Source organism: Acinetobacter sp. YH12251 (assembly GCF_013417465.1).
GTDB lineage: Bacteria > Pseudomonadota > Gammaproteobacteria > Pseudomonadales > Moraxellaceae > Acinetobacter > Acinetobacter amyesii.
In genome coordinates this window covers 1-115343 of sequence record NZ_VPDZ01000002.1, presented here as the reverse complement: position 1 = coordinate 115343, position 115343 = coordinate 1, and the positions used below count along the sequence as shown (strand labels likewise).

The window sequence follows — 115343 nt, the reverse complement described above, 5'->3', positions numbered from 1 at the left end:
ATAAAGAGTTTTTGTTTGATTTTTTTAAACATAATAATGATGCTTGAGAACAATTCTGTATATTTTGCGTATTTTTTATACAAATTTTATGAAAGTGCTACATCTATCACCCTTAGTTTCTTGGTTTTAGCGCTTGCTTAATAATTAATTCCGATCCTAGGCCGATTTACCATCTATTTTTGACTCGATTTAGTGTAAAATCTTGGAAAATTTTTTTCTGGATGGAAGAACATGTCTCAGCTTTCAACAATCATTGAACAAGCGTTTGAAGACCGTGCTAATTTCACTGCAGCTGACTGTCCTGCTGAAGTACGTGCAGCAGTAGAAGAAGTGATCGCTGGCCTAGATAACGGTACATTACGTGTTGCTGAAAAAATTGATGGTGAATGGATTGTTCATCAATGGGTGAAAAAAGCCGTTTTGCTTTCATTCAAATTGAACGACAACAAACCAATGGAAGCTTGTGACTTACGCTTCTATGACAAAGTTGATACTAAGTTCTCTGACTGGACTGAAGAACAATTTAAAGCTGCTGGTGTACGTGTAGTACCACCTGCTGTGGCGCGTAAAGGTTCTTTCCAAGCGAAAAATGTTGTATTGATGCCTTCATATGTCAATATTGGTGCATACGTTGACGAAGGTACTATGGTTGATACATGGGCAACTGTTGGTTCATGTGCACAAATTGGTAAAAACGTACACTTATCTGGTGGCGTTGGTATTGGTGGTGTTCTTGAACCGCTTCAAGCAAACCCAACAATCATTGAAGACAACTGCTTTATCGGCGCGCGTTCTGAAATCGTTGAAGGTGTAATCGTAGAAGAAGGTTCTGTGATTTCAATGGGCGTATTCATTGGTCAATCGACTAAGATTTATGACCGTGAAACTGGCGAAATCCATTACGGCCGTGTTCCTGCTGGTTCTGTTGTGGTTTCTGGTAGCCTGCCTTCAAAATGCGGCAAATACAGCCTATATGCTGCAGTAATCGTTAAAAAAGTTGACGCGAAAACTCGTGCGAAAACAAGCTTGAACGAATTATTACGCGAAGACTAAGTTTTTATTTCAGCGGAGCATTCTTGTTCCGTGGAGCTTCTATCGCTCCTCGTCTCTACGGTTAGCAATAATCGTAGAGATTTTTTGTTTTTTTATATCTGGTTAATTTTGCTATGAATACCCTTCGATCTTCCGCTATTCCTGTTTCTGATCCGTCTGCGGGTTTACGTATTACGGAGATTTTTTATTCATTGCAAGGTGAAGCCAATACCGCAGGTTTGCCTACGGTCTTTATCCGCTTAACGGGCTGTCCGTTACGTTGCACTTATTGTGATACAACCTATTCGTTTGAAGGCGGTGAACGCCAATCATTAGAAGAAATTATTCAAACTACTTTAGATTTTAAAACCCCTTATATTTGCGTGACGGGTGGTGAGCCGCTTGCTCAACCGAACGCCCTTCCCCTTATGACTCGTCTGGCCGATTTAGGCTGCGAAGTGTCTGTAGAAACCAGTGGTGCTTTAGATGTGTCTAAAGTTGACCCACGTGTTTCAAAGGTTGTGGATTTAAAAACCCCGACATCGGGTGAAGTTGCACGAAACTTGCTTAGCAACTTCGATCATTTAACAGCGCATGATCAGATCAAATTTGTGATTTGTAATCGTGAAGACTATGAATGGTCAAAACAGCAAGTTGAGCGCTATAAACTAAACGAAAAAGTTAGCACCATTTGGTTCTCCCCAGCATTCGCAGTAGAAAAAGGTGCGGTTCGTTTGCCTCAGCTTGCACGTGATTTAGCACAATGGATTTTAGAAGACCATCTCCCTGTTCGCTTCCAATTGCAATTACATAAATTGCTTTGGAACGATGAAACTGGTCGTTAAGTTTTAAAGAATTATTTGGAGTAATGCATATGCGCCCTCGTGCCATAGTTTTATTGTCTGGCGGCTTAGACTCAACCACTTGTTTAGCTTGGGCTCAAGCGCGTTATGAATGTATCGCCTTGAGTTTTATGTATGGTCAACGTTCTACGACAGAACTAGATGCTGCACGTGAGTTAACTAAGCAGGCTGGTGTAGAACATCGTGTTATTAATATCGATTTAGGTAACTTAGGTGGCTCTGCGTTAACTGACCATAGCATTGAAGTTCCTGATCATGAACAAGCCGGTATTCCTGTAACTTATGTACCAGCGCGTAACACGATTTTCTTGTCATATGCTTTAGCTGCGGCGGAAGTTTTTGGTGCAGAAGCGATTGTCATTGGGATCAATGCAGTTGATTACTCAGGCTATCCAGACTGCCGTCCAGAGTTTATCGAAGCATTTGCCAACATGGCTCGCCTTGCAACGAAGGTTGGCGTTGAAGGAAAACCACTTAAATTTGAAACACCTCTGTTACATTTATCCAAAGCAAATATCATTCGCTTAGGTATAGAACATGGCGTAGACTACAGTCAAACGGTGTCTTGCTATCAAGCAGATGACCAAGGTCGTGCTTGCGGTAAATGCGATAGCTGCCGTCTTCGTAAACAAGGTTTCGTTGACGCAGGTGTTGAAGATCCGACACGTTACATACCGAAATAACAAGGTAGGGTTTATGAAAAATTTAAAATCAAACATTATTCTTTCTGCTGCTTTCTCTGCAGCTGCATTGTTTGCTTCAGTTGCACACGCTGACAACGACAAGCTTCAACAAGCATATAAGAGCACTAACGTAAAATCTTCGTTAATTAATGTTTGTAAAGAAGAAACTGGCAAAGGTAAAAAACTAACTGCCGCTGAAGTTAGCAAATACTGTACTTGTGCTGTTGAAGCAGATGGTCGTTTAACCAATGCTCAAAAATGGGAAATCCAAAGCACAATCAACCAGAAGAAAAGCCCTGCAACACTCGCTTTTGTTCAAAAACAAAATAAAGACCTTCAAGCATGTTTCGGTCCTCAGTTAACAGGTAAATTAAAAAATTTAACTGAAGAAGCAATGAAATCTGCTCAAGCGAAAAAATAATTTTCGTCTTAAAAAAGCCTGCAAATGCAGGCTTTTTTATTGCTTTAAGTTCAAAGTAAATTCTGTATGATGGTCATATTTCACATACTTTGTTTAAGCCCCTTTAGGGATAAGACACGAAAAAGGAAATCTTCATGACTGAAATTAGCTTACCAAATCAAACCTTTCCAACTACCTCAGGTGAAGTTAACCTTGCGGAACTTAACAATGACTGGCTGATTGTTTACTTCTACCCTAAAGATTCAACACCGGGATGTACGACGCAAGCCATTGGGTTTTCATGCTTAAAAGATCAGTTTGATGCGCTTAATACACCAATCTACGGCATTTCTCGTGACTCGGTTAAAGCCCATCAAAACTTCACTGAAAAGCAAAATCTAAGCATTGATTTAATCAGTGATAAAGAAGAAGTGCTATGTCAGCATTTTGATGTAATTAAAGAAAAAAATATGTATGGCAAAAAGGTCATGGGCATCGAACGTTCAACCTTTATTTTCCATCATGGCAAGCTGGTAAAAGAATATCGTAAAGTTAAAGCCGCAGGCCATGCAGAACAAGTCTTAGAAGATTTAAAAGCATTACAAGCAGCATAAAAGTAATGATTTGAGCCCGCTCCTTTAGGAATGGGCTCAAACTTAATAAGAAGCTTCTAACTAGAGCAATAATGAAATTGCAATTCCCCACATCACAACGCCAATAATAAAGTCTAAAACCTTCCATGCCTTTGCACTTTGGAAGAGCGGTAATAAATAGCGCGCACCAAATCCGAGGACAAAGAAAAATACCCATGAAGCTGTAATTGCCCCAACCGCAAAATATACAGCAGTCGACTCAAACTTCGTTGAAATAGACCCAATCAGCACAACCGTATCGAGATATACATGTGGATTTAACCACGTTAAAGCCAAGCAAATCAGTACCAGTTTCAATAATTTGGTTTCATTCTTCTCACTGGGCGCTAAACTGCTCGAAGTTTTAAAGGCTTGCAGAAAATGTTGTGCTCCATAAACTGCTAAAAAGGTTGCGCCCAAATATTTCGCTACACTCAAAATTTCCGGATGACTTTCAACCAATTGGGAGAATCCGAGCACTCCCAGTAAGATGAGTATCGAATCAGAAGTAGCACAAATTGCGCAAAGCCAAAAGACATACTGCTTTTTTAACCCTTGCTTGAGAATAAACGCATTTTGCGCACCAATCGCGATAATTAGGCTAAATCCAATTGCGAGCCCTTGCATATAACTGTGCAACATTTTTAACTACACTTTCAAAGCTTTAAATGAATGTTGCTATTATCCAAGCTAATTGCTAAAAATAAGTATTTATAAATAAATATCAATATAACTAAGTTTTTCTTAGTTTGTGAAATTTCTAATGCTCATAGGTGACTCATGTTACAAAGCAAACATAGCGAAGCTTTTCTTGCAGTTGCTGAAACAGGAAGCTTTGAACAAGCGGCACTGCGTTTAAACATTACGGCATCTGCGGTCACGCTCAGGCTGCAAACCTTAGAAAAGAAATTAGGTCATGTACTCATTGTGCGTGAACGGCCCTGCCGCCCAACACTCGCAGGCCAATCTTTATTGCATTATCTACAACACAGCAAATTACTAGAACATAATTTTCTGCAAAATCTAACAGGACAAACGGCGAATGCTTTCTATCAAGTCAATATTGCAACCAATGCTGACTCACTTGCGACATGGTTGCTTCCGCTACTCAAAGATCTCTTAATTGAAGAAAAAATCGTGATTCATTTTCAGGTCGATGATCAGTCACAAACACATCATTTATTAGAAGCAGGACTGGTCAATGCCTGTGTCACAACAGAATCGGAAGCCATGAAGGGCTGCATTGCAGAATATCTGGGTGAAATGCATTATCGATTTGTAGCAACCCCTGATTTTATCCAAAGATGGTTCGGTCAAGGCGTGACGCGAAATGCCTTAAGGGCTGCGCCTGCACTGATTTTTAATGAGAAAGATGACCTGCATACGCAATCGATTCAGAAGAATTTCGGGCTCAATCCTTCACAATATCCGCATCATTTGATTCCCTCTTCAACTGCATTTTTTGATGCCATTACGATGGGCTTGGGCTATGGATGGTTACCCGACTATCAAAGCAAAGACTTATTAGCAGCGGGAAAATTGATAGAGCTTTCAACAGAACTCAGTATTGATTTAGCCTTGTATTGGCATCATTGGAACCAACAATCAATTCAATTACAGAAAATAACTGCTGTTATGCTACAACACGCCAAAGATCATATGTGTTGAAGCCAGCAAAATAGGGTTATTCAATCCGCCATTGGCCTTTGAGTTGTATTAATACTTGCTCCCCTACACCACCAAGTGCTTTACGCATACCAAAATCACTACGTTTAATGGTTGCTAAAGATTGAACATCCAACACTTTTGGATTTTGTGGACTAGGGGCAAGTGTGGTATCAAAGATCACAGGTTTAGTGATGCCACGAATGGTGAGATCCCCTCGAATCATATACTTGGCATAAGCGACTGGTTCGATTTGTTTACTGACAAACTTCACTTGCTTAAATTCAGCAGCATCAAAATATTCGCTCCCCAAGATTAATCCTTTCAAGCTTGGGTTACTAAAACTGATGCTATCCACATCTAACACTAAATGCGCTGAACCTTTATGCGGAACTTCAGGATCAAACTTAAGATTCGACTGAACCTTATTAAAGCGGCCTTCTACAATAGACAGCCCCACAGATTTAATACCAAAAGTGACCTGACTATTAGGCGTTAGCGTCCATTCAGCAGCATGTAGGGGCAATACGCAACATAAAGCGAAGGCTCCCATATATTTTGCAAACGTTCCCTGACGCAAATTCATGTTTTTCTCCTGAATAAAATACAGCCTAAAAGCACTACAATGTTTATTTTTTTACTCCATTGTGGTGCTAGAAATTAAGCATTTTTTTATAGCAGATTTGTTTTATCCTGAGTCATAAATTTGTGTTGAAGTTGTTTATAAATGTCTGTCTGTTGAAATTTTTGCAAAAAATCGACGGTACCTTGAGGAAAGGCATCTCTTTCAATTTCACCACGAAAATACGCTTCACGTACTGGTGTCGCAGAAATCGCCCCTTCTAGACTATCCAGCTCAACCATTTTCCACTCGGGGAAGAATTTTAAATAATAAGAAGAATCATCTTTAAAATGCCCGATCAAACCGACTTTTGCATTCGTTTCAACTACATCATCTACCAAAGATTTGACTAACTTTTGCCATTTTTCATCGTTATATACATCAATCACATGCACAAACTTGATTCGCTTCTGATCTTGCTCTGAAAAATTCGACAGGATCATCTGCTCACGTTCTACAGCCAAAAATGGATTTTTGATATTACGTTCATTTTGCGCCGAACCCAGTGCTAAAAGCACATATTGACTTTGTTGCAAGGCAATTTTAATGGTTTGCAGATGTGCTAAATGGAACGGCTGAAAACGCCCAATGAAAACCAAATAATCAAATGTATATTTCATATCAAATCAAACTTTTTATGAACTGAGCAGTTGTGCCACAGGCTGAAATATGCGACATAATGTCGAGCATAAAATCAAAACGAAACTTTTACGCAAGGATAGTACGATGACACTGAGCTGTATTCAACAACCCCATGAACATTTGAATGCGAATTTGGACAATGGCGTACTGACCTTAGCCATTAACCGACCTCAGGCGAAGAACGCGCTGTATACAGAATTATATCTGTGGATTGCAAAAGCATTAGATGAAGCTGATCAAGATACTTCAGTGCGTGTAGTTGTACTCCGTGGTCAAGATGCGGACTTCAGTGCGGGCAATGACATGCAAGATTTTATGAAATCTGCTGCTCAAAAAGGGCAAGCTCCAGCTTCTGAAGGCGCACCGTTCATTTTATTAAAATCTGCTGCTCAATTTTCTAAGCCGCTGATTGCTGCGGTTCGCGGTGTTGCCATTGGGATTGGTGTTACGATTCTGCTTCATTGCGATCTAGTCTACAGCGACAATACTGCCCTATTCCAAATTCCGTTTGTGAGCCTTGGTCTATCGCCTGAAGGTGCATCGAGCAAGCTATTGGTTCAACAAGCCGGCTACCATAAAGCGGCGGAATTACTGTTAACTGCTCAGAAGTTTGATAGTGCGACAGCGCTTTCAGCAAATTTGGTCAATAGCATCGAAGAAGATGCTTATGCGACAGCTGCGAAAAAAGCAGCACAGTTATCTGCACTTCCACTAGCGTCTTTGGTTCAATCAAAAGCATTAATGAAACATAATGTAGATGAAATCGTGGCATGGATTGACCATGAAGCTGAAATTTTCATGGATCGAGTAGGCTCTCCAGAAATGATGGAAGCTGTTGCCGCCTTTATGCAAAAACGCAAACCTGACTTCTCTCAGTTCAATTAATGTTTTAATGGAACTAAAAAACCACTCATATTTGGGTGGTTTTTTTCATCTCAGCCCCAATCTATTTTCTAAATTAAAAAACTGGATGTTTCCACATGACTGCAGTATCACAAACTGAAACTAAACCTGAAAAGAAACGCTACTACGAGCCTGCGCCTGAAGGCATCGATATCGAGAATTTTAAAAAAGTTGTACAAAGCCGTCGTTCTGTACGTAAGTTTACCGACAAGGCCATCCCAAACAATGTTTTAGATGAATGCCTAGACCTCGCCTTGCTTGCACCGAATTCATCGAATTTACAACCGTGGACATTCTACGTCGTTCAAAACCCTACAAAGAAAAAACAATTAGTGAAAGCTTGCTTAGGGCAACTAGCTGCAAAAACTGCTGCTGAATTAATTGTCTGTGTCGCGCGTACTGACCGTGTAGATGAAATGGCTAAACGTAATATTTCCGAATTTCCATTCCCTGAAGCACCTGCAGCTGTGCAGAAATATTACAAGTTCATTCCTTTTAACTATAAGACAGGCTACTTCAACGCCTTAGGTAACTTTAAGAAAGTAGCTTTCAAAGTAGCACGTACACTGGATAAACAATTGCCTGTAACAGCTTTTAATGAAGCAGATGCAAAACTTTGGGCGAGCAAAACCACAGCATTGGCTTGTGAAAACTTAGTTTTGGCTTTACGTGCCTATGGTTTTGACAGTTGTATGATGGAAGGTTTTGATGAACCTTTGGTGAAGAGGATTTTAGGATTAAATGCCCAGCAATACCCAGTGATGGTGATTGGTGCAGGTGAACGTGCTAAAGATGGTGTGTTCTTCCCGCAGTATCGTTTTGACCGTGATTTATTTATTCAGAAGGTTTAACTTGCTTTCAATTGAATACTCACAACCTCAATTAGCTACGTGACTTTAGTGTATAACGCGTAGGTATTACGTTACTTTGAAGGATCAAAGTAACCAAAATCCCTTGTTAGACAGAAGATTCATCCTTGAATCTCTGTCTAACGGGTGACATCCATGTCACCCTTCGTGTATCTACTTTTTTCTATAACTTAAAAATTTAAAAGCATCATTAAAATTGAATATCCACCATTTGAATAAACTCAAATGCCGGCTCTTCATAAGGATGACTTGCTTTTAAAGCCCTCGCTACCGCACTTGCCTTTTCTTCAGGCACGATGGTTTCCACGCGCCATTCAGGGATAGACTCTAGCTGCTCCAACTCACCAATAAATGGATTTGCACCTTTTACAGGTTTAAATTGCCCCTTCCCTAAAACTTGCCAAGCACAGTGTTCATAGTTTCCTATACCACCTGCTCCTGCTTCAAATACGGCCAATTTAGTCGACTCTAAGTGAGACTCAGGTACATAATAAATCAGTTTTAACATTGGTTATTCCAGACGCTATTATGCAGTTACATTATTTAAAGCACTGTAAATCATTTTCAATGCAACATTATTCGATGCATTCGGATAGGTTGCATATAAACCTAGTTTCGGTAATTCCACATCTGTTTGAATGACTTTGACCGAATCATTTAAAAATTTGAGTAAATATTCGGGCACAAAACTCAGGCCCATGCCCATATTAATCAAATTTAAATGCTGCATGACATTTGTTACCCACAGCATATGATCATGTTGATGCTGATCCAAAGGAATCAAGGCATTTAAGGTATCGTAAAACACAGGAGAAGCATTTTGTTCACACATAATAATGGTGTGATTTTTTAACTCTTGAAGTTTTAAGATTCGATCTGATGGATGCAGATGCGCTGCACCGACTAGATAGATCTGCTCACTTAAAACCTGAATATTGGTAAAGTCGTCATGACTTAAGTGATATCGCGTAAAACTAATATCCAATTCAGTATTTTTTAGTTTTTGAATCTGCTCTGTACACGTCAAGCTATGTAAATGAATTTTTAAATCAGGGATATGTTGTTTTAATTGCGCCAAAATACTCGGCATAATTTTCAATTCTGCGACATTTAAAAAGCCAATATGTATTTGATTATTTTTGGCTTGCGCCACGTGGCGAGCTGCAGCTACAGCTTGTTTGGCATTTTCAAGTGCTTGCTCTGCATATTTCAGAAAAGCCTGCCCTTCGTCGGTCAGTAAGACTTTACGAGCAGAACGTTCAAATAATTGCACCCCAACCTCCTGCTCTAAGTCTTTAATTTGCTGACTGAGCGATGGTTGTGCTGTAAATAGTTTTTCCGCTGCCTTAGTGAAACTCTGTTCTTTCGCCACCGTCACAAAATAACGTAAATGTCGTAATTCCATTCGCTTCACTCCACACACTCACTACATCACCCGTGTCATGCAGTCAAAATACCAATAGATCTATAGTTTATATGAATATCCATTCTACTCGGAAAATCATTTGCCTAGACTGCGGACTATTCCAAGTTTGCGCTTCACATACACATGGAGTTTTGTATGACACAGCAATTCGATACCGATGTTCTGATTATTGGCACAGGGCCTGCAGGTTCTACTTTAGGTTTGGCCTTGGCAAATTACGGCATACAGGTTCAGCTTTTTACCCAATTTAATTGGTTAGCCAATAGTCCACGTGCCCATATTACCAACCAACGTGCGATGGAAGTGTTACGTGACTTAGGTATCGAAGAACAAGTTCTCGACATTGCCACACCTTGGGAACAAATGGGTGAAAGCCTCATTACCACCAGTCTTGTCGGTGAAGAAATTGCCCGCATGAGTGCTTGGGGAACGGGCGATGAACGTCATGGCGATTATATTAAAGGCAGTCCTTGTCCATTGGTCGATCTCATTCAGCCGAAAATGGAAGCTTTGTTAGTAAAAAATGCGGCTGAACGTGGTGCAATTTATAATTTTAATACTGAATATTTATCGCATATCCAAGATGAACATGGCGTAACAGCAACATTCCTTAATCGCATTACCCAAACTGAATTTAGCTTACGTGCCAAATATTTAATTGGCATGGATGGTGCGCGTTCTAAAGTGCTTGAAGAGCTTGATTTGCCCCTCGAAGGGATCATGGCTCGTGCAGGTACAGTCTATGTCACGTTTAAAGCTGATCTTTCACAATACGTGAAACACCGCCCTGCTATTTTGCAATGGATTGTTAACCCTGAAGCCAGCTTTGGTGATCTGGGTATGGGCTTACTCCGTGCTATTACACCTTGGAATGAATGGATTATGGGTTGGGGCTTTGATATTTCCAAAGGCGAACCGCAAGTCACCGAACAGCAAGTGCGTGCGCGTTTAAATGCCTTTGTCGGCGCTGAAGTTGAAAATGTCGAAATTCAAAAACTGTCTTATTGGTATGTGAACCAAACATGGGCAACTGAATACTCGAAAGGTCGTGTATTCTGCGGCGGTGATGCGGTACATCGTCATCCACCATCAAGTGGCTTAGGTTCAAATACCTGTATGCAAGATGCTTTTAACCTCGGTTGGAAATTGGCATATGCCATTAAAGGTTGGGCTGCTCCTACTCTACTTGATTCTTATACATTAGAGCGTGCGCCTGTTGGCAAGCAAATCGTGGCGCGTGCCAATCAATCTCGCTTTGACTATAAGCATCTCAAAGAGGTATTTGGTTTTGACCAAGGCATCACAACTCAAGCTCAAATGATGCAACGTATTTTTGCAGAAGATGAACAAGCTGCAGAAATCCGTCAAAAACTGTTCCATGCTTTAGAAATTAAAAACTTGGAGTTTAACGCGCAAGGTGTAGAGCTAAATCAACGTTATACGTCCAATGCAGTGATGGTTGAATCTGAACCTGAAGTATTTGAAAAAGATCAACAACTGTACTTACAAGCGACCACACGTCCAGGTGCTAAAGTACCGCATACATGGTTGATTAATACCAAAGGCCAAAAAATTTCAACCTTAGACATCACAGGCAAAGGGCGTTTTACCTTAATTACGGGCTTGTCTGGCAAAGGCTGGAAGCAAGCTACAGAAGCTTTGGATTTGCCTTATTTGGATGTTATTCAAGTTGGTTCTCGTGAATACCGTGACGTTTATGGTACATGGAATGCGAAATCTGAAATTCATGAATCAGGCGCTGTCTTAGTTCGTCCAGATGGTTATGTCGCTTGGCGATACCAAGACAGTACTAATGCTGCTTTTGATTATGAAAATACGTTGAAGGCTGTCTTAAAGCAGATTCAGTTAATGATTTAAATAGAATCATTAACAGTCAATCATCAAATCAAATTTTAATATTTGATCACGGAACCTGCGACATGGATGTCGCCCGCTAGACTCTGTCGGACTAAATGTTGAGTTGGTATTGTCTCTAAATTTACCACGTACAGTGCTCAAAATTACCTACCTCTGACACCTGCTTCAAATACGGCAAGTTTGGTAGATTTAAGATGCTATTCAGGTATGAAGTAGATAAGCTTAAGCATTGCATTTGATATATGAAAATTTACCTAATGCTAAGTTATATTAGACCTATTAAAAATATATAAAGATTAACAATGACTAAAACCTTTGAACAACAATGGAATGATCACTTTCCAAATAAAGTTCCAATTCCATACGTATTTAAATTTTATTTTTCAGAATATTGGTTCCGTATACACAGTTTGCCAAACTCTAAACAATATGCCGATTCAAAAGAAGAAGAGCTACTTTTATTAGATCGTCAAAATCAGATCATCACAGATTGTTTAGGCTTAGATACCTCGGTTTACCTTGTGACAGGTAATTATGTTACGCCACATTATTCTCAGCCAGAGCCAAATTATTTCCACCCTGAGTATGATAGAAGAAAAATCATTTCCTACAATTTAATAGAATCATCTTCTATGAATCTACATCAGATAGATCCTGAATACTTTGATGATGGTGATGAAAATGATGTCTGTTTTATACCCTTATACACTCAAATAATATGGGAGCCTAAAAAACATGATGATTTATTATTAAAAATTGCAAATGAAGAAATTCATGCATTTCTCGTTTCATTTGAAAAAAAAATTATTGTTGCACCTTATGATGGTGGTATTGATTTTATTATTTGGGATAAGAAGTTTAAAATGCAATTGAAAGAAAAATATAGTGCTTTGTTACCATCTAACGCGGAAGGCTTATAAAAACCGCCTCACGGCGGTTTCAATTGTTCAAATATTACATCTGCAACGCATAACCCAAAAATAAAAACACCAACTGCAAACACACCACTGCACCAAAAAGCTTCCAACCCTTTTTACGCAGCGCAGACTTATCCACTGCCGAATATTCTACTATTTTAATCATGTCATCACCTCATCATGAGTGTTGATACTGAACTCGTTTACTTATCCATCTTTCTTTTATCTTGCTAGTCTTTAATCTTGCATAGTTATTGTGCATAAATTACACACTAGCATGTTTCCACAAATATAAAAGCAAAATCTAAACCAAGTTCAGTGGGAGAAATAAAAATTTAAAACCAACAAAAAACCACCCGCAGGTGGTTAAAAATCGAAAGCGATTATATGTGTAAAAATAAGCATTCACAATAATTAATATATCTTTTGGTAAATTTTAAACATAAAAAAAGCCACCCGAAGGCGGCTCTTTTCTATTATTCATCTATCTAAGATTAACCAATAAATTTACGTGCATTACGGAACATACGTAACCAGGCACCGTCTTGATCCCAATCTTCTGGTTTCCAAGAATGCTGAATCGCGCGGAAGTTACGTTCAGGGTGCGGCATCATAATTGTTGCACGACCGTCTTTAGACGTTACACCTGAAATCGCTTCTGGTGAACCGTTCGGGTTCATTGGATAATGCTGCGTTGGGTTACCTTGGCTATCAACATAACGCAAAATCACTTGGTCATTTGCATTTAAAGAAGCCAAGTTTTCTGCCGAAGTCACAACACGGCCTTCACCATGCGCAACTGCGATTGGAAGAATCGAACCTTCCATACCTTCTAACAATACAGAGTTAGATTTTTCAACGCGTACGTTTACAGCACGAGCTTCAAACATCTCTGATGTATTGCGGTGGAAACGAGGCCAAGCTTCTGCACCTGGAATTAATGGTGCAAGCTGAGACAGCATTTGACAGCCGTTACAAATACCTAGAGAGAAAGTTTCATCACGGTTGAAGAATTTCTCAAATTGGTCCCGAAGTTTAGGATTGAACAATACAGATTTAGCCCAACCGCCGCCTGCGCCCAATACGTCACCGTAAGAGAAACCGCCACATGCCACTAAGCCTTCAAAGTCATCAAGACTGATACGGCCAGCAAGCAAGTCGCTCATGTGTACGTCTACAGTGTTGAAGCCGACTTTATCGAATGCAGCAGCCATTTCTACATGACCGTTTACACCTTGTTCACGCAGAATCACCATGTTTGGACGGCGTTCATTGATGTACGGTGCTTCGATAGGCTCGTTCAAATCAAATGTTGGTTTTGCAATTAAACCTGCATGTGATTTGTCAGCGATTAACGCATATTCTTGATCCGCAGTTTCTACGTTGTCACGTAAACGTTGGATTTGATAAGACACTTCAGTCCATGCTTGTTGCAAGTCTGCACGCTCAAATACAAGACCATTTACAGACAATTGATCTGTACTGTTCACTGTACCAACCACTGCAATCGCATCTTTTAAGCTAGATGCTGCAACTTCAGCTTCAAGTGTTGCCCAATCTGCTTTCGAAATTTGCAATACTGCACCAATTTCTTCTGCAAATAATGATTCAACAGATTGATCTTCAAGTGCTACACCTAGGCGTGAAGCGAACATCATTTCTGCAACAGTTGCCAATAGACCGCCATCACCGATGTCATGGTAAGCCTTGATTAGACCACGGTTGTTCCAGTCTTGAACCAATGCAAAGAATGCTTTGAAGTCATCGAAGCTGTCTACGTCAGGTGTTACAGAACCAATTGCTTTATAAACCTGAGCAAGGATCGAACCGCCAAGACGGAATTGACCTTTAGAAAGATCGATACGTACAAGTACAGACTCGATATTTTTAAGTTCAGGTGTCAATGTTTTGCGAACATCCGTCACAGGTGCAAATGCTGTGATCACGCCTGACATTGGAGATGTTACAGATTTATCAACACCGTCATCATTCCAAGTTGTACGCATAGACAATGAGTCTTTACCTACAGGAATTGCGATACCTAAAGCAGGACACATTTCCATACCGATCGCTTTAACGCCTTCGAATAGCGCTTGGTCTTCACCCGGTTGACCTGCTGCAGCCATCCAGTTTGCAGACAATTTAATGTCACTGATCTGGTCGATTTTTGCAGACATGATGTTTGAAATTGATTCTGCTACAGATAAACGTGCAGAAGCAGCAGGATTCAACAACGCAACTGGTGGACGCTCACCCATTGCCATCGCTTCACCTGTATAACCCACAAGGCTCGTCGTTGTTACTGCAGCATCCGCTACAGGCACTTGCCACTTACCGACGAACTGATCACGTGCAACCATACCTGTAATCGAACGGTCACCAATCGTGATCAAGAACGATTTAGATGCAACAGTTGGATTCTTAAGAACGCGGTAAATCGCATCTTTCAAATCTGTTACTGTTTCAGCAGTGAAGTCATCGCCTTTACGTTCAATGGTTTCGTATGAACGGCTCATGCGTGGTGTACCACCAAGCATCACTTGCATTGGCATATCCACAGCTTTGTTTTCAAACAATGGATCTTCAACGGTTAAATGGCGCGCTTCAGTCGCTTCACCCAATACCGCAAACGGACAACGCTCACGTGCACACAGTGATTCAAAGAGTTCTAAAGATGATGGACGGATCGCCAAAACATAACGTTCTTGCGCTTCATTCGACCAGATCTCCATCGGAGACATGCCTTTTTCAAGCGATGGAATTTTACGCAGATCAAGTACCGCACCTAACTCGTGATCGTTCACAAGTTCAGGCATTGCATTTGAGATACCGCCCGCGCCTACGTCATGTACAGACACGATTGGGTTATGATCTTCCATGCGCCAGCAAGCATCAATCACTTCTTGGCAACGGCGTTCCATTTCTGGGTTTTCACGCTGTACAGATGCGAAGTCTAGGTTTTCACCCAACTTACCGCTGTCTACAGAAGACGCTGCACCGCCACCTAAGCCGATGAGCATTGCAGGACCACCCAGTACGATGAGTAAATCGCCTGGTTGAATCGCATCTTTTTCTACATGGTCAGGACGGATGTTACCATAACCACCGGCAATCATAATTGGCTTATGGAAGCCTTTTACGTCGCCATTTACATTTTGCTCAAATGTACGGAAGTAACCATTTAAAGCAGGACGACCGAATTCGTTGTTAAACGCAGCGCCACCCAATGGGCCTTCAATCATAATTTGAAGCGGAGATGCCATACGAGACGGCTTACCGTAGTTTTCTTCCCAAGGCTGTTCAAAGCCCGGAATATTCAAGTTAGATACAGTAAAACCTGTTAAGCCTGCTTTTGGCTTACCACCACGACCTGTTGCGCCTTCGTCACGGATTTCACCGCCCGAACCTGTTGCTGCACCAGCAAATGGTGCAATCGCTGTCGGATGGTTATGTGTTTCCACTTTCATAAGAATGTGAGCAGCTTGGCTCTTGTACTTATAAACATGGTGACCTGTTTCAGCATCTTGCTTTGGATAGAAGCGTTGTGTGTCAAAACCCACAATTACAGAAGCGTTATCTTTATATGCCGACAATACATCTGTAGGTGATTCTTTATAGGTGTTTTTAATCATTTGGAACAATGATAATGGTTGAACTTCACCATCAATTGTCCATTCAGAACCGAAGATTTTGTGACGGCAATGCTCTGAGTTCGCTTGAGCAAACATCATCAATTCGATGTCATGCGGGTTGCGACCCATTTTTGTGAATGCATCGGTTAAATAATCGATTTCTTCATCAGAAAGCGCAAAACCAAATTCAGAGTTAGCTTTCACCAACGCTTCTTTACCTTGACCCAAAATATCAATTGAGTTTAAAGGCTTTGGTTCAGTTTCAGAGAAAAGTGCCGCAGCATCTTCAATAGCATTGAAAACACTTTCGGTCATGCGGTCATGTAATGCTAGTTTTACTTCATCAGAAACAGCAGTTACGCCCTTCAAAGTAAACAAAACACCGCGTTCAAGGCGATGAACCGGTGTATTACAGTTGGCAAAAATGTCTGTTGCCTTAGACGACCACGGAGAGATGGTTCCAACACGTGGCGTCACTAAAATTTGGACTTCGTCACTTGCTGCTTGGTGCAATTCAAAAGATTGACCATCGTTGAGAAGCTGTAAAGCGGATTGCTGTTGTTGCTCGTTGAGCGCTTGGTCAAAAAGGTAAACCCATTGACTTTCAATTGATTGAACAGAACTAATTGACGTTAAACGTGATAATAGTTGAGTTTTCTTAAATGAAGAATGTGCAGGTGCACCGGCAACGATAAACATGCTGATTTTGGCTCCACGGGATGATCGAAAAGACCATGCCACAATGTGACTTGAGAGAGCGCATATTCTACTGTGTATTAGTTAAATCAGCTAGATGTGAAAGTGAAATTGTAGTGCTTATATCGGGAAGTTTAGGCAATAATGCTTTTATTTTTAAATAATAAAATTGAATTTAGTCGCACAGATTAACACAAAATTATCTGATTTTTTCATTTCACCCTAAGAATAATATTCAAACTATAAAAATGTTTTATTTTTCAACAACAACTCACTTTTTAATCAAGCGTTCAAACTATATTGAAAATGAATTTCAGGTCTAAATGTGTGAGATTTAAACCTGAAATTCATAAAAGACTAAAATCAATTCACATTTGAAATTGAAACATTTTATTTATTCAAATCTGACAATAGATGTTGAATAACATTAAGGGCTAAGTTCAGTGAGTTTACATCTACACCATCAATCGTATCGCAAGCCTTGTGGTAGCACGGTGCAAATTCGAGTTCATCACCTTTCATTTGCTCATTAAATAAAATTAGTGAAGTAACGGGAACTTTCCCTAAAAATGGCAAAGTATCGCTTGCTGTTAAAGTCGTTACATCATCTTTAATCTGCATATTATTGGTTTTAAAATATTGACGCATACTTTGTTCTAATGCAGCATCCTGCGGGTGCTTAGGTAATTGACTCATGCTGTCTAAGATTGGCTGATAATCACTTTGTGCAAGTCCATTGGCTTTAAACTGTGCCGCCATTTCTCCAATTGATGAATGGTCACCATCGGCAATCATGATATTCGGATTCTTTGTTCCCACCATATCAACATTGATATAGGCTTGAATGCCTTGAAGCTGTTTCTCACTGAGTGATTTCACAAAAGCTTGTGAACCTGCAATACCAACCTCTTCCGAATCCCAAAAGGCAAGATATAGTGTGTGTTTAGGTTTTACCTTTTGCTTCGTATAGTCTTGTAATAATGCTAACAATACTGCAACGCCTGAAGCATTATCATTAATCCCAGGCCCCATTTTCACCGAATCATAGTGTGCGCCGACAATCACAGCGGTATCTTTGGATTGCCCTTCAATCTCAATCACAATATTTTGCCCAACGGTCTTTTCTCGATTTTCAAATGGCAACATTTGCGCGTGCAAGCCTGCTTTCTTAGCTTGTTCAAGAATATATTGTGCAGAAGCCAATCCACCTGCTGTACCTACTGCACGATTGCCACCATTTTGTTCCGCAATTTCTTCAAATGTTTCTAAATGATGCATCATGCTATTTTCTGATGCAGCAACATTTTGGTTTGGCTGCACTTTCGTTATATTTTTTTCTGTGTTGAAACTTGTACAACCTGACAAAAAAAATGTCACGCCCAAACTTAGTGCAGTCAACGTAGGAAGAAATTGTTTTCTATACATTTAAATTATTCTCATTAAAAATTAAAAAATGGGATAAAAGGTAAAATTTGCCCATCTATACTAACAGCCCTCTTTTAAATTTCTGTTTTTGTTTTGCATTTCATGAAGGCAAATCACTCATACATCTTTTAGGACAAGTTGTGTCGCCCCACACTAGTGCTTTTCTGCTAAGTTTGGCATTATTCAATTCAAGTAATAATTGAATAATGATAAATGACTCAAATGCGCTGGCTTGAACTTCTTTCTACAGTTCGTATTGGTAGTAATAAACATAGCTCTGAACAGGCACGTAGCCCCTTCCACAAAGACTACGACCGCATCATATTTTCGCAGAGTTTTCGACAGCTTAATCGCAAGACCCAAGTTCATCCTTTAACTCAACACGATGGTATTCACACCCGACTTACGCATTCACTTGAAGTATCTTGTATCGGGCGTTCACTCGGCATGTTGGCTGCGGAAAAAATTAAAGATGAATTGCCAATGTGGATTTCGCCTGCCGATGTTGGCGCGATTATTCAAGCCGCTTGTTTAGCACATGATATTGGCAACCCGCCTTTTGGGCATGCTGGTGAATATGCCATTCGCGAATGGTTTGATGATGCATCACATACAGACTTTTTAAAAGATTTAAGCCCAGAAGAAGAAGCCGATGTTCGTCAGTTTGAAGGTAATGCACAAGGCTTACGTTTACTGACTAAAATTGACTATCACCCGAATGATGGTGGTATGCGCCTAACTTACGCAACCTTAGGGGCTTACTTAAAGTACCCATGGCTATCCAAAACCATTGCATCACAAGGAAATACGCCTGCCAGTAAGCGTGCCAAGTTTGGCTGTTACCAAGCCGAAAAAGACATCTTGCAGCAAATTGCAGAACAACTCGGCTTAATTCAACTCGGTGAATATCATTATTGCCGTCATCCTCTGACTTATTTATTAGAAGCAGCGGATGATATGTGCTATGCCCTGATTGATTTGGAAGATGGCATTATTCTCAATATGTTGAGTTATAATGAAGTTGAGCCAATTTTCCTTGACCTGATTGGTGATTATGGTATTCCTGCCGAACTTGCAATGACGGATACCACATGGCAGCAGAAAATTGCCGCTTTGCGTGGCCGTGTGATGAAGCGTTTGGTTGAAGAAGTGACGACAGCTTTTGCACGTCATCACAATGAAATTTTGTCTGGCCAACTTAAAGGCAGTTTATTGCAATATTGCAGTGAAGATATTGAAATCGGGATTAACCGTGCCAAAGAACTGGCTCGTGATCAAATCTTTGAACATCCGCATAAGGCAGGTTTGGAAATTATTGCACACCAAAGTTTGCAAAATATTTTGGATGCCTTTATTCCACTGACCACGCCCAATAAAACTTTGAGCTTTAAAGAGCAACGATTGATGTCTATCTTACATCGTTCAGGAGCACATTTTGGTATGTCGCATTATGACAATATTATGCAAGTACTCGATATCATCTCTAAGTTTTCAGATCATCAAGCCTATAATTTAGCGCAAGAGTTACAAGGGAATAAAGTTGGTTTCTTTTAAACCATTAAAATATCGAAGGCTAGCAATTCACTATCCTTCACGCTAATCTCACAACAAATTGAAATTGAGCAAATAGCTCAGACTAAACTGAAATAAAGTGAATAAATGACATGATCGGATGCTTAATTGGCGAAGTGCTGGCATTGGAAGCACCAACAGTATTACTCAATGTAAATGGTGTGGGCTATGAAATTGACACCCCGCTTTCTACATTTTGCCAACTACAAAAAGGTCAAAAAGTTACGCTCTGGACACATCTTGCAGTACGTGAAGATGCACAACTGCTTTATGGTTTTAGTAACCCACAAGAAAAATTAATTTTCCGTACTTTACTTAAAGTAAATGGTGTTGGGCCAAAAATGGCGCTTGGCATTCTTTCAACGTTAAGTGTTGAAATGCTGATTCACACGGTTGAACATGAAGATGTAAACACTTTAGTCAAAGTTCCGGGGGTGGGTAAAAAGACCGCTGAACGTCTCATGATTGAGTTACGCGATCGCTTTAAAGCCATGGCTTCAGGGACTGCACCAACGAATTCAACTGTTGAACAAATTCAATTTACAGGCAACTCTGCCGTTGCCGAAGCTGAGGCGGCATTGCAATCATTAGGTTACAAGCCAATTGAAGCACAAAAGCTAATTAATGCCGTCAAAGCTGATTATACTGAAGCCAGCGACATTATCCGTGCAGCACTTAAGTCGATGAATAAATAATTTTTAGTTTCTAATGAGCACTACATCCTTTGCCTTTTAGAGCTATAGACAGTATGTGAATCACGCAGGCGACAAGGATGTCGCCGTTAAACTGTGCTACAAGGACGTAGCATCAGTTTAACAATTGGGTTTTGTCACTTTTGCCCAGTCAAAAGTGAGAATCGCCTATACAATGGCATTTAAAGTTCAATCGCTTTTTGAGGCTGTGATTTTTCCACAACGATATAGAGATTAGTTAAATAATTATGCAAGACCGTCTTATCAGTGGTTCAGAAAAACCCGAAGACCACTTCGACCGCGCCATTCGCCCAACTTCCCTCGATGACTACATCGGGCAGCCTGTCGTCCGTGAACAAATGGAAATCTTTATTGGTGCTGCGCGTGGCCGTGAAGAAGCGCTGGATCACACCCTGATCTTTGGCCCACCGGGCCTAGGTAAAACTACACTGGCCAATATCATTGCCCGTGAGATGGGTGGTAACCTAAAATCCACTTCTGGCCCTGTTCTTGAACGTGCAGGTGACTTAGCTGCAATGCTGACCAACCTTGAAGAAGGTGATGTATTATTTATTGATGAGATCCATCGACTTTCACCGGTCATCGAGGAAATTCTCTATCCAGCGATGGAGGATTACCAACTGGATATCATGATTGGTGAAGGCCCTGCTGCCCGTTCGATCAAACTGGATTTACCACCTTTTACCCTTGTGGCAGCGACGACTCGTGCAGGCCTACTGACCTCTCCTTTACGTGACCGTTTCGGTATCGTACAACGTTTAGAGTTTTATTCTGTCAAAGACTTAACGCATATTGTGACTCGTTCAGCCAACTTAATGGATGTACCCATAACTGCCGAAGGTGCTCAAGAAGTTGCACGCCGTGCTCGTGGGACACCTCGTATTGCAAACCGTTTATTACGCCGGGTCCGTGATTATGCGCAAGTTAAAGGTACGGGTGAAGTAACCCAAGAGATGGCTCAACGTGCTTTGGACATGCTAAATGTCGATAAAGATGGTTTAGATACGCTAGACCGCCGTTATTTATCAATGCTACTAGAGCGTTTTGATGGTGGCCCTGCAGGTGTAGAAGCTTTAGCTGCTGCTATGGCAGAAGACTCAGGGACCCTAGAAGATGTGATCGAACCCTACCTCATTCAGCAAGGCTATGTCATGCGTACTGCACGTGGACGTATTGCCACCAATATGGCTTATTTACAGTTTGGGATGATACCACCAGAGCCGAAAGATAAATAGACGATTATTCACTGAACGACTTCAGGGAGTTAAATTCTCCCTGAATGTTTATTTAAATTTTAAAATAAATTCAATCCACTACAAACAGCAAACTAAAATGATAAATCTTGAGAATAGAATAATTAACAAAATTAATAGCGACTACATTCAAAACCTACCATTAGACAGTGCCATTGAAAACATTCCCAGAGAACAACCCATCAGTTCATTTAGCCCTAAACAAATGAGTGATTTTGAAAGCTTATTCCACACCGAATACAATTATTTTATCACTGTCGAATGTGAAAACATTCTTAGCAAAGAAACCATAGAAGTAAGTGAAGATAATATCTTAACTATTAAACAATCGCCTTCTGCATATCGTATAAAAAACCTGAGCTTCAACTATACTTCTGCCCTCATTTTTATTGGGACGTACTATCACGACGACGTACAAGCTTTGGTCAAGGAAAACTTTAAGCCAGCAAAAATTAATACGTTGTATTTCAGCCTCTCATTCTTTGCTTTAGTCATACTCGTTTATGTGTTTTTCTGGATAGATCTAGCTAATAAACTTTTACTTATGTTAGTTATTGGCCTTGGCTTTTGCTGCTTAACGTATATGTATGAATCTTTAAAGGCATTACTCCCAAAGCAACAGAAAAAGAAAATGGAAGAAACTCACTTTCATATTGCGGGATATTTAGCAGCTCATCTACAGGATTTTGTCGATGCAAGATTTAAATTAGATGAACAAACAAATTAAAAGTAGTCTCTTTTTTAACCAATAATGACAACTACGAAATTTAAAGATTTACGTGAGTTGAAACCTTGTGCCATTGGACTGATGACTCACGGTGCTAAACTGCCCGTCATTGAAGCACTTGACGAATCATTGAATTATCGCCATTTTTAAATGCTCTAATTCTATGCTGAAGTGCAGAACAATATTTTTCAGATTTTATAAAGACGGAACACTCTCATGGCGAATAAATTCGAATTCAACATTCGTGTATATATTGAAGATACAGATGCAGGTGGCATTGTTTACCACGCAAATCATATTCGCTTTATGGAACGTACCCGCACAGAATGGCTGCGCGCTTCAGGTGTAGACCATTATTGGCATCAAAAAGATTACAACTTTGTCGTTCATAAAATTAATGTGAAATATTCACGTCCTATATTAATGGATGACCTGATTACTGTTACAGCAAGTGTAGTTTCGTGTAAGGCTACGTCATTTGTGTTGCAACAAAATATTTATCGTGGTGATATTATGCTGGCATCAGGTGAGGTAGAATTGGCATGTATCAGTGCAGAGATGAAACCCCGTCGCCTTCCTGATGAAATACGTGAACTGATTCTGAAAGAATTGGAACAAGATTAAAAAAATTATTTGGCACATGTAGTAACTATGGCAACTCAACTAGAATCAACACTCAAAGTTTCAGACCTCATCTTACAAGCAAGTCCTGTCGTACAACTGGTAATGCTCCTGCTGCTCTTAGCTTCGTTATTCAGTTGGTATCTGATTGCCAAGTTACACATGAGTTATAAAAAAGCGCAGGCTGACGATGAACATTTCCAAAAAATCTTTTGGTCTGGCGCCGAACTCAACACTTTATACAACAATGCTCAGCTCAACTCGAAACGTGTTGGCCTTGAAGATGTTTTCTATCAAGGTTTAGGCGAGTTTTTCAAACTTAAAAAGCGTAATGCCAGCGCAGAACAATCCATTGAAGGTACAGAACGTATTCTTCGTGTGGGTTTAAGCCGTGACCAAGGACATTTAGAAAATGGTTTAGGCGCGCTTGCGAGTATTGGATCGGTTGCACCCTATGTTGGTTTATTCGGTACCGTTTGGGGCATTATGAACGCTTTTATTGGTTTGGCAGATGTTGACCAAGTCACCCTTGCTACGGTTGCTCCTGGTATTGCAGAGGCATTGATTGCAACGGCCATTGGTCTTTTTGCGGCAATTCCTGCTGTACTTGCATTTAACCATTTCACAGCTAAAGGTGAAGCCGTTTATAACGATCGTGCGCTTTTTGCCGAAGAAATGGTTGCGTTATTACAACGCCAGTCTGTAGGTTCAACTCAGGACAATGACTAATGGCTATTCAACGTTCTGGACGCTTTGAGCGCATCAAAAAACCATTAAAAAGTGACATGAACGTCGTGCCTTATATTGATGTCATGTTAGTTCTTTTGGTGATTTTCATGGTCACTGCACCTATGATCACCACAGGTGTCAAAGTCGACTTACCACAGGCGAATGGCACGCCTATGCAAGCGGAAGATCGCCCTGCGATTGTTACACTTGAGGCGGATGGGACAATCAAACTCGAAGATAAAAATCATCAAAATGATGTACTCACACTCGATGAACTAAAATCTGTTTTAACGGCCTCGCAAAATGAAGCCAGCGAACAGAAAAAGCAAATGAGTGTCCTGATTAACGGCAGTGAATCTCGTCCTTATGGTGAAGTCATGAAACTCATGTCTGCCCTTCAAGATGCAGGTTTAACACAAGTAGGTTTACTGACTGAGCCATTAAAGTAATTTATGAAAGATTTCAAAAAGCCGCCTTTTAAACAAAAAGCCGTTGCGATTGGTTTCACACTAGGTGTTCATATCGTCGCTGTGGTTGGCTTACTTTATCTTGGCATGAGTAAACCACCTGAGCCCCCTAAAAAAATAACCACTATTTTGGTAAAACCGGAAGATTTAAAACCTGTAACACGTGAAGTCACTGAGTTTGATGAAACCGCGCATGAAAATGTAGTTGAACAAATCACGCAGACAGCAGAACCTAGCGTTGAACCAGCACCCGAGATTCCAACGGCTGCACCACCTAAACCAGCAGAACCACCTAAGGCAGATCCACAGGTTGCTGCTCAACAGGCACTCGCTGCGGCAAAAGCACAGCAGCTTGCTGAACAAAAAGCTGCGGACAATGCAAAGCGTGCTCAAGAACAAGCTAAAGCAGCTGAAGCTGCAAAACTAAAAGCACAACAAGAAGCCAAAGCGGATGCGGCTAAGGCAAAAGCAGATGCTACGGCGAAAGCCAATGCTGAAGCAGCAAAACGTAAAGCAGATGCTGATGCCAAAGCCAAGGCTGAAAAAATCCGTGCCGATGCTTTAAGAAAAGCAGAAGCTGACAAAGCCAAAGCTGCAGCAACGGCAAAAGCCAATGCAGATGCAAAAGCCAAGGCCAATGCGGATGCTGCAAAACGTAAAGCAGATGCAGACGCGAAAGCTAAAGCCAATGCGGAAGCTGCAAAACGTAAAGCAGATGCTGATGCGAAAGCCAAGGCCAATGCAGAAGCTGCAAAACGTAAAGCAGATGCTGATGCCAAAGCTAAGGCCAATGCAGAAGCTGCAAAACGTAAAGCAGATGCCGATGCAAAAGCTAAAGCCAATGCGGAAGCTGCAAAACGTAAAGCAGATGCTGATGCCAAAGCTAAGGCCAATGCGGAAGCTGCAAAACGTAAAGCAGATGCTGATGCGAAAGCCAAGGCCAATGCAGAAGCTGCAAAACGTAAAGCAGATGCCGATGCAAAAGCCAAGGCAGATGCAAAGGCTAAAGCCGATGCCGAAGCACGCGAACGTGCAGCCGAAGAAGCCAAAGCTTCATCAGCTAAAAAAGCAGCTGAAGAAGCCGCACAGAAAAAGGCTGAAGCGAAGAAAATTGCCTCAACTGCTAAACGTGATTTTGAAAACAAAATCCGCCGTGCATGGGACACACCTTCTGACTCTGCGGGTAAATCGGCAACTGCTCGGGTGACATTATCAGAAAGTGGTTCAGTCCGATCAGTTATTGTGAACTCTAGTGACCCTGATATGAAAGCCAGTATTGAAGCCGCGGTTCGTGCTGCAGCACCGTACCCAATGCCAAGCGACCCTGATGCTAGACGTGAAGCACAAAGCTTTACCTCTACATTTAGATCTTCAAATTAAGTTTGATAAATCCCTGCATTGATTGCGGGGATTTTTTTATATTTCTTCTGAATATGGCAAACTTTGGAAAATTTATTGATTAGATGGGTTCATTCACTGATTTTTTGAATGAAACAAATTCTATTTGGTCGACACTTTTCATAAAATGACATATATATAAGTTTTACTAGCTCAGCCTAATTAAGAGCTACTTATTTCTTCTAAACATTTGATTCAAAAATTAAATTTCAACTATATAGAATTATCATTTCCAATTCAAAATGTGATGTTGTCTGCACCAATTTTAAGATAAACTTCAGTGAACTCGAATAAAATCTCTGCATTTTTCACAGTGTTATAACAGTTCAGTCATATTTTCATGCTTTTAATAATCCAAAATCATGCCATTATGTGACACAACCTAATACAGACAATAACTCACATTTTTAGAGTAGTTAGCGAATGATGGAAATGACGCGTAAACATCTTCTTTGCTTAGCAATTATGACCGCTTTGAGTCCAGTTTTAATCACTCAAACACATGCACAGCTTCATCTTGAAATCACCAAGGCGCCTGAAGAGGCACCTAAAATTGCGATCGTGCCTTTTAGTAATGACTCAAATATTTATCCAGTGGTTGAAAATGACTTGAACCGCTCAGGTAAATTTACCAGTGCCTCTAAAAACTTACCTGCAACTGCAACAATAAATTCACCTAATGCAGAAGCATGGAAAGCTGCGGGCGTACCCTATGTCGTGACAGGCACATCAAAAACAACAGCAGATGGCTCTTATGAAATTCACTACCAACTGTATGATGTTGAAAAAAAACAATACCTGTTAAATGAACTACTCACTGTACCTGCTTCACGTTACCGTCAAGCAGCGCATATGATCAGTGATGCAATCTATCAAGCTTTAACTGGCATTCCAGGTGACTTCAGCGGCCGTATTGCCTATGTATTGCGTAATGCAGCAACACCAGATCAGCGCTATACCCTACAAATTGCAGATACGGATGGTGAACAACCCCGTACCATTTTGACTTCACGTGATCCAATCTTGTCCCCTGCTTGGACACCTGATGCTAAAAAGCTAGCTTATGTTTCTTTTGAAACCAAACGCCCTGCAATTTACATCCAAGACTTAGCAAGTGGTAACCGTGAAAAAGTTGCAAGTTTCCGTGGTTTAAATGGTGCTCCAAGCTTCTCACCTGATGGTAAATCGATGTTGTTTACCGCTTCAATGCATGGCAATCCTGAAATCTATCAAATGGATTTACAGACTCGCCAATTAAAACGTATGACCAATGACACAGCGATTGATACAGAAGCACGTTATGCCCCTGACGGTAAATCATTTATTTTTACCTCTGACCGTGGTGGCTCTCCACAAATTTATACCTACAACTTAAGTGCTGAAAGTGTAAAACGTTTAACTTTCCGTGGTGCATTTAATGCCCGTGGCACTTTAAGTGCTGATGGTAAAAAATTAGCTTTGGTGCATCGTCCTAGCGGTAGTAACTATAAAGTTGCGGTTCAAGACATTGGTTCTGGTGTAACCAATATTTTAACACCAACAAGTTTAGATGAATCCCCAAGCTTCTCTCCAAACGGTCAAATGGTGGTGTATGCAACACGTGAAGCAAACCGTGGTTTGCTCTCGATCATGTCTTTAGATGGTCGTTTCCGCATGAACTTACCAAGTGAACAAGGTGAAGTTCGTGAACCAGCTTGGGCCCCGAAATAAACACTGCATGATTTATTCAACAATAACTTTTTAATGAAACATCATAAATAACCGTCATGGAGATCAATATGAAAGCGATGAAACTGATTGCATTACCTGTTTTAGCTACAGCATTAGTAATGACTGGTTGTGCCAGCCGTAAACCTGCAGCAGACATACAAGCAGGACAAAACCCAAATAGCTCAACCACTGTAAACACTTCTGGTTTAAGTGAAGATGCAGCACTCAATGCACAAAACCTAGCCGGTGCATCATCTAAAGGTGTAACTGAAGCGAATAAAGCTTTTTTAGCGAAGCGCGTAGTACACTTTGACTACGATAGTACCGAGCTTAGCAATGAAGATTTACAAACCCTTCAAGCTCATGCACAGTTCCTTGTTGCTAATGCAAACTCACGCGTGGCTTTAACAGGTCACACCGATGAACGTGGTACTCGTGAATACAACATGGCGCTTGGTGAGCGTCGTGCCAAAGCTGTTGAAAGCTTCCTGATTACAACAGGTGTAAGCCCTAACCAGCTTGAAGCAGTCAGCTATGGTAAAGAAATGCCAATCAATGCGGGTCATGATGAAAATGCATGGAAAGAAAACCGCCGTGTAGAAATTAACTACGAAGCTGTTCCTCCACTACTTAAATAAGACTTGAATAAGTCTGAGCTAAAAAAAGCACTCATTGATGAGTGCTTTTTTTATTTATATCGTTTCATTTGCATCGTTCTGTGCTTTTACTCATTTTAGCCCTTTAACTCAGGATAAATTCAGTTAGCAACTTTAGAACTTTAAGAAAATATCCAATGAAAATGCAAGTGAACGACTTTAAAAACGAGATCCTTAGCTTTACCAACTAGAAAATTAGCTTAACAATCCAAATCATTACGCTTCTGCTTCTGGATGTTCAGCATTTTCTTTTTCTGTTTGCATCGACTCAATGAGGTCATGTTTATTGAACTTTTTATACTCTGCTTTTGCTTCGTAACTGCTCCATGCAGCTTTAACGGTATCCGCAGAAATATCGTCTAAATTCAATCCCTCAGTTGCAGTCGGAGTCGCATCAAATTTTTGTGTGGTCATTGTTGTGCTCCCTGTCTTTCGATTTATACATTAGATTCAACATAGCATGTTATTCAGGACTTGCAAGGGTAAAATCACGACAAATAGTCTAGTTTAATTTTTCTTTTCCTTCGTTCTCATCTAAAATGTTGCACAATCACATTTTTATCATTTTTGATAAATTAATATTTGGAGTTTTCCGGTTATGTCAAATCTCACCCTTTCCCAATTTCTACAACAACAAAGTGGTAATCTTACTCCTGCATTAGCACAAGTTATTGAAACAATTGGTAATACATGCAAAGACATCGACCTTCTTTTACAAAAAGGTGCTTTGGCTGGTGTATTGGGTAGCGCGCAACACGAAAACGTTCAAGGTGAAGAACAAAAGAAACTTGATGTCATTTCAAATGATTACCTCATCGATGCATTAAAAGCTCACCCACATGTTGGTGGTTTGGCTTCTGAAGAATTAGATGAATTCACTCCAGCTCAAGAAAATGGCGATTATCTTGTCTTATTTGACCCATTAGATGGTTCAAGCAACATTGATATCAATATGTGTGTTGGCACAATTTTCTCAATTCTTCCTGCAAAAAATGCCGTAACACAAGCTGAAGATTTCATGCAAGCGGGTGTTAACCAAGCGGCTGCAGGTTATGTATTGTATGGCCCATCAACAATGATGGCTCTAACTGTCGGTGCTGGCGTAGTCTTTTTTACTTTTGATCCAGAAAGCAAAGAATTCTTATTAACTAAAGATGCGATTGCGGTTGCAGCAGATACTAAAGAATATGCAATTAATGCATCGAACCAGCGTCACTGGGAAGAACCTGTAAAACGTTATATCGACGAACTTCTTGCAGGTAAAACTGGCCCGCGTGAAAAAGACTTCAATATGCGTTGGGTCGCATGCATGGTGGGTGATATTCATCGTATTCTTTGCCGTAGCGGTATCTTCATGTACCCATACGACTTCAAAGATCCGAAAAAAGCAGGTCGTCTACGTTTAATGTACGAAGCAAACCCAATGAGTATGTTGATGGAACAAGCTGGCGGTGCTTCTACAACAGGCCGTGTCCGCATTCTAGACATCCAACCAACAGAACTTCATCAACGTGTTCCTGTGATTATTGGTTCTAAAAACGAAGTTGACCTAGTTACGTCATACCATAATTAATTTCTTATAACGAAAGTCAGTATTTTTGCTGACTTTCGTGGATATCTCCCTCATGGCTCTGATTTATCTCGAATCAAAAGACAACCCTAAAATTAAACACCTCCGTGGCTTAATCGAACAAAATGCCTACCGTAAAAAACAAGGTCAAACTGTTTTGGAAGGCACACACTTGGTGTTGTCATGGTTAGACTCAAAACGTCCAATCAAATCGATTTTCACCACTGAACAAGCAATTAACCATGCCGATTTCGACCGCATTGCGGAACAATATCAAGGTGCGGTGTTCATTCTAAGTGAATCTTTATACAAAGATATCAGTACACTTGGAACATCGATTGCTTGCTTAGCGATTGTGGATTTACCAAGTTCAAGTGAAGCGCTTAACTTCAGTGAAGACACCTTAATTTTAGACAACATTCAAGACCCAGGAAATGTAGGCACCCTAGTCCGTTCTGCAGCAGCAGCAGGTATTGAACAAGTTGTTTGTACCAAAGGCTCTGCATCGCTCTGGTCACCGCGTGTATTACGCGCAGGTATGGGCGCACATTTTTCATTAAATACCTTTGAAAATATTGCCCTTGAAGATATTTTGACGAAATTCAAAATTCCAGTGTATGCAACAAGCTCACATCAGTCTGAAAACCTATATAGCAAAAATTTACGCAAACAATGTGTTTGGATTTTAGGCAATGAGGGTCAAGGTGTCTCTGAGTATGCATTACAACATGCCGAAGCCGTTGCGATTCCTCAACCGGGCGGTCAAGAATCGTTAAACGTAGCCATTGCAGGCTCGATCTGTTTTTTTGAAATGGTACGTCAGCGTCAGTAAAATCGTTATTTTATTGTATTTAGCGCTTAAGCCTGAAAAAAATAGACTACACTAGAAAAAATAATAATTCTTTTTGTCAACCTAACCGTTATTTCCATCGTTATTTGTATATGAATATGGAAATAATGGTGGGTATCCGATGACAGGATTTTCCATCTCTATGGATTTAGCACCCAAAAAGTCCGAGACGCAAGACAGCAGTGTTTTAAAAAGCACGGCTGAGTCTCGCCTGAAAAACTTCATGAATGAAGTAACGGGGCGTGCTTTAGTAATGATGGAAAGTGCAACGCACGGTCAACATGGCATTGCCATGGACTTGGTACAAGAAGCCTTTATTTCCTTACATAAAGCTTATGCTGAAAAGTCCACAGAGGAATGGTATCCCCTGTTTTACACCATTTTAAATAACAAGCTGCAAGACTGGCGTCGAAAAGAAGCACGTCGTTCGCAGCCGTTTTCCTTATTTAGAAAAGTCAGCCTAGATGACGACGATGTCGAGATACAGGATGTGGTAGATGAATCTACACCAAACCCCTTCGACTTTCTGGATCAGGCTGTCACTGCAGAGGAAATACAAGATGCTATCGCAGAACTTCCAGTCCGCCAGCAACAAGCATTTATGTTGCGAGCTTGGGAAGGCTTTGATACGCATACAACTGCAGAAATTATGAATTGTTCCGAAGGCAGTGTGAAAACACATTACCACCGTGCCATTCAAGGTTTACGTACCGCTTTGGCACATTTGAATCCACATATGGGAGGATCATCCGAATGAAACAAGATGATTTCTTAAAGCAAGTAACTTCCAAACTTGATGGACTCGCACAGCACCATAAAGACAAAGCAACTGTCATGAATAACGTGCTTGAAGATATTCATCAGCGCGAAACTTCTCGTTATGGTTTCTGGAAAATGTCTGGCTTTGCACTTGCAGCAGCAATTGCAGGTTTCGTCATTTTACCGAATGCGACTGTACTGGATGACAAACCACAAAATCAGGTGATTTCAACCCCTAAGCTCTCCCCTCAAATGGTAGAAGATCTTGAAATGTTGATGGTTCTGGGTGAGGACAAAGTTCCACATGGCAGCTAAAAAATTAGCAATTGCATTCTGTGCTTTTAGTTTTTTGCAAACCAGTTTTGCTGGCTTTGATCGCTTTTGGATATTTTCAAAAGATGCAGATACTCAAGTCAATGAAACTTGGGATTCGCTATCTGAAGCAGAACAACAGGCTTTAATTAAAAAGTATCAGGCACTCAAAGAGATTCCTGCAGATCAACGTGTCAGCTTGCAACAGCGCATGGATTGGTTCACTCAACTTCCAGATAGTGAAAAGCAACGTATGCGCGAAACTTGGCAAAAAATGAGTACTTTAGAACGTAAAGAACTCGCGACACGTATGCAAAAAGCTAGTCCTGATGAACGACCTGCTATTCGCGATGAGTATATCAACAAATATTTACAGCCTATCGCTGTCGCTCACTAATCTAAAACAGCAGCATGTTGCGAAAATCAAATCAATTACATTAGTTAAGCCATAAAAAAGCCTCTTATCGAGGCTTTTTTATTGTATTACTTGCTCAACCGACGCTGACGATACATACCTAAACCAATCAGTGTCAACAGCCCAAATAATCCCATCGAACCACCGCCGCTAGAAGAAGAGTTGGTGTTTTTCGCGGTATTCTTAAGGGTCAAAATTGCATTGTTTGATGCAATGGCGTCACTATCGACAACGCTATATTCAACAGGATAGTCAAACTGACTAAAGCCATTTTTTACAGAGAAGGTAATCTTGCCACCGTAGCAAGTTTCCTTTAAATAACTTGCTGGGCAACTGCCACTATACTCAGCTTCAAAGTTTAAACCTGCTGGGATTTTCGTAAAACGAATTGGGATAATTTGACCTTCTTCATTTTTATGCCATACCGATTTACCCGTTGGCATAGATGCAACTGGACCATCACCATCATCATTAGCATTTTCTAATAAATTATTGACGGTAACAGACAAATTATTTGACGGACTAATCGTATATTGCGCAGCTTTGGCCACTGGGGTCATATTTTTAAATGCCACACGTACTACACCAGAGGATTCCGCCTGACTCCCTGTCTTTTGTTTTAGCGTATATTTACAAAAACCGTATTCGGTAGGCGCTGTTGTTGCCCCACTGGTGCGATATATAACGATTTGTTTTATTCCAGCATCCCAATCACAGTGCAGGTCATGTGGTGGATTACCCACAATACTTGCTTCGCCTGTACTAGACACCGTAATTTCACTACCAATGCCGATTGGTGAAGTCGTCACGGTATAGTTGTCAGCATTTAAGGCAATTTGTCGTGTTTCAGCACTTCCGTTCACAGACTCTTCTTGAGGTAATGATGCTGGGAATGGATCAAAATAAACTGCACGATATTTGAGGTTATTTTTTAATGCACTTAATACCGCTTCGTACTTTGTTAAATCATCCTGATTGGCAACTTTATATTCTGCATAATTTGGATCTTCGATATCCTTTTTCAAACTATCAATTGTATTTTGATACTTATCTTGCAGAGCTGTTAAAGACTCATTGGTAATATCTGCCATATCTGCTGCGGTTAAATTCATTAACTCAACCGAACCAATATCACATGTGTTTCTTTGCGTAGGTGATAACTGTAAAGTACCATCTGTGATCCGCAAAATGCCCCGTTGATCCGCATCACTACAGCCGTCTAAGCCAAGATTGATTAAGTCAAAACCACTGCCGATCGCTTTCGGATAATACAAAGGTAAATACAAATTATAAGCAGATTTTGTTTGTAGGGCGCTTAACAAAGTCCCCATAGCATAGCTACTTACATCATGGTTTTGCAGAAAGCTTTCCGTACTATTCAGCACACTTTCTGGTAAATCACACTGTGCGGCTGCCAGTTCAAATGCATTATTACTTGCCACAAATTTTTGACCATTATCAGGTACTGCATTATTAAGATAACGACAAGATTTTCCACCAGTATTGTAGGCCAATACATTGAAATACCAAGCCTTTGTACCATTGTTATCATAATAATAGGTACTAGCCGCATTGTTCTCGACTATTGTATTACTGGTTAAAACGAAGCTAGAAAAAGCACTTAAACGTTCCGTTCCCTGAGAAATGGCGCGGATAATACTACCCGTACTTGGATTTGCTTGGTTTTTTGCAATCGTATTTGCTGTCAGTTCAACCTTGGCATTTCCACAGAAGTCCATCACACTATTGCTCGTCGATGAACCATTTTGAAAAATACTGCTTTGCTGGAACACAATTTCAGGCTGAGTATCCCCCAAGTTCCCGATACAATCCATAGCGACAACACTACCTTTAGGTGCGATGTTGCCCTGAACTAAACTGCTCACCAATAATGTTTTTTTCGACATATTATGCGCAACGGAGTAGATTGCACCGCCAGCAACTTTGGCTTGAGAGTTTTCAATTGCACCATTATTTAAGGTAAATGCTCCCCCTAAATACAAGGCACCACCACGGTCTTCTGCCATCCCGCCAGTAAGGCGTACATTATTGACGATAAAGTTGGCTTCTGAGCGTGAAGTATTAAAAATACGCGATTTGCCTTGGGCATTAATCGTCGTTCTAATATCCTCATAGGCAGGAAATTTCTGTGTCAGTAAATTTTTTGAATCATAGTTAAAGCGACTTTTCCCCTCTATCACGATCTGATTTAGAGGAACTAACTCACCTTTAGTCAGAAGATATTCACCTGCTTCAAGTTGAATATAATCGGTCTGCCCATTATTTGGATTACCGACATTACATCCACCAAAAGATTTGTTTTTACGTGCAGTTTCAATCGCTTCACGTAAAGAACATTGATTGAGATTTTCACCATTTTCATCCTCAAAGGTCGTAACTTTGATGATATTACTTGTCGCTGCCATAGATGACATAGCCGCAAGGACCATGACCGCCAGCAATCCTTTTTTATAATTTTTCATGTGCTGTCCTTAATTCTATCCAGACTATTTTTTAAAGCGACGGAAACCGACTAAGCCAAGCAGCGCAAAAATACTCGCCCAGCCTAGAGCACCACCCGAAGTTTTAACGGTTTTACTTTCCATTTCATTGTTTGGTTCTTGGAAAATACGCACTTCTGCAGCTAAATAATTTTTTGCCGAAGTATTAAAACGGGTTGAAGACGTCACCACACGCAATTCAAAAATATCTGCGCCATGCCAATTTCCATTTGGCGTGTATTCAAAATCACCATTCAAATTCAGTGTAAATTTACCTTTAGATTCGGTGCTTTGTACAATTATTGGACAACCATCTTGCCATGGTTCACCCGTTGGATTTGCCATACCCATCACTTTTGTACATTCTTCTTTTGGAATTAAATCACTGTCACCTAAAGCATCTAAGATATTAAACTTCGCCACTTCACCTGTACGAATGTCTTTACCTAATCGAGGCATGCTCACAGGAACCACAATTTCGATTGCACCACGATCACACCAAACATCATCCAAATTACGATTTTTTCCTCGCTGATCAGAAGACTCGCAATACACATGATGCTCATTGCCATCTGCTGTGGTCTTCCCCTTATTTAATATCGGGCTTGAGAAAATCGTTTCGTAATCTAATAAAATACGAGGACGTAAATAACCAATAAATGCGTTATTTGCTGTGGTAAATGGACAGAAAAGTGCATTACGATCTTCTGTTAAGGTTTTACAGCTACCTTCATCTTCACCCGCAATTAAACTCGTCCCAGACCATACATCATTTAAATTTGCAGCAGGCCCAACAGGACAACTCGCAGCCACTAAGTTGTTATAAAAAACAGATTGGTCTGTTCCTGAGTTCACGACTTTGCAATCTTGAGCGGTACCACTGAGCGCATTACCAATCACCACACTATTGGCTAAATAAGCATGCTCAGAGGTACTATTTAGTTCGATACCGCCACTGTTCTTCAGTACTGTAATATTATTGAGTGCTAAACCATCACGTAAGTTGACAGCAAAACCTTTGTTTTTGAAAAAGGTACTATTGGCAATGATATTTTGAGGGTTACTGAACACCAACTTGCTGATGTCTGCGAGCCCATTTTGATTGTAAACAATCGCTCGACCAGAAGTGCTTTCATTATTTTTGAACAAAGATGTATAGATTTCATAAGCCGGTGCTTCTGAGTAAATTGCACCACCATCTACCGCTTTGTTGTTTTGAAAAATCGTGGTTCGTATATATAGACGGCTTGCTACAGCTGCGCCATCTTCTGAAAATCCAACATTGTAGATTGCACCACCAAGTCGTGCATAGCCATCTTCAAACTTTACATTTTCAAGTGTGAGTTTTTCATTATTAAAAATGATGCCGCCTTTATCAGCACATTGATCTTGCTTACATCCTTTAAATGAAATTTCTTTAAAATTGATCGCAAGTAGTTCTTTTTCGCCATCATTAATATTAAAAATTTGATCCTTACCCGTCATTTCAATGACGGCATTATTAAGACCGAGTACGACATCTTCATTGACGTTACTGTCATACGCCGTTTTCAGATTCAGTTCTGCTTTAATATCAATTTTTTTAGTGAGTTTATAAACTTCATTTTTTTTCAGAGAAATTGAGGCATAGGCGTCTTTACCTCCGCAACCATTATATCCGGCTTCTGGCATACCATTATTGATATATTCTATGGCTTCACGAAGTGAACATTCCTTGTCATCCTTTACAACATCTTCAGTGGTTGTAACGATAATTTCTGCGCTAAATGCATGACCTGCTATGAGAAGCATGCCAATGCCTATGCTCTGTTTGAGCATATCCATCTCCTTAAATATTTTTTATCTTTTTATTCTTAAGTTGCACAATCCTTGCAACATTAAAATATTTTTATGTACTTTGTCACAGCTTGAGTAATTACTCAAGAATTTTTATTGCTTACCGATATTCATCAATTAGGGCAAAAATCTGTCTTAAATTTGCATGACTCAATTTGACTTTTTCACCTTTTAACATCTGAATCAGTTGTTCTAAAGATCTAAGTAAAATGGATGCCTGATGCGGCCCATGTGCCAACAAATAATCTACAATTTGTTGATCCATATGGATGCCACGTCGCGCCAAAACAGAGTTTACGAGTGCTTGTCGGTCTGCGTATAAGCTACCATTCGGCACTTTCACACTAACAGCCTGAGTTAATCTAGACTGTAGGTCTGGCAGTTCAAGTTTGAGTTCAATTGGCGCCAGCCGAGATGAAAAGACCAATTGACCACCTTCTTCGTTATTATAATTAATCAGGTGAAAAACAGCTTTTTGCCAATGTGGAACTCCGCTAATCGCTTCAATATCGTCTAAAGCCACCAAGTCATAGCGATCGAGCGAAGTAATCGCTTCAGTGGGAGCATCTAGCAATTCAAGCAATGAAACTTGAATTGCTGATTTGCCAATTTCTAAATAGGAGTCACATATTGCAGACAGTAAATGGCTTTTTCCTGTGCCAGCTCCACCATAGATATAGAAACGATTCATTAAACCAGCATGTAACTGACGAACACCATCGATTACATGCCCCCAACTCGGCCCAGAAAAATCACTAATTCGGGCATCGAGTTGTGGTTCTATATCTAGCTGCAATTGACGCATATCTATATTTTGGCCTTATCAATCTTTATGTTCTGATCTTTCAATGTTACTCGAAATTTCAGGATCTTGCAGCGAATTTGCAGACTGATTTTTGAGCTCAATATCGACAGCAACTTGATTGGTTTCTACGTTTAAAGTGCCACTTGCAGCATCATTTACGACAAGTACATCATTTCGGTATAAATTACTTTTCTCGTAATTTTCGCGTGCATGACGTAATAAGACCACAATAATCGCTGCAACGGGTAGTGCAATGAGCATTCCGAGGAGTCCTGCCAATTGCGCGCCTGCAAGGACTGCAAATACCACTGCCACAGGAGACAAACCAATTTTGTCGCCTAATAAGAAAGGCTGTAAAATATAACCTTCTATTGCCTGTCCTACCATGAATACCACCAGTACTAAGGCCAAATGCACCCAATCCAAACCGAATTGGAACAAGCAAGCCACAATTGCCGAAATAATACCTACCGCAAAACCCAAATACGGAATAATACTGGCTAGACCCGCAATCATCCCAATGATGATACCAACCTCAATACCGACTAATTGGAGTCCAACCGCATAAACAACGCCCAATAAGAACATTACCAAGAATTGGCCTTTTACAAATGCACCTAAAACTTCATGACATTCGCCCACGATTGTGAGCGTGCTTTTTTCATATTTACGTGGAATAAGTCGACGCATGTTTTCTAACATACGCTCCCAATCTAATAAGAAATAGAAAGCTATGATTGGAATTAAGACAATCGTGCCACCAATCTGTATGAAATTCAGACCCGATTGTGCCACTTTTAACAACATGGCTTGGATACTGTCTGCACTATAGTTGGTTTGAATATACTCCATGATCGCTGCTGACATTTGCTCTGTATCAATTTCCATCGGTACAAGATTAAATGTCTCTGATAACCACGGCAGGAATGTATAGTTGACCCAATGAATATTGCTTGGAATATTGTTTTTCGCATACATCAACTGTTCCCATACCAGTGGTACGAGGAACCACATTGAAAGGAATATAGCGACACCAATTCCAATAAAGACCAAACTGATAGATAACCAGCGCGGCAAGCCAATATTATGTAATTTATCGACTAAAGGGCTAAATAAATATGCAATTAGAAATGCGCCGATAAAAGGAACAACTACAGGCTTTAATAAGTATAAAACCCATATGATCAATGCTATCCCAGCAAGAATAAATATTCGGCGCAAGGTGCGATCACCCATATAAAGTCACCTTTTTTCAATGTAATCGTTATAGAAAGGAAAATATTTTAATAAAGATAACATTTTAGTGCGAAATAGCATAAGAGTTTTGCATATTCAGGTTATAATCCCCCGCGCGAATGCGGAGACTTCATTATGAGCAACTCAACTTCTACCCCAAACACTGGTTTAAGCTACAAAGATGCAGGTGTCGACATTGAAGCGGGCGACGCGTTAGTCGATCGTATCAAATCTGTCGCGAAACGTACTGCACGTCCTGAAGTAATGGGCGGCCTAGGCGGCTTCGGCGCTCTTTGTAAAATTCCTAAAGGTTATGAAGAACCTGTTCTCGTATCTGGCACAGATGGTGTTGGTACAAAATTGCGTTTAGCATTGAATTTGAACCGTCATGACACAATTGGTCAAGACTTGGTTGCAATGTGCGTAAACGATCTTCTTGTATGTGGTGCTGAACCACTGTTCTTCCTTGACTACTATGCAACTGGCCACCTCAACGTTGACGTTGCAGCAAATGTTGTGACTGGTATCGGTGCGGGTTGTGAACTTGCAGGCTGTGCATTGGTTGGCGGTGAAACTGCTGAAATGCCAGGTATGTATGAAGGCGAAGACTATGACCTTGCAGGTTTCTGCGTAGGTGTAGTTGAGCAAAGTAAAATTATTGATGGCTCTAAAGTTAAAGCGGGTGACGTTTTAGTTGGTGTTGCATCTTCTGGCGCACACTCAAACGGTTACTCACTTCTTCGTAAAATTTTAGATGTGAAAAACGTTGACCTTACTCAAATCGTTGATGGTCGTCCACTTGCAGATACAGCAATGGAACCAACACGTATTTATGTAAAACCAATTCTTCAGTTATTGAAAGAAGTGGATGTACACGCTATGGCGCACATCACAGGCGGCGGTTTACCGGGTAACTTACCTCGCGTACTGCCAAATGGTGCTCAAGCGGTAGTCAATGAAGCATCTTGGGAATGGCCAGAATTATTCAAACTACTTCAAAAAGAAGGTGGTGTTGAACAATTTGAAATGTACCGCACATTTAACTGTGGCGTAGGTATGGTTCTCGTGGTTGATGCAGCCGATGCTGACAAAACTGTTGAATTACTCAATAGCCTTGGCGAAAAAGCATTCACAATGGGTCACATTGCAGATAATGCTGAATCTGTTGAAGGCGCTGACGAAAAAATCCGTGTAGTTTTCGCATAAGCAACGTTCATGATTAAAATTGCTGTACTTGTTTCAGGCAGCGGATCTAACCTGCAAGCCCTGATCGATGCCAATCTATCAGGTCAAATCATTGGGGTGATTTCCAATAGACCTGACGCTTTTGCACTGCAACGTGCAAGAAAAGCAAATATTGCAACTGCAGTCATTGAACATAAGCAATATCCAAGTCGTGAAGCTTTTGATGATGTGATGCATCAACAACTGCTCGACTGGGATGTTGATTTGGTCATTTTGGCAGGCTTTATGCGCATTTTAAGCGCAAAATTTGTCAAAGCATGGGAAGGAAAAATGATTAACATCCACCCTTCTCTGCTGCCAAATTATAAAGGAATGCATACTCATCAACGTGTTTTAAACACCGGTGATGTCTTCCATGGCTGTACAGTTCACTATGTGACTGCAGAGCTGGATGCTGGTCAAGCGCTTGCTCAAGGCGTGCTTAAAGTCAATGTGCATGATCATGCTGAAAGTCTGGCAGATCGGGTTCACGTGCTTGAGCATGTGATTTACCCTCAAGTGGCAGAATGGATTTGTAATGGCACCATTCAACACACTGAAAACGGTGTTTTATATCGTGGCGAGCCTTTGCAACAACCTGTTCAATTCTGTAAGTTCTAAGCAACTGTATAACTTAACAATCAACGCATCTTAGGGTGCGTTTTGTTTTTTAAGGACCAAATAAAACTCTATTTATTACTAAAATCTAAAATCTAAAATCTAAAATCTAAAATCTAAAATCTAAAATCCATTTTTGCAGAATGTTCAACTTTATGATCAATATGTAGTTTTTAGTTAAATTAAAACTTTTAGCATCATTAAAATAATAAGCTTATATTGCAATTAGAAAACCTTATAAATCTAGAAATATTACATCCTTCAAACAAAAGTGGAGAAAATCACATGTTAAAATCCATCACACTGGCGACTTGTGCATGTATAACACTGGGTATGATTGGTTGTGCTACGACATCAAATCCAGCTACTGATCGTAATTTAGATAAATTACAAAACAAAAATTGGGTTGCGAGTGAAATTCAAGGCGTTAAGATTGAAGCTGACCCTAACAATTCGAACGTACCCACCATCACTTTCGACGATACTCGTGTAAGTGGTTCTGATGGTTGTAATCGATTCATGGGTGGTTACGCTGTGCAAAACACAAAAATCCAATTTTCAAACCTTGCTACAACACAAAGAGCGTGTTTGACTGCGACAAATATTCCTCAACATTTTTCGCAGGCATTGAGCCAAGTTACTCATTATGATGCCTCTAAAGATCATTTGAAATTTTTAGATGCCAACAACAAAGTTGTTTTACAATTTGAAAATGCGAAATAAATCTCAAAAGTAGAAAGTAGAATGTTTCATTCATAAAAAAGCACTCTATAGAGTGCTTTTTTTGTGTTGTCGTTTTTAAGGTTCAATGATGACGCTTAGACGATTTAAGTAAATCTTTGATCAATTCCACAGTTTCTACAGGATGTTCTAAGGGGAACATATGACTCCCCGCAGCAACTTTAAATGGAATCGCAAATTTTTTCTCTACCATTTGTGGAAAGTGCCGAGCTAAAAATGGTCCCTGCTCTGCAATTAACTGCTGTACAGGTACTTGCGGTTGAGCATGAGGTAACCACCACAGTGAAGGATTGGTTCGAAAAATATGAACTTCATCATCACGTGAAATCGTCAATTCCACCCCACCACGCAGTTTATCGTCCATCAAGGCATGATCAATATAAGCTTGATAACAGTCTGGATCGAAATCTTTATAAAAACCTTTCGGCCTTAAAAGCTCTGCTGCTTGTTCACGGCTGTCCCAATGATCACGACGACGCTTCGACAATCCTGCTGGGGACATTTTATCGAGGACTTTAAGTTTGAGGAGTTTTGCGATGTGCAAAGCAAAAGACTCTTTCCCCATGATCATAGGCGGATCAATCATTAACACTTGTTCAAACAATTCTGGGCGTTGTAAAGCAGCCTGAAATGTTAAAACCGAACCTAATGAGTGACCTAATCCAATAACCTTACGACCATTGGCCTGACGTACAATACTGTCAATGACTTGCTGTGTTAAGCTCTTCCAATGGTTATCGATTGGGTAACGCTTATCTGGCCCAAGTAACGGCACATAGATCACATCATATTCATCACTCAGTAAATCAAACAATTTTTGATAAACCCGTGATGGCACGCCATTGGCGTGCGCAAAATGAATTAACGGTTTCATTGTAATTTCGTGCTGTTTTCAGATTGAACCTGTTGTGACAATGCGCTTGCCAAACCTTGACCAAATGAACTTCCCATACGACCTAGTACAGAATCAAACGGACTATTTTCAATGGTGTAGTTCACGGCTTTTTCAGTTTTTAATTCACGTTTCAGGCTATTTAAACTACCTGTACGGTCAGCAATACCTAGCTTCACAGCCTGATCACCCGTCCAAAATAAACCTGAGAAAATAGCTGGATCATTTGATTTTAATTTCTTACCGCGACCTTCCTTCACTGCATTAATGAAATGCGCATGAACATTATCGAGTACACCTTGAACATGTGCTTTTTGTGCTGCATCTACAGGTTGAGTCATGGATAAAATGGCTTTGTTCTCACCCGAAGTCATGGTGCGATCTTCTACACCGAATTTTTGCATCAAACCACTAACACCATAATTCGGCATAATCACGCCAATCGAACCCACTAAACTTGAAGGATTGACAATAATTTCATCTGCCGCAGACGCAATATAGTACGCACCTGAAGCGCCTGTATCACCAATAATGGCATACAGTTTTTTATCGGTATGGGCTTTTTTCAAGTACTGAATTTCTTGCCAAATTTCATCAGACTGAACAGGTGAACCACCCGGTGAATTAATATTGAGAACAACCGCTTTGCTTTGTTTATTTTCATAAGCTTTTTTCAGAGCTTTGATGGTATTTGCACTGTTTACACTTTGCTTGTCCGCTGCAATGGTCCCAATGATATCAACCACGGCAATATGTGAACCCGCTGTTGCTGCAGGATCAGATGACGACATGCTGCAACTTTTTGCCATCGCAATGATAATAAATAGCAAATAAGCAAAGGTTAAAAATTTAAAAAATATACCCCATCTACGTGCTCTACGTTGTTCTTCAACGGAAGAAAGCACGGCTTTTTCTAATATTTTCCATTCATTTCCAGTTGGCTGCTGAATATTGTTTGAAGAACTTTGCTGTTTTTCTTCAGGTTTTGGTGGCCATTCGGACATAAAAAAACCCATTTGATCGTTAATTTGTAGTCATTATATACACGCTAATCGCTATAACTGTCTAATCAATTCATTTTCCCCTATAATTATTTTAAATTTTCTTTCATTTCTTTCAGACTTAAATAAGATGACCGACCAAAATTCACAGGACACCACATATCACCTGTTAAAATTTATCAGCCGTCAACCTATTCAAATTTCAAGATTAATTGCAAAAGGTTTGGCTGGGTTAGTCAATGTTTTAAAAATCTCTAAAACCTACTCTACGATTCAACGCAATCTCAAAATTGCATTGCCTGAATTATCAGAGTCAGCTCGCATTCAACTCACTAAACAAGCGATTCGAAACGAACTTTGTTCTTATTTTGAATTTTTTAATATTTGGGGTGCAAGTACAGAAAAAAATATTCAACGGATTCATCACGTACATGGCGCTGAATATTTACATGAAGCGCTCGCCCTAAAAAAAGGCGTTGTACTCGTAGTACCACATTTTGGTACTTGGGAAATAATGAATGCATGGGTTGCGCAGTACACTCAAATGACCATCATGTACAAGCCGGTAAAAAGCGAATCTGCCAACAATTTTGTCCGTGCTGCTCGAAGCCGTGAGCAAGCAATATTGGTTCCTACGGATGAATCAGGTGTACGTCAGATTTTCAAAGCCTTAAAACAAGGTGGGACGACTGTGATCTTGCCAGACCATACCCCCAATGCCGGCGGCGAAATGATTCCATACTTTGGTATTCCACTAAAAACCAGCAACTTAAGTGCAAAACTAATTCAAAAAACCAAAGCACGTGCGCTCTTACTATATGCCATTCGTAACGATAATCATGGTTTTGATATGCATATCGAACCTATGGATGAGAATATCTATCAAGGCAATGCAGATGATGGCTCAATAGTTATCTTTAAAGCAGTGGAAAATCTAATTCATCGTTATCCAGAGCATTATCACTGGAGCTATAAACGCTTTAAAGCCAATCCAAAATTGAGAAATCTATACAATATTAGTGATGAAGAAGCCGCTCAACGCATTCGTGATATTCGTGAGGAATATCAAAGACAGCAAAAAATTAAAAATGTGGCAGAATGACATTTTCAAACAATATACTTGAAGTAGTTTTTCTATTCGGATTCTTTAGATAGCCTGCGATATAGATCGAGCCATTTATACTTTGTCCGCTCTTCAATTAGTTCAATTTGCTGTTTATTTTGCTTGAAATGGATACTTCCACTTTGTGCAGTTTGCAAAAGTGGAATGTCTAATTGTTTGAGACGTGTTTGGGTCATCTTTGCAGGATGTCCATAACGATTAAATCGCCCCGCAGAAGCAATCGCCAACTTGGGCTTAAAATGGTTTAAAAACGCATAGGATGAACTGTGCCGACTACCATGGTGTCCGAGCACCAAGACATCGACTTTTAGGTCTGGATAATCACTTAATATTTGATATTCAGTCTCCCAACCGGCATCCCCCATCAATAGAAAATGTCGTGGGCCATTTACGCCTTTGACCGTGACATATAGAACACAAGAACGTTCATTGGCATTCCATTTGGCATCTGTCAGATCTTCAGGCTTTGGCGAGAGTATTTCAAAATAGACTTGCTGATCCCAATTCCACTGCTGACCACGCTGACATAAGCGCTGTGGAGCTTGGTTTATGGTTTGTACCCGCTCATTACTTGAAAGCTGTCCAATATCAAGCTGTTGCTCCAATGAGAAAAAGCCACCACTATGGTCTTGATCTAAATGAGTCAATAACACCCGATCTAGTCGATGGACACCATTCACACTCAAAAATGGCCGGATGATATTTTGCCCGACACTAAATTGACTTTCATCATAGTTTCCACCGAAGTCTACCATCATATGATGATCTACAGAACGGATATAGATCGCCTGCCCTTGCCCCACATCTAAAATTGAAAGTTGAAAATTTGCTGAATTTTTCCATGGAATAAACAGAGCAAAAAAGGCAATGACCGACCAATATTTTGGCAAGATACCTTCAGGTAAAAATAAGATCACAATAGCCAATATCAACAGTAGGATCTGAGTTGACGTCAATGCGACATCTTGCATTTTTGGTGCAAAGAGTCGATCTAAGCCATAGAGAAATACATGCAATATCTCTAAACACAGATCATTGAATAAAAAAACCAATTGCGCCAGAGGAGTCGAAATATAAGAAAGTGCCCCTCCGATGATATCTAAAGGAACCACCACAGCCCCTAACCACGGGATGGCAAATAAATTACTTAGTGGGCTAATCCACGTGACTTGCTTGAAAAAAATCACCATCAATGGAAATAAGGCGATAAAGATTTTCCATTGTGATTCCACCATCAACCACATTGAATGTTTTAACTTTTGCCAAAAACTGGCTTCCTCTTGAGCCAGTAAATGCTTCCTTAAGGTTTGATAAATCCGCAGTAAAATAAAGCATGCGCCATAAGACAACCAAAATGCTGCGGATAAAATACTAAAGGGATCCACAAGCAATAAAATTGCGGCACTAAAAACCAGCAGTTGAAAAGGCTGAATGGTTTGCCGTAACAAAAGTATGCTACTGGCGACTAGGCAGATCGTCAGCGTTCTCAGTGCCGGTATTTCAAAACCGGTAAATGCACAATATAGAAGGACACAAAAGATAAAGGGCACGACCAAAACATACTGTTTGGGCCATTTGAGATAAATTTTGGGACAATATTTTCGAATAGCTAACTGCATCACCCAACAAAGCATGCTGGCAAAAACAAGTACATGTGGACCAGATATCGCCAATAAATGACTCATCCCAAAGCGTTGAAATAATTCACTGGTGCCTTCAGTGAGTAAACTTTTATCGCCTGTAAGCAGTGCTAACAACAAGCCATGATTCCGCAGCGGTTGTTGATATATAAACGCTCTTAAATATAAACGTTGTTGTTCGACTTTTATTTTGAACTGGTGTAGCACACCTTGATGTCGTTGATACTGCTGCCCATAGCCCATCGCAACCATATGTCGAGGTGGTATAAGTTCGACCGACTTCACCTTTAAACTGGCATGTATATTTTGCTGTATACTCCACCTTTCTTGGTCAAATGCACCTTCGGTCACATAGCTTTGGGTAGGTCTTAACTCACCATACATACGATAGTATTGTCCAGGGACCAACTGAATCGTCTGTTCATTATTTTGCAAAATTGAATTGGGTAAATACGCCATAAAATATTGAATCTGCTGATTCATATTTAGCACTTCAATTTTTTGCTGAATTGCTTGGTCTTTGAGTTGGCTGATCTGTGGAATATACGCAATAAATTCGCCTTGTCTGCTCTGATGTTCAACCAATGCCAAACGCTGATCGAGTTGAGTATTGGCAAAACTAAAGCCGAGAATTGCGCCCATGCAAAGATTTGTACTGAGCTGTAAGATTTTCAAAAAAATACTTTTTAGTTTTGGTGAAATACAAAGCTGTAAACCTAGCCAAATAAGAACAATAAAAAGCAACTGAGCTGTCGAAATATGTGGATTCCAAAACCTGAACCCCATAAAAGAAATACCTAAAATCCAACCAATACAAAAACTTTGTAACATGAGTCGTCATTATTTTTATTATGTGCTGGCAATAATAAAGCCCACCGAGGTGAGCTTCAATCAAACAATCTTAATCCACTAATTTTTTACAAAATCAATTTAGCGCTTAGTCATCTACCCATAAACCATCTTGCATATGCAAAATCGCATCAGCAGATTGAGCTAAATATTCATCATGGGTCACAATTAGCATTGCCATGTTAAATTCTTTACGTAATTCAGACAGCAACTCAAAAATCCTCACCGCGGTTTTGCGGTCTAAGTTCCCTGTTGGCTCATCAGCCATCATCAACTTAGGTCTTGCTACCAATGCACGAGCCAAAGCCACACGTTGACGTTCACCGCCTGAAAGCTCACCCGGTTTGTGCGTCATGCGGTGGGAAAGTCCAACGCGTTCCAAAAGATATTCAGCTTGCTGCTTCACTTCTTTGAAGTTACTCGACTTACGTAACATCAATGGCATTGCCACATTTTCAAAGGCGGTAAATTCAGGCAGCAAGTGATGGAATTGGTATACAAAACCTAAATGCTCATTACGGATATAACCACGCTCTGCTTCACCTAAAGTGTCAAAGCGTTGACCATTAATCATCACTTGACCCGATGTTGGACGATCTAAGCCACCCAATACATGCAACAACGTACTTTTACCAGAACCACTTGACCCCACAATCGAAACAAACTCACCTGCTTTGACTTGTAATGAAAGTCCACGAATCACATCGACTGTAGACTTCCCATCGGTAAAAGATTTGGTAATGTTTTGGGCATCTAAAACTAAATTACTCATAGCGTAGAGCCTCTGCAGGTTGAACTTTAGCTGCACGTAATGCCGGATAAATAGTCGCGATAAAGCTAAGACCCAATGATAAAGATACAATCACCACAACATCTTGCCATCTTAAATAAGACGGTAAATAGTTGATGAAGTAAGCATCAAACATATTTAAGCCCAATGTTGTATTCAACCAACCGACTAAATTACTAATACTCGATGCAGCGATAATCCCTAAAATCGCCCCAGACACCGTACCAATCACCCCAATAACTGTACCTTGCACCATGAAGATCCGCGTGATTGTAGCCGGTGAAGCGCCTAGTGTACGCAAAATGGCAATATCGGATTTTTTATCAGTGACCACCATCACCAATGAAGACACGATATTAAATGCTGCAACCAATACAATCAGGAACAGCAATAAACTTACCATTGCCTTTTCCATTTGAATCGCACTGAACAGATTACCGTGCGTATAAGTCCAATCTGAAGCATAAAAGTTTGCAGGTAAATCACGCACAATTTCTTGAGATACTTGTGGCGCTGCAAAAATATCATCCAACTTCATACGGATGCCTTGTGCACCATCTGGCAGTCTTAATAAAGTCGACGCATCGTTCAGGGCCACATAGCCCATCATCGAATCAACTTCCGCACCAATACTGAAAATACCCACAATTTTAAATCGTTTAAAACGCGGAACAACGCCAGCCGGAGAAGGTGTTGCTTCAGGAAGCACTAAGGTCACACTGTCATTCAAGCCTAAACCTAAGGCATCTGTCATTTGCTTGCCAAGGACAATACCAAACTCACCTTTTTTCAGGTTATCGATACTGCCTTCCACCATATGGTCTTGGATAATTGATACTTTTTTTTCATACTGCGGTTCAATCCCACTGACCATAATGCCAGACACTTGACCTTGTGCCGTCAACATTCCCTGTAATTGGGTGAATGGTGCGACACCTTGAACATGCTCATGCTGCTCAATTTTTTTTGCAAGTTCAGGCCAATTTGTTAAAATTTGTGTTGAAGAAACAGTGGCTTGAGGTATCATTCCTAAGACACGAGTTTTCAGCTCACGATCGAAACCATTCATCACAGATAAAACTGTAATAAGGACTGCCACACCAAGCGTGAGGCCGATCATGGATACCAGAGCAATAAAAGAAATAAAGTGGTTACTGCGCCGAGCGCGAGTGTATCTCAACCCTATATACAGCGAGATTGGTTTAAACATAACCATCTAGTCCGAGGTAATATATATTATGGAAAACTTACAGCATCAAAGCGTTCAAACTGAACGCCGTGTAATGTCGCGTATCGATGCTGCTTTGCGCATCAACTATCAGATTATCTCTGATGATGTTGCACTGAATGATCCTTACGATCCTAATTTTGTATTGCCGCGCTATTTTCTACTACTTGCTGAATTAGATCAATTTGATCATGCACTCAACTACGAATTAGAACAATTAGCTGAGAAAGATCAACAAATTGCTCGAATCTTATCCTTATTTAACCAAAAGTTAAACCTTATTACGGGTTCTTTATACGACGCAATTGTACAAAGCATGTTACCAGTGCCTGAGCATGTGAATTTTTCAGAGACTGGTTTGAGCTTTTTTAGCGAACGCGCGATTAAAGAAGGTACTTATATCCATGTGACCTTAAGCCACCCTGAAAATTTCTTCCATATTGCGGCAACTGCGCAAGTGGTTTATAGCCGTGAAGAAGAAAGCAACTTATACCGTACGGGTGCCTATTTTATCACACTGCTCCCTCAAGACCGCGTCAAACTTGCAGAGTGTATCGCACTGACCCAAAACAAAGAGTGATTTTTAATCAATGTTTTAATTTGTGGGCGAGCTCTCTGTTCGCCCGAAAATCTTTATAAAAATAAACAAACAAGCCTGATAATAGAATCACAGCACCAAGTAAAACCATCAATGATAATTTTTCATCATTCAGTAAAGCACCAAAGAGCATAGCAAGCATGGGTGTGAGTACCGTTGTTAAAGACAAAGTTGTCGCTTTGATGTTTTGTACCAGTTTGAAATAACAAAACATGGCAATCAATGAAGCCATAATCACTGCATAAAATAAGCCAATGAGTGCTTTGGTCGAAGGCATCTGTGTCGGTGCATATTGCCAAATAAACGGTAGCATTGCAGCAGAAAATAGGGCTGAGATAAGAATCGAACCCGTGGCTTGAGACATGGGCTGCAATGGCGCATTGACTTTTTTCACCCAAAAAATCGACATACAGTAGACGAATACGCTCATTAACATTAAGATGATGCCAACAGGCTGTACGTGCTGATCACTGCCGCCCAAGCAAATAATGGCTAAACCACAGACGGCAATCAACATCCCAATCCATTGCAAGCGATGTAGATAGGTATGAAAGAAGAAACGACCAATCAGACCCGTCATAATTGGCGCTAAACCAAACATCAGGGCAATAATACCTGAGCTTAGATAGGCCGTTGCCATATAGGTAAAAATTTGAGAACCAATAAAACTAAATGCCCCCGCCAAATAACTGTGCAGCGAGGTTTTATCCATCGGCAGTTTATGTTTAAAAATAAACAATAATGCGACAGCCAAGGGTAATGCGATAAAAAAGCGTAATGTCAGTGCCCAAAACGCATTGATATCACTGACACTCCAAACGATGGCAAGTGGCGTGGTCGACCAAATGAACACCAACAACGCATAGGTCGTCGCTAGATTTGTTTTAGATGGCATGGTTTTTACTTCTGCGCCGTTTTACGTTTTTGCTTTTGAATAGTTTGATCTAAGCTGCTGGAAAATTCACGCTTATCTCGTTCAGAAATCGGTGCTGGACCACCGGTTTGCACACCTGCGCCCCGTAAAGTATCCATAAAGTCGCGTAAGTGTAGGCGAGCTTTGACATTTGCTGTGGTATAAATCTCTCCGCGTGGATGTATCGCTATACCGCCCCGCTCAATCACTTCAGCAGCAAGCGGAATATCCTGTGTCATCACGATGTCGTGCTCTTTCATGCGCTGAATAATTTCTTTATCCGCTGCATCTGCCCCGCTCATGACTTGAATTGAGTTAATCCGCACCGAAGGCGTTATCCCAACATTTTGATTGGCGACAAAAGTGACTTCTAACTGGTAACGATCAGAAGCCCGAATAATCACATCACGTAAAATGCGTGGTAACGCATCTGCATCCACCCATAATTTAAATGGCAGCACTGATTTTCCATTCACTTTTAAACATGACTCATAGTAACAAATCTACATGACATTTTGTGGATCTGCATCCGCTGAATGGATCTACATTTCTCTAATCATGAGAATCGAAAAGCTGCAAAATGAGTCCAACTTGGGCTTATTTTCCAATGCTTTTACATTTAAATCCTACTGAAAACATTTTTTATGCATGATTTCATGATAAATATGACGTCGGTGACTTGAAAATTTCAAATAACCCTCGATTTATTAATTATGAAACCAACCCAATATCAATTGTGCATATGAAAAAACAAAATAGCCCTGAAATTATCACTATTGAAGATCAAACTTTTGGTAGTCATGTTGAACATTGGAATTTGCTTACAGGCAACCCGACAACGGATGTACCAGTTTGGCTGGGTCAGGCATTGGATGCACCCATTATGCCGATGGGCTTATGCGCACAAGAATCTGATATGGATCAAAGTACATGGCTGATTCAAGGTCCATCTCAAGCGTCGATTCAACTGTGCCAAGTGATTGCGGTAGAAAATAATAAACCTAAAGCGGTTAAAACTGCATTTCCAAGTTTTGATAGCCCATATAAAACCAAAGCCACCATTGAACGTATTATTACCTGTAAATCCAATACACAAGCTGTGCTTTGCCTCGACTTAGGCGCAAATACCAGTGTGTATGCTTTTGATTGTTTATATAGCGTCAATCACGACCAATATGAAAAAGATGCAACCTACAGTGTGCAACTAAATGCTTGGGCCTATGAACTCGAAGCTGTCGCAGAACATGAACAATTGGTCGTCGATGATCCCGCATCGATTAAACATCATCGTGCTTTAAATGATATCTTGGCAGCAAATAATGGTATTGCCCCTGCAGACTTACACGAACAGATTAAAGCGTGGCAACCGAAGTCTGAAGATGACAAAGCACCAGTCACAGTCGATTTTTCTAAAATGGTTGCATACCTATATGGTGAAAATCTTGGACAAGAAGATGAAGCATGGTTCCAAGGGCATATAGTTGGCAAAACCGCCATGCAATTTAAAGAGCAAGACTATACGCTGTATGATGTGACCTTAATCCACGAAGAAAACCAAGAAGCGGTGATTGTTCGTGTTGCAACACGAAATCCGGCGCATAAAAATTTCAATGTTGGGCAATATATTCGTGGCAACCTGTGGATACAAGCCAATATTTACGCAAAATCAGCCTAATTTAAATTGAAAAAACCAATTTCACATAAAAAAAGCCGCCTCAGTGCGGTTTTTTTATTTCTCGCTAATCATGTGTATTCGCTGAATATTTAAATGATTGAATATTTCTTATCCATAAACCAGTCAATATATTCTATTTTTAAATTCAAATTAAAATAACTTATCCACAATATTAAATTCAAAATAATGCTGCTAAATAAATCCATCTGCAAAGGATAAAATATAAAAATCTAAAATAAATAAATAAGATAGGAAATTTATGAAACTAAATTTATCAATTCAGTTGCTTATTTTTAAATAAACTAAATAGTTTAGTAAGTTTACGGCAGATAGTACTTTATTTAATCAAATAATTATGTTAAAAATGCGTTTAAGAAATAGTAATTAACGATAAATAGATCGGAAAGAATATCTATGAAAGTCGTGCAAGAAGAAAACTTATCGCAAGTTGACCATCACATGGAATCTCGATATCAAATCGAGCCAATGTCCTGCTTATTTTTTATGTTAGGTATGCTGATTTGTGCATACGTTTTACATACTTTTATTTTTTAATCTATTCAATAAAAAAACCGGCATTTGCCGGTTTTTTTATGTCTTTAGGATTATGCGTTGCGTTTTGCAAAGTCATCCATAAAGTTAACCAGTGCTTGAACGCCTTCTAGCGGAACAGCATTATAAATACTTGCACGCATACCACCCACTGAACGGTGACCGGCTAAATTAAGCAAGTGGTTTTCTTCAGCTTCTTTTAAGAATTGTTTTTCCAATTCTGGATTTGCCAAAGTAAATGGTACATTCATGATTGAACGGAATTCTTTTGCAATTGGATTTGCATAAAAATCGCTTGAATCGATATAACCATAAAGCAATTCAGCTTTTGCCATATTCGCTTTATAAATTGCGTCTACACCGCCCTGCTCAAGTAACCATTCAAAAACGAGGCCAGATAAGTACCATGCATAAGTTGATGGTGTATTCACCATTGAACCATTTTTCGCTTGAGCTGAATATTTCAAGATACTTGGAATATCTGCTTTCGCTTGATCCAATAAATCATCACGAATAATCACTAAAGTTAAACCAGCCGGACCAATATTTTTCTGAGCGCCTGCATAGATTAAACCGAACTTAGAGACGTCTAATGGTGCAGATAAAATGCTTGATGAAAAATCGGCAACCAATGGCTTGTCTGTTTCAGGAATGTTGGCAAACTGAACACCTCCAATGGTTTCATTATCTGCATAATGCACATAAGCTGCATCATCAGATAAGTTCCAAGTGCTTTGATCAGTAATCGCAAGTTTACCGTCAATGGTGGTACCCGCTTCAACGACATTAATGTCGCCATAACGCTGTGCTTCTTTCAACGCTTTTTCAGACCAAATACCAGTGTGGATATAGTCTGCTTTGCTGTTTTTACCCAATAGGTTTAATGGGATCGCAGAGAATTGCAGTGATGCGCCACCTTGAAGGAATAACACTTTATAGTTGTCTGGAATATTCATCAGCTTACGAAGATCAGCTTCTGCTTTCTCTGCCACAGCGACATAGTCTTTACTACGGTGGCTCATTTCCATGATCGAAAGGCCTTTGCCTTGCCAGTCAAGCATTTCAGCTTGAGCTTTTTCTAAAACGGCAGTGGGTAATGCAGCAGGACCAGCACAGAAGTTGTACGCGCGCATGAGTTTTCCTTTCAAAGTGAAACACAATAAAATGATGGCATTTAACCATATCTGACGCGTGCTTGCAGTAGTTAAAGCTGAAAATATTCCAATGCTGTCTGACATTTAAAGTCAAAATTTCAATAAAGATCAAAATTAATTCTTCTTAATTCAAATTATTAGATTTACTGATATTTTTTATCCCTTGAATTGATGCTAATTTAAGGTCTTGATGTGAGAAAAATGATGTGCGCTACAAAGATAAAATTTATTTACATATGTATATGAAACAATACAACAACTTAGTGAATTTACCCAACTTCATCACAATGACTATAATGAACCCATCCTAGCTGTGAGTGTGTTTTTATGCCTCTACCTCGAACAGATTATTCTATAAAAATTAAACATACATTTCGTTTAGGATTGCTGCTTGGCCTTGGTTGTTTCAGTGGCTTTTTTAGCCCGACAGTATTTGCGCAAAGTATCAGTTATAGCCAAGCAGAACAAAGTCTACTCAGCAGCTCGTACAGCACTCAGGCCAACCAAGCGCTACAACGATCTGCCGAACTTCAAGCTCAGGCCATGAAAGGACTCGGTTTACCTCGTGTTGATTTAAACGTCCGTGCCTATGCCTTTCATAATGAACTCGATATTCCTCTCGGTGCCTTAAAAAACAACCTAGAACAAACGCTGAGTAATGGCATTAATAATAAAATTGATGAAAGCTTACCGAGTGATTTGGCAGACCCATTAAAAGACAGTCTGCAACAGCCAATCCGTGATGGTGTCGGATTAATTCCAGATTCTTCCCAAGTGGTCTTAGATGATCAAGTGATCCGCCCTACCGTTTCCGTAATGATGCCGCTGTATACCGGTGGGTTAACGTCTAGCGCCAAGGAAATTGCCAATATCCAAGCCAAACGCAGCGCGATAAGCAGTGAACAACAACAAGATGTGCAACGTTTTGAATTAATCCAAGCCTACTTCAATGCTCAATTACAAAAAAAATTAGTCGAAAGCAGCCGCTTCAATTTAAATGCGATGCAACAACACTATGCCAATGCACTCAAAATGGAACAACAGGGTTTCATTAGCAAAGGCCAGCGTATGCAATTTGAAGTGGCGAAGAATAATGCGCTCAGAACTTTTCAAAATACTGAAGCGAATCTCCGCTCTAGCTTATTTAAGTTAAACAACTTAATGCAAAGCAGCCAAATTACTGATCTTTCAACGCCATTATTTATCAATCAGCAACACAATCAAAATATAACCGCCTTACTAAAAAGTTATCAGGATAAGTCTAGTTTGGTGCGTAAAATGCAATTGGACAGTCAATTGGCCGGTGCCAATGTGAAAGCCCAAAGCGCAGCAAAAAAACCCAACGTCTTTGCATTTGGCGAATATAGTCTCGACGATAAACAAAACTGGATCGTTGGTGTTGCCGCTCGCTACAACTTATTTTCAGGTATTGATAAAAACAAATCCGTACAAGCTGCTGAACTTCAACGCTATGCATCTGAGTTAATGACTGAGCGTACCAAACAAGAAATTGAAAGCCTGATTTATAGCTCATTTAATGAAGTCACCAGCGCTCAACAAAGTCACCTGTTGTTGCAGCAAAACCTAAAAGCTGCTCAAGAAAATTTAAGAATTCAACAGCTTTCATTTAAAGAAGATATGGGTACGGCCACACAAGTCATTGATGCACAAAATGCATTGAACGGGCTACAAAGTGAAATGGCGCTCAATGCTTATAAATACGTGATGTCACTTGCAACATTGCTACAAAGTCACGGGAGCATTGACCAGTTCCAAAGCTATATCAATCAATCACACACCGACTATATTCGCTAAGTTTAGCCGAGGGGAAACCATATGAATCAGGAACTAACTGATCACCAAGAAGATGCCTCTGCGAATGCTGAAACATCCCAATCCAATGTCTCGAGTTCAAACGTTTCGTCTACAGCAAATACTGCTGAGGATACTCCAAAGAAAGTGAATACCAATACTGATGCAGAGACGAAAAAAAGCTCAGTGCAAAGTCGCAATAAATCTGCTTTGATCAAGCTCGTGATTGGCATTGTCTTAGTTCTGCTTTTGGCATTGATCGCATTTGGTCTATGGAAAAGTTATCAGCCCAAGCAGGTTGAATTACAAGGTCGAGTTGAGGCTGAAACCATCCACATTAGTACCAAAGTACCCAGTCGTATCGAAGAAATATATGTGCATGACGGTGAAAAAGTACAAGCAGGTCAAGCACTGGTTCGTTTAACCAGCCCCGAAGTCGATGCAAAGAAACAACAGGCTTTAGCTGCACTCCAATCTGCGCAAGCACTGCAATCCACAGCTGAACGTGGCTCTCAACAAGAAAATATTGATAGTTTATATGCCAATTGGCAAAGTGTAAAAGCACAGCAACAATTGGCGCAAACCACCTACCAACGTGGTCAAAACCTCTATAAAGAAGGTGTCATTTCACGACAACGCCGTGATGAAATGCAAGCTGCCGCAGTGTCTGCTGCACAAATGACAGAAGCGTCTTATCAACAATATGCACGTGCAAAACGTGGTAGTACACCACAACAACAAAGCTCGGCAGATGCCCAAGTCAAGATTGCGCAAGCGGCGTTAGCTGAAGCCAATGCACTTGAGGCTGAAACAAAGTTATTTGCACCGTCCAATGGCACCATTTCAAAAACCTATGGCAAAGTTTCAGAATTAGTTGCGATGGGTGTGCCCGTTGTAAGCCTGATTCAAGATGATAGCTTATGGATTAGCTTAAATGTCCGTGAAGACCAGTATGCTCAAGTGTATCAACTCAAGACCATGCAAGGATTTATACCGGCGCTAAACAAATCTGCCGATTTTAAAATTGATCACATCGAAGCCGAAGGTGAATTTGCAACGATTAAAACCACGCGACAAACAGGCGGCTATGACATTCGTAGTTTTAAAGTCCAACTGAAACCCGCTCAGCCGATTGCTGACTTAAAAGTGGGTATGAGCGTTTTGTTTAAAATTGAAGAGCGTAAATAATGTTTAGGGGCATTCTGCGTGAGTTTCGCTATTTGATGCAGCATAAATGGGACTTGTGTATGGTCACACTTGCCCCTGCCCTTGTGATTTTGCTCTTTACCAATATGTTTGCTCAAGGCAAACCAGATCATTTACCCATTGCGATCATAGACCAAGATCACAGCAGTTTAAGCCGTAACATTACTCATTTTGCGCAGCTGAACCATACCTTAAAAGTAGCCACCATTACACCCAGTATGGATGATGCTGAAAAGCTTTTAAATCAGACTCAAATTTGGGGCTATATTCATATTCCTGCTGGTGCAGAGCAACGACTGGTTCAAGCAAAAGATGCAGAAATCAGCATTGCCTATAACCAAAGCTATTTTAGTGTCGGCAATAGTATTTCATCAGCCATGCTGCTAAGTACATTGCAAGCCATGGCCGATTTTAGTGGTCATCAGTATTTAGAAAATACCATTCCCTACCTTGATGCACCGACGCCCAATGTCAAAATTTCACCCTTATACAATCCGGGTTTAAATTATGAGTTCTATTTAGAGCCTTATATGATTCCTGCGATTCTGCATTTATTACTCTGTTGCTGCGTCGCATTTTCAGTCGGTCAAGAAATCAAATATGGCACTGTAAATCAATGGGTGAAACCGACTTCTGTCTTTCAAGCTTTAATCGCTAAAAATCTCAGTTATGTTTTCATTTTTACCGCTTGGACATGGGCGTGGATGTTGTGGCTAATCGTGTTTCGAGGGTGGTTTGTTCAGGGTTCATTATTGCTCATTTTGCTCGGGCAATTGTTTTTTTATACTGCCTATGCCTTTATCAGCTCTACTGTAGTTTTGGCGACACGTGATCTCACCAAGTCCTTTGGTTTTATAGCGGTATATGGGGGCTCATCACTGAGTTTTGCAGGGGTAACATTGCCGCTGAATAATGCGCCAATGTTTACAAAGTTCTGGGCCAATATTATTCCCTATACGCCTTATGCCAAATTACAAACAGAACAATGGGTCATTGGTAGCCCAATCTCTATTTCAATCACACCGCTTGTCACCCTGATCATTTACTGTCTGTTCTATTTGGTTCTTGCCAGCTTCTTTTTACGGAAAGTACTGAAGGAGCAAATCATATGAATAAAATCGTGTTATTTATAACAGCTTTGCTCAGATACTATCTTCAAACCTTTAAAGATATTGTGAAGCACAGTTCGATTTTTACCACTTTGGTGCTTTCTGTTTTTCTTTATAGTTTTTTTTATCCCATTGCTTATCAAGCGGAACACGCAGAATCGCTCCCCATCATTGTGGTAGATGAGGAACAAAGCATACTCACCAATACGATTATTGGTGCTGTAGCCAATAGTCCTAATGTAGAAATTCGAGCTGTGACTGGTAATTTTTCTGAAGCTGAAAATATGCTCCGAAGTCAGCAAGCTGACGGGATTTTACTGCTGCCGAGTAATCTTTCAAATAGCATTCGCCGTGGTGAAACCGGTGGAATTGGTTTATATCTCAGTGCTGCAAATTTTCTAAAGACTCAAAAAATTGGCTTAGGTTTAGCCGGTTCTATGGAAAATGCCCTCGTCGAATATGCAGAAAAATTCCAGAACATATCAGATTTTAGCCCGGCTTTGTCTATCCATAAGATTCCATTATTTAATCCACTTTCAGGCTATGGCAGCTATATTTTCCCAGCGGTTGCTCCCTTAATTATTCATCAGACGATTTTATTGGGTCTATCCATGCTGATTGCGACCTATCGACAAAACACCACTTGGCGTCCGAGCTATTCACAATTAGCTGGCATCTTCTTGTGTATTTTGACTATCGGGACTTTAGGGTGCTTCTATTTATTTGGTTTTACTTTTTGGCTGAATGATTATCCACGAGGTGGAAATTTTTGGGGTATGTTCATTGCTGTACCCATCTTCCTCAGTTGTATTATTGCAATGACCCTCTATCTCGCCACTTTTCTTGACCTGCCAGAACGTGCAGGACATGTCATCGTTTTTAGTTCTATTCCGCTATTTCTACTTTCGGGAACGGCATGGCCGCATGCAGCTATGCCTGAATGGATGCAAATACTTGCTCAGGTGTTGCCATCAACCCAAGGCATACAACTGTTCCTTCAACTCAATCAGATGGGTGTGCCTACAGTAATCGTCATCCCAAAACTGCTTTACCTCACAAGTATTGGACTGATTTTTTTATGTCTTGCTGTCTGGCGTTTAAAGTTTGCCAAAAGATAAAACTGTTTGTGCTGTAAGACATGTCTGGTCTCAAGCGAAATGCGTTCAAACCTATTCATCATAGACTCGAACGCTTTGCTTCTTAGCATGTCTCAAATTTTAATGCTTTCTGCCACCTATTAACTGTATGCTGTTGGCGTCACAGTCGATGCTTCATCCACTTGAATATTAAAATCATCTGCATCTGAGGTGATCTCAGTAACCAAATCATCTGATTCTTTTTCTGCAGCGTTTTCAAGCCAGAATCCTTTCACTTTATCGTCTCCATCATGACCTGCAAAGACCACACTCATATACAGTTCTTTTTGCGGATAATCATATTTATACACAATTGTTGTGGTCTTACCTTCTCCCAGCCGAGTATTTGCCATTCGCTGAATCACTTCCGCTTCAGCGCTAGGTTGACCTGCAGGAATCAGCTTTTTCATACGTGAAAACAGCTCTGGATCTGCTAGCATCGCATCACGAACATTTTCTTCAACCAATGCCAAAAAGCTGTCTTGATGGGGTTGGTGTAGTGCTGCGAATAATTTTTCTGACTTGGTACGCTGTGAGCTTGTCTCACTTGGAAGGCTTGATTCGAATTTTGCAATCAAGAAATCGCCAATTTTTTCACAAGCCGTTATAGGTAAGATTAAAGCGATGATGACGACTAATTTTTTCAACACCGTACAAGCCCTCTGGTTATTATTAAAATATATAAAGTTAAAATTTATTTCGGATAATCTGTGTGATTTATAGAATTTTCACTGATTTATCTGCCTCACAAGTATAAAGCAAACTTCTATATAAAAATGAAAAATACAGGCTCACAATTAGTTTTTCGATCTTTCTAGGCAAATCAGAGATTTTGTGAAGCGTTTATTAATAACTCAATTTTATTCGTTCTATAAATTAAACTTAATAATCAAATCGCTTATACAACTAAAAATGATAATTTATCGATCAAACAGTTTGGTTTTGATCAAAATCGTTGGCTGTATTCTCATATAAACTGCAAAATATTATCGTATTTATCTCCCAAATTATTCAGAACTTTTTGTCATGGCGGATTCAGTCTGTCTGCAACATTTGTTCGTGGATGACTGTGGGCTTTTTTCTCCCAAATCTGACATAAAAGCTGATGTATGAAAAAGATTAAGGTGAGCCTTGCCTGGCAAATCGTGATTGCTCTCATTCTAGGTATACTTGTTGGTGCTTTCCTACACTATTCTCCTGAATATCGTGATGCTTTAGTTAATAACTTTTTGACGCCTTTGGGCTCAATTTTTATTAACCTCATTAAGATGATCGTTATTCCGCTTGTTGTGTCGATGCTTATTTTAGGTATTGCCAATACAAGTCACGGTAGTAACTTAGGTAAACTTGGTTTCAAAACAATTATTTATTTTGAAATCATTACCACCGTTGCTATTTTAGTCGGTTTAGTTGCAGCCAACGTATTCCAACCTGGTGCCGGCATTGATATGTCTGCATTGACGCAAGTCGATATTTCAAAGTATCAAGAAACAACACATGAAGTCAGTGAACATTCTCATGGTTTGATTCAAACGATACTTTCACTTATTCCATCTAACTTTTTTGCAGCTTTGACGAGTGGTCAAATGCTCCCAATCATCTTTTTCTCTGTGATGTTTGGTGTAGGTTTAGGTGCGCTTGATCAGGAAGTAAAACAACCTTTAATTAAAGTGTTGACCGCTGTTTCTGAAACGATGTTTAAAGTTACGCACATGATCATGATGTTTGCACCTATTGGGGTATTCGGCTTGATTGCAGCGACTGTTGCGAATTTCGGCTTCAGCTCACTTGTGCCACTGCTTAAGCTCGCAGTTTTAGTTTATGGTGCAATCTTCTTCTTTATTTTCATAGTATTAGGTGCCGTTGCCAAGTTCTGTGGCTTCAGTGTTTGGGCCATTATCAAGATCTTAAAAGATGAATTGATTCTCGCGTATTCAACTGCAAGTTCTGAAACTGTCCTACCCCGTATTATGGAAAAAATGGAAGCTTACGGTGCTCCGAAACCGATTACCAGTTTCGTGATTCCAATTGGCTATTCATTTAACCTCGATGGTTCGACCCTATATCAAAGTATTGCAGCTATCTTTATTGCTCAGCTTTACGGGATTGATCTGACAATCACCCAACAAGTGATTCTAGTACTGACCTTGATGATTACCTCTAAAGGGATTGCAGGTGTACCTGGCGTTTCTTTCGTGGTCTTGCTAGCGACTCTCGGCAGTGTCGGTATTCCTCTCGAAGGTCTGGCATTCATTGCAGGTATTGACCGTATTTTAGATATGGCACGTACTGTACTGAATGTGATTGGTAACGCGCTTGCAGTACTGGTGATCAGTAAATGGGAAGGCCAATTTGATACTGAAAAACAAAAAAATTATGCCGCTAATCTAAAAGATGTCGCTTAATTTTATGTCATAAAAAAGGACGCTTCGGCGTCCTTTTTTACAGCTTTGTTTTATTTTTCCAAACTTTATTTATTTTTTTCGCCAAAAACTGAAATATTAAAATCTCGAATTTTGTTACTTCCTGCGGGTTTATCAAAACTTACATCATACTGTACAAGGTTTTTATTGGTATAACCGTACTCATAAGTGACCGTATATAAAGACAGTTTTTCAGTCGATTTTTCAATGTGCTTAGCCACTATATTTTTGCGTGAGTAATCTTGTTTCGGAATACCTCGTGCAAATTTACGCAGCTCTTTTTCATTCTGTTCAAACTTCGCTTTGAGTTCTGGTTCAAAGTAGGTATACAACTTTTCAAAATTGCCTTCACGTAATTGATCATAGGCAGCTTGGGCAACTTCAGTCTGTTCAACACTTGGGTCTGGTATTGCATTTAATGCTTTTTGGCCAATTTGGTCACAGCCGCCAAGCCCAATAAGTGAAGCCATTGCAAAATATTTTAATTTCATATTGTACTCATCAATCTAAAATTATCTGTCTATAAAAAAGGACGCCGTAGCGCCCTCTTTTCTCAATCTTCAATTAGTCTTCTTCAGGCTCATTGAGATCTGATTCATTGTCATTTTGATCAATAATCGTTGAGTCATCTACAAGTTGCTCAGTTTCGATTGCTTCCACTTCTTCAAAAGTTTCGTCTTCTTCAACTGCTTCGATCGCCACAACACCGACTAAAATTTCGCTTTCACCTAAACGGATCAAACGAACACCTTGAGCATTACGACCTGTTTGTGCCACTTCAGACGCACGTGTACGAACCAGCGTACCGCCATCTGAAATTAACATTAGCTCTTTAGACGCATCAATCGCTACCGCACCAACAAGTTCACCGTTACGTTCAGATGTTTTAATTGCAATAACACCTTTACCGCCACGTTTCTTGGTTGGGAAGTCATCTACTGGTGTACGTTTACCATAACCATTGGCTGAAGCACAAAGTACTTCACCAGTTTCCGGAACAACCACCAATGACACTATACGGCTAATGAGAGCTGAATCAGATGTATCGTCATCATCCGACTCGACATCCGCATCCTCAGCGTCTTCAGCTTGAGCTGCTGCACCAATGGTCACGCGCATACCACGAACACCTTTGGCAGAACGACCCATTGAACGCACGTCAGTTTCTGCAAAACGAATGGCTTTACCTTCGTTTGAGAACAACATGATTTGTTGTTCGCCGTCGGTAATGGCAACACCAATTAAGGTGTCATCACCATTGAGTTCAATCGCACGTAGACCGTTAGAACGAACATTCGAGAATTGTTCTAGTTCAACACGTTTAATCGTACCGTATTCAGTCGCCATGAATACATAGAAGTTTTTACGAACCGCTTCAGCTTGTTGTGCGAAGTCATTGATGATCTCATCATCAAGATCAGTGGTAGAAAGCTCTAAGCCCAACTGTTTCAATTGAACACGTAATGCATCAGACAAGTCATCTGCACCGTCTTCAGTCTCAGCAAGCGCAGCTTCTAAGCCAGCAAAATGACTATTAATCACTTCATTGGTTTGTAGCTGTGCACTATTAGCTTTTACAAATGCTTTAAAGTCAGCCAAACGTTCTTTAAATTTCTTCGGCGCATCAACCACAGGTAAAATAGCGGTGATGGTTTCGTTTTCATCTAATGGCAATAAGTTCACCATCGGACGACCTTTCGCACCACGAGATGCTTGAGGTACTTCATACACTTTCAAACGATAAACTTTACCCACATTGGTAAAGCAAAGCACTGTTGCGTGGTTTGAAGTCACGATCAAATGCTGGATGTAATCGTCTTCTTTCATTGAAGTTGCAGACTTACCACGTCCACCACGACGCTGTGCAGCGTAGTCTGACAATGGTTGAGTTTTTGCATAGCCTGATTTAGAAACAGTTAGTACCATTTGCTCTTCAGGGATTAAATCTTCACGAGAGAAGTCGATACGTGATTCCACGATATCGGTACGACGTGCATCGCCATATTGTTGAAGGATTAAAGCCAATTCTTCTTTAATCACGTTCATCAACAAGTTGAAATCGTTCAAAATTGCCGTGTATTCAGCAATTTGACCAAGAATTTCTGTATATTCAGCTTGTAACTTGTCTTGTTCTAGACCAGTTAAGCGATGTAAACGAAGTTCTAAGATCGCACCTACTTGGGTTGGAGACAGACGATAAATATCACCTGTTAAACCAAATGGACGTGATGGATCTTCGCCTTCAATTTCATCTGGACGGACAGATACCGCACCCGCTTTTTCAAGCAATGCAACGACACCACCGCCTGCCCACTCGCCCGCTTGTAAACGTTCGCGCGCTTCGCTTGGATTTGCAGATGTTTTGATGGTTTCAATGATCGCATCGATATTTGCCAGAGCAACCGTCAAACCTTCTAAGATATGTCCACGTTCACGTGCTTTACGCAATTCGAACATGGTACGGCGTGTAACCACTTCCTGACGGTGACGGATAAACGCTGCAATAATATCTTTCAAGTTCATTAACTTAGGCTGACCATTATCGAGGCAGACCATGTTAATGCTGAATGAATTTTCTAATTGGGTATTTTGGAATAAGTTATTTACAATCACTTCAGCGTTTTCACCACGCTTCAAGTCAATTGCAATACGCATCCCTTCTTTATCTGATTCATCACGAAGTTCAGAAATACCTTCAAGTTTTTTCTCTTTGACCAACTCAGCAATACGTTCAATGGTTTTTGCTTTGTTAACTTGATAAGGAATTTCAGTGAAGACAATCGTGCTACGGCCCGATTTTTGGTCTTCTTCAATGTGATATTTACCACGGATGTGCAAACGGCCTTTACCAGTACGGTACGCATCGACAATGCCTGATTTACCGTAAATGATACCGCCTGTAGGGAAGTCTGGACCAGAAATATGTTCCATTAACCCTTCAATGCTGATGTGCGGATCGTTGGCATAAGCAAGACATGCATTAATGACTTCTGTCATGTTATGCGGAGCCATATTGGTTGCCATACCTACAGCAATACCAGCTACACCGTTAATCAACAAGTTAGGCACACGTGTTGGCATGACTTGTGGAATACGCTCAGAACCGTCGTAGTTGTCTTCCCACTCTACGGTATCTTTCTCAAGATCCGCTAAAAGTTCGTGGGTCAATTTACGCATACGAACTTCGGTATAACGCATTGCTGCTGCACTGTCACCATCGACAGAACCGAAGTTACCCTGACCATCAACCAATTGATAGCGTAAGCTGAAATCTTGAGCCATACGAACAATAGTTTCGTATACAGCTAAGTCACCATGTGGGTGATATTTACCGATGACGTCACCGACTACACGGGCAGACTTTTTGTAAGCTTTGTTGTAGTCATTGCCCAATTCGTGCATTGCAAAAAGCACACGACGGTGAACAGGTTTGAGACCATCTCGGACATCTGGCAACGCACGTGACACAATCACGCTCATTGCATAATCGAGATATGAGCTCTTCAGTTCATCCTCAATGGCAATCGGTCTAATTTCCGATACGCTCATGCATACTCCTTGTTATACAAGCAGAATTCTGCCCGCATTTATATATCGTAAATCTGTAAAAATTAGTTCAAAAAACACTGAACCAATATCAAAAATCAAGTCGGACAGTATAGCATAAAAACCCTGATTTTTGTGCCAATCATCTTGCACTAGAACCATGATTTTTTGTATTTATTTTAAGCATTTTGATTTTATTTGCTGTGAAAAAAACCTCTACGAATAGAGGTTGTTTATTGTTCAAAAAAATTCTTTTTGAAGCTTCAAATTTAGACGCATAAATGTGATAAAAATCACTCTTTATGATATTGCATAACCTCTAATTCCTGAGGCACATGATCCTGCTGCATCCATGGGTATGCTGTTAAAAACAAACCAAAAATAAGCGAAAACTCATAAACTTCTTCGATGAAATCTTTATAAGCCAAATCGTATAAAAATAAAAAACTAAGACTTCGACTATGCTCAACTGCATCAGAAATAAGTAAGCCCAATATCACCAAGCCCAATGGCCAAATTGGTAAAGCCAAGGTTTTTAGCTTACGAGCAATTTCTTGGCGTAAATACGGCGAAAACAGCATAAAGACGACAGGTGCAATCATGAATACCGAAATTAAACGAAAATACGGTTTAGGCACATCAGGAAAATAGTCACGCCCCCAACTAATACTACGACCAAATAGCAACAACCACCATGCAACAGCCCACAACCAAAATTGTTTCTTTCCATCTTGCATTTCAAGTGGTCGAATATAGAAAAAAGTATAAATCGCAAAAAACAGCAATAACAATGCTTGGACCGATTCAACTGCTGTAACAGTCATTCCACAAATAAAGGAAAAGAGATACTTTGTAAAACAGGAAAAAGTAAACAGCAGATCATCAGCACCAATACACTGATTGGTAACTGAAAATCAAATTTCAAAGGGAGACTCCGCCTAAAGGCAACTTCAATAAAAAAGCAATGTTAACACAAAATATACAATCCTTTAAGCTTGCTTTAAGTTTAAGATTCAAACTTGAAGGATAAATTTTTATTATTTTATTTTAAATCTTTGTATTTTTTATAATTTATTAATCTCCATCCTATTACCAAGCGATTGCGCCTGCTTACTTACCATTTAAGTTTCAACATACGTTTAGCTTATGCTACAGTCGTATCTAAGACTGATAATAAGAAAATACCTCGGATGAATTTTGAAGTACTAAATTAAGAATCCCTCATCCCATTAAGCATGATCAAGAATATCTACAACGGCATTCATTCCACACAAAAAAAACGCCCCTAAACCATAAGCTTAGGAGCGTTTTGAACTGCGTTCAGAAATTAGATTTTAGATACTAATTCTGGAACTACAGTGTTCAAATCACCTACTAACCAGTAATCAGCTACTGAGTTAATTGGCGCTTCTTCGTCTTTGTTGATCGCAACGATCACTTTAGATTCTTTCATACCTGCCAAGTGCTGAATCGCACCAGAGATACCTACAGCGATGTACAAGTCAGGAGCAACGATTTTACCTGTTTGACCCACTTGCATATCGTTTGGTACGAAACCAGCATCAACAGCAGCACGAGATGCGCCTTGCGCAGCACCAAGCTTGTCCGCTAATGGATCAAGTACAGTGTGATAGTTTTCACCTGAACCAACACCACGACCGCCTGAAACAACTATACGCGCAGCTGTTAATTCTGGACGTTCAGATTTCACGATTTCTTCAGAAACGAACTTAGAAATACCAGCATCACCAGTAGATGCAACAGCTTCAACTGCAGCAGAGCCGCCTTCGCTTGCAACAGCATCAAATGCAGTACCACGAACAGTCGCAACTACAACAGACTCGCCAGACTCTACAGTTGCAATCGCGTTGCCTGCATAGATTGGACGTTTGAAAGTTTTAGGACCTTCAACAGCAATGATGTCAGTGATCATGCTTACGTCAAGTAGCGCAGCAGCACGTGGAAGTACGTTTTTGCCCGTTGTCGTAGAAGCAGCAAGGATGTGAGTGTAACCCGCACCGATAGAAGCAACTAATTTAGCAACGTTTTCAGCCAATTGGTTTGCATAAGCAGCATCGTCAGCAAGTAATACTTTGCTTACACCCGCAACTTTAGCTGCTTGGTCTGCAACTGCTTGAGCGCCTGAACCAGCTACTAATACAGTGATATCACCACCGATTTTTTGCGCTGCAGCAACAACGTTAAGAGTTGCACCATTTAGTGCTTTGTTGTCGTGCTCAGCGATAACTAAAATACTCATGATTTTTATCCTTCTGTATTAGATCACTTTCGCTTCGTTTTTCAATTTATCTACAAGCTCGTCTACAGACTTCACTTGTACGCCCGCTTTACGTTCTGCAGGAGCTTCAACTTTAACAGTTTTAAGCTTAGTTGCAGGTGAAACGCCATAATCAGCAGGTGACTTAGTATCAAGCGGCTTTTTACGCGCTTTCATAATGTTTGGAAGAGCAGCATAACGTGGCTCATTCAAACGTAAGTCAGTTGTAATAATTGCTGGAAGTGCAAGTTCAACAGTTTGTAAACCACCATCGATTTCACGAGTCACTTGTACTTTATCGCCTTCAACTTTCACTTCAGAAGCGAAAGTACCTTGGCCAGCACCTAAAAGCGCGCCAAGCATCTGACCAACTTGGTTAGAGTCGTCATCAATTGCTTGTTTACCAAGAAGGATCAATTGAGGTTGTTCAGCGTCTACAACACCTTTTAGGATTTTTGCAACTTCAAGTGCACCTAACTGGCTGTCGTCAGCTTCAACAAGGATACCGCGGTCTGCACCAAGCGCCATAGAAGAACGGATTTGTTCTTGAGCTTCTTTAGGACCAATAGAAACAACAACGATTTCTGAAACAGTTCCTTTTTCTTTTAAACGAACCGCTTCTTCCACTGCGATTTCACAGAACGGGTTAATTGACATTTTAACGTTCGTTAAGTCAACACCACTGTTGTCCGGCTTAACGCGAACTTTAACGTTGGCATCAACCACACGTTTTACAGCAACAAGAGCCTTCATGTAATCCTCGGCTGTTTTAGCAAATGTAAATGTTGAGAAAAGTTATATTAACTCTTCACTTTAAATTTTTTAGGTGCCCTATCTTGCAATGTGTACGGCATTTCGGTCAAGTCACAATTATCGAAAGACCTGTAAAAAAGCGTAATTTCCTTGAACTTATCGTTCACATTTTTTAGAGAATGGTTCAGTTATCCAAAAAAACGCATTATTCAGTTATTTTTTAAGCATTGATTTTTATTATTTTTTTACTTGATTTAGCTCATCAAAAGATCTGATTTAATATCAATTTTCGATCAATCTTTCTGAAATAGAGCTTTCCCTCTACACATTCGGCAACATATCTAAACTTGTCATTTAAGATAGAAGCATAATGAATTTAGCGCTAATTTCACTTTTCCGAAGCTAATTGGCGTGTTTTTCTCTCTTTCTTATTCTTAATATGTGTCGATATTCAGCACATCTAAAAAAACCTCCGCTTTCACGAAGGTTTTAGTTAAAGCATTTATTTCTATTTACATTTGCTGTTTTAATTGGCAATTAGCCACGTCGCAGCAAGAGCCAATAAACCACCTGATGTACCATCGATCCACTTTTGTTTGCGTTCATCAATTTGAGTTTTTTGTGTAATACGTGCAAAGACCACACTTAAACTACAATACACCACAAAAATCAGCCCAACAAAAATGAAGGACAAAATCAAACCTTGGCTCACAGTATTCGCTGATTTATCGATAAATTGCGGCAAAATTGCAAAATATATCAACATTCCTTTCGGGTTCAGTAAAGCCGTAAAAAAGCCTTTTTTAATCGGGTTGGACGCTGACTTTTTCTCAATACTTAATTTTTTACTGCTAAATACTGAACGCAGCAAATGCGTTGCCAAATATAAAAGATAAGCAATCCCCAACCAGCGGATTGTTTCAAAGAGTAGTGGAAATGACACGATAATCGCAGCAATACCCAATGCCACCAAAATCGAGTGAACCAAATAACCTGAACACACACCTACTGTTGCCATCATGCCTGCTTTTGCATCCTTACCCATCACTTGTGACAGGATAAAAAGCATATCGGGTCCTGGTGTGAAAATAAGGGGAATTACCGTTAAGGCAAACAAAGCAAATACAGACATTTCAATTTTCCCTTTCTATGTCCTGAAAGTAAAATTAGTATGTTTGAATCGCTTTAAAATAGGATATCAAATATTCTATAATAGATATTATTTTTAGAATTATATTCTATTTTATGAAGACATCTTCTAAGTCAATTCTAGTTAAACTAGATCGTATTGATAAAAATATCATTCGCGCACTTCAAAATAATGGCCGCATGCAAAATAATGACTTAGCCAAGGAAATTGGACTCTCGCCTTCTTCTTGTTTACGTCGGGTCAAATTACTCGAAGAAGCAGGTGTGATTCAGAATTATACCACCGTGGTCGATCCACAAAAGATTGGCTTTCAATTGATTTTATTCTCTCGTATTTGGTTGACTGGGCAAGATGCTGAAACCATCGATACTTTTATCGAAGCGATGAAAGAACTTCCTCAAGTCATGGAGTGCTACATTATTTTGGGTGAGTGCGATGCAATGCTCAAAGTAGTGGTGCCTGACCTAGAAAGTTACCGTAAATTTCAGTCTACTCACTTAACCAAGAAAAATGGCATCACCAGTGTAAAGACTGATTTACCTAGCCAAATCATTAAACAAAGCTTCCAGTTACCGTTAGAAGATTTATAACCACACAATTAATCTGCCAAGGAACAACTCAAGCATCAGAAACGACGAGGCTGATACTACAAGCTTGGCAATGTAGTGACGGATTACCTTCACAGCCTCGAATGCAAAACCTAGCTATGCGGTATTTACTTATATTTTAATTAAAGAAAAATAATAATTTGCGGCACATTTGCAGCAATTAAATGGGAAATATCTAGGAGGTCTTTGAGCTCAATTGCTCAAGTAGGAAAACCATTGATTGGATTGACAGGCTCTCGCTATCAAAATTAAACGAATTGAATTACTAAGCAGCAAAACGGATTGGCATTTAGAAATTTTTGTTTAAGCAACTAAGCTATGCAAAGAAGATTAACACTCTAACGCTCTGCTCACAAGCATCTCAACATGTCATGGAGCGAGTGATATAAGGGCTAAACATCCAAATCCAATGAAAATAGCCCTTGAGTTGTTTATTTGACCAATGGTTTAGGCTGGCTGATTTTCCAAAAAGTCACGATGGATGTGGCTTAGGTCAATAAGTTCATACTTTGCCAAATCAAAAATACGCCAAATGGTGAGGGCATCTTCTTTACTGTCAAATTTAGCAGTTGCTTTATTGGTAAGCTGCCATTGTTTATCCGAAATCCAAATAAAGTATTGTCCCGTCGCCGCATTAAACGCCTGAACTTTTCCATCGGCATTAATCCCTTGTAGCTGCGCACCTTCAGGCAATACAGCTTCTACTTCAGGTAAACTGATTTCAACAAAGTGTTTGATTTGGCGTAAGCCGTATCCTACAAAAATTTCTTTTTGCTGACCATTTAACTGGTCATATTTTTCTTGAATATCTGAAATCATGGTATGGCCTATATATTTTTAACGGTACAGCAATTTAGTAAATGGCGAATTTCACTTCAGCACTTACGTCAATTCAATAATGGACAATTTTTATACCCGATAATTTGAATTTTTATAATGCGACAATAGTTCAAAATGTCGGTCAATTTTACCAATATTTTTTCACATCCTTATTTAATTTTCATGAAGTAGACCATTTTAGGATACAAAATGTGAAATCTAGCCTGTGTATTTAAGCAAAATTTAGACCACTGAGTACCAAAGTCGTTTTTGCAATTGTTACGAATCTTTATGCTGTGCCCTTGGATGGGCCTGATCATAAACTTGTGCCAATCGATCAAAATCCACATGGGTATAAATTTGTGTAGTGGTTAAATTACTATGCCCCAACATTTCTTGTACAGCACGCAAGTCACCGCTATTGGACAACATATGGCTAGCGAAGCAATGTCGTAATAAATGCGGATGTAAATCGACATTTACACCTGCACGTCGAGCTTGAAATTTAACTCGATTTTCTATTTGTCTTACCCCCAGTGGATTACCTTTTTGAGTGATAAAAACTTGGGCTTCTGGGACAAAATCACCATGCCATGCAGGATATAATTGCAACCAATGCATCACAGCCTCTTTGGCTTTAGAACCGAAAGGTACAATGCGCGTTTTATTCCCTTTACCCGTAATACGTAACAGTTGGCGATTAAAATCAATATCTCGAATGGTTAAGCCCTGCACTTCTGCCAAACGTAAGCCACTTGAATAGAGCAACTCCAAAATCGCTTTATCACGTATCCAAAGTTGCCGTTGAGTTTCACTTTCCGGCTCGGGCTGTTCCATGATTTGTTTAATGGTTTCAATATCGACCAATCCAGGTAAAGGACGTGATTGGCGTTTGAGCTGAAAATCATCTGCAGGATTAAAATTGAGATAATTTCCTTGTTCTGCCCATTTCATAAATTGGCGTATCGAAGATAACATGCGCTGCAAACTACTTGGACTGAGCTGAAACTGTTCCACTTTATGAGCAACAAATTCACGCAGATCTGACTTTTCAACATCATGCAGTGGCAAGTTGCGTATTGTACAAAATTGGAGAAAATCACTGACATCACGCTCATACGCTAGCAATGTATGTTTAGACTGATTTTGAATTTCACGTTCCTTCAACCACATAGTCAGTAGTTGACTCTGATCCATCGTCATCTGTCTTCTCCCATTTCAACATGTGCTTTAGCGTTGCGGTACGTTCACTAAAGCGATCTTACATATCTGTTTTATGAAAAGAGTCTAGCAAAGAACCCCTTAGGCTTACCATCAACACGTTGGTAAAAAGCTTGCGTTTCATTAAGCAAATACCCTTCTACACCATCCACACTGTGTGGATTGACATGGATTAAATCCACTGGGCATTGCTCTTTTAAACTATCCTGTGTGATACGACCAATTTTACTGTGTAAATCTTGAATTTGTTGTTCAGATAACCTTGCTTTTAAATCTAGTCCGATCAGCAAAGTTGGTGAATCATCTCGAGCTTCATTCAGCATTTGCGCCAAATAGGCAGCTTTTACCACACGCTCTGTGCCGAAAAAAATGCTTAATTGATCAATCATAAACTGCGGATATTCCGCTGGCTGACCAATTAAAACTTCCGTATCTTCCGTAACTTCATAGTTTTCTGAGGGCTGAATATACTGCCTGTCCAGCAAATGTTGAATTTCTTCTGGTACAAAGTCCTTCGTTGCATCTGGTGATTGTGGATTCAATATAAGCCTTGCTCCCAAGGTCATTTCAAATAATGCCTTGGTTGGTAGCCGGATATACGACTCCACTTCAGATATTGCCAACCGCATTTTTTCCAAGGACGTAAAAAACGGGATGACGCAATCATAAGTTTCATCTTCCCATGATTTTAATTGAACACTGTCGTCTTCATCCAAGATCAAAGCTTCGGCAATACGTGAATCACGTCCCCCTGTTGTTCCCACACAATACACATTGGCCGCTAATAATTGAGCTAAAAATTCGGGTCGATACGCAGGTTCATGTAAAGCTTTATGAAAAAGTTGCTCTAATATTTCTTCTTTTATTTCTTCGTTTATTTGTTCCATGTTGATTCCAATCCCATTGAATTATAATTTTTATTCACTTTTTATTTTATGAAAAAAGCCCTGAATGAATCAGGGCTTGGAGTTTAACCTTGGAAGTAACTTAAATCTAAGCGTCCTTCGTAAACTGTTGCAGTTGGTCCAGTCATCCAGACTACACCACCTTCTTGCCACTCAATTTGCAGCTTACCACCTGCCAACTCTATTTCGACCGAATTGGCTAATAAACCACGACGCATACCTGATACTGCCGCTGCACAAGCACCTGTACCACAGGCCATAGTTTCACCGACACCACGTTCAAATACACGTAAGCGTGCATGTTTCTCATCCAAAATTTGCATAAAGCCAGCATTTACTCGCTGTGGAAAACGCTCATGTGATTCGACTTGTGGACCAATTTTAGCGACGTCTGCGGTAATGACATCAGGAACGATCGTCACTGCATGCGGATTACCCATACTCACTACATCAATGGTGAGCTGTTCATTATTCGCCAATGCAATGTCGTATAAGTTTTCAGGCTCTTCCGCAATAAATGGTATTTCATGCGGCAAAAAGCGTGGATAACCCATATTAACGCGCACCCAACCATTCGCACCTAATTCAGGCTCTACGATACCTGACTTGGTTTGTACTTTGATTTTGGTTTTGCTGGTCAACTTACGTTCATGCACAAAGCGCGCAAAACAACGAACGCCATTACCGCATTGTTCAACTTCCGAACCATCCGCATTAAAAATACGGTATTTAAAATCGACGTTGGGTAAATCTGGTGGTTCTACAATCAAAAGCTGATCAAAACCAATACCAAAATGACGGTCGGCCAAACGCTGAATCGTCACTGTATCTAAATAAGCCCGTTGGCTAATTAGATCGACCACCATAAAATCATTGCCAAGGCCATGCATTTTGGTAAATTCTAATAACATCTCGAATTTCTCCTTAAGGCAATAAACGTTCACGTTCCCATAATGATTCGATGGTTTCACGCTCACGAATCAAATGAGACTGATCACCATCAACCATCACTTCAGCAGCACGTCCGCGGCTGTTGTAGTTTGAACTCATGACAAAACCATAAGCACCCGCACCCAATACTGCAAGCACGTCATTTTCTTGAATCGCCAACTGACGTTGCTTACCGAGGAAATCGCCAGTTTCGCAAATCGCACCAACCACATCCCAGTCTTTCTTTTCTGTATCAGTACGAGGCGTTACTTCCTGAATATCCATCCATGCTTCATATAAAGCAGGACGGATTAAGTCGTTCATTGCGGCATCAATAATGGCAAAATTACGATGATTGGTCGGTTTGAGCAAATCAACTTTGGTTAACAACACACCTGCATTTGCAGAAATACTACGCCCCGGCTCCATATATACCTTAAGGCCTAATTTCTCTAAAGCTGGACGCATTGCCTGAGCATATTCTTCAACGGTAGGCGGAACTTCGTCTTTGTACGTTACGCCTAAGCCACCACCGATATCGATGTGTTTTAGCTGAATACCCATCTCTTTCAGTTGATTGATCATCACAATGACACGATCAAGTGCATCAACAAAAGGCTGAGTTTCAGTCAACTGTGAACCGATATGACAATCAATCCCGACAATCTCAAGATTTGGCAACGACGCCGCATACGCATAGGTGTCAAAAACGCTGTCTGAAGGAATACCGAATTTATTTTCTTTTAAACCCGTAGAGATATAAGGATGCGTTTTAGCATCCACATCTGGATTTACACGCAATGAAATCGGTGCTTTCTTACCCATTGCCGCAGCAACTTTTTGGATTCGATCCAACTCTGCATGTGATTCAACGTTAAAACATGCAATACCCACGTCCAACGCTTTTTGGATATCGGCTTCAGTTTTACCCAAACCAGAGAATACAATTTTAGAAGCTTCACCACCGGCTTTTAATACACGTGCGAGTTCACCACCCGTCACGATATCAAAACCAGCGCCCTGCTTGGCAAGTACGTTTAACACCGCAAGATTAGAGTTTGACTTTACCGCAAAACAAATTTGATGGTCGATAAAGCTAAATGCACGATCCATATCTGAATAATGCTTTTCAAAAGTAGCTTTTGAATAAACATAAAGCGGTGTGCCATATTGCTGTGCAAGCTGTTGTAAAGAACATTGCTCTGCATGCAATACCCCATTCGTACGGGTGAAACTCATGAAAGTATCCTTTCTATAAAAGCATTAAGGTGTAGGGTTAGAATTTGAAGATTCCGATTCAGTTGGAACAGAATCCGCTTGTTTTTCCTGCTTTTGCTGTGCAGGCGTATCTGGATAAATCAGATATTTTGCGCGCTTATCTGCATTTGCATCTGAAGGTAAATGCAATGCACCAGACTGACCACATGCTGTCAGCAGCACAGCACTTGCTAATACAATAATTTTATAATTCATAAAACGATACATAAACGTACCTAATGAAAAGATTTTTCCGAGTATAACGTGATCAACCCGCGGATAAAAGAAAAGCCCTGTAATTCCAAGTGAGCTTTTTGCCATTCTGCACTAAATTTAAGCAAAATTTGATGGTGCTGTTTTCAATCCTTATTTGTCTTTATTTCTAGCTCGATCAGGCTATTGATTTCACTGAAATAGCTTATCAATTTGAATGCTGTTTAATACAAATCGAAACGCTAATAAACAGTCTGTTTTAACTTAAAATAAGTCCATATCCAAATAAAAAAGTTGCCCACTCAGGAGCAACTTTTTATGTTTTTACATCAGATCAAAAATGTAAATTAATGGTGCTTTTTCTTATAAAAACCAAAATAACCAATAATCAAAATGATGAACCAAATTGGGCTCACCATGAGCGCTTTCATGGTATCTGCTTCTAGCGACAAGACATAAATCATGCCGATGAAGAAGATAATCACGAGCCAACAGGTATATAAACCACCCGGTAGTTTAAAGGTTGATTTCGCATGCAACTCAGGACGAGTTTTATAGTAAACGATATAACTCCAGATAATCATGAGCCATACGCAGATAAATAAAATCGTCGAAAGTGTGGTTGCTAAAGTGAAGGCTTCAACCGTGTTCGGAACGAAATACTGTAATGCCGCACCCAACAGTAAACAAACTGCCGAGAAATATAACGCATTTGCAGGAACTGCACGTGAGTTTAGACGGCCAAACGCTTTTGGACCTTGCTCTTCACGAGATAAACCAAACAACATACGTGAAGTCGAGAACACACCACTATTCATCGATGACATAACTGATGACAACACCACCAAGTTCATAATAATCGCAGCAGCAGCAATACCGGCTTGGCTAAACAAGTTCACGAATGGTGAAATGCTTGGGTCAATGGCATTCCATGGCGTAACGGACATCACAATCACAAGTGCAAGCACATAGAAAATAATGATACGAATCGGAATCGAGTTCACAGCTTTAGGCAAGTTGTGTTCTGGATCTTTGGTTTCTGCTGCCGTAGTACCCACGAGTTCTACGCCGACAAAGGCAAAAATAGCAATCTGGAAACCTGCCAAGAAGCCGGTAACACCTGTTGGGAATAAACCACCATGTGACCATAAATGTGTGAATGATGCGATTTCACCTGTCGATGAGGTAAAACCGGTAAAGATCATCCAAAGACCGACACCAATGAGCACCACGATTGCAATAATTTTAATCAGTGCAAACCAGAACTCTAATTCACCAAAAAGTTTAACCGTAACAAGGTTTAAACCCATGATAAAAACAATGGCGGCAACACTGATCATCACCCCTTCTTCGGGCGAGAACGGGTTACCTCCATTAAAGAATTGCAGGTAATAAATAATGGCCGATAAATCTGCAATCCCTATAGTGATCCAGCACAGCCAATAGGTCCAACCTACAAAATAACCTGCCCACGGGCCGATTAAGTCGGTTGCAAAATCGATAAAAGATTTATATTCAAGATTTGATAGTAATAACTCGCCTAATGCACGCATGACGAGGAAAACCATAAAACCAATAATCATATAGATAATAAGGATGGACGGACCAGCTAAACTGATGGTCTTTCCTGACCCCATAAATAAACCTGTACCAATCGCACCACCAATCGCAATCAATTGCAGGTGTCGGTTGGACAAGCTTCGTTTCAAATCGCCGCTATCAGCGTGCGATCCATGAATTTCATTTGACATTATTTAATTCAACTTCGCGTTCCAATTGCGACAAATTAACGTAAAAATTTCAGAAAATACAAAATTATTTTTCATCATCTATATTTTCGGATTAAGTGACAAAGTTAATTTATTTTTCTTATATATAAAAATCTTAGCGCCAGTTCACATTTTAAAGCGACCAATAAAACAACAATTTACTTGTAATAACTTAAATTTTATGCAAAAAATATTTTACCAACGATAAAAATTTATGCCAAAAATCATGGAAGTTTCTAACAATGGCATATCAATTGCTACAGATATCAAAAATGTAGCATTCACTCACTCAGGGCCGATAAGAAGAAGATACTATGCAAGAAATTCAAAATATCATGGAAACACTCAGTGGATGGGTCTGGGGCCCGTACATGTTGGTCCTCATTGTCGGAACAGGTGTATTCCTCACCTTCCGACTACTTTTCTGGCAATTTCGCATGTTGCCTTTCGCATTCAAACAAGTCTTTGGCAAGCATCCTAAAGCCAATCAACATGATGGCGATATTTCTCATTTCGCCTCACTTATGACCGCACTTTCTGCCACCATTGGTACAGGTAATATTGCCGGTGTAGCCACCGCTTGTGTGCTCGGTGGTCCGGGCGCAGTGTTTTGGATGTGGATAACCGCGCTCTTTGGTATGGCAACCAAATATGCTGAAGGTGTACTCGCTGTAAAGTTTCGTCATAAAAATGAAAATGGCGAAATGAACGGTGGTCCGATGTATTACATCGAACGTGGGCTTGGGCCTAAGTGGAAATGGTTGGCAGTGGTATTTGCCCTATTTGGTACTTTGGCATCCTTTGGTATTGGTAGCTCAGTACAGTCGAACACTGTCGCGCTTGCTGTGCAAAACAGCTTAGGGATCAGCACACTCACCACTGCAATCGTTATCACCATATTCTCTGCACTCGTTATTTTAGGCGGCATCAAATCCATTTCTAAAGCCTCTTCATTTATTGTTCCAATTATGGCGGTAGGTTATGTATTGGGTGGCTTAATCATTATTTTCACCAACCTTGAATTGGTGATCCCTGCACTAAAAATGATCTTTAGCTATGCATTTACGGGCGAAGCTGCTGCGGGTGGTGCGATTGGTGCTGCGATTCGTTATGGTGTGGCACGTGGTGTATTCTCTAATGAAGCAGGTATGGGCTCAGCACCTATTGCCGCTGCGGCTGCAAAAACTGACCACCCAGCACGTCAAGGTCTTGTCTCTATGACAGGTACGTTCTTAGACACCATCATTGTTTGCTCAATTACAGGTATCGTACTGGTGATGGGCTTCATCATGGCGGGACAAAGCTTTGGTGATCAAACGGGTGCCGTACTGACGATTAGTGTTTTTGACAAACTACTTCCTGGCTTCGGTGGTTGGGTCGTGACTTTCGGTATTATTTTCTTCGCTTATTCAACCATTCTGGGTTGGAGCTATTATGGTGAAAAATGCTGTACATACCTCTTAGGTGAAAAGTCAGTACTGATTTATCGCTTAATTTACATCGCATCAGTCTTTGTCGGCTGTGTCGTAACACTCGATCTCGTTTGGTTATTTGCCGATACCTTTAACGGTTTGATGGCTGCACCAAACTGTATTGCACTGTTATTGCTCTCAGGCATCATTGTAAAAGAATCGAAAGATTTTATTGAACGTCGTAAATCAGGTGAATTGTACTAATCCCCTGCTAAACAAAAAGCCACGTGAATTCACGTGGCTTTTTTTATTCGGACTGAAAATCGATATTTACTTATTGGATCGTGCCAATTTGACCATCATCAAATTTGTCGTTTTTCGTGTTGCTTTCATTGGCTGCTTCATCTTTTGGATATGATTCAGCATCTTCAATAAAGCCTTCACCAAATTGGTCACCAAACTCATTTTCAGCATATTCAGAATCTACAGCACTGGCTTCCATCAGATCAGCTTCGATTTCTAGGGCAATTTCCAAAGATAAAGAAAAGAACAATACCCCCTGAATTTTCATGTTCCCTTGTTCATCTTCAAGGTATTCACTGAGGGTTTTATATGCAGGGCTGCTTTCATCAAAAGGCACGTCAAGGTATAAATCACCTGTATAACTATCGATTAAAGACTCACCTTCTAGCCCCATACAAGGGAAATAGTCTATATTTTGCAGGTCAAACCAGTGCATAACATCATTACGCACCGTATTTTTTTCAGGATGTTGATGATCATATTCTTCAAAATGCACAAATAACACATCACGATTTTTTTCACGTGCGATGGCATCGATATGTCGTAATAGTTCAGTCATGTGGTGACCCATTTCAAAAAATATAATGCGCTATTATAAAGTGCTTACTATGTAAAAGTGCAGCTATTGAAAATAAAACGACATCAATTGACCTTCATCAGTCATTTCATGCGATAAAAACTTGGTTTTTCGATGTATTCACCGCTATGCTGTGACTCAATTTGAGTTTGTGCACAGTAAATATTATGGCGAAAGCAAAAAGTGTCTATCGATGTGAACAATGTGGTGCTGATCATCCCAAATGGGCCGGTCAATGTACCGAATGTGGTGAATGGAATTCATTAGTCGAAGTCAATATTGCACCCGCCGTTACACACCGTGCACAACCTAAAATGGGCGGTGGCTATGCAGGCCAAGCTGCTGCTGTGACCACCTTAAATCAAGTTTCAGTTTCGCATGAAACTCGAATGGCAACAGGTATTGGTGAATTTGACCGTGTGCTCGGCGGTGGACTGGTCACAGGTTCAGTAGTGCTGATTGGTGGTGACCCCGGCATTGGTAAATCCACTATTTTGCTACAAACTGCAACCTATATGGCGGCGAGTAAAAGTTCTGCCTTATATGTCACTGGTGAAGAATCCTTGTCTCAAGTGGCTCTACGTGCCCAGCGCCTAGACTTGCCGACCGATCAACTCAAAGTCATGGCCGAAACCTGTGTCGAGCGTATTTGTGAAGTTTTGGCACATGAACGCCCTGCCGTTGCCATTTTAGATTCGATCCAAACCCTATACACCGAGACACTCCAGTCTGCGCCGGGCGGTGTTTCCCAAATTCGTGAATCGGCTGCACTCCTGACCCGTTTTGCCAAAAATAGTGGCACAGCATTGTTTATTGTCGGTCACGTAACAAAAGAAGGTTCTTTGGCTGGCCCTCGCGTGCTTGAGCACATGGTCGATTGTGTTTTGTATTTTGAAGGTCAGTCTGACTCGCGCTTCCGTATGATTCGGGCGGTGAAAAACCGTTTTGGTGCGGTCAACGAGCTTGGTGTATTTGGCATGACTGATAAAGGTCTGCGCGAGGTATCAAACCCTTCCGCCATTTTCCTGAGTCGTTATGATGAAGCCATTCCGGGTTCCATTGTCATGATTAGCCGTGAAGGTACACGTCCACTTTTAGTTGAAGTTCAGGCTTTGGTAGATGATGCGCACGGACAACCTCGACGCGTGGCCTTAGGTTTAGAACAAAACCGTTTAAACATGCTTTTAGCCGTTATGCACCGTCATGGTGGCGTACAAACTGCAGGACAAGATGTCTATGTCAATGTCGTGGGTGGTTTAAAAATCACAGAAACCGGTTCTGACCTTGCGGTACTTTTAGCCTGCGCCTCTAGCTTAAGAGCTAAAGCCCTGCCACAGCATTTGGCAGTATTTGGTGAAGTCGGCCTTTCAGGCGAAATCCGCCCTGTACCCAATGGACAAGAACGACTCAAAGAAGCCATTAAGCATGGTTTTAAAACCATTATTTTACCGCGTGGGAATGCACCGCAAAAACCGATTTCAGGTGTAGAAATTATTTCTGTCGCACGTTTACATGAGGCGTTGAGTCAGGCAATTACACTTACCGATGAGTCTTAGTCACGTTGAATCGTTTATTTTGAATGAATTTTCAATTTTTTACCGATGTTCTATTGAAATTCAGTACAAATGGCGGCATAACTAGATGGCTATTTTAAATTTATATAGATATAGGAAAATTTGATGGAAGTTCGACAGCGTGGTTTGATGACTGCTCTTTTAACAGCAGCCCTTTTGGTAGCGCCGATTGCAGAAGCGAAACGTGCCGGTGGTGGTAAAAGCCATGGTATGAGCCGTCAAGCTGCTCCAACTCAGTCTTATCAGCAACCTCGTCAATCTGCTCCTGTTCAACAGCCTGCAACTGCTGGCGCTCCAGCAAAATCTGGCTCGAATGTGGGCGGAATGGTTGCTGCTGGTGTGGCTGGTGCTGCAATTGGTGCTGTCGCTGCAAATGCGATGGCAGATGACAATAACGGTCAAGCAGCTTCTGAAGCTCAAGCTCAACAACAGGAAGAGAAAGGTGGTATTCCAGGCTGGATCTGGATTTTACTTGCCGCTGCTGTTGCCTTCTTCATTTTCCGTAAGATGGGCGCAAAAAAAAAACTAGCCGCTAACAATCCGTATGCGCCAAACAGCGGTGCAAACAATGCACCGTTTGGCCAGCAAAATGCCGCACCTCGTGCAGGTAATGACAATACGAATATTTTTGGTAATTCTGTAGGCGGTAATTCAGCAGCTTCAAATGCTCCATTTGGTGCAGCTGCTGCAACGAATGCGCCTTTTGGTGCTGCCTATACCAACAGCGGCAATCAATTGCCGGATGGTACAGAACCAGCAACATTTTTACGTGTTGCACGTCAGCGTTTTAACCACATTCAATCGATGAATACGGCAAGCAACATTTCTGAAATTCAGCGTTACTTAACGCCTGATCTTTACCAGTCTATGTATAACGACATTATGGCGAATAAAGATGAAGACGTTGCTGAGTTTTCTAACTTAAATGCTATGGTGGTCGATTCTGCTAACGAAAATGGTCAATACGTTGTAAGTGTGCGTTTTACAGGTACTGTAAGTGAAGACTTAAATAGCCTGCCACAGCCTTTTGCTGAAGTATGGCATTTTGTTAAACCTGCGGGTTCTGATCAAGACTGGTTAGTTGCAGGCATTCAACAAGAACAATAATGTAGACACATAAGCATTCTTGCATTCTAAAATAGCGACTTCGGTCGCTATTTTTTTGCCTTTATTTCCCCTCTTTTTAAATCAATTTCTACTCAGCATGCTGAAATATCAATAATTTTGTGAATACATTATTCTAATTATTAATAATAATTGTTATCATTTAGATTAACTTTAATACAATTTCCAAGCGCTTAAGTATTTTATGAATAGCTCACCACCTGAGGCACTTGTGACACCCCTCACATCTGCGCTGCCTAAAACGCGTAAAGATACTCCTTCTCTATTGACCTATCGCTTGATGATTTTCTATCGCTTTGCCCTCGCTTTAGTGGGCGGATATGTTGTCGCGATGCTATCGGCCATCGTGATCGCAGATGTGTTTAGCGAAGACCGTGGAAGTGCAGCCATGAGTGCAACTTTAATTGCATTTATCCTGTGGAGCTGTGCATTTATTTGGGTCTTTATGGTGAATAAAACCCTCAAAGCAACTTTAGGCATTGTGATCCCTGCGGTGTGTTTGTATGCCATTTACATGATGATAGGAAGCTAAAATGCGTGTTGATGCAAAAGTAGAGGGACCTCGCCAGTCCATGTCTTGGCTGCATACATGGGCTAGCCTTATCTTAGGTTGGTTGCTGTATGCAATTTTCCTGACTGGGACCCTAAGCTTCTTTAAAAATGAAATCAATGTTTGGATGACACCTGAGCTGCATCAATCTGTTCCAGCCAGTTCACAAGTCCAACAAACTCAAGTCGCACTGAATTATTTACAGCAAAATCATACAAATGCAGGTGCTTGGAATATTTTGCTGCCGAATACGCGTCAAAATGCCACTTTAATTACCGTTCGTGAACAAGGTGAAGACCCTCGTGCACGCCGTGGTGGTAAACAAATTTACATTGATAGTGCTACAGGTGAAGTGCTTGAGCCGCGCGATACACGTGGTGGTAATTTTCTTTATCGTTTCCATTTCGAACTATATGGCATGCCACGTATGTGGACGCGATGGTTTATCGGGATAGCGACATTGTTGATGTTAGTCGCCATCATTAGTGGTGTGATTACTCATAAAAAAATCTTTAAAGATTTCTTTACCTTCCGTTCAGGCAAAGGACAACGTTCTTGGCTCGATGCACATAATGCAACCGCAGTATTTGCGCTTCCCTTCCACATCATGATCACCTTTAGTGGCCTGTTGCTACTGTTATTTACGATCATGCCTTGGGGGATTGAACGTATTTATGAAAACCGGGGACAATTTTTACAAGAACAAAATCGTGCCTTGGTTCAAGAAAATAAACCTGAAGGACGTGAATCTGCTCAAGAACGTGGCGAACGCCCACAGCAAGCCCGTGCCAATTCTGCACAAAACCCAGGTGAAAATCGTGCTGAGAGCCGTGGTGAAGGTCGAGGAGATCGTCGCTCTAAACGTGAAGAGCAACCTGTCGTTGCTGCGCCGTTGACCAACTTAGCGCCGATCGTGACTGCGGTTCAGAATGAATGGAAAACTAATCCGATTAGTACCGTTAGCATCATTGCACCGAATACAGACCAAGCTAAAATTGAACTACGCGCCTTACATGGTGAAAGTGTCGCGTATCGAAATGTCTATGCAAGTAAACAATTTGATGGCGTAACTGGCAAAGACTTAACTGACGAAAGTACCAAGTTAAAGCAACCTTCTGTACCGATGGGTATTTACAATGTAGTCACTACGCTGCATGAAGCACGCGGTGTAGATTTAGCACTACGTTGGCTGCTGTTTATTTCAGGGATTGTAGGCACCCTGATGGTCGCTACAGGTCTCATTCTGTGGTGTGTAAAACGTGCGCCGCAACAGCAAAAACAAGGCTTTAAATCATTTGGCCACCGCACGGTTGAAGTGACCAATATTGCAGCGATTATTGGTTTACCCATTGCCTGTGCAGCATTTTTCTATGCCAACCGTTTTATTCCAGCACAGCTTGAAAACCGCTCGGAATTAGAAATTCGTAGTTTCTTTATTGTTTGGCTACTGACGCTCGTTTATGCGATTTTCCGTACGCACCGTCAAGCGTGGCTAGAACTTTTAGCTTTTGCCACAGCAATTTTTGCCTTACTGCCGATTGTAAATTTCATGACTGGAGGTCAACCGCTTTGGAATACCATGGCAAATGGCCAATGGATGATTGCATCCTTTGATCTTGCAATGTGGCTTTTGGCTATCTTGTTTGCCTACTCATTTTACAAAGTGAAAAAACATAAAGGGCTGCCTGTTAAAAAAGCGCGTGGCACAAAGGAGGTTGAAGCATGATGTTCTTTCTCCTGATTTGGGCACTGAGTAGCTTAGGTTTTTTTGCCTTGGCAAGCAGCATGTCTAAACATCAAAAGCAGTTCTACAGCAAAGAACTAAGTGTGGGCCAAACACGGATAGCCACGCTAGTCGGCTGGGCGCTATTGATTATTGCCTTGATAATTTGCCTCTCTCTTGGAACGCCGAGCAATAACATCAGTTATTGGTTTGGCGCTCTGACTATTGCGGCTTTATTTGTCGGGCTATGTATTAGTTATATCGCTGAATACTTTTGGAAAATTATTGGTGCATTGGTTGTCGTATTTGTATTGTCAGCAGTGTTTCTTAAATTTTAATTCATTAGACAACCATCTCTAAACATTGAAAGCCAATCTTCGGATTGGCTTTTTTCATGCCAACCGATTAGGCTATGCCTATTCTGCTCTTTTGGATTACACATGTCTGAACTTTCGATCTCTCCTGCTTTATATAACCGTGCCATGGCAGGCAATAAAGATGCTCAATTTGAACTGGCTGAAATTTATATGCAAAGTGAAAATGATGAGCATGTTGAACTTGCTGAAGAATGGGCACTCAAAGCAGCTCAATTAGGTCATGTAGAAGCCATGTATTGGCTGGGTGAAGGCTATGCAGTCTATGCCAAAGACATGCTCGAAGAAGATCCTGAAGAATCTAAAACCTATTTTGAGCATGCGCACCGCTGGTTAGAACAAGCGTCAAAACATGACCATCCTGCTGCAATTTTAGAATTGGCCAATTTTTACCGTCGCGGCGATGTGGTGGAAAAAGATGTCGCTAAATCCATTGAACTAGTTGAACAATCTGCAAAATTAGGTGAAGTTCAGGCCATGCGTGACTTAGCCTTTATTTATGCCAATGGCTTAGGCATCGACGCTGATGAAGAAAAAGCAGATTTTTGGAATGAAAAAGCCAATGCGGCCGAACAGCCCAAAGCTTAAATCACAAAGAAAAAGGCCCATCTCATGATGGGCTTTTTGCTTTTAACAAAATGGCTCAGCTCGCCACATAATTATTTACGCCTACAGTAATCACTTGTCGGCAAATGCCCTCTGCCCCACGTTGCTGTTCAAATACCTCTGCTGGCATGGCATCAAAACTGTCAAAGAAACTAATTTCAGTTTCGTCAATGTCATACACCAAAGAATGATTCCCCACGCCCTCTAGAGTATCGTAATACACAATCACAAACTGATTTTGTTCAAAAGCCTGCTGAATTTGTGCATAGCCAATTGCAGGCAATATAGGCAGTTCCAATTGGTCTGCTTCTGCATAACTGCGTTTTTCACTGTCCTGCAGCTCAGGATCATGCTCTGTGTAAAACTTGACTTGAAAGCCAAACTTTTTCAGTCCTACAGCTAAACCAATGGTGGTTGTGCCATGGTCAGCTTCATAAGCGCAAACTTCGATGAGTTGCTGAATATCTGCATCTATACCTAAGTGCTGCAACAGCATCCATACTGCAAAAATGCCGCCATTGGCTTCAAGATTGGCTAATTCTTCAGGCATTTCCAAAGACATAATAAGAACTCACAACTTAAATCTGCAGTGATAATAAACAAATCAGCGCGATTTGTACGGCAATTTTTATAAACATAGTTATGCCGCATCAAAAAAAATTTATCCCTAGTGCAGAAGTTTTTTAGGACGAAGATGTTTACTCCATATCAGGTTTAGCTTTTTACACCTTTTCCTTAGGCTTAGTCTTACTTTTTTTAGCGGTCTTAGATTCTTTCGAATCAGAAAAGGCATCCCACAGCAAAATGACAACGATAAGAACTAAAACCAAGGACAGCATTTGAAGGCCGTAAATCAGCCATGCAAACCCTGAATTACGAAGTTCAAAATAGTCTTGGTTAAGAAAAAATCGTGATTGATTCGGATTTTGAGTATTTACATACACTGAATACTGCTGCTGATGTATTGCATGCTCAGTTTTGAGTGCTGCTCTGACTTTTAAATCCTGCGACGTTTCAAGAAACCAAAGCATATATTGCGGGTCAAGTTTATCTGCAACACCTGTACTTATTTGCTCATTCAGCATGTATTGGTATCGCACTCGCGTATACGCATATTGCAGTGAACGCCTTTGCCTATAATCATCAATTTCAACTTGATTAATATGAACCTGATCTGCCAAAATCCAGTTGGGATGAGTCAGTTGAAATTCTTTAATTTGTAAAAAACTTGAACTAAAAAATATGGCTAAAACAGTGCTATACAAAACAATAAAACTGAGGCCATGACACAACCAGCTCCATGATTTTTTGCTGATAAATCTAAATACTGCATACAGCAAGCCGTACAACATTATTGAAAACAGCAACAAATGCCATTTGTCATTTTCATAGAAAAAAGTATAACAACCATATAAACAGGCACACATTCCCAAGAAATATGCAGCATATGATTTAAATTTTTCTAGGCTCATTACTTTGGTTATATCTCTTGCTGGATTGTGTCTAATGACGGACGTTTACTCACAAAAATAATGTCCAAATCTTGTTTCGGTACAAAATTCTTTTCAACCATTTGAAACTGCGTAGCGCTGATTTTCTTCACTTTACCTGCCCAGCAAAATGAAACCAGTTCGTTAGCATCCCGCTCAATAGTCAGTTTAAAATCTTGAATAGGCTTTGCCCAATTGGCGCCAGTTTTTAAGATATAGCCCAGTGCTTGAAATGGTGCATGCTGTGATTTGGCCTTTCTGAGTCCTGCCTTAAACTTTTGATCCATACAATAACTTTGATTATATTCATCAGGATATAAAGCCACAGACCCGCCCACCAGCGGTGCATATTGATGCTGTACACGTGTGAGCGCATTGGCTTTAAAGGTTTGCTTCCAGCTGTAAATCACCTGAGATGACCATGAAATGACTTCACTCGGATCTTTGGGCAATACTTTTTGCAGCGCTGCATTTTTACAGTTTCTGAGCTTTGTCTCGAATGTTTCATATTCATCATCTTGCCTGCTCCACGGATTCAGCATGTCTTTTTCCGTAAACCCGCATTGCTTAAAACTCTCCGTCATATCAATCGGGGGCTGTTTTTTCATCTTTTTGAATAAAAGTGCGCACATGCATTTCAGGCTGAATCGTTTTTCCATTCACCTGAACTTTAAAACTTTTTAGCAATTTTTCAGTATTGGCAAAATCAGATTCAAAGAAGTTTTCAACTTTTGGCAGTGGAAAGAGTATGGTTTCAGTCACGTCTTTATTGCTCAGATTTTTAAACTGATAATCGACCTTGATCATTTTTTTACTAATAAATAGGTCTTCACTGAACATTTGAATGTCTTTATTTTTAAGGTACTGCACCCCTCCCGTTGCCACATAGCCTGTTGAATCGTTGGCATATGTTAGTGCTGAAAAACACAAGCATATGAATGCAGTTAATTTTTTCATTATTAGCTTCCAATTTTTTATATTTAAAATTGCACTAGAATATCATCGACCATTTTTCAGGAATATACTCAGAAATTAGCCCTATCCCGATAATTATAAGGGCAATGATGCCAATCAAAATAATAAAACTCACTGCTTTTATGACTACTCTAAGGGTTAAATTTAAGCCTTTCGTATAATTTTCAATAAAGCCTGAAAATTTAAATAAGGATAAAACCCCAATCAAAATTAAAGGCAGAAAAAAAATATCTTGTGGTGAAAAGTCGCCTCGCCTTGCTGAGACAGCTTGTGAAGATACGAGTAAAACTAGGAAAATATTAAATTTTAATATATTCATGATATGTACGTTATTATCTTTTTATTATCAGATTATTCATCTACATATTAACCAATTTTTGATTGGAACTCACTCTATTTCCAAGTACAATACTGCCCTAGTCGAGGGATGCTGCGACTTTCTTATAGGCACTAAATATAAGATCGCTAGGCTCGACGATTCGGTTGGACACTCACTCCAATCAACAACGGCATCCGCGAACTGAATGATCAATTGTTTTTATTAAGGAGATCGTGATGAACGCGGTTAATGCTTCATTTACAGATTACAAAGTTGCCGACATTTCACTAGCTGACTACGGCCGTAAAGAAATCAAACTCGCAGAAGCAGAAATGCCAGCCCTAATGGGTCTTCGCAAACGCTATGCAGCGGCTAAACCGCTTGCTGGTGCGAAAATCCTTGGCTGTATCCACATGACCATTCAAACTGCAGTTTTAATTGAAACTCTAGTTGAATTGGGCGCAGAAGTACGCTGGACTTCATGCAACATCTTCTCTACTCAAGACCACGCTGCTGCTGCAATCGCTGCTGCAGGTATTCCTGTATTTGCTTGGAAAGGCGAAACTGAAGAAGAATACATGTGGTGTCTTGAACAGCAAATCAATGTGAACGGTACACCTTGGGATGCCAACATGATTCTGGATGATGGCGGTGACTTAACTGCGCTTGTTCACGAAAAATATCCTGAAGTGATTGCTAAAATCCACGGTATTACAGAAGAAACCACTACAGGTGTTCAACGTCTTTACGAAATGCACCGCGACGGTACTTTAAAAGTTCCAGCGATTAACGTAAATGACTCTGTCACTAAGTCTAAAAACGACAACAAATACGGCTGCCGTCACTCACTAAACGATGCCATCAAACGTGGTACAGATATGCTTTTATCTGGCCGCCGTGCACTTGTAATCGGTTATGGTGACGTAGGTAAAGGTTCTGCTCAATCACTTCGTCAAGAAGGTATGATTGTACGTGTCACTGAAGTTGACCCTATCTGTGCAATGCAAGCATGCATGGACGGTTTCGAAGTTGTTGCTCCGTATAAAAATGGCATTCAAACGGGTAAGAAAGAAGACATCAACCTTGATCTTCTTCAAAATACTGACTTGATCGTAACAACAACTGGTAACTACCACGTATGTGACGCTGCAATGCTTGATTCATTAAAAGCTGGCGCTGTAGTTTGTAACATCGGTCATTTCGATACTGAAATCGACACAAATTACTTACGTGGTTATAAGTGGGTTGAAGTTAAGCCACAAGTTCACCAAGTGTATCGTTCAGAAAATGAAAATGATTACCTTATTCTTCTTTCAGAAGGCCGTTTGGTGAACCTTGGTAATGCAACCGGTCACCCTTCACGTATTATGGATGGTTCTTTTGCCAACCAAGTATTGGGTCAAATGCACCTATTCGCTGAAAAATTTGCTGATCTTCCTGAAGATCAAAAACAAGCTGCGATCCGCGTAGAACTTATTCCTAAGAAATTAGACGAAGAAGTTGCTGCTGCAATGGTTGCAGGTTTCGGTGGCGTATTAACGACTTTGACTCAAGAACAAGCGGATTACCTCGGTGTTCAAGTTGAAGGCCCGTTCAAAGCTGAGGCTTATAAATACTAAGTTTTATAAATACCTCTCCCTAACCCTCTCCTAAAAGGAGAGGGAACTCTTCATTGTGAAAGCAAATTTGATGTTAACTCCAAATCACTATTACTTTCATAATGGAAGTCCCTTCTCCCTCTGGGAGAAGGTTAGGATGAGGGGATTTTTTTAAATAAAAGTATTTATAAAAAAGGATTTGAACATGTCAAAACAGATTCCTATTTCCTTTGAGTTCTTCCCAACCAAAACTGATGCGGGCGCGGAAAAACTTAAAGTTGTACACCAAGAACTACAATTATTAAATCCTGAATTTTTCTCTGTGACTTATGGTGCAGGCGGTTCTACCCGTGAACGCACTTTGTCTACATTGAATGATTTCAACGGTAAAGGCACACCGGTTGCCCCTCACCTGTCTTGTATTGGTGACAGCAAAGAACGTATTGCTGAATTGCTGGATTTGTATAAATCGCAAGGCATTGACCGTATTGTTGCGCTGCGCGGCGACTTGCCGTCTGGTCAAGTGGGCTTAGGCGAATTGCCTTATGCAACGGACTTGGTACGTTTCATTCGTGAGCACACTGGTGATCATTTCAAAATTGAAGTTGCAGCATACCCAGAAATGCACCCGCAAGCAGACAGCTTTGATCTCGACATCAAACGTTTCTGCGACAAAGCCAATGCAGGCGCAAACGCAGCACTCACACAGTTCTTCTTCAATCCAGATGCCTATTTCTACTTTGTAGAACGCATTCAAAAAGAAGGCGTGAACATTCCTGTCGCTCCAGGCATCATGCCTATTACCAATGCAAGTAATTTAATTCGCTTTGCTGATGGTACAGGTGCAGAAATTCCACGTTGGATTCGCAAACAGCTTGCGACTTATGGCGACGACACAGCGTCAATCAAAGCCTTTGGTCATGAAGTGATTGTAAAACTTTGCGAACGCCTGATTGCTGGTGGTGCGCCAAGCTTGCACTTCTATACCATGAACACCACGGACCCTACACGCCAACTTGTGAAAGACCTCGGTCTAGCATAAGACATTTCGACCTATTTGAGAGTAAAACTTTAATGCCACGTTTTTATATTGAAGCTGATTTAACTGTTGATACGACTGTTGAATTAACGGAAACAGTGTTTCATCACTGGGTAAAAGTTTTACGTGCTCAAGTGGGAGAAACAGCCACTTTGTTCAATGGACAAGGTGGCGAATACCATGTTGAATTGATTGAAATCGCTAAAAAGTCGGCTGCCGTTCAAGTTTTGCAATTCAATCCAAGCAATCGCACACCACATTTTACGGCACTATTGGGTCAAGTGATGAGTAAAGGCGACCGCATGGATTATGCGATTCAAAAAGCGGTGGAACTCGGTGTTTCTGAAATTCAACTACTCACTTCAGAACGTTGTGAGATGCGTTTGAAGTACGATCGTGATCAAAAGAAACTTGACCATTGGCAAGGCATTGCTATTGCTGCTTGCGAACAGTGTGGACTCAACATTGTTCCTAAAGTACTTCCGCCTCTTCCCCTTGAAAAATGGTTGGAAAGTGACCTACCGACAACAAAATTGGTACTCGCACCCAATAAAGATGAAGTTGATGTATTAGCTGATGCTGACCCGCACGTTGCCTTACTGATTGGCCCTGAAGGTGGCTTGAGCGAAGCAGAGATCAGCGCAGCAAATGAGAAAGGTTTCGTGAACTGGTGTATCGGTGAACGTGTCCTTCGCACAGAAACTGCACCTGTAGTTGCACTTTCAATTTTAAATTATAAATTTATTTAATTTTTACTCGATAGTTCATCTGAAAACATCAATGATGGCATCCTTGATATTGCTTTTTATTTGTAACGCAATTACCCTAGAGTCAATAAAAACAAATGATTTGTTACCAAGAATAAACAAATACTCTCAGGAACAATACAAATACAACGATCTAGATTTAGTTAAGGCAGGGTTTTTATATTCATGACGTATAAACAAGATGAATATATCAAGCAGTACAATCATACTGCTCAAATCGCGAACACGATTCGCCATAGCCGCTATTTTTTAGTCAGTATTCTGATTATTTGCTTATATATTTTTTCGATATATCAAATTTTTTATAAATCGCCATCTTTGTATTTCAATATTTGGTTTATTTTTACCGAAGTTTTTGTCAGTTTATGCTGGCTGATGAGCACCGTTTATTTTAAACCCGAACAATATTCACTGATGATTGCGCATCGTTGGCTACAATTTCAGTGTTTTTCTGTCGGCACACTGATTGCGAGCGGTATTTTTTTAATTTTTTATTATTTGCCTGCGACCAATCAAAGCTTTGAACCAATTCAAGCCCTGACGCTCTCTGCCCTACTCTTGATCGTGACACAAACCTTTGGTTTGACCTATTTAACGCAAAAACTCAATTATTTTTGTTTGGCATTTATTCCATCTATTGTGCCCTATCTGATTGCACAGTTTTTTTTCTTAGATGGTTCAAATCACTTATTTAGCCTGAGTATTAATTTTGGGCTTATTGTGATTCTAATGTGCGCCATGACGTCATATCGCATTCATCGTCGTGTATCGACTTTACATGCTAAAAACAACCTATTGGTCGATAGTGCCAAGCAACAAGTCAAATGGACTGATGAACTGTGTCAGCAGCTCCAAGAAGAAGTCAACAAATCAAGAGACATCGAATTACAACTACAGCTAGGTAACCAAATCCTTGAACAGAAAGTCAAAGAGCGGACCTTCGACATTGAACAAATGAACAAGGATTTAGAAAACCAACAAGCCAATTTAGTCCTTGCGCATGAAATTGCCGGTTTACGTCCTTGGGATTGGAATATCAAAGACCGTAAAATCGTTGTCACCAACTATAAGCAAGAAAAAACCCTTAGACATTCGAAAGAGCATCAGCAACAGTTACAACATGTGATCCATCCTGATGATATCCCACATTTTAAATCAGCGATGATTCAACATCTACGTGGATTTAAAGACCGTTATGAGGCCACCTATCGGATTCAAAACAGTCAAGGAAAATGGAGTTGGGTACATGATATTGGACGGGTCATTCAACGCGATCCAAATAATCGTAAGCCATTGCGCATGGTCGGTATTCGACGTGATATCCATCAAGAACGGACATCTCAAGAACGTTTAAAACTTGCAGCCAGTGTACTCGAACAAGCTGCTGAAGGGATTTTCATTTTAAATGAAGAGCTGTGCTATATCGAAGTCAATCCGTTTTACGAACAATTAACCGGCTTTAACTACGACCAAATTATTGGTAAACATCTTTTTGATATCACTGCAAATTACAAATCAATTCAACGCAGTATGCACTATTCGATCATTAAGCAAGTGCTGAAAATTGGTGAGTATGATGGTGAATTGCACGAAAAATTTCTTTCAGGTAAAGAACTGACGCTGTGGATGCATATTAATGCGATTACTGATGATCAAAACCGCGTCACCCATTACATTGGAATTGTCTCAGATTTAACCGAACGTAAATTGCAAGAACAACGATTATCTTATTTAGAAAACTATGACACCTTAACGGATTTACCGAACCGTTTTTATTACAACTATCAACTGCATCAATATTTAGTTTCACAGCAAGATTCGATTAAACAGTTGGCTGTCATTCGTTTAAACATCGACCGTTTCCGTCCATTAAATGAATATCTCAGCAACAATGGTGGTGACGAGCTGTTACGCCAAGTCGCACAGCGTTTACGTCTAACCAATGCCGAAGCTCTGTTTGTCGCACACTTAAATGGCGATGATTTTGCGATTGTGTATGAAATTTCACACATCCGCCCTTCTGTGCAAGAGCATTGTGAACGCATCAATAAAGCCTTTAGCATTCCATTTAATATTTTTGGCCAAGATCATGTCATCACTTTATCGATGGGCGTCGCGTTCTACCCTGAGCATGGTCGTCAGCTAGATTATCTAAATAACTGTGCAGAACAAGCGCTAAGCGAAGCAAAAAATTTGGGAGGTAATACTACACGTTATTATTCCAATGAAAATACCGCATTATTAGAACAAGGGATCTTCTTGGAACGAGACTTACGTAAAGCCATTCAAAATAATGAGCTGGTTGTGTATTACCAACCGAAGATCAATTTCCGTGATAAAAATATTTACGGTTTTGAAGCCTTGGTGCGCTGGAATCATCCTGAAAAAGGCTTAATACCACCGGGCTTATTTATTCCTTTAGCAGAACAAACCAGTTTAATTTCGGATATCGGGCGTTTTGTCCTGCAAAAAACCGCGCAGCAAATTCGTTTTTGGAACAATTTGGGTTATCAAAATATTTGTGTATCCGTCAATATTGTTGCGCAGCAACTGCGCCGTGGACAATTATTAAATGATCTAGATGAAGCGATAGATGCCAATCAAATTGATGGTGCCAGTCTGGAACTAGAAATTACAGAATCTTCTTTGGTCGAAAATCTAGATTCAGTACGTGAACTGTTAAATGAAATAAAAAAACGTAAGATCAATATTTCACTTGATGACTTTGGTACGGGCTATTCTTCTCTATCCTATCTAGCTGATTTTCCAATTGATATCTTAAAAATAGACCGCAGTTTTATCTCTAAAATTGGTGAAAATAAACAATTGGCCATCGTTAGTGCCATGATTGCCATGGGTAAAGCGATGGGCATGACGGTAGTCGCTGAAGGGATTGAAACTGAACAGCAGTTACAGTATCTACAAGACTTAGAATGTGACATTGCTCAAGGCTATTTTTTCTCTAAGCCACTGCCACAAGAAGAGGCAACCGTGTTCCTTGAAAATAATATCTCTTCGCCTGCTTATACTTACTTAATATAAGTCACTATGCCTGAGCTATAAGATTGTCTGAAAAAGACGCGACTTCGACTGTCCCAACTGTGCAACTAATGTTATATTCAAGCGGATAAAGCAAGCATTGCAGCTTTATATTGGATAAACAAAACACAATCGAGATACAGATGGACGATCAATCTTTAAAACAGCAGGCTTTGTATTATCACGAATTTCCAACTCCGGGGAAAATCAGCGTTACACCAAGCAAACAATTGGTCAACCAACACGATTTAGCCCTCGCATACTCGCCAGGTGTCGCTGCACCTTGTTTAGAAATTGAACGCGACCCATCTACTGCTGCACTTTACACAGCGCGCGGTAATCTTGTTGCTGTAGTCAGTAACGGTACAGCCGTACTGGGCTTAGGTAACATTGGTCCTTTAGCGTCAAAACCTGTTATGGAAGGTAAAGGCGTTCTATTCAAAAAATTCGCTGGTGTTGATGTTTTTGACATTGAAATTGCTGAAAACGACCCAGACAAAATCGTAGATATCGTTGCAGCATTGGAACCAACTTTCGGTGGTATCAACCTTGAAGACATCAAGGCCCCAGAGTGTTTCTACATCGAGCAAAAACTTCGTGAACGCATGAATATTCCTGTGTTCCATGATGACCAACACGGTACATCAATCATTGTGGGTTCTGCATTACTGAATGCACTTCAACTCAATGGCAAAAAAATTGAAGAAATCAAAATTGTCGCTTCTGGCGCAGGTGCTGCTGCCCTTTCATGTTTGAACTTACTTTGTGCACTTGGCGTGAAAAAAGAAAACATCGTTGTGGCAGATTCACGCGGTTTATTGACCACTAAACGTGAAGGCTTGGATGAGTCTAAAAAAGCATATGTTCAAGACATCGAAGGCTCTCAGCTTGCTGATGTAATGGAAGGTGCGGACATGTTCCTTGGTCTTTCTGCAGCAGGTATTTTGACCAAAGAAATGGTTAAAGTCATGGCGAAAGATCCGATCATCTTTGCCCTTGCTAACCCAGACCCTGAAATTCTTCCTGAACATGCACATGAAGCACGTCCAGACGTGATTATGGCAACTGGTCGTTCAGACTATCCAAACCAAGTGAACAATGCGCTTTGCTTCCCTTATATCTTCCGTGGCGCACTAGATGTTGGTGCAACCACAATTAATGAAGAGATGAAGATTGCTTGTGTACATGCGATTGCTCGCATGGCACATGTCGAAGCTGATGCTGCATCATATGGTGAAAAATCTGCTTCATTTGGTCGTGATTACCTCATTCCGCGCCCATTAGATCAACGTTTGATTCTTGAAATTGCACCTGCTATTGCGCAAGCAGCGATGGATTCAGGTGTTGCAACTCGTCCAATTCAAGACTTCTCTGCGTATCGTCAACGTTTGTCTGAGTTTGTTTATAACTCTGCATTCATGATGAAACCAATTTTTGCGCAAGCGAAAACTGATCCAAAACGTATTGCATATGCTGAAGGTGAAGATTTACGTGTACTTCGCGCAGTACAAATTGCTGTTGATGAAGATTTAGCAAAACCAATTCTTGTAGGCCGTCCTGCAGTCATTGAAGCAAACATCAAAAAATTAGGTCTACGTCTTGAAGACGGCGTGAACATCACTATCGTCGATCAAGAGAAAAACCCTGATTACGATAAGTTTGCTGACGATTACTACAGCATCATGCAGCGTAAAGGTGTAACGCCTGAATATGCTCAGCGTGAAGCACGTCGTCGTTCTACACTTATTGCGGCAATGCTGGTTCGCCATGGTGTGGCTGACGGCATGCTGTGTGGTACATATTCAAGCTACGACATTCACTTAGACTTCGTCAGCAATGTGATTGGTCTAAAAGAAGGCCGCAATAATTTCTTCACGCTGAATGCATTGATGCTTGAAGACCGTAACTTGTTTATTGCCGATACTTACATTAACCGTAATCCAACAGCTGAACAGCTTGCTGAAATGACTATTTTAGCGGCTGAAGAAGTACGCCGTTTTGGTATTACGCCGCGTGTAGCATTGCTTTCTCACTCAAGTTTCGGTTCAGACCAAAACGATCCTAGCGCACAAAAAATGCGTAAGGTTTATGATATTTTGTCAGAAATTGCACCTGAACTTGAAGTTGAAGGTGAAATGCATGGTGATGCCGCACTGGATGAAAATATTCGTCATTTCGCATACCCGAACTCACGTTTTAAAGGTTCTGCGAACTTGCTGATTATGCCAAATCTGGATGCAGCGAACATTTCGTTCAACTTGTTGAAATCAACATCGGGCAGTAACGTAACGATTGGCCCAATTCTTTTGGGTGCTGCAAAACCTGTTCATATTTTAACGCCAACAGCGACAACACGCCGTTTAGTGAATATGACTGCATTAACTGTTGCAGAGATTCAAGAAAACGAAAAATTAGCACTCTAATTTAGTTGACCTGAACACACTTTGTGACTTGAGAAAACCTCTGTTCTGTAGCATGATTGCTCTAAGAATAGAGGTTTTTTCATGCAAGTTTATTTAGTAGGCGGTGCAGTTCGAGATCACTTGCTCGGGCACCCCTATCACGAAAAAGATTATGTCGTTGTCGGTGCAACGCCGGAACAATTACTTGCTCAAGGTTATCAACCTGTGGGTAAAGATTTCCCTGTTTTTCTTCATCCAGAGACCAAAGACGAATATGCCTTAGCCCGTACAGAACGTAAGTCTGGACATGGGTATCATGGCTTTGAATTTTATACCGACGTCAATGTCACACTCGAACAAGATCTCATTCGACGTGACCTCACGATCAATGCGATTGCCATGGATGATGCAGGTCAGATTTATGATCCCTACCATGGTCAACAAGATTTAGAGCGCCGCATCCTTCGCCATGTTTCTGATGCCTTCGTCGAAGATCCTTTGCGAGTTCTGCGTATTGCACGTTTTGCGGCACGTTATAAAGCTTTAGGTTTTAAAGTGGCTGATGAAACACTGGAACTGATGCAAGAGCTTGCTCAATCGGGTGAGCTTGAAGCTCTCACACCTGAACGTGTATGGAAGGAAACGTCTCGTGCCTTAATGGAAGACCACGCAGATGAATATTTTGAGGTCTTAAGAGCCTGTGGCGCTTTAAAAGTCTTGTTCCCTGAAATTGATGCGTTATACGGTATTCCACAGCGTCCTGAATATCATCCTGAAATAGACTGTGGCATTCATACCATGATGTCGCTACAACAAGCGTGTCGTGCAAATTATTCTTTGGATGTTCGTTTTGCTGTACTGGTACACGACTTGGGTAAAGCACTCACTCCAGTAGATGAGTTACCGCGCCATATCATGCATGAAGAGCGTGGGGTAAAACCTGTTACCGAAATCTGTGACCGTATGCGAGTTCCCACCAATACCAAACAATTGGCCATCTCAGTGTGTAAAGAGCATTTAAAATGCCATCAAGCTCTGAGTTTAAAACCGGGAACATTATGGCGTCTGTTACAACGTATGGATGTATTACGCCGTCCTGAACGCGTAGAGGCCTTTGTACAAGCCTGTGAATGTGATTCACGTGGTCGCTTAGGTTTAGAGGATCGTGCCTATCCGCAAGCTCAATACGTTTTAGATGCCATGCAGGTGGTTCGTAATATTAAGGCTTCTGACTTACCTTCAGATGTGAAAGGCCCTGATATTGGTGAAATGTTGATTCAGAAACGAATTGAAGCTATCGGACAATTCAAGCATGAACTCGGCCATAACACGCCTACAGCTTAAAATAAATCCTCTCAGAAATGAGAGGATTGACTTTCATCATTGCTGTTAAGCCTGCCGAAGTATTTTGAAATAAATGAAAAATTGAAATAATCTAGTGTCATCTCTGAAAATTAAATACTGATACTCAACCCAATTTAAGACTGGTAAAAAGAATAAAAATAATGAAGAAACAACTTTCCAATATATTGATTGCTATTGTCTTTTGCGGACTCCTAGTAGGGATGGGCTTTACCCAAACCCTTTTAAAAAGTTTGCCACAGCTCATCATGATATTTTTTGGAATGTTAGCCTTAGGCTCCTTAATAATTAAGCGTTCATTTATAAGCTCTATTCCTTTTTATATAGTTTTGGGAGTTATGTTTTATATTAATATTTTTCTATTGGCGAGCGCTGCTGTGGATTTTATTCATCCACATCATGGACTACACAGAATGACGGGAGTATTGATAGAAGCCCAAATTTAAACTGGCTGTGGGCGATAATTGTCTCCTTTTTTCTTTCCCCACTCAGCATTGTTTTCTATCATAAAAAAATTCAAAGAAATAAAGGTCTTGAAATAGCCTTTATTACTCTTTTTATTATTGTGACATTGATAATTTATATAAAATTTGAGCTACTCTGCTGTAATTAAATTGCATCTTTTATAAATATTTAGACATATTATCGCTAAATCACAATCTATACGTTGATAGGCCTTTTTAAATTTGAAAGCTATGCTGCTGTCTAAAATGTATAAGCATTTATAGACAGCAGCTATTCAGTTCACTTATGACGCAGCTGCTGGAAAACTAATGACTTTTTCAAGCTTTAGCTGATTCATAGCCACCATTAGCAATCGATCAATACCTAAGGCTATACCTGCACACTCACTCATATGCGGTAATGCAGCAAGCAAATATTCATCAATCGGCATCACATGCAACCCAAGTTTAGCGCGCTCTGCATTATCTGCCTCAAAACGACTGCGTAAAACATCCGCATCAATCAGTTCATCATAAGCATTCGCTAACTCTAAACCTTCGATATACAGCTCAAATCGTGCTGCAACCAACTCCCCATCTTCGTCCACACGGGTTTTCGCCAAAGAAGCCATTTCCGGTGGAAAATCTGTAAGGAACACTGGCGTATCAAAACCGAGGCTCGGCTCAACATAATGCGAAAACAATAAATCGATATAGCCTAAACGGTCTTCACCCAAATCTAAGCTTAGCCCCACACGACGACAGCAATCTTTTAGATCTTGTAAAGAAGCTTGTAACGGGTTCAAATCCAAACGATCCATAAAGGCATGCTTATAGCTCAAAATAGTCGGACGAATTTCACCAAAGCGTTGTTTCAAGGTTTCATTCAATAAATCCGTCACTTCAAACATCAAGTCTTTTAAGCTAAAACCCGGACGGTACCATTCCAACATGGTGAATTCACTGTTGTGTTTACGTCCATGTTCATCATCACGGAAAACTTTACAGATTTGGTAGATAGGCCCACTGCCACTTGCCAACAGACGCTTCATGGCAAATTCAGGTGAAGTTTGCAAATAATGCGTTTGCTTTTGACCATTCACATGACGCTGAGCTTGTACCGATGCTAAATGTACATCAGTGACACCGGCTTGAGAAAGTACAGGTGTTTCCACTTCAAGAACATCACGTGCTGCAAAAAACTGGCGAATTTGAGCATACATCGTGGCACGTGCACGAAGTGCAGTGAGTTCACAACTCGGTTGAAAGTTCATTTGACTCATGCTGCTGGGCCTCCATGTGCAGCCCATTCACGGCGTAAAGGATAGGTTTTACGTAAATAATCAAAAGCTTTTTGATCCACTTTACCGTCTTTTAGGCAAGCACGTAAGTTGGCATCATCACGAGCGATATCATAAATATCTTTTAAATAACGCTGTAATACCGTCTTAAAGTCAGCACCAGTAAAATACTGCTCACAGACGGGTAACTGACTTTCAAAAGCTTTATTTATCGGTTGATTGAAAGTTTGACAAAATGCTTCATAGATCATCTGTGTGCCACGTGCTTTACCTTCCAAGCTGTAGCCTGCAATATGGGGTGTCACCACGTAAATTAAATCCAACAATGCTGCTGAAATCTCTGGCTCATGTTCAAAAACATCTAAGACCACTTTACGCTGAGTTTTTTGAATATCGGCAATTAAGGCAGCTTCTTCGACCACTGGCCCACGCGCGGAATTAATCAAAATCGCTGAAGGCTTCATAGCGGCAAGTGCAGCAGCATTAATTAAATGGTAGGTTGGATATTCCCCCTCTTTGGTCAGTGGCACATGAGTACTAATCGCATCTGCTTTTTTTAACAGTTCTGCAAATTCAACTTGTTTCACCTGATCAAATTGCACAAATGGATCATAGCCAATGACATTCCAACCGAATAATTCTGCCATGACGGCCAAACGTGAACCGACATTACCTAAACCAACGATACCCAAGGTAAATTGTTCATTTGCATTCAATAATTCAGGTTTAACGTACAGCAATGCCGTAATCACATATTCAGCAACCGCTTGTGCATTACAACCTGCGGCATTTGACCAAGCAATCCCCTGCTTTTCTAAAGCAGTAATATCTAAATGATCTGTTCCAATCGTAGCACTACCGACAAATTTGAGTGCGGTCTGTTGAATTAAGTCTGCATTTACCTGAGTCACCGATCGTACCAACAATGCATCGGCTTCTTTGACATCTGCATGGGTCAATGTTCGACCTGCCGCTTGCTTTATTTCACCAAATTCGGCAAAAAAATACTCAGTAAATGCCAGATTTTCATCTGCAACGATTTTCATAGTTCATCTCATAGTTCGACTATGAACATGATAACGCGTTGCTCATGCCATGACTATTCTTCTGCACATAAGGCACAGTGCCTTCAATCTACAACCTTGATGATAGAAAATTATATTAACGACAATAATCTGACTGCTGATCTTCAATTAAAGACAAGGCCGCCTGCCAAGCCGCTTGAATAATGGGCTCGGCCATCGGATTTTCAAACTGCTGCAACGTATGTTCACAAACCTTCGGACTCGGATAATGCAATGTAGCACTCGACAATGCTTTTACTTGAATTTGACAAGCTCGTTCTAAAAAGTAAATTTCATGAAATGCCCGTGCCACACTATCTCCAGTCGCAAGCAAGCCGTGATTGCGTAAAATCATGCAGCGATAATGCCCCATATCTTGTACCAGTCTTTCACGCTCTTCAGTTGAAAAGGCAATACCCTCATATTCATGATAAGCAATGTTCTGATAGAACTTTAACGCATGTTGTGAGATTGGCAATAATCCATGTTCCTGCGCAGAAACTGCCACGCCATCTGCAGTATGCGTATGAATCACACAATTAATATTTGCACGCGCATGATGTAAGGCCGAATGAATTACAAAGCCGGCGACATTCACCATCTTCCCTGCATCATAAGTTTCAATAATTTTTCCTTCATGATCAATTTTGACCAAATCAGAAGCTGTCATTTTGTCAAAGGTCACACCATAACGATTAATCAAAAAATGCTCCGGTTCATGATTTAAACGCAGGCTGATATGAGTATCAATTAAGTCGGTCATTTTATAATAAGCCACTAAGCGATACAGTGCCGCCAATTGACAACGCGCTTGCCATTCCAGTTCATGAATAAGCTCTGGTTTCTGCATGGGTGAATTCCTTGTCTAAATCGATTGATCTTGTTTTCTGTTTATTGTGAATAATTAATAGCATGTCATATTCATGCTGTATATCAACTTCGCCTGTAGAAAAAAACTATTCAAAAATTTAGGCAATAAAAAAACCCCAATGTAAAACATTGGGGTTTTTGAATATGGCGGAAGCGGTGAGATTCGAACTCACGGAGGACTCGCGCCCTCGTCGGTTTTCAAGACCGGTGCATTAAACCGCTCTGCCACGCTTCCATGGCCGCTATCATATAAATAAAAATTCAGATTGGCAAATTATTTTGCCTTATTTTGACTACTTAGCGAATCGTTCATACAAAATTTAGTCGATTGTAAAATTTTGGTTTAGGTCAGAAAAATAAAAGCTGAATCAATATGTATTGAATTGAGATCAAGGCAAATTGCATTGCCAAAATTTACACACATAAAAAACCCTGATGCTAAAAAACATCAGGGTTTTTGAATATGGCGGAAGCGGTGAGATTCGAACTCACGGAGGACTCGCGCCCTCGTCGGTTTTCAAGACCGGTGCATTAAACCGCTCTGCCACGCTTCCATGGCCGCCATCATATAAATAAAATTCAGCAATGGCAAATTATTTTGTAAAAAACACGTCCAATTGAACAAAATAAAAGCAGTTTATTGTTTTTCAGTGCTTTCGCCCATTTCATAACGAATTGAATTGATATACCAACATTTTTTTCCTAGCGGGGTTAGGACTTCGACTTCATCATCCACTTGCTTGGATAAGAGTGCCCGAGCCATAGGTGAATCAATTGAGATATGTTGCGGATGATGATCATAAATTTCATCTACCCCCACGATTCTTAGCGTTTTGTGTTCGCCGTCTTCATTTTCAATATCAACCCATGCCCCAAAATAGACTTTCCCTTTTTGTTCGGGTGAGTAATCGATAATACGAAGCTCTTCCAAACGTTTTCCCAAGTAGCGTACACGTCGGTCAATTTTGCGTAACAATTGCTTATTATATTGATAATCCGCGTTTTCCGAACGATCTCCAAGACTAGCCGCCCAGTTCACTTTTTTGGTAATTTCAGGTCGCTCTTCATGCCATAAATGTTGAAGTTCAGCGACCAATAAATCGTGTCCACCACGGGTAATTAAGTTAGATTTCATGATGATTTTTAGGCCTTGAGCAAGTGCTGATTTTTACAAAACATGCCTATTTTATCCTCCATTTCTACACAGGCAAAGTATATAAAATTTATTCCCAAACAAAATCAATTGTTTATGTTACATATTTTAATATTTTTTCGTACAAAATTTGACAAGTATTTTTTTGCTCATTATTATGCGCACATCTTTTAGGCTTGTTTAATTTTTATCCAGTGTAGATTTTCTACATATTTCCCGAAACCCCCTAGTCATTTTTGAATGACGTCATGACTGCCCAACCCTTATTGAATTTATCAAACTTGAAAAAGTCTGAGGCGTGTTTGCCTTTGCTTTTTAGGGCATAAATTACTTGTAGCGGAGACAACATGCACAGTAGTTCAACTTCTGGGTCGAGGCTTTGCCTTAACTCTTTTAACTCTCTCCCATTTAAAGCGCTTGCACTTAGTACTATCTTAATTCCTTTTCACAGTATTAATGCTAGTAAAACAGCTCATCAATATGATGCGGTCGTCAACAGTAATAAACTCACTGTTGTTGCAGTTGCCAATCCTGCCATTGTTTTTCAGGATGGTAAACATCGACATGGTTTTGGTTACGACCTTGCACGTAACTATGCAGAAAGTTTAAATGTCCAATTAGATTTTAAAACAGTGAATGACAATGCCACTGCTTTAAAAATGGTTGCCAAAGGTCAAGCCAATTTTGCTATGACCACTGCCGAAATGAGTACCATTGAAGCCAAGCATTTGACGTCATTTTCAGCCAGTTGTGGTGATACCGTTTCTTTAAAAAAGAATGGTTTAAACAGCAACTTAAACTGGGTATTTAAAAATGCAGATGATCCACTAAGCCAAACCGCGAGTGGTTTTATTTGCCGTGCCAAACAAAATGGCGCAATTGGACAGTTGGCATCATTCTACAACCGTAATGTGGTCAAACAAGATTCTTGGAATGTGATTCAACGTGATTTAAGTAAACGTATGCCGATCTATAAGGCAAGTTTTAAAAACACGGCCAAGCAATACGATCTAGACTGGCATTTATTGGCAGCGATTGGTTATCAAGAGTCTTACCTCAAACCTGACTCGGTATCCCCAACGGGTGTTCGTGGCATTATGATGCTGACCAACAGTACAGCAAAAGCCATGGGTGTGAGCAACCGTACAGATGCGACGCAAAGCATTCAAGGTGGTGCAAAGTACTATGACCAAATGCTAAACCGTTATAGTAACATTCCGTACCCTGATCGTAATTGGTATGCCTTAGTGGCTTATAACATGGGTCCTGGTGCTGTAAATCAGATTCAAAAGCGCGTCCAATCTCAAGGTAAAAACCCGAATAAGTGGGTGAATTTATATGCTTATCTAGACCGTAACAAGGCCAGCAATGGTCGTTATCGTCAAGCTGTGCAATATGTCACGCGTATTCGTGCTTATTTGGAACATATTAAAACCACACCTCAACTGGTGAATATCTAATATACATCCACCTAACATTTACATGTGAGCGCACAAAAAAAAGCTTACCTTCGGGTAAGCTTTTTTCGTTTTAGATTTAAGCAGTTTGCTCAAGTACTTTTTTGAATAAATCTTTTTGCTCAGTACTTGGTTTTGCTGTTTGCAATGCCATCAATTGTGACATATCACCTTGTACTTTTATTTTGCCTGTCATAAACGCTTGCATCGCTGCAGCCATATCAAACTCAAGGAATACTTTACGTAAAGTTTCAGCATCCATGTTCAAAGTTGTTTTCGCGTTTGAAGATAAACCTTTTTTAATTGCACCACCGTCTAATGACAATTCAGTATTGCCTGCAGCGTCAGCAACCACAAGGTTAATTGCAAGATTAGCCAATGCAGGTGGTAAGTTTAAATCACCAGCTTGAGCTGTCAGAGTTTCTACAGTTGAAAACCAATCATCAGTTAAAAAAGCAGGCATGATCTTTCCTCAATTTATTTTGTTCGTGTGTGTTGCCGTTCCAGACAACATCAGTGCAAGCATATTTTGCTTGAGGTTTGTTATAGCATGATCATTTGTGAAAAGGCTAAAGTTTTTTGTACGCGCCGTTCAATATTTAACTGTTTAACAACAAAATGTGAAAAATCATAAGCATAAAAAAGGCATTCTGTAGAATGCCTTTTGCATGATAAGGTTTTCGGGTTAATCTGCCATAAACCCTAAGTTCACCATATTAATGCGTTTGCTTTCTGACTCACCTTCTTCAGTTGAACAACTTTCGCTATTTTTAAAATCAAATTCGCGTTGTTCATCTAGGGCTTCAAAGTCGAATAACTCACGGTCAGCCAGTTGTGAAGGTGATACATTTTGCAACGCACCAAAAATACTGTGTAAACGTTTTGGAAATTCTTTATCCCAAGTACGCAGCATGTCATTTAACATCGCACGTTGTAAGTTTTCCTGAGAACCACACAAATTACATGGGATAATTGGGAACTTACGCATTTCTGCATATTTGATAATGTCTTTTTCTTCCACATAAGCCAGTGGACGAATCAAAATGTTCTTTTTGTCAGAAGACAATAATTTCGGTGGCATGGCTTTTAAGCTGCCGCCATGGAACAAGTTCAAAAAGAACGTCGCCAAAATATCATCACGGTGATGACCTAAAGCCACTTTCGTCGCCCCAATTTCTTGAGCAAAGCCGTATAACGAACCACGACGTAGACGCGAGCACACTGCGCAGTACGTTTTACCTTCTGGTGTTAAACGTTTGGTAATGCTGTAAGTATCTTTTTCTAAGATGTAATACGGAATTTTGTTTTCTTCTAAATAACGTGGCAATACGTCTTCAGGGAAACCCGGCTGTTTTTGGTCAAGGTTGACCGCAACCACATCAAAATTAATCGGCGCAATACGCTTAAACTGCAACAAAATGTCGAGCAGGGTATAACTGTCCTTACCGCCTGAAATACAGACCATCACTTTGTCACCCTCTTCGATCATTTTAAAATCACGAATGGCATGACCGACCTGACGGCGTAGCTTTTTCAATAAACGATAATACGCAGAGCTAGTTGGTAGTTCTGGTTTGAAATTAAATCCTTGTTCGGACTCAACTGGCGAGAACATAGACGAGTTAAACCTAAAAAAAAATACCGCGCAATTTTATCCGATTCGCAGACTTCTCGCATCAAAAGAATGTAATTTCCGAAAAAAGTAGAAATACTGTCATGATCACGTAATCTTCAGTGCAATATTCTATACGGTACAGTTCATTATTTAGCCCAAATGCTTATCTTTTGGACTTTTCCACAGTTGTCCACAAAAGCTGTGGATAACTTTGTGGATTCTAAATGACTTGACAAGGTGAGCCGCCCTTATTTTAAGGCTTTTATTTAAATTGATCATTTTTTGATCAATTTATAAAAATTTAATTATCAATGACTTAAGTGTGTCAAGTTAAGCTCAATAAAAAAAAATAAATATTTTTTTTGATTATTGAATCATCAAAATGACTTGATTTTTACAAAGTAAAGAAGAAATCAGTCTATGAAGCCTTTTCATCTAATTTTTTTTTGATAAACTCTCTTTAACTGTTTGGGGACAGAATTTTTCTTCACAATAAAATGAAAAACATTACTTGGACTTTGGGGCTGTTATTAGGTGGAAGTGTGGCTATCAGTTTAGCAGCACCAAACATTTTTGCCGGCCAAACGATTTATCAATTGCGTGAAAGTAATGGCACAACGTTACTGACCAATAAACAAGGCCGCTATAGCAATCTAAAAGTTGAAAAAAAAACCTACTATCCGGACAGTAATATCCATAGTTATAGTAACTGGGGCTCAAATGAAGCGTCTGTCTTACCTAGTTATAGTCGGAATAAAAATGCCTTTGACAATATTATTAAACAAGCAGCGGCCCAACATGGTGTTTCCGAAGGTCTAATCAAAGCGGTGATGCATACCGAATCAGGCTTTAACACTAATGCTCGTTCACCTGTTGGGGCTCAAGGTTTAATGCAGCTCATGCCTGCCACAGCACGTCGCTTCAATGTAACAAATGCTTATGATCCTCATCAGAACATTATGGCTGGTGCTCGATATTTATCTTGGCTACTGAAACGTTTTAATGGCAATACGTCTCTTGCTTTAGCAGGTTATAACGCAGGTGAAGGCAATGTCGCAAAATATGGTGGTATCCCACCTTTTCGCGAAACACAAGATTATGTCCGCCGTGTCACTAGCCGCTACAACAACCTATATGCTGGTAGTTTAAGTGTATCAGGTTCGAGTAATTCCAATATCGCTTCAAATAGTGGTCGGATTATTGCCAGTTCGGATAATTATCATGCTGCTGCCCCTACGGTTGCTAAATCATCGGCACGTCAAATTATTCAAACAGACAATGGTAGTTTTACCGACGCACCTTCAGGTTCATTTGCCACAGCAAATGCGTCTGCTTCAGCGCGTATTTATTTCAATGAATAAATTCACTGATTTTGTAAAATTGCATCTGTTTTACTAATTTTTCCTTGAAATTTTAAGACTTTCACCTCATATTGAGTTTAATGATTTTTATTTGTAAATCAGATCATTTTTCTATAATAAGAGGATTTACCCAATGATGCGGATTGGTTTGTTCTTGCTGACCAACCTCGCGGTACTGGTTGTAGCTGGCATAATCTTGTCACTCTTCGGTGTCGGTAGTTACCACGGTGCAGGCGGCTTAAACTTAGGCAACTTGCTCGTAATCTGTTTTGTGTTCGGTATGGTGGGTTCAATGATCTCACTATTCATGTCAAAATGGATGGCGAAGAAAACCACGGGTACAGAGCTGATTGACCCTAATGCACCACGTAACCAAGCTGAAGCATGGTTACTTAACGAAGTTGCGCAACTAGCACAACGTTCTGGTATCAAAATGCCAGAAGTGGGTATTTTCCCATCGTACCAGTCAAATGCCTTTGCAACAGGCTGGAATAAAAATGATGCTTTAGTAGCAGTTTCTACCGGTCTACTTGAGCGTATGAACAAAGACGAGCTCCGTGCAGTACTCGCTCACGAAATTGGTCACGTAGCCAATGGTGATATGGTAACCCTTGCATTGGTGCAAGGTGTAGTCAACGCCTTTGTGATGTTCTTTGCGCGTGTAGCAGGTGACTTCATTGACCGTAATGTTTTTGGTCGTGAAGATGGTGAAGCACCGGGTATCGCATATTTTGTCATTACGATTGTATTAGATATTGTTTTTGGTATCGCAGCGTCTGCCATTGTGATGTGGTTCTCTCGCTACCGTGAATACCGTGCCGATGAAGCTGGTGCGCGTTTAGCAGGTAAACAAGCGATGATTTCTGCCCTCTTACGTTTACAAGCAGAATCTGAAATGCCAGATCAAATGCCAAAAGAAATGAAAGCCTTTGCAATTTCTGCGGGTCAAGAACAAGGTTTCAGTTTAGCTGCTTTGTTCCAAACACACCCAACGATTGAACAACGTGTTGCAGCATTACAACAATTAGATTGCCCATAATCGAGCATCTAATGTATGTCGTAAAAAAGCCTCCCTATGGAGGCTTTTTTAAGTCTAATTTTTCCGAACATTTACTGTCTTATCAATAATCTTTCAGCTGAACGATCTTTCAATTGAATAGCCTCTCAGTGATCGCGTTCAAGCAACAAGGCATTTCTATCTACAATACTCCATTGGCCTTTAACCATTGCCAAAGCAATGAACCACCCATATAAATTGCAAAGATAAAGACTAATAAGAAAATCATCCCGAATATATCTGGGATATGGATCCATATCCATGCAACCACAGGGTTGCGCCAAAAAGCAGATTGCTGTTGTTTCTGTTCTAATTTTTCATGTAAAAACGGATGTACCACATGTTGATCTGTACTGATTTGATATTCTTCACGAATGTGCGTATGTACAACATCTAAAGCTTTACGGCTCGGTCGAATAAACACATCAAAGATCGTCCCTGCAACAGGAATAAACCCCACGACAGCATCTATAACTGCGAGTTTCATCACACCATTTAATTTGGCTTGTGGTACGCCAATCTGTTTGGCTTTATAGACGGCATAACAGGTCAAGACAAATCCTGCGATATCACCAGCTACGGGAATGGTACTCAACGCTGCGTCCGCACCTACCCCTTGTCGAGTAAATGGAATCCGAACCACGGAGTCCATCATATTGGCAAACTTTGCGAGATCGCGTTCAAGACGAATGACTTCTTGCTTTGACATTTTTTGTTTTAATGGTTCAGTCATGTTTTATCCAATAAAAACCGTGTAAATCACTGAGATTAAAACATATTAGAAGTCTTCAATCTGTAGCAAAATGCTAATCTCTATAAATTGAGCAATTGTGAAGCAATCATCAAATACACCACCACGCCTGTCGCATCACAAATCGAGGTTACCAAGGGTGCAGAAGCACTTGCAGGATCGAACTTTAACTTATTGAGTATGAAAGGCAAACTCATGCCAATTAAACAACCGAGCAATACGATACCCATCATACTCAGTGCCAAGACCAAGGCCACGGTTGCATCACCACGGTAGTAGCCTAAAATAGATACAGCAATGGCCATGGTTCCGCCCAGACACAGGGCAACCAAACTTTCACGTCCCAGCAAGTAAAACCAGTCCCTAAAATGTACATCGCCCGTTGCCAATGCACGCACCATCAGCGTTGCAGATTGAGAGCCGGCATTTCCACCACTGCCGACCAATAAGGGTAAGAAAAAAACCAAGACGATATGTGCGGCAATGATATCTTCATAATAGGAAATACCTAAACCGGACAATAAACTGCCAAAGACCAATATCACCAACCAAAACACCCGCTTTTGATACAACTTTAAAATCGGTGCTTTCTTAATGCTCATACCTGGTTCGGTACTCACTGCACTAGCTTTTAAAAAGTCTTCGGTAGTTTCAGCCTGTACCACATCCATCGCATCATCATAGGTGACAATCCCCATCAAACGCTTGGCATGATCCACAATCGGCAAGGCCATAAAATCATATTCAGCCAGTTTACGTGCAATACTTTCTTGGTCTTCGTCTATCCAACCAGTCACTACATCTTTGGTCATCACCTCTTGAATCCGTGCATCACGGTCGGCTTGCAAAATTTGCCGCAGTGAAATCACCCCATTTAATTGAGACTGATCATTGGTGACATAAATTAAATACAGGGTTTCACGGTCATGCGGTTCATGGCGCAAGGCCTCTATGGCTTGTTGCATGGTAAAGTCAGCAGGCATACTGACATAGTCTGAGCTCATGATTGCGCCTGCAGACTCTTCTGCATAAGCAGATAACACCTTTAAATGCTCTTGTGTATCTTGATCAAGTTGTTGGTAAATTCGATCTTGTTCTGCATATGTTAAGCTTTTATATAAGTCCGTTGCATCATCAGAATGCATGTCATCAAATAATTCAATTTGTAGACGCAGTGGATAACGCGAAATCAGCTGTCGCTGTGACTCAAAAGGGAAAAACTCAAAAACTAAACCTTGATGCGCTAAACCTGAAAGTAACTCAATTTGATATTCAATTGGAAATTGCTGAATTAAACGGGCCTGATCAGCATAGTTCAGAGGCTGTAAAACACCAACGGCCTCTGTATAATTTTGTTGTTGCAATAAAGCGGAAATATCACGCTGTCTTTGTATTAAATCCGCCATTCAACTCACTCAAATTTTAATCTTTATTTGTTAAACACATTTTGAAGGATAAAATGAAGAGTTTCAAATCACTTCAATATGATCTCTATATCTATAAAAGTTCTCAGTGGAATTTCTTCCCCGCCAAAAAATTCTCCAGAATAAAAAACCACCGTCAAGTATCCAAGCTTTAACGGTGGATTTCCGTACAACTAGATGCTGTCTAAAGTTTATTTCATAGACTCAAACACCGGTTTGATTTTAAAAATGGAACGAACCATGACATACATAAACGGAATAAAGATCAGCACCAAAACCGTACCGAATATTACCCCACCGAGTACGCTCACCCCAATCTCTTGGCGACTGGCTGCACCTGCACCAAAAGCAAGAACTAAAGGAACCACTCCCGCACCAAAAGCCAAAGAGGTCATCAAAATAGGACGTAAACGAAGTGCTGCGCCTTCCATTGCAGCTTCGATTACATGTTTGCCTTTTTCTTGTGCCATCGCTGCAAACTCTACAATCAAGATCGCGTTTTTACAGGACAAACCGATTGTTGTCAGTAGAGCAATTTGAAAATAGATGTCATTTGGAAAACCGGCCATGTAGCTAAACAAAATATTACCGCCTATCCCAAGTGGAATCGCACTCATGACTGCAGTTGGAATACTCCAACTTTCATATAGGGCAGCGAGACAGAGGAAAATAAATCCTATCGAGACCAAATATAGCCAAATCGCTTGATGACTTGATTTTTGCTCTTCAAAGGATAACCCACTCCATGCCACGTCCACACCAGGCACTTGATCAACTAAAGCTTTAACATCCTGCATGGCTTGTCCACTTGAGACATTTTTGGCTGTATCCGCTTCCATTTGTAATGCGGTATAGCCCATGAAACGATTAACAACTTCTGGACCGCCACTCCAACCAATGGTTGAAAAATTACTAAATGAAATCATTTCATTTTGATCATTTCGCACATGCCAATAAGCCAAATCTTCTGGTTTAGAACGAAATTCGGCATCTGCCTGCATCATGACGCGTTTAATGCGCCCACGGTCGATAAAATCGTTGATATAGCTACCGCCCCATGCGCTACTCATGGTGCTATTAATCGCATTTTGAGTTAACCCCAAGGCCATGGCTTGTTTTTGATCAATATCTACTTTTAGTTCGGCTTTATCGGGGTTAGAGCGTTTGTCTAAATTTTCGAAACTGCTGAATTGTGAAGATTTTTCTTGCAAGCTTTTAAATTGCGCATCGAGATAAGCACGGCCTTCACCATTCATATCTCGCAGCCAAAATTCCAGACCATCGGTTTGCCCAAGGCCACTGACAGAGGACGGCATGCTGACATTGATTTGTGCATTGTTAAATTTTTTAAAATGTTTCATAGCACGTTCACGAATCGCTTGCGCTGAATTGTGTTGTCCTGAACGTTCATCCCAATGCTTCAGTGCAATAAAGCCTTGCCCTAAGTTTTGACCCGTACCAGAAAAATTTCGTCCATAACGAATCATCACCAAATCAACATTTTGCTTTTCTTCAGTTAAAAAGTACTGCCGAATTTGTTCACCGACCTCACGACTTTTCGACATCGGTGCACCTTCTTGTAATTTAAGTTGCACACTCAAAATACCCTGGTCTTCACTAGGAATAAAACTGGTCGGCAAAGCACGATAAAACAAAGCAAATACCGTAATGAGCCCCGCAAACAAAACCACCGTCCATAAGCGATAACGAACCGTGGCTTGTGCAAGTGCTAGATATTTGGTTTTTAAAGTCTCTAATTTGGTGTTAAACCAAATCGCCCAGCGCTGTGGTTTCGGATTGGGTTTTAAAATTAAGGCACATAATGCAGGGGTTAAAATCAGCGCAACCATCAGTGACAAACCCATTGCAGCCACAAGTGTTATGGAAAATTGTCTATAGATCACGCCCGTTGAGCCACCAAAGAACGCCATGGGAATAAATACAGCGGTCAATACCAAAGTAATCCCGATTAATGCCCCGCTAATTTCATGCATCGACTCTATAGCCGCTTGTTTTGCTGTTAACTGTTGTTCATGCATTAAACGTTCGACATTTTCCACCACAACAATCGCATCATCGACTAACAGACCGATGGCCAATACCAATGCAAACAATGTGAGCGTGTTAATGGTCATGCCCAAAGCATATAAAATCGCTAAAGTCCCTAGAATCACCACAGGCACGGTAATCGCAGGAATCAGCGTTGCTCGCCAATTTTGTAAGAAGATAAACATCACCAAAACTACCAATAAAACGGCTTCGAATAATGTTTTCACCACTTCTTTAATCGATTCTTGTACAAATGGCGTGTTATCCCGAGGATAAACAATTTTATAACCGGCTGGTAATTGCTTCGCTAACTGTTCAATTTCTTGCTTAATTAAGGCAGAGGTTTCAAGTGCGTTTGCCCCAGAAGCCAATGATATCCCCATCCCTGAAGATGGATACCCGTTAATGGTATTCACCCCTGAATAATTTTCCGCACCCAATTCAACACGTGCAACATCTTTTAAATAGACAAAACTGCCGTCTCGTGCAGATTTGACAATAATATTTTCAAATTCTTCAACTGACTTTAAACGTGTACCTGAAGTGACTTTTGCATTGAGATATTGATCCGAAACACTGGGCAATTCACCTACGGCTCCGGCTGCAACCTGCGTATTTTGTGATTCAACAGCCGCACGGATATCACTGGGCATAAGGCTATATTGCTTTAACTTCAGTGGGTTGAGCCAAATACGCATGGCAAATTGCGAACCAAAAACATCGACTTCACCAATACCCTCAATTCGAGCAATGTCCTGTTCTAGATGAGTCATCATATAGTCACCAAGTTCGATATTCGAACTCTTGCCAGTCTCATCATAGAGGCCGATAACCATATGGGTATCACCCAAAGATTTATAGACATTTACCCCTTGGCGCTGCACATCTTCAGGCAGCCGATTGATTACTCCATTTATGGCATTTTGTACTTGTACTTGAGCGGTATCTGGGTCAGTGCCATTTTCAAAACTGATGCTGATCCGGCTTCGACCTGAAGAGTCGCTGCTTGAACTAAAATATAAAAGATGATCAATTCCTTTAATTTGTTGCTCAAGAACTTGTGTGACACTTTCCTCGACTGTTTCTGCTGACGCACCGCTATAACTTGCACTGACCGTAATTCGTGGTGGTGCAATATCTGGATAGCGCTCTACCGGTAAATTGAGCACAGCAAATAACCCGAGCGCCATGACGATGATCGCCAAGACACCTGCAAAAATCGGTCGATAAATAAAAAACTTAGACAGCATCAGTCCATGTCACTTTTCAATTGAAGAAATAAAAAATATAGATTGAATTTTTTCAAAAAATCTTATTGATAATCAATCACAATGAGCTTGATTACAAGCCTAGACTACATAAAAACCTTGCTTGAAGCGAAATATGTAGAAAATATGGAGAGCCTCCACTTCAGCTATTTTAGTAAATTTATGTGACAAAACCGCCTCTGTCATGAAGCTTTAGCCACTGCCCTGCAATGTATGCCTGCAACATCATTCATTTATATAAAAAGATGCAGAGGCAGCCATGCAAAAACAATTAACAAAACAGTTAAATCTAGCCATAACAAGCAAAGTGAAATCCTCATGGGGTGTGTCTTCACTGCTCCTTTTTAGCGTTTTTGGTTTATCTGCATGTAATTCGGATGACGATAAAACCCATGTCACCAAGCCCCCTATTTTGCCTGATACAGGTTTTGTCATTGTTGGGCATCGTGGTGCCAGTGCTTTGCGACCTGAGCATACTCTTGCCGCATATCAAAAAGCGATTGATGATGGTGCGGATTTTATCGAACCCGATTTAGTGCCAACCAAGGATGGCTATCTGGTTGCGCGCCATGAAAGTGAAATTTCAGGGACAACCAATATTAGTACGCTGTCACAATTTGCGGATCGAAAAACCACCAAAAAAATCGATGGTATCGACTATACAGGATGGTTTACGGAAGACTTTAATTTGAATGAACTGACTCAAAATGTAAAAGCACGTGAGCGTATTGCTCAATATCGCCCTAATAACACTCAATATAATGATCAATACAGCATCCCAACGCTCGAACAAATCATTGAACTTACCGAAGCTCATTATAAAAAAACCGGGAAAATTGTTGGTTTATATATTGAAACCAAGCATCCAACATTTTTCCAACAGCAAAATCTAGCCATGGAAGATCGTTTACTCACCACGCTTGCCAAATACAGTTATACACGTGATATCGCGCCTGTATATTTACAGTCTTTTGAAACCACCAATCTTAAATACTTACGCGATCAACTCACGCAAAAGAAACCCCTCAAACATGGCAAAATTATTCAATTATTAGATAGCCCAACTGCCATACCGGGTGACTTACAGCAACAAAGCTCACCTCAAAATTATGCAAGTTTAGCCACTGCAGAAGGCCTAAAATCAGTGGCAAAATATGCAGATGGTGTAGGTCCAAGTAAAACCTATATTTTTTCAAACACTGAATTTAAACAAACTACTTTTGTCAAAGATGCCCATGCTGCTGGTTTGAAAGTCCATCCTTATACGCTCAGACCTGAAAATGGTTTTTTACCTGACTATTTAAAATGTAGCTCTGTGGCGACAGAACGCTGTGATACGGGGGCGGCCAAAGAATTTGAAAACTTCTATAAAGCTGGTGTAGATGGTGTATTTGCAGATGATCCGGGACTGGCGCGTAAAACCTTAACACAACTGCAAAAGCCCTAATTTTCCTAAAATGAAAAAAGACGCCAAGGCGTCTTTTTTATTGTTAAACGGAAATCTTAAAGTGGGTTTGCCAAATATTCTGCGGCTGACTGCGTTGCCACTGGCTGAGGTGCTGGAGCTGTCGGAACTGTCGAAGCTATCGGAGCTGTCGGAGCTGTCGGAGCTGTCGGAGCTGTCGGAGCTGTCGGAGCTGTCGGAGCTGTCGGAGCTGTCGGAGCTGTCGGAGCTGTCGGAGCTGTCGGAGCTGTCGGAGCTGTCGGAGCTGTCGGAGCTGTCGGAGCTGTCGGAGCTGTCGGAGCT

General features: G+C 40.4%; 103 protein-coding genes, 2 tRNA genes and 3 pseudogenes. 56 read left to right on the top strand and 52 right to left on the bottom strand.

From position 1 onward, the window contains the following. Positions 1–231: 231 nt before the first annotated feature. The 5 genes from dapD to FTV27_RS01150 all read left to right on the top strand — a co-directional run bounded on the left by dapD (position 232) and on the right by FTV27_RS01150 (position 3592). Positions 232–1053 carry a 2,3,4,5-tetrahydropyridine-2,6-dicarboxylate N-succinyltransferase gene (dapD, locus tag FTV27_RS01170; protein WP_078190347.1) on the top strand — a complete coding sequence of 274 codons (822 nt, stop codon included), beginning with the start codon at positions 232–234 and terminating at the stop codon, positions 1051–1053. A gap of 113 nt (positions 1054–1166) precedes the next feature. Then, positions 1167–1877, top strand: coding sequence for a 7-carboxy-7-deazaguanine synthase QueE (gene queE, locus FTV27_RS01165; RefSeq protein WP_180076817.1), 711 nt, complete (start codon positions 1167–1169; stop codon positions 1875–1877). Positions 1878–1906: 29 nt separating this feature from the next. Next, a complete protein-coding gene (gene queC, locus FTV27_RS01160; protein ID WP_078190349.1) occupies positions 1907–2578 on the top strand; it encodes a 7-cyano-7-deazaguanine synthase QueC in 672 nt (223 codons plus the stop codon). 13 nt (positions 2579–2591) lie between these two features. Next, positions 2592–2999: a hypothetical protein gene (locus FTV27_RS01155; protein ID WP_078192024.1), complete on the top strand. Its 408-nt coding sequence runs from the start codon at positions 2592–2594 to the stop codon at positions 2997–2999. 134 nt (positions 3000–3133) lie between these two features. Continuing rightward, positions 3134–3592 (top strand): peroxiredoxin, encoded by a 459-nt coding sequence (locus FTV27_RS01150; RefSeq protein ID WP_111883962.1) that lies wholly within the window; start codon positions 3134–3136, stop codon positions 3590–3592. 60 nt (positions 3593–3652) lie between these two features. Here FTV27_RS01150 and FTV27_RS01145 read toward each other — a convergent pair whose 3' ends face one another. Then, the gene (locus FTV27_RS01145; protein ID WP_180076816.1) at positions 3653–4252 is read right to left on the bottom strand and encodes a LysE/ArgO family amino acid transporter; all 600 of its coding nucleotides are present in this window, start codon (positions 4250–4252) and stop codon (positions 3653–3655) included. A 138-nt stretch (positions 4253–4390) separates the two neighbouring features. On the opposite strand from FTV27_RS01145, the gene FTV27_RS01140 reads away from it, so the two are divergent. Then, the gene (locus FTV27_RS01140) at positions 4391–5278 is read left to right on the top strand and encodes a LysR family transcriptional regulator ArgP (protein WP_180076815.1); all 888 of its coding nucleotides are present in this window, start codon (positions 4391–4393) and stop codon (positions 5276–5278) included. Between the two features lie 16 nt (positions 5279–5294). Here the strand turns inward: FTV27_RS01140 and FTV27_RS01135 are convergent, their stop codons facing one another. Then, positions 5295–5861 carry a YceI family protein gene (locus FTV27_RS01135; RefSeq protein ID WP_180076814.1) on the bottom strand — a complete coding sequence of 189 codons (567 nt, stop codon included), beginning with the start codon at positions 5859–5861 and terminating at the stop codon, positions 5295–5297. Between the two features lie 86 nt (positions 5862–5947). Then, entirely contained in the window at positions 5948–6517 is a 570-nt protein-coding gene (locus FTV27_RS01130) for a nicotinate-nicotinamide nucleotide adenylyltransferase (RefSeq protein WP_180076813.1), read from the bottom strand. Between the two features lie 106 nt (positions 6518–6623). Here FTV27_RS01130 and FTV27_RS01125 point away from each other — a divergent pair, with 106 nt between their 5' ends. Together FTV27_RS01125 and FTV27_RS01120 are read left to right on the top strand one after the other, a co-directional pair. Further along, a complete protein-coding gene (locus tag FTV27_RS01125; RefSeq protein ID WP_078192396.1) occupies positions 6624–7424 on the top strand; it encodes an enoyl-CoA hydratase-related protein in 801 nt (266 codons plus the stop codon). Between the two features lie 95 nt (positions 7425–7519). Next, positions 7520–8293: a nitroreductase family protein gene (locus FTV27_RS01120; RefSeq protein WP_180076812.1), complete on the top strand. Its 774-nt coding sequence runs from the start codon at positions 7520–7522 to the stop codon at positions 8291–8293. Positions 8294–8501: 208 nt separating this feature from the next. On the opposite strand, the gene FTV27_RS01115 is transcribed toward FTV27_RS01120, so the two are convergent. Both FTV27_RS01115 and FTV27_RS01110 read right to left on the bottom strand, forming a co-directional pair. Next, on the bottom strand, positions 8502–8819 hold the full coding sequence (locus FTV27_RS01115; protein ID WP_180063429.1) for an NGG1p interacting factor NIF3: 318 nt from the start codon (positions 8817–8819) through the stop codon (positions 8502–8504). 18 nt (positions 8820–8837) lie between these two features. Beyond that, entirely contained in the window at positions 8838–9716 is an 879-nt protein-coding gene (locus tag FTV27_RS01110; RefSeq protein WP_180076811.1) for a LysR family transcriptional regulator, read from the bottom strand. Between the two features lie 156 nt (positions 9717–9872). On the opposite strand from FTV27_RS01110, the gene FTV27_RS01105 reads away from it, so the two are divergent. Both FTV27_RS01105 and FTV27_RS01100 read left to right on the top strand, forming a co-directional pair. Continuing rightward, positions 9873–11615: an FAD-dependent monooxygenase gene (locus tag FTV27_RS01105; protein WP_180076810.1), complete on the top strand. Its 1743-nt coding sequence runs from the start codon at positions 9873–9875 to the stop codon at positions 11613–11615. Between the two features lie 302 nt (positions 11616–11917). Further along, entirely contained in the window at positions 11918–12535 is a 618-nt protein-coding gene (locus tag FTV27_RS01100) for a hypothetical protein (RefSeq protein WP_180076809.1), read from the top strand. Positions 12536–12569: 34 nt separating this feature from the next. Here the strand turns inward: FTV27_RS01100 and FTV27_RS17130 are convergent, their stop codons facing one another. The 3 genes from FTV27_RS17130 to FTV27_RS01090 all read right to left on the bottom strand — a co-directional run bounded on the left by FTV27_RS17130 (position 12570) and on the right by FTV27_RS01090 (position 18285). Then, complete coding sequence (locus FTV27_RS17130) at positions 12570–12698, bottom strand: KGW motif small protein (protein WP_257220672.1); 129 nt, start codon at positions 12696–12698, stop codon at positions 12570–12572. 328 nt (positions 12699–13026) lie between these two features. Next, positions 13027–16863, bottom strand: coding sequence for a phosphoribosylformylglycinamidine synthase (gene purL / locus FTV27_RS01095; protein WP_180076808.1), 3837 nt, complete (start codon positions 16861–16863; stop codon positions 13027–13029). 387 nt (positions 16864–17250) lie between these two features. Next, positions 17251–18285, bottom strand: a complete 1035-nt coding sequence (locus FTV27_RS01090; protein ID WP_373687136.1) for a M20/M25/M40 family metallo-hydrolase — start codon at positions 18283–18285, stop codon at positions 17251–17253. A 213-nt stretch (positions 18286–18498) separates the two neighbouring features. Between FTV27_RS01090 and FTV27_RS01085 the strand changes: the two genes are divergently transcribed. The 11 genes from FTV27_RS01085 to pal all read left to right on the top strand — a co-directional run bounded on the left by FTV27_RS01085 (position 18499) and on the right by pal (position 28113). After that, complete coding sequence (locus FTV27_RS01085; RefSeq protein WP_180076806.1) at positions 18499–19839, top strand: deoxyguanosinetriphosphate triphosphohydrolase; 1341 nt, start codon at positions 18499–18501, stop codon at positions 19837–19839. A 110-nt stretch (positions 19840–19949) separates the two neighbouring features. Then, a complete protein-coding gene (gene ruvA / locus FTV27_RS01080) occupies positions 19950–20552 on the top strand; it encodes a Holliday junction branch migration protein RuvA (protein ID WP_180076805.1) in 603 nt (200 codons plus the stop codon). Positions 20553–20797: 245 nt separating this feature from the next. Continuing rightward, positions 20798–21805 carry a Holliday junction branch migration DNA helicase RuvB gene (gene ruvB, locus FTV27_RS01075; protein WP_180076804.1) on the top strand — a complete coding sequence of 336 codons (1008 nt, stop codon included), beginning with the start codon at positions 20798–20800 and terminating at the stop codon, positions 21803–21805. 97 nt (positions 21806–21902) lie between these two features. Further along, the gene (locus tag FTV27_RS01070; RefSeq protein ID WP_180076803.1) at positions 21903–22550 is read left to right on the top strand and encodes a hypothetical protein; all 648 of its coding nucleotides are present in this window, start codon (positions 21903–21905) and stop codon (positions 22548–22550) included. Positions 22551–22574: 24 nt separating this feature from the next. Further along, a complete protein-coding gene (locus FTV27_RS17125; protein WP_257229951.1) occupies positions 22575–22700 on the top strand; it encodes a hypothetical protein in 126 nt (41 codons plus the stop codon). Between the two features lie 66 nt (positions 22701–22766). Then, positions 22767–23174 (top strand): tol-pal system-associated acyl-CoA thioesterase, encoded by a 408-nt coding sequence (ybgC, locus tag FTV27_RS01065; RefSeq protein WP_078190367.1) that lies wholly within the window; start codon positions 22767–22769, stop codon positions 23172–23174. A 27-nt stretch (positions 23175–23201) separates the two neighbouring features. Then, complete coding sequence (gene tolQ, locus FTV27_RS01060; RefSeq protein WP_078192037.1) at positions 23202–23900, top strand: protein TolQ; 699 nt, start codon at positions 23202–23204, stop codon at positions 23898–23900. Then, positions 23900–24349, top strand: a complete 450-nt coding sequence (tolR, locus tag FTV27_RS01055) for a protein TolR (RefSeq protein WP_180009966.1) — start codon at positions 23900–23902, stop codon at positions 24347–24349. Before tolQ ends, tolR begins: the two co-directional genes overlap by 1 nt. 3 nt (positions 24350–24352) lie before the next feature. Continuing rightward, positions 24353–25747 (top strand): cell envelope integrity protein TolA, encoded by a 1395-nt coding sequence (gene tolA, locus FTV27_RS01050; RefSeq protein WP_180076802.1) that lies wholly within the window; start codon positions 24353–24355, stop codon positions 25745–25747. A 444-nt stretch (positions 25748–26191) separates the two neighbouring features. Further along, entirely contained in the window at positions 26192–27475 is a 1284-nt protein-coding gene (tolB, locus tag FTV27_RS01045; protein WP_171263728.1) for a Tol-Pal system beta propeller repeat protein TolB, read from the top strand. 68 nt (positions 27476–27543) lie between these two features. Further along, positions 27544–28113, top strand: coding sequence for a peptidoglycan-associated lipoprotein Pal (gene pal, locus FTV27_RS01040; protein WP_180076801.1), 570 nt, complete (start codon positions 27544–27546; stop codon positions 28111–28113). A 234-nt stretch (positions 28114–28347) separates the two neighbouring features. On the opposite strand, the gene FTV27_RS01035 is transcribed toward pal, so the two are convergent. Next, positions 28348–28545, bottom strand: a complete 198-nt coding sequence (locus FTV27_RS01035; RefSeq protein ID WP_078190373.1) for an NF038105 family protein — start codon at positions 28543–28545, stop codon at positions 28348–28350. 184 nt (positions 28546–28729) lie between these two features. On the opposite strand from FTV27_RS01035, the gene FTV27_RS01030 reads away from it, so the two are divergent. From FTV27_RS01030 to FTV27_RS01010, 5 genes are all read left to right on the top strand, one after another. After that, positions 28730–29704, top strand: coding sequence for a class 1 fructose-bisphosphatase (locus FTV27_RS01030; RefSeq protein WP_180076800.1), 975 nt, complete (start codon positions 28730–28732; stop codon positions 29702–29704). A 52-nt stretch (positions 29705–29756) separates the two neighbouring features. After that, a complete protein-coding gene (locus tag FTV27_RS01025) occupies positions 29757–30533 on the top strand; it encodes an RNA methyltransferase (protein WP_180076799.1) in 777 nt (258 codons plus the stop codon). 160 nt (positions 30534–30693) lie between these two features. Further along, positions 30694–31308 (top strand): RNA polymerase sigma factor, encoded by a 615-nt coding sequence (locus FTV27_RS01020; RefSeq protein WP_111883945.1) that lies wholly within the window; start codon positions 30694–30696, stop codon positions 31306–31308. Next, positions 31305–31625 (top strand): hypothetical protein, encoded by a 321-nt coding sequence (locus tag FTV27_RS01015; protein WP_078190377.1) that lies wholly within the window; start codon positions 31305–31307, stop codon positions 31623–31625. The genes FTV27_RS01020 and FTV27_RS01015 overlap by 4 nt, the downstream gene beginning before the upstream one ends. Continuing rightward, positions 31615–32019, top strand: coding sequence for a DUF3106 domain-containing protein (locus FTV27_RS01010; protein WP_078192044.1), 405 nt, complete (start codon positions 31615–31617; stop codon positions 32017–32019). The genes FTV27_RS01015 and FTV27_RS01010 overlap by 11 nt, the downstream gene beginning before the upstream one ends. A gap of 86 nt (positions 32020–32105) precedes the next feature. On the opposite strand, the gene FTV27_RS01005 is transcribed toward FTV27_RS01010, so the two are convergent. From FTV27_RS01005 to cxpE, 4 genes are all read right to left on the bottom strand, one after another. After that, positions 32106–34520 carry a CSLREA domain-containing protein gene (locus FTV27_RS01005; protein ID WP_180076798.1) on the bottom strand — a complete coding sequence of 805 codons (2415 nt, stop codon included), beginning with the start codon at positions 34518–34520 and terminating at the stop codon, positions 32106–32108. A gap of 24 nt (positions 34521–34544) precedes the next feature. Beyond that, a complete protein-coding gene (rbtA, locus tag FTV27_RS01000; RefSeq protein ID WP_180076797.1) occupies positions 34545–36356 on the bottom strand; it encodes a rhombotarget A in 1812 nt (603 codons plus the stop codon). Positions 36357–36474: 118 nt separating this feature from the next. Beyond that, positions 36475–37179 (bottom strand): DnaA regulatory inactivator Hda, encoded by a 705-nt coding sequence (gene hda / locus FTV27_RS00995; protein ID WP_078190380.1) that lies wholly within the window; start codon positions 37177–37179, stop codon positions 36475–36477. An 18-nt stretch (positions 37180–37197) separates the two neighbouring features. After that, entirely contained in the window at positions 37198–38415 is a 1218-nt protein-coding gene (gene cxpE, locus FTV27_RS00990) for a chloramphenicol efflux transporter CxpE (RefSeq protein ID WP_180021921.1), read from the bottom strand. 135 nt (positions 38416–38550) lie between these two features. On the opposite strand from cxpE, the gene purM reads away from it, so the two are divergent. From purM to FTV27_RS00975, 3 genes are all read left to right on the top strand, one after another. Further along, the gene (gene purM, locus FTV27_RS00985) at positions 38551–39621 is read left to right on the top strand and encodes a phosphoribosylformylglycinamidine cyclo-ligase (protein WP_078190382.1); all 1071 of its coding nucleotides are present in this window, start codon (positions 38551–38553) and stop codon (positions 39619–39621) included. A gap of 9 nt (positions 39622–39630) precedes the next feature. Then, positions 39631–40260 (top strand): phosphoribosylglycinamide formyltransferase, encoded by a 630-nt coding sequence (gene purN, locus FTV27_RS00980; RefSeq protein ID WP_180059245.1) that lies wholly within the window; start codon positions 39631–39633, stop codon positions 40258–40260. A gap of 282 nt (positions 40261–40542) precedes the next feature. Further along, a complete protein-coding gene (locus FTV27_RS00975) occupies positions 40543–40980 on the top strand; it encodes an META domain-containing protein (protein WP_180076796.1) in 438 nt (145 codons plus the stop codon). 82 nt (positions 40981–41062) lie between these two features. Here FTV27_RS00975 and FTV27_RS00970 read toward each other — a convergent pair whose 3' ends face one another. Together FTV27_RS00970 and sppA are read right to left on the bottom strand one after the other, a co-directional pair. After that, positions 41063–41872 carry an alpha/beta fold hydrolase gene (locus tag FTV27_RS00970; protein ID WP_180059246.1) on the bottom strand — a complete coding sequence of 270 codons (810 nt, stop codon included), beginning with the start codon at positions 41870–41872 and terminating at the stop codon, positions 41063–41065. Then, on the bottom strand, positions 41869–42894 hold the full coding sequence (sppA, locus tag FTV27_RS00965; protein ID WP_078190385.1) for a signal peptide peptidase SppA: 1026 nt from the start codon (positions 42892–42894) through the stop codon (positions 41869–41871). The genes FTV27_RS00970 and sppA overlap by 4 nt, the downstream gene beginning before the upstream one ends. A 127-nt stretch (positions 42895–43021) precedes the next feature. Between sppA and FTV27_RS00960 the strand changes: the two genes are divergently transcribed. Then, complete coding sequence (locus FTV27_RS00960; RefSeq protein ID WP_180076795.1) at positions 43022–43993, top strand: lysophospholipid acyltransferase family protein; 972 nt, start codon at positions 43022–43024, stop codon at positions 43991–43993. 32 nt (positions 43994–44025) lie between these two features. On the opposite strand, the gene FTV27_RS00955 is transcribed toward FTV27_RS00960, so the two are convergent. The 3 genes from FTV27_RS00955 to FTV27_RS00945 all read right to left on the bottom strand — a co-directional run bounded on the left by FTV27_RS00955 (position 44026) and on the right by FTV27_RS00945 (position 48503). Next, positions 44026–46485 (bottom strand): DNA internalization-related competence protein ComEC/Rec2, encoded by a 2460-nt coding sequence (locus tag FTV27_RS00955; RefSeq protein WP_180076794.1) that lies wholly within the window; start codon positions 46483–46485, stop codon positions 44026–44028. A gap of 106 nt (positions 46486–46591) precedes the next feature. Next, a complete protein-coding gene (lolD, locus tag FTV27_RS00950) occupies positions 46592–47275 on the bottom strand; it encodes a lipoprotein-releasing ABC transporter ATP-binding protein LolD (protein WP_168378071.1) in 684 nt (227 codons plus the stop codon). Next, a complete protein-coding gene (locus FTV27_RS00945) occupies positions 47268–48503 on the bottom strand; it encodes a lipoprotein-releasing ABC transporter permease subunit (RefSeq protein WP_078190389.1) in 1236 nt (411 codons plus the stop codon). The genes lolD and FTV27_RS00945 overlap by 8 nt, the downstream gene beginning before the upstream one ends. 28 nt (positions 48504–48531) lie before the next feature. On the opposite strand from FTV27_RS00945, the gene FTV27_RS00940 reads away from it, so the two are divergent. Then, positions 48532–49101: a PilZ domain-containing protein gene (locus tag FTV27_RS00940; protein ID WP_078192054.1), complete on the top strand. Its 570-nt coding sequence runs from the start codon at positions 48532–48534 to the stop codon at positions 49099–49101. Between the two features lie 7 nt (positions 49102–49108). On the opposite strand, the gene FTV27_RS00935 is transcribed toward FTV27_RS00940, so the two are convergent. Both FTV27_RS00935 and FTV27_RS00930 read right to left on the bottom strand, forming a co-directional pair. Further along, positions 49109–50014, bottom strand: a complete 906-nt coding sequence (locus tag FTV27_RS00935; RefSeq protein WP_180003316.1) for a DMT family transporter — start codon at positions 50012–50014, stop codon at positions 49109–49111. A 5-nt stretch (positions 50015–50019) separates the two neighbouring features. Further along, a complete protein-coding gene (locus tag FTV27_RS00930; protein ID WP_372491130.1) occupies positions 50020–50508 on the bottom strand; it encodes a YaiI/YqxD family protein in 489 nt (162 codons plus the stop codon). Between the two features lie 266 nt (positions 50509–50774). Here FTV27_RS00930 and FTV27_RS00925 point away from each other — a divergent pair, with 266 nt between their 5' ends. Further along, positions 50775–51707, top strand: a complete 933-nt coding sequence (locus FTV27_RS00925) for a hypothetical protein (RefSeq protein WP_180076793.1) — start codon at positions 50775–50777, stop codon at positions 51705–51707. 605 nt (positions 51708–52312) lie between these two features. Here the strand turns inward: FTV27_RS00925 and serC are convergent. After that, positions 52313–53392, bottom strand: a complete 1080-nt coding sequence (gene serC, locus FTV27_RS00920) for a 3-phosphoserine/phosphohydroxythreonine transaminase (RefSeq protein WP_180076792.1) — start codon at positions 53390–53392, stop codon at positions 52313–52315. 348 nt (positions 53393–53740) lie between these two features. Here serC and FTV27_RS00915 point away from each other — a divergent pair, with 348 nt between their 5' ends. From FTV27_RS00915 to FTV27_RS00900, 4 genes are read left to right on the top strand one after another with little or no spacing between them, the layout of a single operon-like run. Then, on the top strand, positions 53741–55228 hold the full coding sequence (locus FTV27_RS00915) for a TolC family protein (protein ID WP_180076791.1): 1488 nt from the start codon (positions 53741–53743) through the stop codon (positions 55226–55228). Between the two features lie 21 nt (positions 55229–55249). Continuing rightward, positions 55250–56413, top strand: a complete 1164-nt coding sequence (locus FTV27_RS00910; protein ID WP_180076790.1) for an HlyD family secretion protein — start codon at positions 55250–55252, stop codon at positions 56411–56413. Next, positions 56413–57543, top strand: coding sequence for an ABC transporter permease (locus tag FTV27_RS00905; protein WP_180076789.1), 1131 nt, complete (start codon positions 56413–56415; stop codon positions 57541–57543). Before FTV27_RS00910 ends, FTV27_RS00905 begins: the two co-directional genes overlap by 1 nt. A gap of 17 nt (positions 57544–57560) precedes the next feature. Beyond that, positions 57561–58658 (top strand): ABC transporter permease, encoded by a 1098-nt coding sequence (locus FTV27_RS00900; RefSeq protein ID WP_180077045.1) that lies wholly within the window; start codon positions 57561–57563, stop codon positions 58656–58658. 119 nt (positions 58659–58777) lie between these two features. On the opposite strand, the gene FTV27_RS00895 is transcribed toward FTV27_RS00900, so the two are convergent. Beyond that, positions 58778–59326: a hypothetical protein gene (locus FTV27_RS00895; protein WP_180076788.1), complete on the bottom strand. Its 549-nt coding sequence runs from the start codon at positions 59324–59326 to the stop codon at positions 58778–58780. Positions 59327–59785: 459 nt separating this feature from the next. On the opposite strand from FTV27_RS00895, the gene gltP reads away from it, so the two are divergent. Continuing rightward, positions 59786–61081 carry a glutamate/aspartate:proton symporter GltP gene (gene gltP, locus FTV27_RS00890; RefSeq protein WP_180076787.1) on the top strand — a complete coding sequence of 432 codons (1296 nt, stop codon included), beginning with the start codon at positions 59786–59788 and terminating at the stop codon, positions 61079–61081. Positions 61082–61146: 65 nt separating this feature from the next. On the opposite strand, the gene FTV27_RS00885 is transcribed toward gltP, so the two are convergent. The 6 genes from FTV27_RS00885 to FTV27_RS00860 all read right to left on the bottom strand — a co-directional run bounded on the left by FTV27_RS00885 (position 61147) and on the right by FTV27_RS00860 (position 68808). Continuing rightward, on the bottom strand, positions 61147–61590 hold the full coding sequence (locus FTV27_RS00885; RefSeq protein WP_180076786.1) for a DUF3887 domain-containing protein: 444 nt from the start codon (positions 61588–61590) through the stop codon (positions 61147–61149). A 73-nt stretch (positions 61591–61663) separates the two neighbouring features. Further along, a complete protein-coding gene (gene gyrA / locus FTV27_RS00880; RefSeq protein ID WP_180076785.1) occupies positions 61664–64648 on the bottom strand; it encodes a DNA gyrase subunit A in 2985 nt (994 codons plus the stop codon). Between the two features lie 290 nt (positions 64649–64938). Beyond that, positions 64939–65469, bottom strand: a complete 531-nt coding sequence (locus FTV27_RS00875; protein WP_257229950.1) for a hypothetical protein — start codon at positions 65467–65469, stop codon at positions 64939–64941. 503 nt (positions 65470–65972) lie between these two features. Then, entirely contained in the window at positions 65973–66905 is a 933-nt protein-coding gene (locus FTV27_RS00870) for an FAD-binding protein (protein WP_111883923.1), read from the bottom strand. Positions 66906–66923: 18 nt separating this feature from the next. Then, entirely contained in the window at positions 66924–67676 is a 753-nt protein-coding gene (locus FTV27_RS00865) for an electron transfer flavoprotein subunit beta/FixA family protein (RefSeq protein WP_078192067.1), read from the bottom strand. Between the two features lie 526 nt (positions 67677–68202). Then, complete coding sequence (locus FTV27_RS00860; protein WP_180076784.1) at positions 68203–68808, bottom strand: LysE family translocator; 606 nt, start codon at positions 68806–68808, stop codon at positions 68203–68205. 113 nt (positions 68809–68921) lie between these two features. Between FTV27_RS00860 and FTV27_RS00855 the strand changes: the two genes are divergently transcribed. Beyond that, entirely contained in the window at positions 68922–69416 is a 495-nt protein-coding gene (locus FTV27_RS00855; protein ID WP_078190405.1) for an Lrp/AsnC family transcriptional regulator, read from the top strand. Positions 69417–69881: 465 nt separating this feature from the next. Here the strand turns inward: FTV27_RS00855 and FTV27_RS00850 are convergent, their stop codons facing one another. From FTV27_RS00850 to FTV27_RS00820, 7 genes are all read right to left on the bottom strand, one after another. Next, positions 69882–70253 (bottom strand): hypothetical protein, encoded by a 372-nt coding sequence (locus FTV27_RS00850; protein WP_218948490.1) that lies wholly within the window; start codon positions 70251–70253, stop codon positions 69882–69884. 279 nt (positions 70254–70532) lie between these two features. Then, positions 70533–71456 carry a tyrosine recombinase XerC gene (locus tag FTV27_RS00845; RefSeq protein WP_180076783.1) on the bottom strand — a complete coding sequence of 308 codons (924 nt, stop codon included), beginning with the start codon at positions 71454–71456 and terminating at the stop codon, positions 70533–70535. 71 nt (positions 71457–71527) lie between these two features. Continuing rightward, positions 71528–72361 carry an enhanced serine sensitivity protein SseB C-terminal domain-containing protein gene (locus FTV27_RS00840; protein WP_180076782.1) on the bottom strand — a complete coding sequence of 278 codons (834 nt, stop codon included), beginning with the start codon at positions 72359–72361 and terminating at the stop codon, positions 71528–71530. An 83-nt stretch (positions 72362–72444) separates the two neighbouring features. After that, a complete protein-coding gene (dapF, locus tag FTV27_RS00835) occupies positions 72445–73290 on the bottom strand; it encodes a diaminopimelate epimerase (protein ID WP_180008334.1) in 846 nt (281 codons plus the stop codon). A 13-nt stretch (positions 73291–73303) separates the two neighbouring features. Next, entirely contained in the window at positions 73304–74548 is a 1245-nt protein-coding gene (gene lysA / locus FTV27_RS00830; protein ID WP_180034401.1) for a diaminopimelate decarboxylase, read from the bottom strand. 24 nt (positions 74549–74572) lie between these two features. Beyond that, the gene (locus tag FTV27_RS00825; RefSeq protein WP_373423566.1) at positions 74573–74782 is read right to left on the bottom strand and encodes a lipoprotein; all 210 of its coding nucleotides are present in this window, start codon (positions 74780–74782) and stop codon (positions 74573–74575) included. Positions 74783–75126: 344 nt separating this feature from the next. After that, on the bottom strand, positions 75127–76530 hold the full coding sequence (locus FTV27_RS00820) for an amino acid permease (protein ID WP_078192075.1): 1404 nt from the start codon (positions 76528–76530) through the stop codon (positions 75127–75129). Between the two features lie 332 nt (positions 76531–76862). Between FTV27_RS00820 and FTV27_RS00815 the strand changes: the two genes are divergently transcribed. Beyond that, positions 76863–78224, top strand: coding sequence for a sodium:alanine symporter family protein (locus FTV27_RS00815; protein WP_180076781.1), 1362 nt, complete (start codon positions 76863–76865; stop codon positions 78222–78224). A 241-nt stretch (positions 78225–78465) separates the two neighbouring features. Here the strand turns inward: FTV27_RS00815 and FTV27_RS00810 are convergent. Beyond that, positions 78466–78822 (bottom strand): annotated as a pseudogene (locus FTV27_RS00810) (hypothetical protein); the annotation flags it as partial. Between the two features lie 185 nt (positions 78823–79007). Here FTV27_RS00810 and radA point away from each other — a divergent pair. The 6 genes from radA to FTV27_RS00780 all read left to right on the top strand — a co-directional run bounded on the left by radA (position 79008) and on the right by FTV27_RS00780 (position 84774). Further along, positions 79008–80396, top strand: coding sequence for a DNA repair protein RadA (radA, locus tag FTV27_RS00805; protein WP_180003350.1), 1389 nt, complete (start codon positions 79008–79010; stop codon positions 80394–80396). A 123-nt stretch (positions 80397–80519) separates the two neighbouring features. Next, complete coding sequence (locus tag FTV27_RS00800; protein WP_078192078.1) at positions 80520–81521, top strand: Tim44 domain-containing protein; 1002 nt, start codon at positions 80520–80522, stop codon at positions 81519–81521. 202 nt (positions 81522–81723) lie between these two features. Beyond that, positions 81724–82071, top strand: a complete 348-nt coding sequence (locus tag FTV27_RS00795) for a hypothetical protein (RefSeq protein ID WP_180076780.1) — start codon at positions 81724–81726, stop codon at positions 82069–82071. A 1-nt stretch (position 82072) separates the two neighbouring features. After that, entirely contained in the window at positions 82073–83815 is a 1743-nt protein-coding gene (locus FTV27_RS00790; protein ID WP_180076779.1) for a PepSY domain-containing protein, read from the top strand. Further along, positions 83812–84150: a DUF3325 domain-containing protein gene (locus tag FTV27_RS00785; RefSeq protein ID WP_180074149.1), complete on the top strand. Its 339-nt coding sequence runs from the start codon at positions 83812–83814 to the stop codon at positions 84148–84150. Before FTV27_RS00790 ends, FTV27_RS00785 begins: the two co-directional genes overlap by 4 nt. A 102-nt stretch (positions 84151–84252) precedes the next feature. After that, positions 84253–84774 (top strand): tetratricopeptide repeat protein, encoded by a 522-nt coding sequence (locus FTV27_RS00780; protein WP_180076778.1) that lies wholly within the window; start codon positions 84253–84255, stop codon positions 84772–84774. 55 nt (positions 84775–84829) lie between these two features. Here the strand turns inward: FTV27_RS00780 and FTV27_RS00775 are convergent, their stop codons facing one another. The 4 genes and pseudogenes from FTV27_RS00775 to FTV27_RS00760 form a co-directional block, all read right to left on the bottom strand. Further along, a complete protein-coding gene (locus tag FTV27_RS00775) occupies positions 84830–85354 on the bottom strand; it encodes a cysteine peptidase family C39 domain-containing protein (protein ID WP_180076777.1) in 525 nt (174 codons plus the stop codon). 160 nt (positions 85355–85514) lie between these two features. Next, a complete protein-coding gene (locus FTV27_RS00770) occupies positions 85515–86144 on the bottom strand; it encodes a hypothetical protein (RefSeq protein WP_180076776.1) in 630 nt (209 codons plus the stop codon). Positions 86145–86272: 128 nt separating this feature from the next. Continuing rightward, positions 86273–87239: pseudogene (locus tag FTV27_RS00765) on the bottom strand (DUF4424 family protein). Between the two features lie 34 nt (positions 87240–87273). Beyond that, positions 87274–87576: a hypothetical protein gene (locus FTV27_RS00760; RefSeq protein ID WP_111883908.1), complete on the bottom strand. Its 303-nt coding sequence runs from the start codon at positions 87574–87576 to the stop codon at positions 87274–87276. A gap of 236 nt (positions 87577–87812) precedes the next feature. Between FTV27_RS00760 and ahcY the strand changes: the two genes are divergently transcribed. The 7 genes from ahcY (at position 87813) to FTV27_RS00725 (ending at position 98229) form a co-directional block, all read left to right on the top strand. Further along, the gene (ahcY, locus tag FTV27_RS00755; RefSeq protein ID WP_078192086.1) at positions 87813–89195 is read left to right on the top strand and encodes an adenosylhomocysteinase; all 1383 of its coding nucleotides are present in this window, start codon (positions 87813–87815) and stop codon (positions 89193–89195) included. Between the two features lie 184 nt (positions 89196–89379). Then, a complete protein-coding gene (metF, locus tag FTV27_RS00750; RefSeq protein ID WP_168378282.1) occupies positions 89380–90216 on the top strand; it encodes a methylenetetrahydrofolate reductase [NAD(P)H] in 837 nt (278 codons plus the stop codon). Between the two features lie 32 nt (positions 90217–90248). Continuing rightward, on the top strand, positions 90249–90962 hold the full coding sequence (locus FTV27_RS00745; protein ID WP_180076775.1) for a 16S rRNA (uracil(1498)-N(3))-methyltransferase: 714 nt from the start codon (positions 90249–90251) through the stop codon (positions 90960–90962). Between the two features lie 183 nt (positions 90963–91145). Next, entirely contained in the window at positions 91146–94022 is a 2877-nt protein-coding gene (locus tag FTV27_RS00740) for an EAL domain-containing protein (protein ID WP_180076774.1), read from the top strand. Positions 94023–94162: 140 nt separating this feature from the next. After that, positions 94163–96442, top strand: a complete 2280-nt coding sequence (locus FTV27_RS00735; protein ID WP_180076773.1) for an NADP-dependent malic enzyme — start codon at positions 94163–94165, stop codon at positions 96440–96442. Positions 96443–96523: 81 nt separating this feature from the next. Then, a complete protein-coding gene (locus FTV27_RS00730) occupies positions 96524–97765 on the top strand; it encodes a multifunctional CCA addition/repair protein (RefSeq protein ID WP_180076772.1) in 1242 nt (413 codons plus the stop codon). 161 nt (positions 97766–97926) lie between these two features. Further along, positions 97927–98229, top strand: a complete 303-nt coding sequence (locus FTV27_RS00725) for a hypothetical protein (protein WP_180076771.1) — start codon at positions 97927–97929, stop codon at positions 98227–98229. Between the two features lie 302 nt (positions 98230–98531). Here the strand turns inward: FTV27_RS00725 and epmA are convergent, their stop codons facing one another. The 6 genes from epmA to greB all read right to left on the bottom strand — a co-directional run bounded on the left by epmA (position 98532) and on the right by greB (position 102596). Further along, positions 98532–99500 carry an EF-P lysine aminoacylase EpmA gene (epmA, locus tag FTV27_RS00720; RefSeq protein WP_373687140.1) on the bottom strand — a complete coding sequence of 323 codons (969 nt, stop codon included), beginning with the start codon at positions 99498–99500 and terminating at the stop codon, positions 98532–98534. A 5-nt stretch (positions 99501–99505) separates the two neighbouring features. Next, positions 99506–100573, bottom strand: coding sequence for a 4-phosphoerythronate dehydrogenase (locus FTV27_RS00715; RefSeq protein ID WP_180076769.1), 1068 nt, complete (start codon positions 100571–100573; stop codon positions 99506–99508). 115 nt (positions 100574–100688) lie between these two features. Next, on the bottom strand, positions 100689–101441 hold the full coding sequence (locus FTV27_RS00710) for a class II aldolase/adducin family protein (RefSeq protein WP_180076768.1): 753 nt from the start codon (positions 101439–101441) through the stop codon (positions 100689–100691). 165 nt (positions 101442–101606) lie between these two features. Next, positions 101607–101696: transfer RNA gene (locus tag FTV27_RS00705), tRNA-Ser, on the bottom strand. A gap of 229 nt (positions 101697–101925) precedes the next feature. Further along, positions 101926–102015, bottom strand: a tRNA-Ser gene (locus FTV27_RS00700). Between the two features lie 83 nt (positions 102016–102098). After that, positions 102099–102596 (bottom strand): transcription elongation factor GreB, encoded by a 498-nt coding sequence (gene greB, locus FTV27_RS00695; RefSeq protein WP_180076767.1) that lies wholly within the window; start codon positions 102594–102596, stop codon positions 102099–102101. A 365-nt stretch (positions 102597–102961) separates the two neighbouring features. On the opposite strand from greB, the gene FTV27_RS00690 reads away from it, so the two are divergent. After that, positions 102962–104074, top strand: a complete 1113-nt coding sequence (locus tag FTV27_RS00690; RefSeq protein ID WP_180076766.1) for a transglycosylase SLT domain-containing protein — start codon at positions 102962–102964, stop codon at positions 104072–104074. 76 nt (positions 104075–104150) lie between these two features. Here the strand turns inward: FTV27_RS00690 and FTV27_RS00685 are convergent, their stop codons facing one another. Together FTV27_RS00685 and ttcA are read right to left on the bottom strand one after the other, a co-directional pair. Continuing rightward, complete coding sequence (locus FTV27_RS00685; RefSeq protein ID WP_078190434.1) at positions 104151–104534, bottom strand: SCP2 sterol-binding domain-containing protein; 384 nt, start codon at positions 104532–104534, stop codon at positions 104151–104153. A 222-nt stretch (positions 104535–104756) separates the two neighbouring features. Beyond that, positions 104757–105686, bottom strand: coding sequence for a tRNA 2-thiocytidine(32) synthetase TtcA (gene ttcA, locus FTV27_RS00680; RefSeq protein WP_078192144.1), 930 nt, complete (start codon positions 105684–105686; stop codon positions 104757–104759). A gap of 497 nt (positions 105687–106183) precedes the next feature. On the opposite strand from ttcA, the gene FTV27_RS00675 reads away from it, so the two are divergent. Both FTV27_RS00675 and htpX read left to right on the top strand, forming a co-directional pair. Continuing rightward, a complete protein-coding gene (locus tag FTV27_RS00675) occupies positions 106184–107047 on the top strand; it encodes a lytic transglycosylase domain-containing protein (protein WP_180023271.1) in 864 nt (287 codons plus the stop codon). A 133-nt stretch (positions 107048–107180) separates the two neighbouring features. Further along, positions 107181–108086 carry a protease HtpX gene (htpX, locus tag FTV27_RS00670; protein WP_078192146.1) on the top strand — a complete coding sequence of 302 codons (906 nt, stop codon included), beginning with the start codon at positions 107181–107183 and terminating at the stop codon, positions 108084–108086. 160 nt (positions 108087–108246) lie between these two features. Here htpX and FTV27_RS00665 read toward each other — a convergent pair whose 3' ends face one another. The 3 genes from FTV27_RS00665 to FTV27_RS00655 form a co-directional block, all read right to left on the bottom strand. Then, positions 108247–108837: a DUF4112 domain-containing protein gene (locus tag FTV27_RS00665; RefSeq protein ID WP_180049076.1), complete on the bottom strand. Its 591-nt coding sequence runs from the start codon at positions 108835–108837 to the stop codon at positions 108247–108249. Positions 108838–108917: 80 nt separating this feature from the next. Then, the gene (gene mgtE, locus FTV27_RS00660; protein WP_180076765.1) at positions 108918–110261 is read right to left on the bottom strand and encodes a magnesium transporter; all 1344 of its coding nucleotides are present in this window, start codon (positions 110259–110261) and stop codon (positions 108918–108920) included. 209 nt (positions 110262–110470) lie between these two features. Beyond that, positions 110471–113578, bottom strand: coding sequence for a multidrug efflux RND transporter permease subunit (locus FTV27_RS00655; protein ID WP_180076764.1), 3108 nt, complete (start codon positions 113576–113578; stop codon positions 110471–110473). Between the two features lie 277 nt (positions 113579–113855). Here FTV27_RS00655 and FTV27_RS00650 point away from each other — a divergent pair, with 277 nt between their 5' ends. Then, positions 113856–115043 (top strand): glycerophosphodiester phosphodiesterase family protein, encoded by a 1188-nt coding sequence (locus FTV27_RS00650; protein WP_180076763.1) that lies wholly within the window; start codon positions 113856–113858, stop codon positions 115041–115043. Positions 115044–115198: 155 nt separating this feature from the next. Here FTV27_RS00650 and FTV27_RS17120 read toward each other — a convergent pair. Then, a pseudogene (locus FTV27_RS17120) lies at positions 115199–115343 on the bottom strand (hypothetical protein); the annotation flags it as partial.

Excerpts from the sequence above, each read along its gene's own strand:
- dapD (WP_078190347.1), top strand. The coding sequence starts at position 232 with ATGTCTCAGCTTTCAACAATCATTGAACAAGCGTTTGAAGACCGTGCT.
- htpX (WP_078192146.1), top strand. The coding sequence starts at position 107,181 with ATGATGCGGATTGGTTTGTTCTTGCTGACCAACCTCGCGGTACTGGTT.
- lolD (WP_168378071.1), bottom strand. The coding sequence starts at position 47,275 with ATGAGTAATTTAGTTTTAGATGCCCAAAACATTACCAAATCTTTTACC.
- FTV27_RS00860 (WP_180076784.1), bottom strand. The coding sequence starts at position 68,808 with ATGTCTGTATTTGCTTTGTTTGCCTTAACGGTAATTCCCCTTATTTTC.
- FTV27_RS00715 (WP_180076769.1), bottom strand. The coding sequence starts at position 100,573 with ATGAAAATCGTTGCAGATGAAAATCTGGCATTTACTGAGTATTTTTTT.
- tolB (WP_171263728.1), top strand. The coding sequence starts at position 26,192 with ATGGAAATGACGCGTAAACATCTTCTTTGCTTAGCAATTATGACCGCT.
- serC (WP_180076792.1), bottom strand. The coding sequence starts at position 53,392 with ATGCGCGCGTACAACTTCTGTGCTGGTCCTGCTGCATTACCCACTGCC.
- FTV27_RS01005 (WP_180076798.1), bottom strand. The coding sequence starts at position 34,520 with ATGAAAAATTATAAAAAAGGATTGCTGGCGGTCATGGTCCTTGCGGCT.
- ybgC (WP_078190367.1), top strand. The coding sequence starts at position 22,767 with ATGGCGAATAAATTCGAATTCAACATTCGTGTATATATTGAAGATACA.
- FTV27_RS00685 (WP_078190434.1), bottom strand. The coding sequence starts at position 104,534 with ATGCCTGCTTTTTTAACTGATGATTGGTTTTCAACTGTAGAAACTCTG.
- FTV27_RS00910 (WP_180076790.1), top strand. The coding sequence starts at position 55,250 with ATGAATCAGGAACTAACTGATCACCAAGAAGATGCCTCTGCGAATGCT.
- rbtA (WP_180076797.1), bottom strand. The coding sequence starts at position 36,356 with ATGCTCAAACAGAGCATAGGCATTGGCATGCTTCTCATAGCAGGTCAT.
- FTV27_RS01035 (WP_078190373.1), bottom strand. The coding sequence starts at position 28,545 with ATGACCACACAAAAATTTGATGCGACTCCGACTGCAACTGAGGGATTG.
- FTV27_RS01030 (WP_180076800.1), top strand. The coding sequence starts at position 28,730 with ATGTCAAATCTCACCCTTTCCCAATTTCTACAACAACAAAGTGGTAAT.
- FTV27_RS01110 (WP_180076811.1), bottom strand. The coding sequence starts at position 9,716 with ATGGAATTACGACATTTACGTTATTTTGTGACGGTGGCGAAAGAACAG.
- FTV27_RS00955 (WP_180076794.1), bottom strand. The coding sequence starts at position 46,485 with ATGTTACAAAGTTTTTGTATTGGTTGGATTTTAGGTATTTCTTTTATG.
- mgtE (WP_180076765.1), bottom strand. The coding sequence starts at position 110,261 with ATGGCGGATTTAATACAAAGACAGCGTGATATTTCCGCTTTATTGCAA.
- FTV27_RS01015 (WP_078190377.1), top strand. The coding sequence starts at position 31,305 with ATGAAACAAGATGATTTCTTAAAGCAAGTAACTTCCAAACTTGATGGA.
- FTV27_RS00825 (WP_373423566.1), bottom strand. The coding sequence starts at position 74,782 with ATGAATTATAAAATTATTGTATTAGCAAGTGCTGTGCTGCTGACAGCA.
- FTV27_RS00975 (WP_180076796.1), top strand. The coding sequence starts at position 40,543 with ATGTTAAAATCCATCACACTGGCGACTTGTGCATGTATAACACTGGGT.
- queE (WP_180076817.1), top strand. The coding sequence starts at position 1,167 with ATGAATACCCTTCGATCTTCCGCTATTCCTGTTTCTGATCCGTCTGCG.
- FTV27_RS00770 (WP_180076776.1), bottom strand. The coding sequence starts at position 86,144 with ATGTTGTACGGCTTGCTGTATGCAGTATTTAGATTTATCAGCAAAAAA.
- FTV27_RS01090 (WP_373687136.1), bottom strand. The coding sequence starts at position 18,285 with ATGTATAGAAAACAATTTCTTCCTACGTTGACTGCACTAAGTTTGGGC.
- FTV27_RS00925 (WP_180076793.1), top strand. The coding sequence starts at position 50,775 with ATGAAAAAACAAAATAGCCCTGAAATTATCACTATTGAAGATCAAACT.
- lysA (WP_180034401.1), bottom strand. The coding sequence starts at position 74,548 with ATGAGTTTCACCCGTACGAATGGGGTATTGCATGCAGAGCAATGTTCT.
- sppA (WP_078190385.1), bottom strand. The coding sequence starts at position 42,894 with ATGTCCGAATGGCCACCAAAACCTGAAGAAAAACAGCAAAGTTCTTCA.
- FTV27_RS00665 (WP_180049076.1), bottom strand. The coding sequence starts at position 108,837 with ATGACTGAACCATTAAAACAAAAAATGTCAAAGCAAGAAGTCATTCGT.
- epmA (WP_373687140.1), bottom strand. The coding sequence starts at position 99,500 with ATGAACTTTCAACCGAGTTGTGAACTCACTGCACTTCGTGCACGTGCC.
- FTV27_RS00745 (WP_180076775.1), top strand. The coding sequence starts at position 90,249 with ATGCCACGTTTTTATATTGAAGCTGATTTAACTGTTGATACGACTGTT.
- FTV27_RS17130 (WP_257220672.1), bottom strand. The coding sequence starts at position 12,698 with ATGATTAAAATAGTAGAATATTCGGCAGTGGATAAGTCTGCGCTGCGT.
- gyrA (WP_180076785.1), bottom strand. The coding sequence starts at position 64,648 with ATGAGCGTATCGGAAATTAGACCGATTGCCATTGAGGATGAACTGAAG.
- FTV27_RS00905 (WP_180076789.1), top strand. The coding sequence starts at position 56,413 with ATGTTTAGGGGCATTCTGCGTGAGTTTCGCTATTTGATGCAGCATAAA.
- FTV27_RS00650 (WP_180076763.1), top strand. The coding sequence starts at position 113,856 with ATGCAAAAACAATTAACAAAACAGTTAAATCTAGCCATAACAAGCAAA.
- FTV27_RS01130 (WP_180076813.1), bottom strand. The coding sequence starts at position 6,517 with ATGAAATATACATTTGATTATTTGGTTTTCATTGGGCGTTTTCAGCCG.
- FTV27_RS00725 (WP_180076771.1), top strand. The coding sequence starts at position 97,927 with ATGAAGAAACAACTTTCCAATATATTGATTGCTATTGTCTTTTGCGGA.
- FTV27_RS00655 (WP_180076764.1), bottom strand. The coding sequence starts at position 113,578 with ATGCTGTCTAAGTTTTTTATTTATCGACCGATTTTTGCAGGTGTCTTG.
- FTV27_RS00675 (WP_180023271.1), top strand. The coding sequence starts at position 106,184 with ATGAAAAACATTACTTGGACTTTGGGGCTGTTATTAGGTGGAAGTGTG.
- FTV27_RS00710 (WP_180076768.1), bottom strand. The coding sequence starts at position 101,441 with ATGCAGAAACCAGAGCTTATTCATGAACTGGAATGGCAAGCGCGTTGT.
- FTV27_RS00970 (WP_180059246.1), bottom strand. The coding sequence starts at position 41,872 with ATGAAACCGTTAATTCATTTTGCGCACGCCAATGGCGTGCCATCACGG.
- FTV27_RS00865 (WP_078192067.1), bottom strand. The coding sequence starts at position 67,676 with ATGAAGGCTCTTGTTGCTGTAAAACGTGTGGTTGATGCCAACGTTAAA.
- tolQ (WP_078192037.1), top strand. The coding sequence starts at position 23,202 with ATGGCAACTCAACTAGAATCAACACTCAAAGTTTCAGACCTCATCTTA.
- FTV27_RS00885 (WP_180076786.1), bottom strand. The coding sequence starts at position 61,590 with ATGAAATTAAAATATTTTGCAATGGCTTCACTTATTGGGCTTGGCGGC.
- FTV27_RS00875 (WP_257229950.1), bottom strand. The coding sequence starts at position 65,469 with ATGACTGTTACAGCAGTTGAATCGGTCCAAGCATTGTTATTGCTGTTT.
- FTV27_RS00855 (WP_078190405.1), top strand. The coding sequence starts at position 68,922 with ATGAAGACATCTTCTAAGTCAATTCTAGTTAAACTAGATCGTATTGAT.
- ruvA (WP_180076805.1), top strand. The coding sequence starts at position 19,950 with ATGATCGGATGCTTAATTGGCGAAGTGCTGGCATTGGAAGCACCAACA.
- cxpE (WP_180021921.1), bottom strand. The coding sequence starts at position 38,415 with ATGGGTGATCGCACCTTGCGCCGAATATTTATTCTTGCTGGGATAGCA.
- FTV27_RS00850 (WP_218948490.1), bottom strand. The coding sequence starts at position 70,253 with ATGATTTCAGATATTCAAGAAAAATATGACCAGTTAAATGGTCAGCAA.
- FTV27_RS00735 (WP_180076773.1), top strand. The coding sequence starts at position 94,163 with ATGGACGATCAATCTTTAAAACAGCAGGCTTTGTATTATCACGAATTT.
- FTV27_RS17125 (WP_257229951.1), top strand. The coding sequence starts at position 22,575 with ATGACAACTACGAAATTTAAAGATTTACGTGAGTTGAAACCTTGTGCC.
- greB (WP_180076767.1), bottom strand. The coding sequence starts at position 102,596 with ATGAAATCTAACTTAATTACCCGTGGTGGACACGATTTATTGGTCGCT.
- metF (WP_168378282.1), top strand. The coding sequence starts at position 89,380 with ATGTCAAAACAGATTCCTATTTCCTTTGAGTTCTTCCCAACCAAAACT.
- FTV27_RS01125 (WP_078192396.1), top strand. The coding sequence starts at position 6,624 with ATGACACTGAGCTGTATTCAACAACCCCATGAACATTTGAATGCGAAT.
- FTV27_RS01145 (WP_180076816.1), bottom strand. The coding sequence starts at position 4,252 with ATGTTGCACAGTTATATGCAAGGGCTCGCAATTGGATTTAGCCTAATT.
- queC (WP_078190349.1), top strand. The coding sequence starts at position 1,907 with ATGCGCCCTCGTGCCATAGTTTTATTGTCTGGCGGCTTAGACTCAACC.
- purL (WP_180076808.1), bottom strand. The coding sequence starts at position 16,863 with ATGTTTATCGTTGCCGGTGCACCTGCACATTCTTCATTTAAGAAAACT.
- FTV27_RS00795 (WP_180076780.1), top strand. The coding sequence starts at position 81,724 with ATGAATAGCTCACCACCTGAGGCACTTGTGACACCCCTCACATCTGCG.
- purM (WP_078190382.1), top strand. The coding sequence starts at position 38,551 with ATGAGCAACTCAACTTCTACCCCAAACACTGGTTTAAGCTACAAAGAT.
- ttcA (WP_078192144.1), bottom strand. The coding sequence starts at position 105,686 with ATGTTCTCGCCAGTTGAGTCCGAACAAGGATTTAATTTCAAACCAGAA.
- FTV27_RS00690 (WP_180076766.1), top strand. The coding sequence starts at position 102,962 with ATGCACAGTAGTTCAACTTCTGGGTCGAGGCTTTGCCTTAACTCTTTT.
- gltP (WP_180076787.1), top strand. The coding sequence starts at position 59,786 with ATGAAAAAGATTAAGGTGAGCCTTGCCTGGCAAATCGTGATTGCTCTC.
- FTV27_RS00780 (WP_180076778.1), top strand. The coding sequence starts at position 84,253 with ATGTCTGAACTTTCGATCTCTCCTGCTTTATATAACCGTGCCATGGCA.
- FTV27_RS00935 (WP_180003316.1), bottom strand. The coding sequence starts at position 50,014 with ATGCCATCTAAAACAAATCTAGCGACGACCTATGCGTTGTTGGTGTTC.
- FTV27_RS00840 (WP_180076782.1), bottom strand. The coding sequence starts at position 72,361 with ATGGAACAAATAAACGAAGAAATAAAAGAAGAAATATTAGAGCAACTT.
- FTV27_RS00790 (WP_180076779.1), top strand. The coding sequence starts at position 82,073 with ATGCGTGTTGATGCAAAAGTAGAGGGACCTCGCCAGTCCATGTCTTGG.
- ahcY (WP_078192086.1), top strand. The coding sequence starts at position 87,813 with ATGAACGCGGTTAATGCTTCATTTACAGATTACAAAGTTGCCGACATT.
- hda (WP_078190380.1), bottom strand. The coding sequence starts at position 37,179 with ATGCGTCAATTGCAGCTAGATATAGAACCACAACTCGATGCCCGAATT.
- FTV27_RS00815 (WP_180076781.1), top strand. The coding sequence starts at position 76,863 with ATGCAAGAAATTCAAAATATCATGGAAACACTCAGTGGATGGGTCTGG.
- FTV27_RS01020 (WP_111883945.1), top strand. The coding sequence starts at position 30,694 with ATGGATTTAGCACCCAAAAAGTCCGAGACGCAAGACAGCAGTGTTTTA.
- FTV27_RS00785 (WP_180074149.1), top strand. The coding sequence starts at position 83,812 with ATGATGTTCTTTCTCCTGATTTGGGCACTGAGTAGCTTAGGTTTTTTT.
- FTV27_RS01010 (WP_078192044.1), top strand. The coding sequence starts at position 31,615 with ATGGCAGCTAAAAAATTAGCAATTGCATTCTGTGCTTTTAGTTTTTTG.
- FTV27_RS00870 (WP_111883923.1), bottom strand. The coding sequence starts at position 66,905 with ATGAGTATTTTAGTTATCGCTGAGCACGACAACAAAGCACTAAATGGT.
- FTV27_RS00740 (WP_180076774.1), top strand. The coding sequence starts at position 91,146 with ATGACGTATAAACAAGATGAATATATCAAGCAGTACAATCATACTGCT.
- FTV27_RS00775 (WP_180076777.1), bottom strand. The coding sequence starts at position 85,354 with ATGTCTTTGGAAATGCCTGAAGAATTAGCCAATCTTGAAGCCAATGGC.
- ruvB (WP_180076804.1), top strand. The coding sequence starts at position 20,798 with ATGCAAGACCGTCTTATCAGTGGTTCAGAAAAACCCGAAGACCACTTC.
- FTV27_RS01120 (WP_180076812.1), top strand. The coding sequence starts at position 7,520 with ATGACTGCAGTATCACAAACTGAAACTAAACCTGAAAAGAAACGCTAC.
- FTV27_RS01155 (WP_078192024.1), top strand. The coding sequence starts at position 2,592 with ATGAAAAATTTAAAATCAAACATTATTCTTTCTGCTGCTTTCTCTGCA.
- FTV27_RS01140 (WP_180076815.1), top strand. The coding sequence starts at position 4,391 with ATGTTACAAAGCAAACATAGCGAAGCTTTTCTTGCAGTTGCTGAAACA.
- pal (WP_180076801.1), top strand. The coding sequence starts at position 27,544 with ATGAAAGCGATGAAACTGATTGCATTACCTGTTTTAGCTACAGCATTA.
- FTV27_RS01070 (WP_180076803.1), top strand. The coding sequence starts at position 21,903 with ATGATAAATCTTGAGAATAGAATAATTAACAAAATTAATAGCGACTAC.
- radA (WP_180003350.1), top strand. The coding sequence starts at position 79,008 with ATGGCGAAAGCAAAAAGTGTCTATCGATGTGAACAATGTGGTGCTGAT.
- dapF (WP_180008334.1), bottom strand. The coding sequence starts at position 73,290 with ATGTTATTAGAATTTACCAAAATGCATGGCCTTGGCAATGATTTTATG.
- FTV27_RS01115 (WP_180063429.1), bottom strand. The coding sequence starts at position 8,819 with ATGTTAAAACTGATTTATTATGTACCTGAGTCTCACTTAGAGTCGACT.
- FTV27_RS00940 (WP_078192054.1), top strand. The coding sequence starts at position 48,532 with ATGGAAAACTTACAGCATCAAAGCGTTCAAACTGAACGCCGTGTAATG.
- FTV27_RS00820 (WP_078192075.1), bottom strand. The coding sequence starts at position 76,530 with ATGTCAAATGAAATTCATGGATCGCACGCTGATAGCGGCGATTTGAAA.
- FTV27_RS01025 (WP_180076799.1), top strand. The coding sequence starts at position 29,757 with ATGGCTCTGATTTATCTCGAATCAAAAGACAACCCTAAAATTAAACAC.
- FTV27_RS01135 (WP_180076814.1), bottom strand. The coding sequence starts at position 5,861 with ATGAATTTGCGTCAGGGAACGTTTGCAAAATATATGGGAGCCTTCGCT.
- FTV27_RS01085 (WP_180076806.1), top strand. The coding sequence starts at position 18,499 with ATGACTCAAATGCGCTGGCTTGAACTTCTTTCTACAGTTCGTATTGGT.
- FTV27_RS00730 (WP_180076772.1), top strand. The coding sequence starts at position 96,524 with ATGCAAGTTTATTTAGTAGGCGGTGCAGTTCGAGATCACTTGCTCGGG.
- FTV27_RS00800 (WP_078192078.1), top strand. The coding sequence starts at position 80,520 with ATGGAAGTTCGACAGCGTGGTTTGATGACTGCTCTTTTAACAGCAGCC.
- FTV27_RS00945 (WP_078190389.1), bottom strand. The coding sequence starts at position 48,503 with ATGTTTAAACCAATCTCGCTGTATATAGGGTTGAGATACACTCGCGCT.
- tolR (WP_180009966.1), top strand. The coding sequence starts at position 23,900 with ATGGCTATTCAACGTTCTGGACGCTTTGAGCGCATCAAAAAACCATTA.
- FTV27_RS00760 (WP_111883908.1), bottom strand. The coding sequence starts at position 87,576 with ATGAATATATTAAAATTTAATATTTTCCTAGTTTTACTCGTATCTTCA.
- FTV27_RS01105 (WP_180076810.1), top strand. The coding sequence starts at position 9,873 with ATGACACAGCAATTCGATACCGATGTTCTGATTATTGGCACAGGGCCT.
- FTV27_RS01150 (WP_111883962.1), top strand. The coding sequence starts at position 3,134 with ATGACTGAAATTAGCTTACCAAATCAAACCTTTCCAACTACCTCAGGT.
- FTV27_RS00915 (WP_180076791.1), top strand. The coding sequence starts at position 53,741 with ATGCCTCTACCTCGAACAGATTATTCTATAAAAATTAAACATACATTT.
- tolA (WP_180076802.1), top strand. The coding sequence starts at position 24,353 with ATGAAAGATTTCAAAAAGCCGCCTTTTAAACAAAAAGCCGTTGCGATT.
- purN (WP_180059245.1), top strand. The coding sequence starts at position 39,631 with ATGATTAAAATTGCTGTACTTGTTTCAGGCAGCGGATCTAACCTGCAA.
- FTV27_RS01100 (WP_180076809.1), top strand. The coding sequence starts at position 11,918 with ATGACTAAAACCTTTGAACAACAATGGAATGATCACTTTCCAAATAAA.
- FTV27_RS00960 (WP_180076795.1), top strand. The coding sequence starts at position 43,022 with ATGACCGACCAAAATTCACAGGACACCACATATCACCTGTTAAAATTT.
- FTV27_RS00845 (WP_180076783.1), bottom strand. The coding sequence starts at position 71,456 with ATGACGATGGATCAGAGTCAACTACTGACTATGTGGTTGAAGGAACGT.